The 113,882-nt window shown below is 62.9% G+C and carries 108 protein-coding genes and 2 pseudogenes (1 of these 110 cut by a window edge); 54 read left to right on the forward strand and 56 right to left on the reverse strand.

Translation table 11 applies throughout. The annotated features are described in order from the left end of the window. The 7 genes from argH to Q1A53_RS14840 form a co-directional block, all read left to right on the forward strand. Positions 1-464: the 3' end of an argininosuccinate lyase gene (gene argH / locus Q1A53_RS14810; RefSeq protein WP_299968228.1), read on the forward strand. The gene continues 940 nt to the left of window position 1, outside the view; only the last 464 of its 1,404 coding nucleotides appear in the window; the start codon falls outside the window, past its left edge; the stop codon is at positions 462-464. Between the two features lie 5 nt (positions 465-469). Next, a complete protein-coding gene (locus Q1A53_RS14815) occupies positions 470-643 on the forward strand; it encodes a hypothetical protein (RefSeq protein WP_299968230.1) in 174 nt (57 codons plus the stop codon). Continuing rightward, the gene (locus Q1A53_RS14820) at positions 640-786 is read left to right on the forward strand and encodes an argininosuccinate lyase (RefSeq protein ID WP_299968232.1); all 147 of its coding nucleotides are present in this window, start codon (positions 640-642) and stop codon (positions 784-786) included. The genes Q1A53_RS14815 and Q1A53_RS14820 overlap by 4 nt, the downstream gene beginning before the upstream one ends. Position 787: 1 nt before the next feature. Then, the gene (locus tag Q1A53_RS14825; RefSeq protein WP_299968234.1) at positions 788-1,111 is read left to right on the forward strand and encodes a DUF2834 domain-containing protein; all 324 of its coding nucleotides are present in this window, start codon (positions 788-790) and stop codon (positions 1,109-1,111) included. 144 nt (positions 1,112-1,255) lie between these two features. Beyond that, complete coding sequence (locus Q1A53_RS14830) at positions 1,256-1,999, forward strand: VPLPA-CTERM sorting domain-containing protein (protein ID WP_299968237.1); 744 nt, start codon at positions 1,256-1,258, stop codon at positions 1,997-1,999. Positions 2,000-2,122: 123 nt separating this feature from the next. Beyond that, on the forward strand, positions 2,123-3,388 hold the full coding sequence (lysA, locus tag Q1A53_RS14835; RefSeq protein ID WP_299968443.1) for a diaminopimelate decarboxylase: 1,266 nt from the start codon (positions 2,123-2,125) through the stop codon (positions 3,386-3,388). A 40-nt stretch (positions 3,389-3,428) separates the two neighbouring features. Beyond that, a complete protein-coding gene (locus tag Q1A53_RS14840) occupies positions 3,429-6,029 on the forward strand; it encodes a TIGR02302 family protein (RefSeq protein WP_299968239.1) in 2,601 nt (866 codons plus the stop codon). 325 nt (positions 6,030-6,354) lie between these two features. Here Q1A53_RS14840 and Q1A53_RS14845 read toward each other — a convergent pair whose 3' ends face one another. Next, positions 6,355-7,194, reverse strand: coding sequence for a zinc-ribbon domain-containing protein (locus Q1A53_RS14845; RefSeq protein ID WP_299968241.1), 840 nt, complete (start codon positions 7,192-7,194; stop codon positions 6,355-6,357). 163 nt (positions 7,195-7,357) lie between these two features. Between Q1A53_RS14845 and Q1A53_RS14850 the strand changes: the two genes are divergently transcribed. The 4 genes from Q1A53_RS14850 to Q1A53_RS14865 are packed head-to-tail and all read left to right on the forward strand — an operon-like array spanning position 7,358 to position 10,254. Beyond that, positions 7,358-8,035 carry an ATP-binding cassette domain-containing protein gene (locus tag Q1A53_RS14850; RefSeq protein WP_299968445.1) on the forward strand — a complete coding sequence of 226 codons (678 nt, stop codon included), beginning with the start codon at positions 7,358-7,360 and terminating at the stop codon, positions 8,033-8,035. Then, the gene (locus Q1A53_RS14855) at positions 8,032-8,931 is read left to right on the forward strand and encodes an FtsX-like permease family protein (RefSeq protein ID WP_299968243.1); all 900 of its coding nucleotides are present in this window, start codon (positions 8,032-8,034) and stop codon (positions 8,929-8,931) included. The genes Q1A53_RS14850 and Q1A53_RS14855 overlap by 4 nt, the downstream gene beginning before the upstream one ends. Further along, positions 8,931-9,653 (forward strand): lysophospholipid acyltransferase family protein, encoded by a 723-nt coding sequence (locus Q1A53_RS14860; RefSeq protein WP_299968245.1) that lies wholly within the window; start codon positions 8,931-8,933, stop codon positions 9,651-9,653. Before Q1A53_RS14855 ends, Q1A53_RS14860 begins: the two co-directional genes overlap by 1 nt. Beyond that, positions 9,646-10,254, forward strand: coding sequence for an MSMEG_1061 family FMN-dependent PPOX-type flavoprotein (locus tag Q1A53_RS14865; protein WP_299968247.1), 609 nt, complete (start codon positions 9,646-9,648; stop codon positions 10,252-10,254). Before Q1A53_RS14860 ends, Q1A53_RS14865 begins: the two co-directional genes overlap by 8 nt. A gap of 274 nt (positions 10,255-10,528) precedes the next feature. On the opposite strand, the gene lpdA is transcribed toward Q1A53_RS14865, so the two are convergent. From lpdA to mdh, 15 genes are all read right to left on the reverse strand, one after another. Further along, on the reverse strand, positions 10,529-11,917 hold the full coding sequence (gene lpdA, locus Q1A53_RS14870; RefSeq protein ID WP_299968249.1) for a dihydrolipoyl dehydrogenase: 1,389 nt from the start codon (positions 11,915-11,917) through the stop codon (positions 10,529-10,531). Between the two features lie 173 nt (positions 11,918-12,090). Beyond that, positions 12,091-12,501: an MAPEG family protein gene (locus tag Q1A53_RS14875; RefSeq protein WP_299968251.1), complete on the reverse strand. Its 411-nt coding sequence runs from the start codon at positions 12,499-12,501 to the stop codon at positions 12,091-12,093. After that, positions 12,491-13,051 (reverse strand): uracil-DNA glycosylase family protein, encoded by a 561-nt coding sequence (locus tag Q1A53_RS14880; protein ID WP_299968253.1) that lies wholly within the window; start codon positions 13,049-13,051, stop codon positions 12,491-12,493. The genes Q1A53_RS14875 and Q1A53_RS14880 overlap by 11 nt, the downstream gene beginning before the upstream one ends. A gap of 6 nt (positions 13,052-13,057) precedes the next feature. Then, entirely contained in the window at positions 13,058-13,441 is a 384-nt protein-coding gene (locus Q1A53_RS14885; protein WP_299968254.1) for an MAPEG family protein, read from the reverse strand. Positions 13,442-13,647: 206 nt separating this feature from the next. Next, complete coding sequence (odhB, locus tag Q1A53_RS14890) at positions 13,648-15,201, reverse strand: 2-oxoglutarate dehydrogenase complex dihydrolipoyllysine-residue succinyltransferase (protein WP_299968256.1); 1,554 nt, start codon at positions 15,199-15,201, stop codon at positions 13,648-13,650. A 19-nt stretch (positions 15,202-15,220) separates the two neighbouring features. Further along, positions 15,221-18,181, reverse strand: coding sequence for a 2-oxoglutarate dehydrogenase E1 component (locus Q1A53_RS14895; protein WP_299968258.1), 2,961 nt, complete (start codon positions 18,179-18,181; stop codon positions 15,221-15,223). Next, entirely contained in the window at positions 18,178-18,753 is a 576-nt protein-coding gene (locus tag Q1A53_RS14900) for a DUF805 domain-containing protein (protein WP_299968260.1), read from the reverse strand. Before Q1A53_RS14900 ends, Q1A53_RS14895 begins: the two co-directional genes overlap by 4 nt. Before the next feature lie 328 nt (positions 18,754-19,081). Further along, a complete protein-coding gene (locus Q1A53_RS14905) occupies positions 19,082-19,726 on the reverse strand; it encodes a hypothetical protein (protein WP_299968263.1) in 645 nt (214 codons plus the stop codon). 275 nt (positions 19,727-20,001) lie between these two features. After that, the gene (gene sucD / locus Q1A53_RS14910; protein WP_299968265.1) at positions 20,002-20,889 is read right to left on the reverse strand and encodes a succinate--CoA ligase subunit alpha; all 888 of its coding nucleotides are present in this window, start codon (positions 20,887-20,889) and stop codon (positions 20,002-20,004) included. A gap of 126 nt (positions 20,890-21,015) precedes the next feature. Then, on the reverse strand, positions 21,016-21,825 hold the full coding sequence (locus Q1A53_RS14915; RefSeq protein ID WP_299968267.1) for a glycosyltransferase family 25 protein: 810 nt from the start codon (positions 21,823-21,825) through the stop codon (positions 21,016-21,018). 25 nt (positions 21,826-21,850) lie between these two features. Beyond that, the gene (locus Q1A53_RS14920) at positions 21,851-22,363 is read right to left on the reverse strand and encodes a hypothetical protein (RefSeq protein WP_299968269.1); all 513 of its coding nucleotides are present in this window, start codon (positions 22,361-22,363) and stop codon (positions 21,851-21,853) included. Further along, positions 22,360-23,049, reverse strand: a complete 690-nt coding sequence (locus tag Q1A53_RS14925; RefSeq protein ID WP_299968271.1) for a hypothetical protein — start codon at positions 23,047-23,049, stop codon at positions 22,360-22,362. The genes Q1A53_RS14920 and Q1A53_RS14925 overlap by 4 nt, the downstream gene beginning before the upstream one ends. Positions 23,050-23,159: 110 nt before the next feature. Further along, positions 23,160-23,726 carry a hypothetical protein gene (locus Q1A53_RS14930; RefSeq protein WP_299968273.1) on the reverse strand — a complete coding sequence of 189 codons (567 nt, stop codon included), beginning with the start codon at positions 23,724-23,726 and terminating at the stop codon, positions 23,160-23,162. Beyond that, the gene (gene sucC / locus Q1A53_RS14935; protein WP_299968275.1) at positions 23,723-24,916 is read right to left on the reverse strand and encodes an ADP-forming succinate--CoA ligase subunit beta; all 1,194 of its coding nucleotides are present in this window, start codon (positions 24,914-24,916) and stop codon (positions 23,723-23,725) included. The genes Q1A53_RS14930 and sucC overlap by 4 nt, the downstream gene beginning before the upstream one ends. A 269-nt stretch (positions 24,917-25,185) precedes the next feature. Continuing rightward, positions 25,186-26,148 (reverse strand): malate dehydrogenase, encoded by a 963-nt coding sequence (gene mdh, locus Q1A53_RS14940; RefSeq protein WP_299968277.1) that lies wholly within the window; start codon positions 26,146-26,148, stop codon positions 25,186-25,188. A gap of 163 nt (positions 26,149-26,311) precedes the next feature. On the opposite strand from mdh, the gene Q1A53_RS14945 reads away from it, so the two are divergent. Beyond that, complete coding sequence (locus tag Q1A53_RS14945) at positions 26,312-27,067, forward strand: sulfite exporter TauE/SafE family protein (RefSeq protein WP_299968279.1); 756 nt, start codon at positions 26,312-26,314, stop codon at positions 27,065-27,067. Between the two features lie 114 nt (positions 27,068-27,181). On the opposite strand, the gene Q1A53_RS14950 is transcribed toward Q1A53_RS14945, so the two are convergent. Next, the gene (locus Q1A53_RS14950) at positions 27,182-27,514 is read right to left on the reverse strand and encodes a hypothetical protein (RefSeq protein ID WP_299968281.1); all 333 of its coding nucleotides are present in this window, start codon (positions 27,512-27,514) and stop codon (positions 27,182-27,184) included. A 333-nt stretch (positions 27,515-27,847) separates the two neighbouring features. Here Q1A53_RS14950 and Q1A53_RS14955 point away from each other — a divergent pair, with 333 nt between their 5' ends. The 4 genes from Q1A53_RS14955 to Q1A53_RS14970 are packed head-to-tail and all read left to right on the forward strand — an operon-like array spanning position 27,848 to position 30,516. Then, positions 27,848-28,705: a CoA ester lyase gene (locus Q1A53_RS14955; RefSeq protein WP_299968283.1), complete on the forward strand. Its 858-nt coding sequence runs from the start codon at positions 27,848-27,850 to the stop codon at positions 28,703-28,705. A gap of 4 nt (positions 28,706-28,709) precedes the next feature. After that, positions 28,710-29,267: an NnrU family protein gene (locus tag Q1A53_RS14960; RefSeq protein ID WP_299968285.1), complete on the forward strand. Its 558-nt coding sequence runs from the start codon at positions 28,710-28,712 to the stop codon at positions 29,265-29,267. Positions 29,268-29,281: 14 nt separating this feature from the next. After that, positions 29,282-29,485 carry a DUF1737 domain-containing protein gene (locus Q1A53_RS14965; protein WP_299968287.1) on the forward strand — a complete coding sequence of 68 codons (204 nt, stop codon included), beginning with the start codon at positions 29,282-29,284 and terminating at the stop codon, positions 29,483-29,485. Next, the gene (locus tag Q1A53_RS14970; protein ID WP_299968289.1) at positions 29,485-30,516 is read left to right on the forward strand and encodes a MaoC family dehydratase; all 1,032 of its coding nucleotides are present in this window, start codon (positions 29,485-29,487) and stop codon (positions 30,514-30,516) included. The genes Q1A53_RS14965 and Q1A53_RS14970 overlap by 1 nt, the downstream gene beginning before the upstream one ends. A 180-nt stretch (positions 30,517-30,696) precedes the next feature. Here the strand turns inward: Q1A53_RS14970 and Q1A53_RS14975 are convergent, their stop codons facing one another. Continuing rightward, on the reverse strand, positions 30,697-31,557 hold the full coding sequence (locus Q1A53_RS14975; protein WP_299968290.1) for a delta-class carbonic anhydrase: 861 nt from the start codon (positions 31,555-31,557) through the stop codon (positions 30,697-30,699). Between the two features lie 290 nt (positions 31,558-31,847). On the opposite strand from Q1A53_RS14975, the gene Q1A53_RS14980 reads away from it, so the two are divergent. From Q1A53_RS14980 to Q1A53_RS15020, 9 genes are all read left to right on the forward strand, one after another. Next, on the forward strand, positions 31,848-32,510 hold the full coding sequence (locus tag Q1A53_RS14980) for a DUF1194 domain-containing protein (protein ID WP_299968292.1): 663 nt from the start codon (positions 31,848-31,850) through the stop codon (positions 32,508-32,510). 156 nt (positions 32,511-32,666) lie between these two features. Next, positions 32,667-33,050: a succinate dehydrogenase, cytochrome b556 subunit gene (gene sdhC, locus Q1A53_RS14985; protein ID WP_299968294.1), complete on the forward strand. Its 384-nt coding sequence runs from the start codon at positions 32,667-32,669 to the stop codon at positions 33,048-33,050. 10 nt (positions 33,051-33,060) lie between these two features. Next, positions 33,061-33,432, forward strand: coding sequence for a succinate dehydrogenase, hydrophobic membrane anchor protein (sdhD, locus tag Q1A53_RS14990; RefSeq protein WP_299968296.1), 372 nt, complete (start codon positions 33,061-33,063; stop codon positions 33,430-33,432). A gap of 58 nt (positions 33,433-33,490) precedes the next feature. Continuing rightward, positions 33,491-35,296, forward strand: a complete 1,806-nt coding sequence (sdhA, locus tag Q1A53_RS14995; protein WP_299968298.1) for a succinate dehydrogenase flavoprotein subunit — start codon at positions 33,491-33,493, stop codon at positions 35,294-35,296. Further along, positions 35,296-35,631 carry a hypothetical protein gene (locus tag Q1A53_RS15000; RefSeq protein ID WP_299968300.1) on the forward strand — a complete coding sequence of 112 codons (336 nt, stop codon included), beginning with the start codon at positions 35,296-35,298 and terminating at the stop codon, positions 35,629-35,631. The genes sdhA and Q1A53_RS15000 overlap by 1 nt, the downstream gene beginning before the upstream one ends. Positions 35,632-35,652: 21 nt before the next feature. Further along, a complete protein-coding gene (locus Q1A53_RS15005) occupies positions 35,653-36,456 on the forward strand; it encodes a succinate dehydrogenase iron-sulfur subunit (protein WP_299968302.1) in 804 nt (267 codons plus the stop codon). A 3-nt stretch (positions 36,457-36,459) separates the two neighbouring features. Then, a complete protein-coding gene (locus tag Q1A53_RS15010) occupies positions 36,460-37,170 on the forward strand; it encodes a hypothetical protein (RefSeq protein ID WP_299968303.1) in 711 nt (236 codons plus the stop codon). A 9-nt stretch (positions 37,171-37,179) separates the two neighbouring features. Further along, positions 37,180-37,392, forward strand: a complete 213-nt coding sequence (locus Q1A53_RS15015; protein ID WP_299968305.1) for a hypothetical protein — start codon at positions 37,180-37,182, stop codon at positions 37,390-37,392. Positions 37,393-37,487: 95 nt separating this feature from the next. Then, positions 37,488-38,348 carry a DUF1989 domain-containing protein gene (locus Q1A53_RS15020; RefSeq protein WP_299968307.1) on the forward strand — a complete coding sequence of 287 codons (861 nt, stop codon included), beginning with the start codon at positions 37,488-37,490 and terminating at the stop codon, positions 38,346-38,348. 20 nt (positions 38,349-38,368) lie between these two features. Here Q1A53_RS15020 and deoD read toward each other — a convergent pair whose 3' ends face one another. The 4 genes from deoD to Q1A53_RS15040 all read right to left on the reverse strand — a co-directional run bounded on the left by deoD (position 38,369) and on the right by Q1A53_RS15040 (position 42,186). Next, positions 38,369-39,076: a purine-nucleoside phosphorylase gene (deoD, locus tag Q1A53_RS15025; protein ID WP_299968309.1), complete on the reverse strand. Its 708-nt coding sequence runs from the start codon at positions 39,074-39,076 to the stop codon at positions 38,369-38,371. Between the two features lie 4 nt (positions 39,077-39,080). Continuing rightward, positions 39,081-39,431, reverse strand: a complete 351-nt coding sequence (locus Q1A53_RS15030; protein WP_299968311.1) for an H-NS family nucleoid-associated regulatory protein — start codon at positions 39,429-39,431, stop codon at positions 39,081-39,083. A gap of 95 nt (positions 39,432-39,526) precedes the next feature. Further along, the gene (locus tag Q1A53_RS15035; protein WP_299968313.1) at positions 39,527-41,494 is read right to left on the reverse strand and encodes a protein meaA; all 1,968 of its coding nucleotides are present in this window, start codon (positions 41,492-41,494) and stop codon (positions 39,527-39,529) included. A 98-nt stretch (positions 41,495-41,592) separates the two neighbouring features. Beyond that, positions 41,593-42,186, reverse strand: coding sequence for a GNAT family N-acetyltransferase (locus Q1A53_RS15040; RefSeq protein ID WP_299968316.1), 594 nt, complete (start codon positions 42,184-42,186; stop codon positions 41,593-41,595). 45 nt (positions 42,187-42,231) lie between these two features. On the opposite strand from Q1A53_RS15040, the gene Q1A53_RS15045 reads away from it, so the two are divergent. The 6 genes from Q1A53_RS15045 (at position 42,232) to Q1A53_RS15070 (ending at position 48,526) form a co-directional block, all read left to right on the forward strand. Beyond that, positions 42,232-43,599 carry a 1-acyl-sn-glycerol-3-phosphate acyltransferase gene (locus tag Q1A53_RS15045; RefSeq protein ID WP_299968318.1) on the forward strand — a complete coding sequence of 456 codons (1,368 nt, stop codon included), beginning with the start codon at positions 42,232-42,234 and terminating at the stop codon, positions 43,597-43,599. A 145-nt stretch (positions 43,600-43,744) separates the two neighbouring features. Next, the gene (gene ccrA, locus Q1A53_RS15050) at positions 43,745-45,025 is read left to right on the forward strand and encodes a crotonyl-CoA carboxylase/reductase (RefSeq protein ID WP_299968320.1); all 1,281 of its coding nucleotides are present in this window, start codon (positions 43,745-43,747) and stop codon (positions 45,023-45,025) included. Positions 45,026-45,240: 215 nt separating this feature from the next. Beyond that, a complete protein-coding gene (locus Q1A53_RS15055; protein ID WP_299968322.1) occupies positions 45,241-45,456 on the forward strand; it encodes a hypothetical protein in 216 nt (71 codons plus the stop codon). After that, the gene (locus Q1A53_RS15060) at positions 45,395-46,114 is read left to right on the forward strand and encodes a LuxR family transcriptional regulator (RefSeq protein WP_299968324.1); all 720 of its coding nucleotides are present in this window, start codon (positions 45,395-45,397) and stop codon (positions 46,112-46,114) included. Before Q1A53_RS15055 ends, Q1A53_RS15060 begins: the two co-directional genes overlap by 62 nt. 127 nt (positions 46,115-46,241) lie before the next feature. Beyond that, on the forward strand, positions 46,242-46,907 hold the full coding sequence (locus Q1A53_RS15065) for an acyl-homoserine-lactone synthase (RefSeq protein ID WP_299968326.1): 666 nt from the start codon (positions 46,242-46,244) through the stop codon (positions 46,905-46,907). A 77-nt stretch (positions 46,908-46,984) separates the two neighbouring features. Then, on the forward strand, positions 46,985-48,526 hold the full coding sequence (locus Q1A53_RS15070) for an AAA family ATPase (RefSeq protein ID WP_299968328.1): 1,542 nt from the start codon (positions 46,985-46,987) through the stop codon (positions 48,524-48,526). Positions 48,527-48,583: 57 nt separating this feature from the next. Here Q1A53_RS15070 and Q1A53_RS15075 read toward each other — a convergent pair whose 3' ends face one another. The 13 genes from Q1A53_RS15075 to Q1A53_RS15135 form a co-directional block, all read right to left on the reverse strand. Next, complete coding sequence (locus tag Q1A53_RS15075; RefSeq protein ID WP_299968447.1) at positions 48,584-49,321, reverse strand: TIGR02186 family protein; 738 nt, start codon at positions 49,319-49,321, stop codon at positions 48,584-48,586. 23 nt (positions 49,322-49,344) lie between these two features. Beyond that, complete coding sequence (locus Q1A53_RS15080; RefSeq protein ID WP_299968330.1) at positions 49,345-50,256, reverse strand: sulfite exporter TauE/SafE family protein; 912 nt, start codon at positions 50,254-50,256, stop codon at positions 49,345-49,347. A 96-nt stretch (positions 50,257-50,352) separates the two neighbouring features. Beyond that, positions 50,353-51,321 carry an ABC transporter permease gene (locus tag Q1A53_RS15085; RefSeq protein WP_299968332.1) on the reverse strand — a complete coding sequence of 323 codons (969 nt, stop codon included), beginning with the start codon at positions 51,319-51,321 and terminating at the stop codon, positions 50,353-50,355. After that, positions 51,321-52,415: an ABC transporter permease gene (locus Q1A53_RS15090; RefSeq protein ID WP_299968334.1), complete on the reverse strand. Its 1,095-nt coding sequence runs from the start codon at positions 52,413-52,415 to the stop codon at positions 51,321-51,323. The genes Q1A53_RS15085 and Q1A53_RS15090 overlap by 1 nt, the downstream gene beginning before the upstream one ends. Positions 52,416-52,524: 109 nt before the next feature. Next, positions 52,525-54,090, reverse strand: a complete 1,566-nt coding sequence (locus tag Q1A53_RS15095; protein ID WP_299968336.1) for an ABC transporter ATP-binding protein — start codon at positions 54,088-54,090, stop codon at positions 52,525-52,527. 3 nt (positions 54,091-54,093) lie between these two features. Further along, complete coding sequence (locus Q1A53_RS15100; protein WP_299968337.1) at positions 54,094-55,089, reverse strand: BMP family ABC transporter substrate-binding protein; 996 nt, start codon at positions 55,087-55,089, stop codon at positions 54,094-54,096. A gap of 120 nt (positions 55,090-55,209) precedes the next feature. Continuing rightward, positions 55,210-55,659 carry a GNAT family N-acetyltransferase gene (locus tag Q1A53_RS15105; RefSeq protein WP_299968339.1) on the reverse strand — a complete coding sequence of 150 codons (450 nt, stop codon included), beginning with the start codon at positions 55,657-55,659 and terminating at the stop codon, positions 55,210-55,212. Further along, entirely contained in the window at positions 55,656-56,273 is a 618-nt protein-coding gene (tsaB, locus tag Q1A53_RS15110; protein WP_299968341.1) for a tRNA (adenosine(37)-N6)-threonylcarbamoyltransferase complex dimerization subunit type 1 TsaB, read from the reverse strand. The genes Q1A53_RS15105 and tsaB overlap by 4 nt, the downstream gene beginning before the upstream one ends. Further along, positions 56,270-56,641: a GFA family protein gene (locus tag Q1A53_RS15115; protein WP_299968343.1), complete on the reverse strand. Its 372-nt coding sequence runs from the start codon at positions 56,639-56,641 to the stop codon at positions 56,270-56,272. Before Q1A53_RS15115 ends, tsaB begins: the two co-directional genes overlap by 4 nt. A gap of 70 nt (positions 56,642-56,711) precedes the next feature. Then, positions 56,712-57,275, reverse strand: a complete 564-nt coding sequence (locus Q1A53_RS15120; protein ID WP_299968345.1) for a NifU family protein — start codon at positions 57,273-57,275, stop codon at positions 56,712-56,714. A gap of 373 nt (positions 57,276-57,648) precedes the next feature. After that, on the reverse strand, positions 57,649-58,104 hold the full coding sequence (locus Q1A53_RS15125; RefSeq protein ID WP_299968449.1) for a universal stress protein: 456 nt from the start codon (positions 58,102-58,104) through the stop codon (positions 57,649-57,651). Between the two features lie 84 nt (positions 58,105-58,188). After that, positions 58,189-59,055 carry a branched-chain amino acid aminotransferase gene (locus Q1A53_RS15130; RefSeq protein ID WP_299968347.1) on the reverse strand — a complete coding sequence of 289 codons (867 nt, stop codon included), beginning with the start codon at positions 59,053-59,055 and terminating at the stop codon, positions 58,189-58,191. Between the two features lie 16 nt (positions 59,056-59,071). Next, on the reverse strand, positions 59,072-59,299 hold the full coding sequence (locus Q1A53_RS15135; RefSeq protein ID WP_299968348.1) for a hypothetical protein: 228 nt from the start codon (positions 59,297-59,299) through the stop codon (positions 59,072-59,074). Positions 59,300-59,418: 119 nt separating this feature from the next. Between Q1A53_RS15135 and Q1A53_RS15140 the strand changes: the two genes are divergently transcribed. Then, entirely contained in the window at positions 59,419-60,114 is a 696-nt protein-coding gene (locus Q1A53_RS15140) for a M48 family metallopeptidase (protein ID WP_299968350.1), read from the forward strand. Between the two features lie 9 nt (positions 60,115-60,123). On the opposite strand, the gene Q1A53_RS15145 is transcribed toward Q1A53_RS15140, so the two are convergent. Beyond that, complete coding sequence (locus Q1A53_RS15145; RefSeq protein ID WP_299968351.1) at positions 60,124-60,513, reverse strand: thiol-disulfide oxidoreductase DCC family protein; 390 nt, start codon at positions 60,511-60,513, stop codon at positions 60,124-60,126. Between the two features lie 131 nt (positions 60,514-60,644). Between Q1A53_RS15145 and Q1A53_RS15150 the strand changes: the two genes are divergently transcribed. Further along, positions 60,645-63,077 (forward strand): ATP-dependent helicase, encoded by a 2,433-nt coding sequence (locus tag Q1A53_RS15150; RefSeq protein ID WP_299968353.1) that lies wholly within the window; start codon positions 60,645-60,647, stop codon positions 63,075-63,077. 106 nt (positions 63,078-63,183) lie between these two features. Here the strand turns inward: Q1A53_RS15150 and Q1A53_RS15155 are convergent, their stop codons facing one another. Then, positions 63,184-64,443 (reverse strand): Hint domain-containing protein, encoded by a 1,260-nt coding sequence (locus Q1A53_RS15155; protein ID WP_299968355.1) that lies wholly within the window; start codon positions 64,441-64,443, stop codon positions 63,184-63,186. Between the two features lie 846 nt (positions 64,444-65,289). Between Q1A53_RS15155 and Q1A53_RS15160 the strand changes: the two genes are divergently transcribed. Continuing rightward, positions 65,290-66,360 carry an Mrp/NBP35 family ATP-binding protein gene (locus tag Q1A53_RS15160; protein ID WP_299968357.1) on the forward strand — a complete coding sequence of 357 codons (1,071 nt, stop codon included), beginning with the start codon at positions 65,290-65,292 and terminating at the stop codon, positions 66,358-66,360. Here the strand turns inward: Q1A53_RS15160 and Q1A53_RS15165 are convergent. Continuing rightward, entirely contained in the window at positions 66,357-67,130 is a 774-nt protein-coding gene (locus tag Q1A53_RS15165) for a hypothetical protein (RefSeq protein WP_299968358.1), read from the reverse strand. The two genes, Q1A53_RS15160 and Q1A53_RS15165, sit on opposite strands and share 4 nt — an antisense overlap. Before the next feature lie 713 nt (positions 67,131-67,843). Between Q1A53_RS15165 and mraZ the strand changes: the two genes are divergently transcribed. The 10 genes and pseudogenes from mraZ to Q1A53_RS15215 all read left to right on the forward strand — a co-directional run bounded on the left by mraZ (position 67,844) and on the right by Q1A53_RS15215 (position 78,821). Further along, positions 67,844-68,347 carry a division/cell wall cluster transcriptional repressor MraZ gene (gene mraZ, locus Q1A53_RS15170; RefSeq protein ID WP_299968360.1) on the forward strand — a complete coding sequence of 168 codons (504 nt, stop codon included), beginning with the start codon at positions 67,844-67,846 and terminating at the stop codon, positions 68,345-68,347. Positions 68,348-68,350: 3 nt separating this feature from the next. After that, positions 68,351-69,334 (forward strand): 16S rRNA (cytosine(1402)-N(4))-methyltransferase RsmH, encoded by a 984-nt coding sequence (rsmH, locus tag Q1A53_RS15175; RefSeq protein WP_299968362.1) that lies wholly within the window; start codon positions 68,351-68,353, stop codon positions 69,332-69,334. After that, on the forward strand, positions 69,331-69,726 hold the full coding sequence (locus Q1A53_RS15180) for a cell division protein FtsL (protein ID WP_299968365.1): 396 nt from the start codon (positions 69,331-69,333) through the stop codon (positions 69,724-69,726). Before rsmH ends, Q1A53_RS15180 begins: the two co-directional genes overlap by 4 nt. Beyond that, positions 69,723-71,513, forward strand: a complete 1,791-nt coding sequence (locus tag Q1A53_RS15185; RefSeq protein WP_299968367.1) for a penicillin-binding protein 2 — start codon at positions 69,723-69,725, stop codon at positions 71,511-71,513. The genes Q1A53_RS15180 and Q1A53_RS15185 overlap by 4 nt, the downstream gene beginning before the upstream one ends. A gap of 21 nt (positions 71,514-71,534) precedes the next feature. Then, on the forward strand, positions 71,535-73,004 hold the full coding sequence (locus Q1A53_RS15190) for a UDP-N-acetylmuramoyl-L-alanyl-D-glutamate--2,6-diaminopimelate ligase (protein ID WP_299968369.1): 1,470 nt from the start codon (positions 71,535-71,537) through the stop codon (positions 73,002-73,004). A 211-nt stretch (positions 73,005-73,215) separates the two neighbouring features. Further along, positions 73,216-74,652: a UDP-N-acetylmuramoyl-tripeptide--D-alanyl-D-alanine ligase gene (gene murF, locus Q1A53_RS15195; RefSeq protein ID WP_299968371.1), complete on the forward strand. Its 1,437-nt coding sequence runs from the start codon at positions 73,216-73,218 to the stop codon at positions 74,650-74,652. 3 nt (positions 74,653-74,655) lie between these two features. Further along, positions 74,656-75,777: a phospho-N-acetylmuramoyl-pentapeptide-transferase gene (gene mraY / locus Q1A53_RS15200; protein WP_299968373.1), complete on the forward strand. Its 1,122-nt coding sequence runs from the start codon at positions 74,656-74,658 to the stop codon at positions 75,775-75,777. Between the two features lie 125 nt (positions 75,778-75,902). After that, a pseudogene (locus tag Q1A53_RS15205) lies at positions 75,903-76,151 on the forward strand (IS5/IS1182 family transposase); the annotation flags it as partial. A gap of 282 nt (positions 76,152-76,433) precedes the next feature. Next, positions 76,434-78,218, forward strand: a complete 1,785-nt coding sequence (locus tag Q1A53_RS15210; protein WP_299968375.1) for a methyl-accepting chemotaxis protein — start codon at positions 76,434-76,436, stop codon at positions 78,216-78,218. Continuing rightward, positions 78,219-78,821, forward strand: a complete 603-nt coding sequence (locus Q1A53_RS15215) for a methyl-accepting chemotaxis protein (RefSeq protein ID WP_299968451.1) — start codon at positions 78,219-78,221, stop codon at positions 78,819-78,821. A gap of 137 nt (positions 78,822-78,958) precedes the next feature. Here Q1A53_RS15215 and Q1A53_RS15220 read toward each other — a convergent pair whose 3' ends face one another. Continuing rightward, positions 78,959-79,150: a hypothetical protein gene (locus tag Q1A53_RS15220; RefSeq protein ID WP_299968377.1), complete on the reverse strand. Its 192-nt coding sequence runs from the start codon at positions 79,148-79,150 to the stop codon at positions 78,959-78,961. Positions 79,151-79,517: 367 nt separating this feature from the next. Then, positions 79,518-80,444: a LysR substrate-binding domain-containing protein gene (locus Q1A53_RS15225; protein ID WP_299968379.1), complete on the reverse strand. Its 927-nt coding sequence runs from the start codon at positions 80,442-80,444 to the stop codon at positions 79,518-79,520. 122 nt (positions 80,445-80,566) lie between these two features. On the opposite strand from Q1A53_RS15225, the gene Q1A53_RS15230 reads away from it, so the two are divergent. From Q1A53_RS15230 to Q1A53_RS15245, 4 genes are all read left to right on the forward strand, one after another. Further along, positions 80,567-81,559 carry a TRAP transporter substrate-binding protein gene (locus tag Q1A53_RS15230; RefSeq protein ID WP_299968381.1) on the forward strand — a complete coding sequence of 331 codons (993 nt, stop codon included), beginning with the start codon at positions 80,567-80,569 and terminating at the stop codon, positions 81,557-81,559. 72 nt (positions 81,560-81,631) lie between these two features. Continuing rightward, positions 81,632-82,156 carry a TRAP transporter small permease gene (locus tag Q1A53_RS15235; protein WP_299968383.1) on the forward strand — a complete coding sequence of 175 codons (525 nt, stop codon included), beginning with the start codon at positions 81,632-81,634 and terminating at the stop codon, positions 82,154-82,156. Positions 82,157-82,159: 3 nt separating this feature from the next. After that, positions 82,160-83,449, forward strand: coding sequence for a TRAP transporter large permease (locus Q1A53_RS15240; protein WP_299968385.1), 1,290 nt, complete (start codon positions 82,160-82,162; stop codon positions 83,447-83,449). Positions 83,450-83,472: 23 nt separating this feature from the next. Further along, a complete protein-coding gene (locus Q1A53_RS15245; protein WP_299968387.1) occupies positions 83,473-85,065 on the forward strand; it encodes an amidohydrolase family protein in 1,593 nt (530 codons plus the stop codon). Positions 85,066-85,729: 664 nt separating this feature from the next. Here Q1A53_RS15245 and Q1A53_RS15250 read toward each other — a convergent pair. The 8 genes from Q1A53_RS15250 to xdhA all read right to left on the reverse strand — a co-directional run bounded on the left by Q1A53_RS15250 (position 85,730) and on the right by xdhA (position 97,380). After that, positions 85,730-87,049: a mechanosensitive ion channel family protein gene (locus Q1A53_RS15250; RefSeq protein WP_299968389.1), complete on the reverse strand. Its 1,320-nt coding sequence runs from the start codon at positions 87,047-87,049 to the stop codon at positions 85,730-85,732. A gap of 1,133 nt (positions 87,050-88,182) precedes the next feature. After that, the gene (locus Q1A53_RS15255) at positions 88,183-89,262 is read right to left on the reverse strand and encodes a BMP family ABC transporter substrate-binding protein (RefSeq protein ID WP_299968391.1); all 1,080 of its coding nucleotides are present in this window, start codon (positions 89,260-89,262) and stop codon (positions 88,183-88,185) included. Between the two features lie 54 nt (positions 89,263-89,316). Further along, positions 89,317-90,237: an ABC transporter permease gene (locus Q1A53_RS15260; RefSeq protein ID WP_299968393.1), complete on the reverse strand. Its 921-nt coding sequence runs from the start codon at positions 90,235-90,237 to the stop codon at positions 89,317-89,319. Then, positions 90,238-91,320, reverse strand: a complete 1,083-nt coding sequence (locus Q1A53_RS15265; protein ID WP_299968395.1) for an ABC transporter permease — start codon at positions 91,318-91,320, stop codon at positions 90,238-90,240. Between the two features lie 93 nt (positions 91,321-91,413). Beyond that, positions 91,414-92,928, reverse strand: a complete 1,515-nt coding sequence (locus Q1A53_RS15270) for an ABC transporter ATP-binding protein (protein ID WP_299968396.1) — start codon at positions 92,926-92,928, stop codon at positions 91,414-91,416. Continuing rightward, positions 92,925-93,680 carry a xanthine dehydrogenase accessory protein XdhC gene (gene xdhC / locus Q1A53_RS15275; protein WP_299968398.1) on the reverse strand — a complete coding sequence of 252 codons (756 nt, stop codon included), beginning with the start codon at positions 93,678-93,680 and terminating at the stop codon, positions 92,925-92,927. The genes Q1A53_RS15270 and xdhC overlap by 4 nt, the downstream gene beginning before the upstream one ends. Next, on the reverse strand, positions 93,677-95,974 hold the full coding sequence (gene xdhB, locus Q1A53_RS15280) for a xanthine dehydrogenase molybdopterin binding subunit (protein ID WP_299968400.1): 2,298 nt from the start codon (positions 95,972-95,974) through the stop codon (positions 93,677-93,679). Before xdhB ends, xdhC begins: the two co-directional genes overlap by 4 nt. Then, the gene (xdhA, locus tag Q1A53_RS15285) at positions 95,971-97,380 is read right to left on the reverse strand and encodes a xanthine dehydrogenase small subunit (RefSeq protein WP_299968402.1); all 1,410 of its coding nucleotides are present in this window, start codon (positions 97,378-97,380) and stop codon (positions 95,971-95,973) included. Before xdhA ends, xdhB begins: the two co-directional genes overlap by 4 nt. A 225-nt stretch (positions 97,381-97,605) precedes the next feature. Here xdhA and dnaE point away from each other — a divergent pair, with 225 nt between their 5' ends. Next, a complete protein-coding gene (gene dnaE / locus Q1A53_RS15290) occupies positions 97,606-101,124 on the forward strand; it encodes a DNA polymerase III subunit alpha (protein WP_299968405.1) in 3,519 nt (1,172 codons plus the stop codon). A 96-nt stretch (positions 101,125-101,220) separates the two neighbouring features. Here the strand turns inward: dnaE and Q1A53_RS15295 are convergent, their stop codons facing one another. Further along, the gene (locus tag Q1A53_RS15295) at positions 101,221-101,415 is read right to left on the reverse strand and encodes a SlyX family protein (RefSeq protein ID WP_299968407.1); all 195 of its coding nucleotides are present in this window, start codon (positions 101,413-101,415) and stop codon (positions 101,221-101,223) included. 101 nt (positions 101,416-101,516) lie between these two features. Between Q1A53_RS15295 and hisS the strand changes: the two genes are divergently transcribed. Genes hisS through hisG form a run of 3 tightly spaced genes read left to right on the forward strand, consistent with a single transcriptional unit; the run spans position 101,517 to position 104,850 of the window. Beyond that, positions 101,517-103,085: a histidine--tRNA ligase gene (gene hisS / locus Q1A53_RS15300; RefSeq protein WP_299968409.1), complete on the forward strand. Its 1,569-nt coding sequence runs from the start codon at positions 101,517-101,519 to the stop codon at positions 103,083-103,085. Then, on the forward strand, positions 103,082-104,161 hold the full coding sequence (locus tag Q1A53_RS15305) for an ATP phosphoribosyltransferase regulatory subunit (RefSeq protein ID WP_299968411.1): 1,080 nt from the start codon (positions 103,082-103,084) through the stop codon (positions 104,159-104,161). Before hisS ends, Q1A53_RS15305 begins: the two co-directional genes overlap by 4 nt. Then, the gene (gene hisG / locus Q1A53_RS15310) at positions 104,158-104,850 is read left to right on the forward strand and encodes an ATP phosphoribosyltransferase (protein ID WP_299968413.1); all 693 of its coding nucleotides are present in this window, start codon (positions 104,158-104,160) and stop codon (positions 104,848-104,850) included. Before Q1A53_RS15305 ends, hisG begins: the two co-directional genes overlap by 4 nt. On the opposite strand, the gene Q1A53_RS15315 is transcribed toward hisG, so the two are convergent. Next, a complete protein-coding gene (locus Q1A53_RS15315; protein WP_299968453.1) occupies positions 104,845-105,276 on the reverse strand; it encodes a DUF1489 domain-containing protein in 432 nt (143 codons plus the stop codon). The two genes, hisG and Q1A53_RS15315, sit on opposite strands and share 6 nt — an antisense overlap. Positions 105,277-105,419: 143 nt before the next feature. Between Q1A53_RS15315 and Q1A53_RS15320 the strand changes: the two genes are divergently transcribed. Next, positions 105,420-107,711: an adenosylcobalamin-dependent ribonucleoside-diphosphate reductase gene (locus tag Q1A53_RS15320; protein ID WP_299968415.1), complete on the forward strand. Its 2,292-nt coding sequence runs from the start codon at positions 105,420-105,422 to the stop codon at positions 107,709-107,711. Positions 107,712-108,027: 316 nt separating this feature from the next. Here the strand turns inward: Q1A53_RS15320 and Q1A53_RS15325 are convergent, their stop codons facing one another. Continuing rightward, positions 108,028-108,675, reverse strand: coding sequence for a hypothetical protein (locus Q1A53_RS15325; protein ID WP_299968416.1), 648 nt, complete (start codon positions 108,673-108,675; stop codon positions 108,028-108,030). A 16-nt stretch (positions 108,676-108,691) separates the two neighbouring features. Further along, positions 108,692-108,922: a DUF6471 domain-containing protein gene (locus Q1A53_RS15330; protein ID WP_299968418.1), complete on the reverse strand. Its 231-nt coding sequence runs from the start codon at positions 108,920-108,922 to the stop codon at positions 108,692-108,694. 102 nt (positions 108,923-109,024) lie between these two features. Here Q1A53_RS15330 and Q1A53_RS15335 point away from each other — a divergent pair. Further along, positions 109,025-109,987 (forward strand): annotated as a pseudogene (locus Q1A53_RS15335) (IS1595 family transposase). Here the strand turns inward: Q1A53_RS15335 and Q1A53_RS15340 are convergent. The 4 genes from Q1A53_RS15340 to Q1A53_RS15355 form a co-directional block, all read right to left on the reverse strand. Then, positions 109,984-110,391 (reverse strand): hypothetical protein, encoded by a 408-nt coding sequence (locus tag Q1A53_RS15340; protein WP_299968420.1) that lies wholly within the window; start codon positions 110,389-110,391, stop codon positions 109,984-109,986. The pseudogene Q1A53_RS15335 and the gene Q1A53_RS15340 overlap by 4 nt on opposite strands. Beyond that, entirely contained in the window at positions 110,388-110,927 is a 540-nt protein-coding gene (locus Q1A53_RS15345) for a hypothetical protein (protein ID WP_299968422.1), read from the reverse strand. Before Q1A53_RS15345 ends, Q1A53_RS15340 begins: the two co-directional genes overlap by 4 nt. Before the next feature lie 61 nt (positions 110,928-110,988). Next, on the reverse strand, positions 110,989-111,399 hold the full coding sequence (locus tag Q1A53_RS15350) for a hypothetical protein (RefSeq protein ID WP_299968424.1): 411 nt from the start codon (positions 111,397-111,399) through the stop codon (positions 110,989-110,991). 314 nt (positions 111,400-111,713) lie between these two features. Further along, the gene (locus Q1A53_RS15355; RefSeq protein ID WP_299968426.1) at positions 111,714-113,696 is read right to left on the reverse strand and encodes a calcineurin-like phosphoesterase family protein; all 1,983 of its coding nucleotides are present in this window, start codon (positions 113,694-113,696) and stop codon (positions 111,714-111,716) included. Positions 113,697-113,882: the final 186 nt, after the last annotated feature.

Raw genomic sequence — 113,882 nt, forward strand, 5'->3', positions numbered from 1 at the left:
CGCAGACGGCGCTGATGATGGTCATGAAAGGTCTGCCGCTGGCCTATTCCAAGGACATGCAGGAAGACAAGGAACAGGTCTTTGACGCCGCCGACAACCTGATGCTGGCCCTGGCGGCGATGACCGGGATGGTCAGCGATATGACCGCGAACCGCGCGGCTTTGGCGGCTGCCGCCGGGGCGGGCTTTTCCACCGCGACGGATCTGGCGGACTGGCTGGTGCGGGTGCTGGGCCTGCCGTTCCGGGAGGCGCATCACATCACCGGCAGTCTTGTGGCGCTGGCGGAGGAGCGCGGCTGCGATCTGCCGGACCTCACGCTGGAGGACATGCAGGTCGGTCACGCTGGCATCACATCTGACGTGTTCGATGTGCTGGGGGTGGACAACTCGGTTGCCAGTCGCACATCCTACGGGGGCACGGCACCCGAACAGGTGCGCGCGCAGATTGCCCGGTGGAAGGAGTGACTGGCATGAGATGCTTCATGGCGCTTGCGGCGGCGGCCTTTCTGGCAGGATGCGGTGTGGATGGGGAGCCGGTGGCCCCCCAGATCAACGGCGGGCTGACCATCAACAAGAACGGGATTTACCCCAGTGCGTCCGTGGGTGTGAACAGAGGGCCGCTGTCGGTCTGGCTGGGGCTGTGACGCGCGGCGGGATCCTTTTGGCGGCCTGTCTGCTGTCGGCCTGCACCGGCGGCAGCCCGACCACCGATCCTGCGCCAGAGACACCGAAGACCGGGGTGACAATCTCCGGTCATGCCTCCTTTGGCATCGTAAAGGGCGGCTGAGATGGCGGGCCTGCGATATGTCTGGCTGGCGCTCGCCGTCTGGGGGACCATCCACCCCATGAGCTACTTTATCCAGTGGTTCAACGAAAACACCTGGGATCTCATGGCCATGGTGGACGCCTGGCACGTCAATGCGGCAACCAGCGGGCTGGTCTGGGATCTGACGGTCGCGGCGGTGACCCTGACAGTCTGGGTGATCGCGGAGAGCGTCCGGACGCGGCGCTGGCTCGGGTTGCTGGCCATTCCGGCGACCTTTTGCATCGGTGTGAGCTGCGGCTTGCCGCTCTATCTTTTCCTGCGCAGCGGGGCACCCCGGCGGCCGTAACGCTGCGTCGTTTCGCCAGTGGAAACTGTATGTTCCCGGTAAAATTGAACTAAACGCTGGTTTGCGTGCGTTGGGTATGTGAATACGCACTCAGTCCGAGTGCCTACGCCCGTTTTTGGGCACGTAACGAGTATCGAGGTAGATATGAAGCAGATTACAAAGATTGCCGCCGTCGCATTGTCTCTGGCAGCCGGGGCACAGGCAGCGAGCGCAAGCTCGATCGTCATGACCTTTGACGAAGCACAGCCAAACCTTGGCAACAACGGTGCCTGGACGTCTTATCAATTCGCAGGCCGGACCTTTGGCATCTCTTCGTGGGGGCACAGTAGCGAAGGGGCGAACCTCTTTGACACGACCTGTTCCACCTCGCCGCAGGCAACAAGCGATTGCGCGGGCGACCGGGACATCATTCCCGGCGGTGTTGCGGGCACAAGCTCCGACGGTGTCGGCGGCAACGTGCTGATCCGGCAGCGGACCTCTGACCGCAACGGCGATCTGGCGAATGACCAGGCCAACAATGGCGGGATCACCTTCACCCTGTTGGCAGGCAAGGCGCTCACATGGCTCGGGGCCTCTGCGGTGGATGACGGCAAGTTCGGCTTCTTCACGACGACCGGGGGTATCAACACCTGGCTGGGGTCCATCGCGGGTCTGGACGACAGCGAGACCGCGGCGCTGACCTTCGACAACCCCTCCCCACTGATCGAAGAGGGCGATTCCTTTTCGATCTTCTTCAAGGGATCGGGTGCGGTGGACAGCTTTGTCTTTGCCGAAGAGGACGATTTCAACCCGACGCCCGTGCCACTGCCTGCGGGTCTGCCGCTGCTGCTGGCCGGTCTGGGCGGGCTTGCCCTTGTCTCGCGCCGGCGCGCGGCTCGGCAAGGCTGAGCATTTTTCATAACCTCGCGGGAAGGGGGTGGCTGCGGCCGCCCCTTTTTCGTTGCGACAATTGCGCGATTGCCTGTGCGTGCCGGTCTGGTATGAGGCACGGGTTTACGCATGGGGGTGCTCTTGGATCATTTTCTCTATCGCGACGGCGCTCTCTTTGCCGAAGACGTCCCGATCGCCGAGATCGCGCGGCAGGTGGGCACACCGTTCTATGTCTATTCGACCGCCACGCTGCTCCGGCACTATCAGCTCTTTGATGAGGCGCTGGAGGGGCTCGATCATCTGGTGTGCTACGCGATGAAGGCGGCCAGCAATCAGGCGATTCTGGCGACGCTGGCGCAGGCGGGCGCGGGCATGGATGTGGTGTCGGGCGGCGAATACCAGCGCGCGCGCGCCGCCGGTGTGCCGGGCGAGCGCATCGTGTTTTCCGGTGTTGGCAAGACCGCCGCCGAGATCCGCATGGCGCTCGAAGGGGGCATCCGCCAGTTCAACGTGGAATCCGAGCCCGAGATGGAGGTGCTGAATGCGACGGCGCTGGCCATGGGGGTCCGCGCGCCGGTGACGATCCGGCTCAACCCGGATGTGGACGCCAAGACCCACGCGAAAATCGCCACTGGCAAATCAGAGAATAAATTCGGCATCCCGATCAGCCGCGCCCGCGAGGTTTACGCGCTGGCCGCGTCGATGGAGGGGCTCGAGGTCATCGGCATCGACGTGCATATCGGCAGCCAGCTGACGGACCTCACCCCGTTTGAGGTGGCCTACAGCAAGGTGGCCGAGCTGACGGAAGTGCTGCGTGGCGACGGGCACGAGATCCGGCGGCTTGATCTGGGTGGCGGTCTGGGCATCCCCTACGCGCGCGACAATCAGGCGCCGCCGCTGCCGTCCGACTACGGCGCGCTGGTCAAGCGCACGCTGGGCCATCTGGGCTGCGAGATCGAGATCGAGCCGGGCAGGCTGATCGCAGGCAACGCGGGGCTTCTGGTGTCAGAGGTGATCTACGTCAAATCAGGCGAAGACCGCGACTTCCTGATCCTCGATGCGGCGATGAACGACCTCATCCGCCCGGCCATGTATGAGGCCTATCATGATATCGTCCCGGTGATCGAACCGGCACCGGGCACCCCGCCCGCCACCTACGATGTGGTGGGCCCGGTCTGCGAAAGCGGCGATACCTTTGCCAAGGGCCGCGAGATGCCACCGGTGGCACCCGGCGATCTGGTGGCCTTCCGCTCGGCGGGTGCTTACGGCGCGGTCATGAGCAGCGAGTACAACTCCCGCCCCCTGATCCCCGAAGTTCTGGTGAAAGAGGATCAATTTGCGGTTATTCGCCGACGTCCGACCTTTGACGAAATGATAAAACGAGATACCATACCTCAATGGCTTTGAGCGCGCATTCCCGCGTCCAAGGACCGGTGGAGACGCGGCGATGGCTTCGAGACCCCAAAGCGATACAGACAGCAGCCTGAGAGAGGTGCGCTGGCCCCTTCGCTGGACCCGCGCGGGTATGCTGGCGGAGGCAACCGTACAAAGCTTCTGGCCCTTGATCGCAGTGTGCCTTTTCGTGCTCGGTCTTCTGATGCTGGGGCTGCAGGACACCGTGGCGGTGGAAGCGGTCTGGACAGCGGCGGTGCTGAGCGTCGTGGCGGCGATTGCGGCGCTGATCTACGGTCTGCGGCGCTTTGCGCTGCCCAGCCGGGACGCTGCCATTGCGCGCCTGGATGCCAGCCTGCCGGACCGACCGTTACAGGCGCTCACCGATACTCAGACCATCGGGGCACAGGATGCCGCTTCTGCTGCGGTGTGGCGCGCCCACCAGAAACGCATGGCCGCCCGCGCCGCCGAGGCCGAGGCGGTCCCGGCCAACCTGAACGTGGCATCGCGTGATCCTTACGCGCTGCGCTACATGGCCGTGCTGGTCTTTGCCGTCGCCCTCGTCTTCGGCTCCGTCTGGCGGGTAGGCTCTGTCGCGACCATGGCACCGGGTGGTGCGGATCTCGCGGCCGGACCTGTCTGGGAGGGCTGGGCGGAAAGCCCGCGCTACACGGGTCGTCCGACGATCTACCTCAACGACATCCCCGAGGGCGCGCTACAGGTGCCCGTGGGCAGTCTGATCACCTTGCGTCTTTACGGCGAGCTGGGTGCGCTGACACTGTCGGAAACCGTTTCGGGCCGGACGGAGGTGCCGCCCGCATCCGATCCTGTGCAGGATTTCACCGTCGTGCAGGACGGCACCCTGAGCATCAACGGACCCGGCGGGCGCAGCTGGGACATCGCGGTCATTGCCGATGCACCGCCTCGGATCGCTGTCCTGGGGGACCCTTCTGCCGCCGCTCTGGGAGAGATGACGCTGCCGTTCGAGGCCAGTGACGATTACGGTGTCGAGGCGGGCGAGGCGCGGTTTACCGTCGATCTTGCGGCGGTCACCCGGGCCCACGGGCTGACCATTGACCCCGAACCCCGGCCTGATCTGATCGTGCCACTGCCCACGCCGATCTCCGGCAACAGGCGCGCCTTCGAGGAAAATCTGATAGAGGATTTCTCGACCCACCCTTGGGCGAATCTGCCGGTTCTGGCGCATCTCTCGGTGCTGGACGGGGCTGAACAACGGTTCGAGACAGAGCCGCATGCGATGGTGCTGCCGGGGCGGCGTTTCTTTGACCCGGTGGCGGCAGCGGTGATCGAACAGCGCCGCGATCTGCTGTGGTCGCGTGAAAACACCGGGCGCATTGCGCAGATCCTGCGCGCGGCCGCCCATCTGCCGGACCAGATTTTCCGCAAGGAGACCGATGCGTTGCGGCTGCGCAAGGTGATCCGGCAGCTGGAGACATTCGCGAATTATGGCCTCAGCGACGAGATGCAGCAGGATCTCGCAGATGAGATGTGGGACCTTGCGCTGACGCTCGAAGAGGGTGATCTGGCCGATGCGGAAGAGCGGATGCGCCGCGCGCAGGAGCGTCTGGATGAGGCCATCCGCAACGGCGCCTCGGACGAGGAGATCGCGGAGCTGATGCGCGAGCTGCGCCGCGCCACGGAGGATTATCTGCAGCAGATGATGCGCCAGGCGGAACGGCAGCAGCAGCAAAACGACGAGAACCGCTCGGGTCAGAACGAAAATACCATGACCCTGACGCAGGATGACATCCAGCGCATGATGGACCGTATCCAGGAGCTGATGGAGCAGGGCCGCATGGCCGAGGCTCAGCAGGCGTTGCAAGAGCTTCAGGAAATGATGGAGAACATGCGCGCGGCGCAAAGCCAGCCCGGGCAGGGCGGTCAGAGCCCCGGCGAGCAGGCGATGGAAGGTCTGTCGGAAACCCTGCGCGAGCAGCAGGGGCTGAGCGATCAGGCGTTCCGGGATCTGCAGGAGCAGTTCAACCCGGGCGCGCGCGCCGGTGAAAGCCAAGAGAACGAAGGCCGCAACGGCGGTGAAGGCCGCGGTCAGAGCCACGAGGGCCAGAGCGGTCAAGGTCAGGGACAGGCGGACGGCCAGCAGGGTGCACCGCAGCCCGGAGAGGGACCGAACGCCGAGGATCTGGCGCAGCGCCAACAGGCGCTCCGGGATGAACTCAGACGGCAGCAGGATGCGATGCCCGGCGGGGGCACGCCGGAGGGCGATGCGGCCCGTGACGCGCTGGACCACGCAGGCCGTGCTATGGAAGACGCCGAGGAATCCTTGCGCAACGATGATCTGGCCGAAGCGATCGACGACCAGAGCGAAGCCATGGAGGCACTGCGCGAGGGGATGCGCTCGCTGGGCGAGATGATGGCGCAGCAACAGCAAAACCAGCAGCCGGGGCAGGGCAACCAGCGCGCCGACGGCCCGCCGAACGACACCGACCCCTTGGGCCGTGAGCGCGACGGGGATGGCCAAAACCCTGACAACGGCAGCCGTCTGGCCGATGGCGCGGGCACGGATCCTTACGGCCGGGCGCGGGACCTGCTCGATGACATCCGGCGCCGCGCAGGGGAGGCCGATCGCTCCGAAGAGGAACGCGACTATCTCAACCGGTTGCTGGATCGGTTCTGAGGTAGGTTGGAGGCCGGGTCGCTCTGCCGTATGTCAACGGGTGCCGCGGCGACGTAGAGCCATGGCTCAGGCTCGCGCCAGCTTTCTGGAACGGGTCTGACGGCAATGATGCGCGTGCGACATGCCTGGGCGGCAGGTGCTCTGGGACAGGGGACGACGCTTTCGCAAGGCGATGGCTCGTTTAGCTAAAGCTATCTAAAATACATAGTAAGCCCTCGGCCCGGCGCGTCGTGGCTCGGTGCCCCACGCCTCAAGAGCCTCGTCATGCCGCCTTTGTGCCGGTTGGAGACTCGAAGGCTGACCCATTGTATCCGGGTGTCAGATGCTAAGGTGTCCGGTTGCCGGTGATTGTATCCAGTTGGGTCAGCGTCGCCGCCACCTGACGGTCGAGCCACATGCGGCCCGTGTCCACCAGGCTCACATAACTGCTCAACCACGGGTCGGACTGCGGCAGCACCTCGGCCAGTTCCGGTGCAAAGACGTATGCCAGCGTCAACACTGCTGCGAGCCCCAATACGGTGAGAAAACCAGCACCGAAGCGGCGTTTCTCCCTGGCCTCTACCTGACCGGTCTGGCCGGGGTCCTCCGCCGGGCTGCGCGCGCTGTTGGAGCGCAGGGTGGAATTGATCTGCTCGATGTCAGGCAGCCGCGCGCGCCGGTCGCCCGCAGCAGTGGCCGTCGCGGTCGCCACGGCCGGGGTGATGGGGCGGGGCTCATCGGTTGCTGCGGGCTGCGCCGGAGAGGATGCGGCATCAAGGCCAAGATCGGGCTGGCTTTCAAGGGCCGCCGCGTCGCGTTTGCGGGCATCGGCCTCGCGCGCGGCCTCTTCGCGGAGCACATCCGCCACCGCCGGATCGAGCGGTCGCCGTGTCGGCATGGACGGCGCCTCGGTATCCTCCTCCGGCGGCGTGTCCTCATCAGACGGTGCCTCATCGGGTACCGGATCCGGCGGCGCGTCATCCGTGCTTGCCGTTGGCCCCGGGTCCTGTTCGGCGTCACCCTCGGGTGCAGCCGTTTCCGCGACAAGGTCGGCCTCCTCCGCATCAGGATGGTTCTGGAACCACGTGTGTCCGCAGTTCGAGCACTGAACATCGCGCCCGTTCGGCGGCATGACGTTGTCGGGCACTTCGTACTGCGCGTCACAGTTCGGGCAGATCAGGCGCATGGAGGCTCCAACTTCATCGTTTCCTCTCAACGGTTTGGTTTCGCTGCACCATATTGGCATCCCGATCGTGCTAAAAGCGTTAACTGCGCTGGCCTATCCCCGCCTGTGCATTGAAACCGGACGGGCCTTGGGGCACAAGGGCGCAGTAACGCCGGGGGCCTGTGTGATCGAGCTGGAAAATGTCGCCTATAGCTACGGTGACGGCGCCTTGTTGACGCAGGTGTCGCTGACGCTGGCGCCCGGATCCTTCCATTTCCTGACAGGGCCGTCGGGGGCAGGCAAGACCACCTTGCTGAAGCTGTGTTACGGCGCGCTGCATCCCACCACGGGCAATACGCTGTTCTTTGGCGAGGATGTCTCGCGCATGTCGCGGGACGCGGTGGCAAATCTGCGCCGCCGCGTCGGCGTGGTGCATCAGGACTGCAGCTTTCTCGACCATCTGAGTGTTGCCGATAACATCCGTCTGCCGCTGTCGGTCGCGGGCAGGCAGGCGGAAGAGGCACGCGAGGATCTGGCGGAGCTGATGGCCTGGGTCGGGCTCACCGAGCGGGCGCAGGCGCTGCCGCCGGAGCTGTCGGGGGGTGAGCGGCAACGCGCCGCGCTGGCCCGCGCGGTGATCCTGTCGCCGGATGTGCTGCTGGCCGATGAGCCGACGGGCAACGTGGACTGGGAGATGTCCCAGCGGCTGTTGCGCCTGCTGGTGGAACTCAACCGGATGGGCAAGACCGTGCTCATTGCCACCCATGACCTCAGCCTGATCCGGGCGGCCAAGACGCAGGTGCAGGCGCGGGTGCTGCGCATCGTGGGTGGGCAGGTACAGCAGGCAGGGGCCGACCTGTGACCTGGCGCGAGGATCTGCGCTATCTGGTGCTGGGGGACGGTCAGGCAGACCGCATCGTTCCCCCGTCGGGCTTTACCGCGCGACTGACCGTTTTTGCGGCAGCGGCGATGGCTTTCCTGGCGGTCTTTGCTCTGGCGCTGGCGCTGGCCTCCAATAGGCTCGCGCATCGCTGGGGAGCGGAACTGGCGGGCAGCTCTACCATCCGCATCGTCGCGCCGGAGACGCAACTGGGCCAGCAGACCGAAGCGGCTCTGGGCATTCTGGAGACAACGCCCGGCGTGGCCTTTGCCCGCGCACTCACGCCCGACGAGCAGCGCAGCTTGTTGGCGCCGTGGTTCGGGCGCGATGTTGATCTGCAAGCGCTGCCGGTGCCGCAGCTGATCGAGGTGATCGAGGAGGAAGGCTTTGACCCGGCGGGCCTGCGGCTGCGGCTGGCAGCCGAAGTGCCCGGCGCGGTGCTGGATGATCACGGGCGCTGGCGCGGCCCGCTGCTGGCCTCGGCCAACCGGCTGCGCGGGCTGGGGTGGCTGTCGACGGTTTTGCTGGCGGCGAGCGTGGCTGCCATGGTCAGCCTCGCCGCGCAGGCGTCCCTGGCCGCCAACGCGCAGGTGATCGCGGTGCTGAGGCTGGTCGGAGCCACGGATCGATATATCGCGCAGGCCTTCGTGCGCCGCTTTACCCTGCGCGCCCTTGGGGGTGGCGTCCTCGGTACCCTTGCGGGAGGTGTGGCTGTGGCCTCGCTGCCTGCGCCGCCGGAGAGCGTCGGGTTCCTCGAGGGGTTGGGGTTTGCGGGTGCGGACTGGCTGCTGACGCTGTGTATCCCACTGCTCTGTGCGGTTGTGGCCTTTGCCGCGACCAAAACCGCCGCGCACCGCGCATTGAAAAGGCTGGCCTGATGCTGCAATACCTTCGTTCCGTTCTCTTTATCGTGCAGATGTATGTGGCCATGCCGCTCTTCGGTCTGGCCTTTGCGCCCTGGGCTATGTTCAGCCGCATGGGCGCGTATGCGGCCTGCAAGGGGTATTCGCGCTACGTATTCTGGACGGCGCGCTGGATGGTGGGCATGCGTTGTGAGGTGCGCGGCACCCCGCCCGAGGGAGAGGTGCTGATTGCCGCCAAGCACCAGTCGTTTCTGGATATTATGATGATTTTCACGGCACTGCCTGCCGCCAAGTTCATCATGAAAAAAGAGATCCTGATGACGCCGATCATCGGGCAATACGCCCGGCGGCTGAACTGCGTTGCGGTGGATCGTGGCAAGCGGGGGGCGGCGATCACCAAGATGCTGGCGGATGTGCAAGCAGGGCGCAGCGAGCCTGGCCAGCTGATCATCTATCCTCAGGGCACCCGTGTGGCACCGGGCGTGAAGGTGCCCTACAAGATCGGGACGGCTGTGCTTTATGAGCAGATGGGGCAACCCTGCGTGCCGGTGGCGACGAATGTGGGCGTGCTCTGGCCCAAGCGCGGTTTGCTGCGCAAGCCGGGGGTCGCCGTGGTGGAATTCCTGCCAGCGATCGCACCGGGGCTGCCACGAGAGGCGTTTCTGGCGGAGCTGGAGCGCGCGGTGGAGGAAAACTCCGATGCGCTGAGGGCAGAAGCGGAGGCCGGACGTGGTTGAACGAATCGAGACAGTCGCAGCGCTTGAAGCGCTCTATGGACAGCCGGGGGCCGCTTCTCTGCGCAAGATGGCGCGGCGCATGACACCGCTTTACCGGGCGTGGATCATGGCTTCGCGATTTTGCGTGCTGAGCACGGTTGGGCCGGAGGGGACCGATGGCAGCCCGCGCGGCGACGATGGCCCCGTGGTGCAGGAGCTTGACCCCGGCACCCTGGCGATGCCTGACTGGCGCGGGAATAACCGGTTGGATTCGCTGCGGAATATCGTTGAGGACGGGCGCGTTTCGCTGATGTTCGTCGTGCCGGGTTCGAACAATGTGGTGCGGGTGAACGGGCGTGGCTGGCTGACGGCGGACAATGCCATGCGGCAGCGGTTCGCGCGCGGAGACAGGTTGCCTGCGACGGTAATCGTGATCGACATTGCGGAGATCTACACGCAATGCGCCCGCGCGCTGATGCGGGCGCGCACCTGGTCCGGCGAGCCTGCGCCCGCAGACCTGCCGACAGTCGGTCAGATCCTCGCCGAGGTATCCGAAGGAGACGAGGGCGGGGAGGCTTACGACGCCGCATGGGACGCACGGGCGGCGCGCACAATGTGGTGATAGCGGCCCGCGCGTTTTGATCGGGGCGCGGTTCGGAGTGGCGTGACCGTCGATCTACTGGTCGGTGCAGGGAAAGCGCTCTTACACGCCGCAGGTCCAAGGCAGGGCTTGATGCCTTCGGTTCTTCCGGTGGGAATGGGCGCGTAGCCTGAGGAATAGATCAAGTTTTTCAAGCGGGTATGCCCTGAGGGCAAAGCAGTAGGCAGCCCTTTGTTCCAAGGGTGCGGGGACCGCCCTTGGAACAGAGATCGAGGGGGCGGAGCCCGGTCCGCCTCTACATGTGGATCGGGCCGTCGCCACAGGCGAGGGCGGCTTCGCGCACCGCTTCGGAATAGGTCGGGTGGGCGTGGCATGTCATCGCCAGATCCTCCGCACTCGCGCCGAACTCCATCGCCACGCAAATCTCGTGGATCAGATCACCGGCCATCGGCCCGATGATATGCGCGCCGAGGATGCGGTCGGTGTCCTTGTCGGCGAGGATCTTGACGAAACCGTCGCCCGCGAAATTGGCCTTGGCGCGCCCGTTGCCCATGAAGCTGAACTTGCCGACCTTATAGGCACGTCCTTGATCTTTCAGGGATTCTTCGGTCGCACCCACATTGGCAACCTCCGGGTGCGTGTAGATCACGCCGGGGATCACGCCGTAGTTGACGTGCCCGTGCTTGCCCGCCACCTGCTCTGCCGCGGCCATGCCTTCGTCCTCAGCCTTATGGGCCAGCATGGGTCCTTCGATCACGTCGCCGATGGCGTAAACACCCTTGACGTTCGTCTCCCAGGTCTCGTTGACAGCGATCTGTCCGCGGTCGGTCATCTTGACACCGAGCGCGTCTAGGCCCAGCCCGTCTGTATAGGGTTTGCGCCCCGTGGCGACGAGCACCACATCGGCATCCAGCACGTGCTCGCTGTCATCCTTGCGCAGTTTATAGTGCACCTTGGCCTTGGTCTTGGTGGTTTCGGTCTTTTGGACCGCCGCGCCCATGATGAACTCAAGCCCTTGCTTTTTCATGGTTTTCTGGAAGTTCTTCTGGATCTCCGCGTCCATGCCGGGGGTGACCACATCCAAAAACTCCACCACCGTGACGTCGGCCCCGAGACGTGCGTAAACCGACCCGAGTTCCAGCCCGATGACGCCCGCGCCGATCACCACCATCTTTTTCGGCACCTTGCCCAGTTCGAGCGCACCGGTGGAGGTGACGACGCGTTTCTCGTCGACCTCCACGCCCGGCAGGGAGGCGGCCTCGGATCCGCTGGCGATGATGATGTTCCTGGCCTCGTGCACCTCGTCACCGACCTTGACCTGGCCTGCCTCGGGGATGGAGGCCCAGCCCTTGATCCAGTCTACCTTGTTCTTTTTGAACAGAAATTCGATGCCCTTGGTGTTTTGCTCAATGGTGCTGGTCTTGTAGCTGAGCATCTGGTCCCAGTCGACCGAGGGGCTCTTGCCCTTGAGGCCCATGGCGGCGAAATTATGCTCTGCCTCGTGCAGCATGTGGGTCGCGTGGAGCAGCGCCTTGGAGGGGATGCAGCCCACGTTCAGACAGGTCCCGCCCAGCGTCTCGCGCCCTTCGACGCAGGCCACTTTCAGCCCCAGTTGCGCACAGCGGATGGCGCAAACATAGCCGCCGGGGCCGGAGCCGATGATGATTGCGTCATAAGTTGCCATGGGTCTGATCCTCTCGTTCGTGGGCGTCAATGGCCCGTCGGTACTCTATCGGTATCATGTCGGTATCGCGTCGGTATCACGTCGGTGCGGGGCGCGCGATGGTGTAGCGGTTTTTTCATCGGTTGCGCGCGTTTGGCGACACCCCGAGGGCACAGTTTCGCGGCGATCCCGGCTCACAGCAGGGCCGCGCACAGCATTGTCACCGTGGCCAGAAAGCCGATGCCCCAGATGACCGACCGCCAAGGCACCCAGCCGAAGGCGTAGGCGGGCACATATGCCACCCGGGCGGCGAGGTAGACCCAGGCGCAGGTGCGGGTGAGCGGGGAGGACTGATCGCCCAGCGTGACCACCAGCACGGCGATGGTGAAGAGGATGAGTGCTTCGAAGTGATTGTCGAGTGCGCGGATGAGCCGCCCGGTACGGGGCGAGACGAGGGTTTTCATGTCGCCGCCCAGATCGTTTGTATCGCGGGGGGAGAGTGTCTTGGCGGTGCCCAGTTCGAGATTGGCGGGCACCGCCATCAGGGCGAACTGCGCCGCCTGCAGGAGTGCGGCGAGCGCGAGGACGGTCAGCTCAGTGGGCATGGCTGGTGACCTCTGTGAGGGCGCGGGCGATGGCGCCGGCCTTGGCGTCGGCGGTCTGGCCGCGGGCGCTGGGGTGGGCTGTGGCCAGATGCGGGACGCCGAAGCGGATGCAGGCGCGTGCGGCCGCTGTGCCCAGTGCGATGACCGGACGGCCCGCGATCTCAGCCTGCGTAATGGCGTCGAAACTGGCGTCGATGTCTGCCTGCGGAATGGCGGCAGAGCGGGTTTCGGGCAGCAGATGGACCGCATGGGTGAGGTAGATGTCCGCGCGGGTGAGCTGCGCCTCGCCGAGTGCGGCGTCGAGCACGCGGTTGAAGAGCATATCCGCAAGGTAGCCATGACGGCGCAGGATCGTGCAGTGGGCACGGGCGGTGGGCGCGTCGAGGTAGTTGTAGCTGATCAGCACAGGACCCGCGGGGTTGCCGCAGGTGAGGTGATAGGGGGTGATGTAGTGGCCATCGAGACCCACCTCCGCGTAGGTGGTCAGACCGGGCCGTGCGAAGGCGCGGCGCACGGTGATCAGGCGGGTCGTGGTCTCGGCGCTCAGCATCGCGGCTCAGAGCGCCAGCAGGTAGAGCGCGATGGTCGAGACGATGCCCACGTTCCAGACGAGGCTGCGCAGGCCGGTGATGCCAAAGGCGTAGCTGGGCAGGTAGATCACCCGGGCGATGAGAAAGGCGGTGGCGGCGAGCCGCGTCTCGCTGGTGCTGCTGTCGGTGACCACGATCAGCAGGACGGCAGGGGCAAAGAGCGCCAGTGCTGTGATGGAATTGCCGAGCGCGCGTTCGAGGCGTCCGGCGATCCCCGAAACGGTGCGCCCTTCGTCGCGGGCACCCATGAGGTAGCCAAGCCCCAGTTGGGTGATGGCCCCGGTGGCCTGCAGCATGAGGGTGAGGATGACCAGCAGGCCGTAGAGGATGAGGGCGGTGGGTTCGGTCATGTCAGCTTCATTTCTCGCCTTGCATTCTGTTTTCCTGAGTCCGAGGCCCCGCCTCGGGCCGCGCCCGACCTCCCCGGCGGGGAGGGCGCACATGCGTGCACCCCGGGCTGACGCCCCCTGCGGCCTCAAAGGCTCCACTGGAGCCTTTGCAAGACGGCCTCCGGCCCGAGGTCGGGCGCGGCCCAATGCAACCGGCGGTACAAAGATCACAAATCCATCAACAACCGCCTTGGATCCTCCAGCGCTTCTTTCACGCGCACGAGGAAGGTCACCGCGCCTTTGCCGTCCACGATCCGGTGGTCGTAGCTCAGGGCGAGATACATCATCGGGCGGATGACGACTTCACCGCCGATAGCCATGGGGCGGTCCTGGATTTTGTGCATGCCGAGGATGCCTGACTGTGGCGGGTTGAGGATGGGCGAGGACATCAGCGAGCCGTAGACGCCGCCGTTGGAGATCGTAAACGTACCGCCCTGCATTTCTGCCATGGAGAGCTTGCCGTCGCGGGCGCGGGCACCTTTTTCGGCGATGGCCTTTTCGATGGCGGCAAAGCTCATCGCGTCCGCATCGCGGATCACCGGCACCACAAGACCCGTGGGGGTTCCGGCGGCGATGCCCATGTGCACGAAGTTCTTGTAGACGATGTCGGTGCCGTCGATCTCGGCGTTGACCTCGGGCACTTCGTTCAGCGCATGGCAGCAGGCCTTGGTGAAGAAGGACATGAAGCCCAGTTTCACCCCGTGTTTCTTCAGGAACAGGTCCTTGTATTCATTGCGCAATGCCATGACCTCGGTCATGTCGACCTCGTTGTAGGTGGTCAGCATCGCGGCGGTATTCTGGCTGTCCTTGAGCCGCTTGGCGATGGTCTGGCGCAGGCGCGTCATCTTCACCCGCTCTTCGCGGCCCGCGTCATCGGCGGAGACCGGCGCGCGCGGGGCGGGCGCTGGCGCGTCACCGCCCTTGGCGGCGGAGCCCGCGGCGGCGATGGCGGCGGAGACGTCTTCTTTCATGGCGCGGCCGTCGCGGCCCGTGCCGGTGACCTGATCGCGGCTGATGCCCGCTTCTGCCATGGCTTTCTTGGCCGAGGGCGCGTCCTCGACGTCCTTGCCCATGCTCGTGTCCTTGCCTGCGGCGGGGGTGCTGTATTGGGTGTCACCGTCCGGGGTCGGTGCCGCCGAGGTGCCGCCCGCGCCTTCGGACATCACGGCGAGCTTGCCACCGGCGGCGACGGTGCTGCCTTCCTCGGCAAGGATTTCCGTGAGGGTGCCGGAGGCCGGTGCGGGGACCTCGACGCTGACCTTGTCGGTCTCCAGCTCGCAGAGCATCTCATCCGCGGTCACACTGTCGCCCACCTTCTTGAACCAGGTGCTGACGGTGGCCTCTGTCACGCTTTCGCCCAAGGTCGGCACCATGACGTCCACGCTGGCCCCGCTCGCGCCGCCACTGGCGGACCGGTCGGAGGCGGCGGGGGCGCTGTCCTCAGCGCTTTCCTTCCCTTTGGGAGCCGCCTTGGAGCCTGCATCGCCCTCGGCGATATTGGCCAGCAGCGCATCGACACCCACGGTGTCGCCTTCGGCTGCCACGATTTCATCCAGCGTTCCTGCGACCGGGCTTGGCACCTCGACGGTGACCTTGTCGGTTTCCAGCTCGCAGAGCATTTCGTCGACCGCCACGGTCTCCCCGGGTTTCTTGAACCAGGTGGCGACGGTGGCTTCGGTAACGGATTCGCCCAGCGTGGGGACGCGTACTTCGGTGGTCATTTCTTCTTTCCCTTCGGGCTTATGTCTGCAGTGTCAGCGCATCGTCGACGAGTGCGGCTTGTTGGGATTTATGCATGCTGGCGAGCCCGGTTGCGGGCGAGGCGGAGGTGGCGCGACCGATATACCGTGGCCGCGGGTGCTTGGCTTTGATGCGGCCCAGCACCCATTCGATGTTGGGCTCGATAAAGGTCCAGGCGCCCTGGTTCTTGGGCTCTTCCTGGCACCAGACGACCTCTGCCTGCTTGAAGCGTTCCAGTTCCTTGACCGCGGATTGCGCGGGGAAAGGATAGAACTGCTCCACCCGCAGCAGGTAGATGTCGTCGATGCCGCGGGCGTCGCGTTCCTCCAGCAGGTCATAATAGACCTTGCCCGAGCACATCACCACGCGCTTGATCTTCTTGTCCTCGAGCAGCTTGGTGTCGGAATTGCCCTGCTGCGCGTCATCCCAGACCAACCGGTGAAAGCTGGAGCCGGTGGTGAATTCCTTTGCCGTGCTGACGGCCATCTTGTGCCGCAGCAGCGATTTCGGGGTCATCAGGATCAGCGGTTTGCGGAAACTGCGGTGGATCTGCCGCCGCAGCAGGTGGAAGTAGTTCGCGGGCGTCGTGCAATTGGCCACGATCCAGTTGTCCTGACCGCACATCTGCAAAAACCGTTCGAGCCGGGCGGAGGAGTGCTCCGGTCCCTGTCCTTCGAACCCGTGGGGCAGTAGGCAGACCAGGCCGCTCATCCGCAGCCATTTGCTTTCGCCGGACGAGATGAACTGATCGAACATGATCTGCGCACCATTGGCAAAATCACCGAACTGCGCCTCCCAGAGCGTCAGCGCGTTGGGCTCGGCCATGGAATAGCCGTACTCAAACCCGAGCACCGCGTATTCCGACAACATCGAATCGATGACCTCGTAATGCGCCTGACCTTCCTTGATGTGGTTGAGCGGATAGTAGCGCTCCTCCGTTTCCTGATTGATCAGACCCGAATGCCGCTGGGAGAAGGTGCCGCGGGTGCTGTCCTGACCTGCGAGCCGCACCGGGTAGCCTTCGGTCAGCAGCGAGCCGAAGGCCAGCGCCTCTGCCGTGGCCCAGTCGATGCCGGTGCTGCCCTCGAACATCTCGCGCTTGGCCTCCAGCAGACGTCCCACGGTCTTGTGCAGCGGGAAGCCGTCCGGCACGGTGCTGAGCGCCTTGCCCACCTCGGCAAAGGTGCCCTTGGAGATCGCCGTCTTGCCGCGCTGGTACTTCTTTTCGCCCATCTTATCGAGATGGGACCACTTGCCATCGAGCCAGTCGGCCTTGTTGGGGCGGTACTCCTTGCCCGCCTCGAACTCCTCGCTCAGATAGGCCTGGAACGCGGCCTTCATATCCTCGATCTCACCCTCGGGGATCAGACCGTCGCGCACCAGCCGTTCGGTGTAGAGGCTGAGCGTGGTTTTGTGGCCCTTGATCTTTTTGTACATGATCGGGTTGGTGAACATCGGCTCGTCGCCTTCGTTATGCCCGAAGCGGCGGTAGCAGATGATGTCGATCACCACGTCCTTGCGGAACTTCTGGCGGAATTCCGTAGCGACCTTGGCCGCATGCACCACCGCCTCCGGATCGTCGCCGTTCACGTGGAAGATCGGCGCTTCCACCACCAGCGCATTGTCCGTGGGGTAGGGCGAGGAGCGGCTGAAATGCGGGGCGGTGGTGAAACCGATCTGGTTGTTGACGACCAGATGCATGGTGCCGCCGGTCTTGTGCCCGCGCAGGCCGGACAGTGCGAAGCATTCCGCCACCACGCCTTGCCCCGCAAAGGCCGCATCCCCGTGCAGCAGGATCGGCATGCAGGAGGTGCGGTCCGGGTCGTTGTTCTGGTCCTGCTTGGCGCGCGCCTTGCCCAGCACCACGGGGTTGACCGCTTCGAGGTGGCTTGGGTTGGCGGTCAGGCTGAGGTGGACGGAATTGCCATCAAACTCGCGGTCGCTTGAGGCGCCAAGGTGGTATTTCACGTCGCCCGAGCCGTCCACGTCTTCGGGTTTGAAGCTGCCGCCCTGAAACTCGTTGAAGATCGCCCGGTAGGGTTTGGCCATCACATTGGCCAGCACGGATAGCCGCCCGCGGTGGGGCATCCCGATGACGATGTCGCGCACGCCGAGCGCGCCACCGCGTTTGATGATCTGCTCCATCGCCGGGACCAGGCTTTCGCCGCCGTCGAGGCCGAAGCGTTTGGTGCCCATGTATTTGACGTGCAGGAATTTCTCGAAGCCTTCGGCCTCCACCAGCTTGCTGAGGATCGCGCGGCGGCCCTGTTTGGTGAAGGTGACCTCCTTGCCAAAGCCCTCGATCCGCTCTTTCAGCCAGCCCGCCTCTTCGGGGTTGGAGATATGCATGTATTGCAGCGCGAAGGTGCCGCAGTAGGTGCGTTTCACGATGGCCAGGATCTCGCGCATGGTGGCGGTTTCCAGCCCCAGCACATTGTCGATGAAAATGGGCCGGTCCATGTCGGCCTCGGCAAAGCCGTAGGATTTGGGGTCAAGCTCCGGGTGCGGTGTGTTCTCGCGCATACCAAGCGGGTCGAGGTCGGCCACGAGATGGCCGCGGATGCGGTAGGCGCGGATGATCATCAGCGCGCGAATGCTGTCGAGGACCGCGCGTTTGATCTGGTCATCGGTGACCTCGACACCCTTCTCGGCGGCCTTGGCGCGGAGCTTGTTGCCTGCGCCCTTGAGTTCGGCCTCGGGTGCCCATTCGCCGGTGAGCGCCTGCGTCATCTCATCGCCCGGCTGCGGCGGCCAGTCGTTGCGCGCCCAGGAGGGGCCCTGCGCCTCTTGCCGCACCGCCCCCGCGTCATCGCCCATCGCCTTGAAAAACGCCTGCCATGCGTCATCGACCGCTTGGGGGTCAGAGGCATAGCGCGCGTACATCTGTTCGAGGTACTCCGCGTTGTGGCCTTGCATGAAGGAGGAGGCGTGGAATTGGTCGTTGGCGGGATGATCGGTCATGGGGTTACCTCATTGGGGTTGGGACCGTATTTGTTGGGGCCGGGTTGGGAGGGGCGGATAAGCCAGATAAGTAGCAAGAGAAAGGAGCCGAAAATTGCCAGAAAAATGGGCAAGCCGAAAAGGCCGAGCTGGACCTTCACGCTTCCGGTTTCTCGGAGCGCTTCGAGCAGGGCCGTCCAGCCAAGCGTGGCGAGGATAGAAACGACAACGCCTAAAATGAGCAGGACAATCGGTGCCAGCTGCCACCATCCGCTGCGGCCGACATCGTGCAGCCGCCGACAAGCAACTGCGACACCTGGAACAAGAACAGCGAGCGCGAAGACATTGCCAAAGATGCCGCTGTGATAGCTGGTGTGATGTATTTCATTGAGCGAGCGCGTGCCGTCTTCTGCAACAACAACTTGTTTTTCGACTTCGAATGTGGGGCCGAAGATGGCGGTGTTCAAAGCAAGCAAGCAGATCATTACGATCAGCCAGAAAAGCCAAAACTTCCAGTATTCTGACCGTGATGCGCGACCAGAAAAGGTGAAGTACTTTCTCAAACAGGTTCTGACGGACTCGGTAAGGGTCATCTTGTGCAATCTCCCGCCCGGCGGGTACCGCCGGGCAGTGCCCGACCCTCCACCCGGGGAGGGCGCTTCTCGCGCACCCTCGGGTCGGACGCTGCCCTCAGTGCGTCGGTGCATTGGTTGATTACAGATCGGCGCTGCGTCTGATCGTATTTTGAGGGAGCGCATGACAAGAGCGTGTAGGTGACGCTCGGCTTGGTTGCGCGCCGGGACTGCGCCCAATCGGACCGCCAGCGTAATGCGTGAGGGCTTGCCGCTTGTTCTGCGCACGGCTCGCGCAATGTCATTGGCGCGGGTCGCTGAGGCGAGGTCGGGAGAGGGCGGGCGATCATCATGGCGCGTCCGGTTTCTGCAGGAGCGACACCTGTGAAAAGGCGAACGCGACCCGGGGTTCACGGCCGAGCGCCTCCGTTGCGCTGCTGTCGAACCGGGCGGCCTGATAAAAGGTCGCCGCGCCATCGCTCTGGGTCTGCACCGTGAACATCTGCACATGGGGATCGACCCGGCCCGAGCCAGAGCGCGCGTCGAGCGCTTCCATCGTGTTCAAGATCTCCACGGTGTCTTCATCGCCCGGTCCGGCGTAATAGCAGCGCAGCTCTGCCAGCGTTTCGGTCGATCGGTTCAGGAGCGCGAGCGATGCCTCGTCGCTGGCTGTCAGGAAGACGATGTCCGCAAGATCCTCGGCATCGGCAACAAGCAACTTGAGCGCCCGCTCGAGCGCTTGATCCGGACCGTTGGTCCAGTCGATTGCGTCTTCTGCATTGCGATCCACGAGCAGAAGCCCATCCGCCAGCCGCTCCACAGCGAGCACCGCGACGTCATTGGACGCCGGGCGCGACCAGCCTGCGTCCACAAGGGCCTGTGCCACGCTCAGGTCGATCCCTTCGGACGCTTTGCAGATCTCGGCGGTTTTCGAGATCAGCGATGGCGCGTCTGCCCGCGCCTCTTGCGTGCCAATGGTGAGAAGGCTGGCCAACAAAACCACGGCGCATCGGGCCGCGGGTCGTCCGGCCAAGGGGGCGCGACCGGTGTCGCTCGAAGAGACGGTCCGGTTCCTCCCCCACCGCCGCGCTGACGCCGAACGTCTGCTGAGGTCAGTGGCACCTCGAGGCGCCGCGCGTTCGGACCTCACACGCGCCGCTGGCGCGTTTGCCTCGCGTATGCTCGGATCGGTCCTGCGCCGGGGCTCCGCCCGTTCAGACCTCAAACGCTCCCCCGGAGCGTTTGCCTCGCGTATGCTCGGATCGATCCTCACCCCTGTTCAATCGCCTCTTTTACGGCCTCGCCCAGCGTTGCGGGGCTGTCGGCCACGACGATACCGGCGGCGCGCATGGCGTCGATCTTGTCTTCGGCACCGCCTTTGCCGCCCGCGACGATGGCGCCCGCGTGGCCCATGCGGCGGCCGGGAGGGGCGGTGCGACCCGCGATGAACCCCGCGGTGGGTTTCCAGCGGCCCTTTTTCTTCTCATCTGCCAAGAACTGGGCTGCCTCTTCCTCGGCGGAGCCGCCGATTTCGCCAATCATGATAATGCTTTGCGTCTCATCATCGGCCAGAAACATCTCCAAAACGTCAATGTGCTCGGTTCCCTTGATGGGGTCTCCTCCGATGCCCACGGCGGTCGATTGGCCATAGCCCAGATCGGTGGTCTGCTTGACCGCCTCGTAGGTCAGCGTGCCGGAACGAGAGACCACCCCGCAGGAGCCGCGCTTGTGGATATGACCCGGCATAATACCGATTTTACACGCATCCGGGGTGATCACCCCGGGACAATTCGGGCCGATCAGTCGGGATTTGGACCCTTCGAGGGCGCGCTGCACCCGCATCATGTCGAGCACGGGGATGCCTTCGGTGATGCAGACGATCAGCTCCATCTCCGCGTCGATCGCCTCCAGAATGGAGTCCGCGGCAAAGGGGGGCGGCACGTAGATCACGGAGGCGTTTGCCTGCGTCTTGGCCATGGCCTCATGCACGGAGTCGAAGACCGGCAGATCCAGATGCGTCTGACCGCCCTTGCCGGGCGTCACCCCCCCCACCATTTTGGTGCCATACGCGATCGCCTGTTCGGTGTGGAACGTGCCCTGAGAGCCGGTGAGGCCCTGACAGATCACGCGGGTGTTTTCATCAATGAGTACGGCCATGGTGTTTCCTTTGACTTGACGTGAGAGAGCGACGGCCACTGGCCTCCGCAGTGATCTGAACCGCAGGTGTCTGCGGCGGCGTGGTAAGGCCCGGTGGAGCCGGAGGGCGCAAGAGAGCGGGCTGGCTCATGCCTCGCCCTCCTTGGGGTGGCGGGTTTCCTTGGCGTAGGACAGGCGCACAAGCTCAGCCTTGCCCGACAGGATGCGCAGCAGATGGCGCGGCGCGTTGCTGATCTCGGCCCAGCTGCGCAGCAGTTTCTGCCGCCAGCGCCGGGCCCCCTTGGGCTTGCCCTTGCGCCGGGTCTTTTCGTCTGCGGGATCGTTGCCTTGGGTTACCAGCGCGGGGTTCACCTGATAGATCCGCGCCGCCCGTGCGGGCGCGGAGACATAAGGGTTAAAAAGGAACCCGTCCGTGGTCAGCGAGATCCGCTCCACCGCCACCAGACGCTGCGCATGCGCGCGCGAGATGACATAGCCCGCGGCCCCGGGATGGCGGGTGAAGATGCGGCTGATGCGGCGGCCCGCAAACCGGGTGGCATGCTTTGCAATCACGTGTTTCATCGTGCGGCTCTTCCAGCGTTCGAACCGCACGATGTCGGCATCGGCGGGCCACCAGGAGAGATCCTCAAGCCAGAGGCCCAGCTCCGGCGCGATATAGACATCATCCTCGAACACCAGCGCCAGATCCGCGTCGGTCTGCAAGAACCGCTCGAACACGCGCAAATGGCTGGAGCAAATGGCCATGTTGTGGGGTGGTACCACGCCCCAGGGACCGAAATCGTTGAACCGCTGGCGCAGAAAATCCTCGCCCACCTCGCGCAGATCCACGGCGGGCACGAACTCGGGTTCGATCCCCGCCGCGGCCAGTTCCTGCCCGATGGCAGCGCGGCGGACCGTAGCGCGTTCGAGATTTATGACGAAAGCCCGGATCTTCATGAGGGTGCCTTTGCTGCAAAACGGCTCATGCGGCCCCCGCACGGTAGTGGATCAACGTATAGACAAAGAAATCGACGTCGCGGCGGCGTTCGGTGGCGATGATGGCGGGGCCGGGCACCTGCCACACGGCCTCGATGTCCTTGCCAAAGGGCGCAGGGTCCGTGGCGACCGCAGTGGGAAAGGTCTCGGCCACATAGCCCGCAAAGGCTGCTGTCTGCCCGGTGCGTGCCTTGGCATGGACCACGCACATCCTGTCGGACAGCGCCACGGCGGGCCGCCGATCATCCACCACCCAGGCACGGGCCCCTGCCACGCGCTGCGGCAACGGCACGTAGCCCGCCGCGCGCAGGCCGGCCTCGTCCCGAGGACCCGAGATGCAGAAGTCGTCAAAGGCGGTGACCATCTGTTTCGGCGTGCTTTTGGGCGCCAGAAAGCCACGCCACATGTTCTCCAGCTCCGCGCGGTCGGCGGAGACATTTTGGCCCGCGCATCCAGCCAGCAAGCCGAGCCCGGCGAGAGCTGCCGCGGCACGGCTCATCCTGTCACCTCGCCAAGCTCGCGCTGCGTTCCGGTCGCGGCCATCTGCCGGGTAAAGATCAAGGCCGCCAGCAACAGGCTGAGCCCCATGCCGAACTCGGCCACTTCCTCGTAGGTGAGGGCCGCCAGATGAAGATCACGGGAAATGATGATGTCAAACTCGGCCAGCTTGCGCCCCAGCCCGTCGGTGGTCTTGGAGGTGACCGCGAGAATGCCGCCGAGCACCACACAGAGCGCCACGCCGTCGCCTTGAACGAGCCTGCGCAAAAGCCCCCGACGTCCCCGCCAGATCACCAGCCACAAGCTGACCACGAACCCCCCGAGGATCACCGCGGAGATCAGCTTTTCCGGCAGGCCGGCGCCGCCGCCGATGTACTGGCGGCTCTTGAACAGCCCTTCGGTAAAGAGCCTCTTGTCCATGTCGAATTCCCGCAGGCAAAACATCACAAGCAGCACGATGAACGGCCACAAAAGACGTCTGTGGCGCAGAAGCAGGGCGATGACGGGGAGGTAGATAAGGCCGGATGCGATCTCCAGCAGGCCGCTTTCCTGCATGAGCGCGCCCTGTCTGGCGTCATCCACGGATGCGGCGGCGGTGTAGAGCAGGGCCACGAGCACAATAACCAGCAGCGGGTAGAAGGCCGGTGCCGAGGGGCGATTGCGCAGGGAGAGCGGTGTGACGCTCATGCAAGCGGCCCCACGCGCCGTGAGCGCGCCACCGACGTGCCCGCGGACCCGGCCGCGTGTCGGTTGGCCCTTTGGCGGAAGCTTCGTTCGTGCATCATTCCGAACCTTCGCTACTTGATGTCCAGCAGCGTGAAACTCGATGGCGACTGACTGCTGCGTTTCTGGCGCGATACGGTGATCATCTTGGCCACCGACCTGCCGTCTTTGATCATAAAGCCAGAGCCTACCAGACCTGCGCCCATCTGTTCGGCCTTCGAAAACTGCGATTGTCTCACTTGGGTTGCGAGCGCACGCAACAGCGGGTCATCATCGGGGGTCTTGAACGCCACCTCGCAGATCACAAAGCCGTCTTTTCTGACGAAAAGATACGCGTAGGCCGTGCCGTCTGAGTAGGCCGCGCCGCGCCGTTCGTTGCCGCCGACGGGGCCCTGCAACAGAGTGAACCCCCGCTGTTCCAAAAGCGCCGTGGTTTGTTCGTACGCCGGAGACTGATCAAGGCAGGCGGTGCCGAACACGCCGGCATACCTGTTGATCGTGCTTTGAGATCTGACCACGGGCGCCTGCGCCAGCGCCTCGGTTGCGTAGATCCGCTGTTCGGTCGGCGCGCTGGTCGTCGTCCCGCAGGCCGCAAGGACCAGCGCGGCGACCGCAAACATGACCTGAGGTTTGATCCTCACCCCTTCACAGCCTTCACGATCTTTTGCGCGCCATCCTTGAGGTCATCCGCGGCGATCACGTCAACGTCGGAGTTGTTGATGATGTCCTTGCCCTGCTGCACGTTGGTGCCTTCGAGCCGGACGACCAGCGGCACCTTGAGGCCAACCTCTTTCACCGCAGCCACGACGCCTTCGGCGATCACATCGCAGCGCATGATCCCGCCGAAGATGTTGACCAGGATGCCTTTGACCTGGGGATCGGAGGTGATGATCTTGAAGGCCTCGGTGACCTTTTCCTTGGTCGCGCCACCACCCACGTCAAGGAAGTTCGCAGGCTCCGCACCGTAGAGCTTGATGATGTCCATGGTCGCCATCGCGAGGCCCGCACCATTGACCATGCAGCCAATCTCGCCGTCGAGCGCGATGTAGTTGAGATCGTATTTGGAGGCTTCAAGCTCCTTGGCGTCCTCTTCGGTGGTGTCGCGCAGCTCCGCGATGTCCGCGTGGCGGTAGATTGCGTTGCCGTCAAAGCTGACCTTGGCGTCCAGGACTTTCAGATCACCGCCGTCGGTCACGATCAGGGGGTTGATCTCCAGCATCTCCATGTCCTTTTCCATGAAGGCGGTGTAGAGCAACCCCATCAGCCCCACGCATTGCTTGACCTGCTTGCCGGTCAGCCCCAGTGAAAAGGCGATGCGGCGGCCATGGAAAGGCTGGTAGCCGGTGGCAGGATCGACGGAGAAGTTGAGGATTTTCTCAGGTGTCGAGGCGGCCACTTCCTCGATGTCCATGCCGCCTTCGGTGGAGCAGACAAAGCTGACGCGGCTGGTCTGCCGGTCCACCAGCAGGGCCAGGTAAAGCTCCGTCTCGATGCCGGAGCCGTCTTCGATGTAGATCCGGTTGACCTGCTTTCCCACCGGGCCGGTCTGGTGGGTGACCAGCGTGCGGCCCAGCATCTTCTTGGCCTCTTCCGCGGCTTCCTCAACGGATTTGGTCAGCCGGACGCCGCCCTTGTCGCCGGCGTCGGCCTCCTTGAAGCTGCCCTTGCCGCGACCGCCCGCGTGGATCTGGGCCTTGACCACCCAGAGCGGACCATCGAGCGCACCTGCGGCGGTCTTGGCTTCTTCGGCGCGCAGGACCACGCGACCGTCCGAGACCGGCGCGCCGTAGCTGCGCAACAATGCTTTCGCCTGATATTCGTGGATGTTCATGGTCAAGGTCCCGTTTTGTTGGATCGGTGCGTTGCCTCGGTATAGGACGGGGATTTACGTCGAGGGAACCGTTTTCGCGCGCCCGCGAGTGTTCCGGGCGGGAAATCGCCATTTTGTGATCACAGGTTTTTTGCTGTGATCACAAAGGGTGCCGCCTGCACAATTTTCATATAATGCAAGGGATTCGCCGGGGCTGCGTGCATTGGCCAGCGTGCAAAAAAAGAGCCCGGCGGTGCGGGCTCTCTGGGTTCACGGTGGGGCGGTCCGCCTCAGGCGAGGCTGCCGTCAATGCCCTTGCAGGCCTCCACGAGGCCTTTGACCGCTTTGACCGAGCTGTCGAACATGGACTGCTCATCCTTGTTCATGGAAATCTCCACCACGCGCTCCACCCCGCCCGCGCCGATCACCGTGGGCACACCGACATAGAAGCCCTTGAGCCCGTAGGCGCCGTCCACATAGGCCGCACAGGGCAGCACGCGCTTCTGGTCCTTGAGGTAGCTTTCGGCCATCTCGATGGCGGAGGTGGCGGGCGCGTAAAACGCAGACCCTGTCTTGAGCAGGCCGACGATCTCTGCCCCGCCGTCGCGGGTGCGCTGCACGATCGCGTCGAGCTTTTCCTGGGTGGTCCAGCCCATCTTGACCAGATCCGGCAGCGGGATTCCGGCCACGGTCGAATAGCGCACCAGCGGCACCATCGTGTCGCCATGCCCGCCCAGCACGAAGGCGGTGACGTCCTTCATCGAGACGTTGAATTCATCCGCGAGGAAGTGGCGGAAGCGCGCGCTGTCGAGCACGCCCGCCATGCCGCAGACCTTTTCGTGCGGCAGACCGGAGAATTCGCGCAGGGCCCAGACCATCGCATCCAGCGGGTTGGTGATGCAGATGACGAAAGCGTCGGGCGCGTGATCACGGATACCTTCGCCCACGGATTTCATGACCTTGAGGTTGATGCCCAGCAGGTCATCGCGGCTCATCCCCGGTTTGCGCGCGACCCCGGCGGTGACGATGCACACATCCGCGCCCGCAATATCCTCATAGGTCTGGGTGCCCGACAGGGCCGCGTCAAACTTGCCCGCCGGGCCGCTTTCCGCGATGTCGAGCGCCTTGCCTTCGGGGATGCCCTCCGCAATGTCGAAAAGAACGACATCGCCCAATTCCTTGAGCGCGGCCAGATGGGCCAGGGTGCCGCCGATTTGACCGGCGCCGATCAGCGCGATTTTGGGTCTTGCCATAAGGGTATGCTCCGCGTTGGGTTGAACGTTGGCTCGTGCTACCCATTAAAGCCCATCGGTGCAAGCGTGGTTGCGTGCCCCCGCGCGGCGCGGCACTGTGGCGCTTGCGGCAGCCTCGTGCGGGATCTGGCGCGACTGATTTCGCAATGAAGGGCAGGGCGGCGTGCTGACACTGGACTGGATGTTCTTTGCCATTGCGGGCCCGGCGGTGATCTTTGCGGGCGTCTCCAAGGGCGGGTTCGGCTCCGGGGCCGCCTTTGCCGCGGCGGGCATCCTGGCGCTGGTGGTGGAACCGGGTGTTGCCCTGGGGGTCATGTTGCCGTTGCTGATGCTGATCGATGTCTCCGCCCTGCCCAGCTACTGGGGCAAATGGGACAGGCAGGCGGCCTGGCTTCTGGTGCTGGGCGCGCTGCCGGGGGTGGCGTTGGGCGCGGCGCTCTACCGGGTGGCGGAGCCGGATGTCTTTCGGGTGCTGATCGGCGCGGTCTCGCTGGCTTTCGTGCTCTGGCAGGTGGGTTTTGCCGCGCGGGCCGCGGCCCTGCGCGGTCGGGCGATGCCGCGGTGGGTCGGTGCGCTGGCCGGGTTGGTTGCCGGTTTTACCAGCTTTGTGAGCCACGCGGGCGGGCCGCCGGCTGCGGTTTACCTCTTGTCGCGCGACATCACCAAAACCCAGTATCAGGCGACGACCGTCCTTGTCTTTTGGCTGGTGAACATCGCGAAATTCGTGCCTTACGCCTTTCTGGGCATGTTCACCGTGCAGACAGGGCTCGCCAATCTGGCGCTGGCGCCTTTCGCGGTGTTCGGCACGTGGCTGGGTGTGCGCGCGCACCGGCTGATGCCGGAGGCGTTGTTCTTTGGACTGACCTACGTGCTCTTGACGGTGACCGGAGCGAAGCTGATCTGGGACGGCCTCACCTGATCAAGGCGCGTTCGACGCGCCGCCCCACGGCACAAGGATTGGGTCGATCCGGATGCGGGAACGCAAACCGGCCACACAGGAATTGTCGGTGGGCCAGCGGCCCACCTTGGAAAATCAGGCGTCGTTGCCCTTGGCGGGCAGAGCTTCGGCCAATGTCTCATAGGACTGGCCGGAGGCCACCAGACAGGTCAGACCGTTGGGCGTGGTGACGGTGATGGTCCAGGTGCCTGTCTCATCGGAGGCAAACACCTCGATAACCGCATTGTTTGCACCCAGGCCCATGGATTGCCGCGATTCGCCGTAGCCTTCTGCCAGCCGGTCGATCACAGCATCCCGTGGCGCACAATTGCGCGCGTTCTGCGCGGCAGCGTCAGTGGTTGATGCAATATAGAGAGCAGCTGCAGCGCTCAGCGCGCCCAAATGCAGCATCTTGGTAGTGCGTGTCATGCTCGTGTCTGCCTTCATGTTAAAGGCGGCACCCGCTGTCATCTGGCCCAACCGGCTTTGCCGGTGATGACCGGGCGGCCCCGGTTCAAGTTGTCTGCCGACGATATCCTTGCGTTCTGCGTCCCCAGCGGCCCGGCTGGATCAAGTTTCCCTCACGATATTCGACGCCACCACCCTGTGCGTTACGGCTGAAATATTGGTTAACACCGCGCGCGACGATAGATCGAATTTGAAATACGCTGCATTGCGGCACGATTGGGCTTGCAGTTTCTTTCAAAAAATGCCCTTTACCACGCAATTTTGTAACCTTTGTGAGCCGCCGGAGACCCGTTCATGTCCCCCACGCAACGCCCTTTGCGATCTGTCCTCTACATCCCCGCGTCAAGGCCCCGTGCGCTCGACAAGGCGCGACAACTCCTTGTGGATGCAATCATTTTTGATCTCGAAGATGCTGTGGCTCCGGACGAGAAGGACGCGGGCCGCGAGACACTCAAGGCTGCGTTGGCAGCTGGTGGCTACGGTCAACGCCTCAAAATTGTGCGTATCAACGGGCTGGACACGCCCTGGGGCGCGGCGGATGCAGCTGCAGCGACGCAGATGGGTGCGGATGCGGTGCTTTTGCCCAAGGTGGGCAGCCCGGAGGATCTCGACGCACTTGCGCAACACACCGGTGCGCTGCCTCTCTGGGCGATGATGGAGACGGCGCAGGGGATGCTGAACGCACCCGCCATCGCCGCGCATCCGCTGTGTCAGGGCATGGTCATGGGCACCAATGATCTGGCCAAGGAGATGGGCACGCGGTTCCGGGCGGACCGGCTGCCCCTGATGGCGGGTCTGGGCGCCTGCCTGCTGGCGGCCAAGGCGGCCGGCATTGCGATTATAGACGGTGTCTATAATGCGTTTCAGGATACCGAGGGGCTGGCCGTCGAGGCGGAACAGGGCCGGGACATGGGCTTTGATGGCAAGACCCTGATCCACCCCGCGCAGATCGGAGCGGCGCATGCGGCCTTTTCCCCCGACGCCGGTGAGATCGACCTCGCCGAGCGGCAGATCGCGGCTTATGATGAAGCCGTGGCCGGGGGGCAGGCGGTGGCCGTCGTGGACGGGCGGATCGTGGAGAACCTGCACGTGGAGATGGCGCGCGAGACTTTGGCCAAGCAGGCGGCCATCGCGGCGATGAGCGGGGAGTAGGGAAATGATCTGGATCATTGCGGGGCTGGCGCTGTGGATGGCGGCGCATTTCTTCAAACGGCTGGCACCGGAGCGGCGCGCAGTTCTCGGAGATCCGGGCAAGGGTCTGGCCGCGGCGGGCATCGCTGCCGGGCTGGTGCTGATGATCATCGGCTACCGGGCGGCGGAGTTCATCCCGCTTTGGCAACCGCCGGGGTTCATGGTGCATGTCAACAACACGCTGATGCTGCTGGCGCTCTGGGTGTACGGATCGAGTGCGGCCAAGACCGCCAAGGCCTGGCCCGCTGCCAAGATCCGCCACCCGCAGCTCACCGGCTTCAAGATCTGGGCCGTGGCGCATTTGCTCGTCAACGGGGATCTGGCGTCAGTGCTGCTCTTTGGCGGGCTGCTTGCCTGGGCCGTGGCGGAAGTCATCCTGATCAACCGGGCCGAGCCGGACTGGACCCCGCCGCCCGCGGGGGGTGTCGCCGTTCATGTCCGCCTCGGCGTGATCACGCTGGTGCTCTTTGGTATTATCACGGCCGTGCACAACTGGCTCGGTGTCTGGCCATTCCCCGTTTGAGCCGAGGAAACCCCATGAAACTCTATCGTTTTCTGTCCGAAGAGGACACATCCGCCTTTTGCCACAAGGTCACGGAGGCCCTGAACAAGGGATGGGAGCTGCACGGCAGCCCCACGCAGACATGGGACCACGCGGCGGGCGTGATGCGCTGCGGTCAGGCGGTGACCAAGGAGGCGCCCGGCACCTACAAACCCGATACAAAACTGGGAGAACAGTAATGGCCAAGACCAACCCGGGCCGGTTCTTCGAGGACTATACGGTCGGCCAGACGATCGCGCATGCGGTGCCGCGCACGATCAAGATGGGTGAGCGCGCGCTCTACCATATGCTCTATCCCGCACGGCACGCGCTCTATTCGTCGGATCAGTTCGCGCAAGGGTGTGGCCTGCCGTTCAGCCCCTTGGATGACATGATCGCCTTTCACGTGGTCTTTGGCAAAACGGTGCCGGATGTGTCGCTGAACGCCGTCGCCAACCTCGGCTATGCGGAGGGGCGCTGGATCACGCCGGTTTGGCCGGGCGATACGCTGCGCTCTGTCTCGGAGGTGATCGGGGTCAAGCAGAACTCCAACGGCAAGACAGGGGTGGTCTGGGTACGCACGACCGGGCTCAACCAACATGACGAGACGGTGCTGGAGTATGTCCGCTGGGTGATGGTGCGCAAGCGCGATCCGGGCGCGCCTGCCCTCGAGACCCATGTGCCTGAGCTGCGCGAGGCAGTCGCGGCAGAGGATCTGGTGATCCCCAGAGGGCTCGATTTCACGCAGTATGATTTCACGCTGGCGGGCGAGCCGCACCGCTGGGGCGATTACGCGGTGGGTGAGCGGATCGACCATGTGGACGGGGTGACCATCGAGGAGGCCGAACACATGATGGCCACGCGGCTGTGGCAGAACACGGCCAAGGTGCATTTCGATACCTCGGCGCGACCGGATGGATCCCGGTTGATCTACGGCGGGCATGTGATTTCCATAGCGCGGGCCCTGTCGTTCAACGGGCTGGCCAATGCGCAGATGGTCGTCGGGCTCAACGGTGGTGCCCATGCCAATCCGTGCCTCGCGGGCGACACGGTGCGCGCATGGTCCGAAGTGCTCGACAAGGCGGAGACTGCGGCACCGGGGATAGGCGCGCTGCGCCTGCGTCTGGTGGCCACCAAGGGAGGCGAGCCTTTTGCGCTGCGGGACGCGAATGGCAAATACCTGCCAGAGGTGTTGCTGGATCTGGACTACTGGGCGCTGGTGCCGCTCTGAGCGGAACGCGCGCGGTCGTGCTGCATGCCTCGCGCGGCCTGCCAGGGCTCTCGCATCAGATATAGGTGGTCCGCCGGGGTGCTAGCCGGACCGCAGCTATCACCCAGATATGACAGTTTACCGGGCCGCCCGGACAGACCCACGCAGGCGCCGATCCGGGAGACCGTAGGAGCGCTACGCCTACTGGCCGATGCTCGAGATCAGGTCGGGGTTCGTCACCAGATTGCGCACACCGTGGGCGCTGGTTTCATCAAAGATGTTGTCGGCCAGCCAGGCCTCGACACTGGTGATGGACACTTTCATCACCTCGGGTCGCACGCTCCAGGAGACCTGCAGCGGCGATCCGGCCTCGTTGAAGCTGGGTCCGGTGGTTGATCCATCGTATTCAATGGGGGTGCCTGTATCGGTCGGGATGTTGACCGCCTGGTGAAATCCTTCGACCTCCTCCACAGCGGTCAGCGTCACGAAGTCGGCGGCGGTGTCGTCATTGACCAGCACAAACACCTGGGTTTCGACGCGCAGCTGCGGGTTCATCAGGTTGTCCGACAGACAGGAACCAAGGGTTGGCCCGGGCGTGATCTTGGCGGTGCTATGGACGTAGTGCAGCTCAATCGTATCGCCGGGCTCGAGGCTGCCATACGTCCCCTCGCCAATGCTGCGGCCCAGTGGCGCAAGCTCTGCCTCGGTCAACGCGCCGTCGTAGAGAAACCCGGTACCGGCCCCCTTGCCATCGCCATTACCAGCGTAGGTGGTGAACTCGCCCCCGCGATGCTCGGCACTTTCGTGAAAGTGGATGTTGCACAGGTTCATCTGGTTATGAGGGGGAGCCGTGTTGAAGAAGACAGTGTTATTGCCGGTTGCGGTGTCCAGATCCCGCGGAGACTGCGGGCCAAAGCCGGCCCCCGCGGTGCTCTCCGCCAAGGCCGCACGCTGGGATGCAATGACATCATCGCCGACACTGTGCCCGTCCGCCTGCGCCAAACCGGCACAGAGCGTGATCGCACAGCCCAGCGTCGTTGCAGCTCGTTTTGAAACCGTCATTCTACGTACTCCTTCGTTTACAAACATCGCGTTCCTATGAACTAGCCCGAGGATCGCCTTTCGGCCACCGAGATGATCCTCTGCAGTGTTACTACTTAAAATCCCCACGTGGGGCAGGACAACGCCGCACCGAGGGATAGATCCGAGACTTTAATTGGGGGTAAACCCGGGCCTTTCGCGCAGTCGGTCGTGGCTCCTGTCTTGCCGCTCATTTTACGGCCCGGTCCGTATCGCCATCGGGTCGCTCTTTTCGAGGTGACAACCGGTGTTGCCTTGCTAGGCTGCGGCTCATGTTGCGCCTCTTTTTGCCTTTTCTCACCCTCGCCGGGGCCACACCCGCGCTGGCCTGCCAGCTCGCGCTGGTGCTGGCGGTGGATGTTTCGGGTTCGGTGGATCGGCGAGAGTACGACATCCAGATGCAGGGTCTGGCAGAGGCTTTGCGGGACGGCGCCGTCGTGGATGCGCTTGTGGCACAGCAGGCGCAGGTGACCCTCATCCAGTGGACCGGCGCCTCGCGGCAGCGGCAAACGATCCCGTGGCGCGCGATGCACAGTCCGGCGGATGTGGCGGCCCTGGCCGATGACGTGGCCAGCGGCGGCAGGGTCTGGCGCAACTACGCGACCGCCATCGGGGAGGCGCTGATCGCGGCGGAGCGCGCGTTGGAGGAGGTGGCGTTCTGCACACGCAAGGTGATTGACGTCTCGGGCGATGGCATCTCCAACGAAGGGGTCCTGCCCAGCGACCGGCATCCCGCGCTTGCCGCGCGCGACATCACGGTCAATGCGCTGGCGATCGAGACGGATGACGCGGATCTGACGGGCTGGTTCTTTGAGAATCTGATCCGCGGTGCGGGGGCTTTCGTTATGACGGCGCGGGGTTTCGAGGACTACCCCACCCAGATCAAACGAAAACTCCGGCGCGAGACCGTGCAACCGCTGAGCCTGCTTCGTTAATGTGATCACAGCAGTCAAAGCAGTGATCACGAAGCACTGAAAATTTACGTTTTTTCGCTAACCCGTGCCAATTAACCGCGGCTGAGAGCGCCTGCGGCACGTGACAATGGCGTTATATAGAGTAAAACAAAAGACGGGAACCAAAAGGAAAGCTGTATGGCTGATGTCAACCGGGGTGCGCGCCCCCTGTCGCCGCATCTGAATATCTATCGACCGCAACTCACTTCCATGACCTCTATTCTGACGCGGATCACCGGTAATGCGCTGTTGATCTCGTCACTCTTGGTGGTGTGGTGGTTTCTGGCTGCGGCGACCTCGCCCGAGTACTTTGCGGTTGCCAATGGTGTACTGACCAGCTGGTTCGGCGATCTGGTGATGACCCTGTCGCTCTGGGGGTTGTGGTATCACACGCTCGCCGGCGTGCGGCATCTGATCTGGGATCAGGGCATCGGCCTTGATCTGGAAACCGCCTACAAGCTTGGCTATGCGGTGATCGGCGGCTCCTTCGTGCTGACCCTGCTCACCATTCTGATCGTGTGAGGGAGCTGACATGCGCTATCTGACAGACCGTAAACGCGCCGTGGGCATGGGCTCCGCCAAATCGGGGACCGAGCATCACTGGTCCATGACCGTAAGCTCCGGCGCCCTGCTGGTCCTGATCCCGCTGTTCGTCTTTACCTTCGGGCCCATGCTGGGCGCGTCCTATGAGGAAGTGACAGCCTACTTCAGCCGTCCTTTCCCAAGTGTGGTGGCAGGGCTGACGATCATCGTTACCTTCAAACACTTCGCAGGCGGCGTGCAGGCCCTGCTGGAAGACTATGTGCACGGCATGGCGCAAAAAGTCTCCATCGTGGCGATGACCTGCCTGTCCTACGCGGCGATGGCCACGGGCCTCTATGCGGTGGTGCGGCTGGCCCTCTGACGACACATTCCGCGCGGGGCAAGCTGCGCGTTTCAAAACAAGACCAGGAGAGAGTTCCATGGCTGAGTATGAATACGAGACACATGAATATGACGTGGTCGTTGTGGGTGCGGGCGGCGCGGGGCTGCGCGCGACCCTCGGTATGGCAGAGCAGGGGCTGCGGACGGCTTGCGTGACCAAGGTGTTCCCGACGCGCTCGCACACTGTGGCCGCACAGGGCGGGATCGCCGCGTCGCTGTCGAACATGGGCCCCGATCACTGGCAGTGGCATATGTATGACACCGTAAAGGGATCTGACTGGCTGGGCGATACGGACGCGATGGAATACCTCGCCCGCGAAGCACCCAAGGCGGTCTATGAGCTGGAGCATTACGGCGTGCCGTTTTCGCGCACCGAAGAGGGCAAGATCTACCAGCGTCCCTTTGGCGGTCACACCACCGAATTCGGCGAAGGTCCCGCGGTGCAGCGGACCTGTGCTGCCGCTGACCGGACGGGTCACGCGATCCTGCACACGCTCTATGGTCAGAGCCTCAAGAACAACGCGGAATTCTACATCGAGTATTTCGCCATCGATCTCATCATGTCCGAGGATGGCGTCTGTCAGGGCGTGCTCTGCTGGAAGCTCGACGACGGCACGCTGCATCTGTTTTCGTCCAAGATGGTGGTGCTGGCGACAGGCGGCTACGGGCGCGCCTATTTCTCTGCCACCTCCGCGCATACCTGCACCGGCGACGGCGGCGGGATGACGGCGCGGGCTGGGCTGCCGCTGCAGGACATGGAGTTCGTGCAGTTCCATCCCACAGGCATCTACGGCGCGGGTTGCCTGATCACCGAAGGGGCGCGCGGCGAGGGCGGGTATCTGACCAATGCGGAGGGCGAGCGTTTCATGGAGCGCTACGCACCGCAGTACAAGGATCTCGCCCCGCGCGACTACGTATCCCGCTGCATGACGATGGAGATCCGCGAGGGCCGTGGTGTCGGCAAGAACGGTGATCACATCCACCTAAACCTCAACCACCTGCCGCCCGAGACGCTGAAACTGCGCCTGCCGGGTATATCGGAAAGCGCGCGCATCTTTGCGGGTGTGAACCTCAACAAGGAACCCATTCCGGTGCTGCCGACGGTACACTATAATATGGGCGGTATTCCGACGAACTACTGGGGTGAAGTGCTGGCACCCACCGCCGATGACCCGGACCGCGTATCTCCCGGCCTGATGGCGGTGGGCGAGGCGGGCTGTGCCTCCGTTCACGGGGCGAACCGCCTGGGCTCCAACTCTCTGATTGACCTGGTGGTCTTTGGCCGGGCCGCGGCCATCCGAGCGGGCAAGATCGTGGACCCGGACGCACCGGTCCCCAGCCCCAATATGGCCTCGGTGGAGGCAGCACTCGACCGGTTTGACAACACGCGCTATGCCAAGGGCCACATGCCCACGGCGGAGCTGCGGTTGGAGATGCAGCAATGCATGCAGAAAGATGCCGCGGTCTTCCGCGCCAATGACACGCTGGCCGAGGGCAAGACCTCCATGGAGGAAGTGGCGGACAAATGGTCCGACGTGGCGGTCACCGACCGCAGCCTGATCTGGAACTCCGACCTGATGGAGACGCTGGAGCTTGCCAACCTGATCCCCAACGCGGTGGCCACCATCACCGGTGCCGAGGCGCGCAAGGAAAGCCGCGGCGCGCACGCGCATGAGGATTTCCCCGAGCGGGACGACGAGAACTGGCGCAAGCACTCGCTCATCTGGTTCAAGGGCAACAAGGCGTCGCTGGGCTACCGCGGTGTGCATGAACAACCGCTTACCAGCCACAACGACGGCGGGATCGATCCCAAAAAGATCGCCCCCAAGCAGCGGACTTTCTGATGCTGCGTTCGGCAATGATCCTCGGCGGGGCCGTGATGCTGTCCGCCTGTGTGGAGGTGCAGCAGGCCACCGACCGCGCCGGGCGGGATGCGGCCAAGACCGTGCTGCCCGAGGCGCTGGCCATCCACTTCCCGCAGGTGCCCAAGGCGCTTTTCACGCCCTTCACCAACTGCGTCGTGGACAATGCAAATGCCTCCGAAGTGCAGACGCTGGCCGCAGATGCCATCACCGGTGTGGACGAGACCACGGCGGACACGATCCGCACGGTGCTCGCGCGCCCTGCCACCCAACAATGCCTGACGGCTGCTGCGCCATCCGCGCTCGGCGCCCTTTGATATGACAGGAGACCAATAGCCATGGTTCAACTGACGCTCCCCAAGAACTCCCGCATGACCAAGGGCAAGACCTGGCCCAAGCCGGAGGGGGCCAACAACCTCAAGACCTTCAAGATCTACCGCTGGAATCCCGATGACGGCGAGAACCCGCGCGTGGATACCTATTTCGTCGATCTGGATACCTGCGGCCCGATGATCCTGGATGCGCTGATCAAGATCAAATCAGAGATCGACCCGACGCTGACCTTCCGCCGTTCCTGCCGCGAGGGGATCTGCGGCTCCTGTGCGATGAATATCGGCAGCGCGGACAAGTTCACCGGCGACGGGATCAACACCCTGGCCTGCCTGCACGGCATCGATGAGGTGGATGGCGCGGTGGCGATCTATCCTCTGCCGCATATGCCGGTGATCAAGGACCTGATCCCGGATCTGACGCATTTCTACGCCCAGCACGCCAGTATCATGCCCTGGCTGGAGACCAAGACGAACCGCCCCGCGAAGGAGTGGAAGCAATCCATCGAGGACCGCAAGAAGCTCGACGGCCTTTATGAATGCGTGATGTGCGCGTCCTGCTCGACCTCCTGCCCGTCCTACTGGTGGAACGGCGATCGTTATCTGGGACCAGCAGCACTGCTGCACGCCTACCGCTGGATCATCGACAGCCGGGATGAGGCGACGGGTGAGCGGCTTGATGAACTGGAGGATCCCTTCAAGCTCTACCGCTGCCACACGATCATGAACTGCGCAAAGACCTGCCCCAAGGGGCTGAACCCCGCAGAGGCGATCGCCAATATCAAAAAGATGATGGTCGAGCGCCGCGTCTGAAGATTGGACGCAACACCGCATCTGACTGCGCTGGCGCTCGCAACACTGGCGGGATCATCGATCCCGCTGGGCGCATGGATGGCGACCTGGTCGATCAACATCCTGCCGGACTGGCGCGCGACAGAGCTGCGCCACGGCATCATCGCATTTGGCGCGGGTGCGCTGCTGGCAGCCGTCGCACTGGTGCTGCTGCCGGAGGGGGCGGCGCGTTTGTCGCCGTTTGCGTCCGTCGGGTGGTTCGTGCTGGGCGGCCTTGGCTTTGCGGTGATCGACGGGGCGCTGGCGAGACGCGGCAGCAATTCAGCGCAGTTTCTCGCCATGATGATGGACTACCTGCCAGAGGCGCTGGCACTCGGCGCGCTGGTCACGGGCAATCTGTCTGCCGCTGTCCTGGTCGCAGCACTCATCGCTCTGCAAAACCTGCCGGAAAGCTTCAACGCCATGAGGGAAATGCGCGAAAGCGGCCGGGCCGCGTCCCTGTGGCTCTTTGTGCTGATGGTCCCGCTGGGTCCGCTGGCGGCATATCTGGGGCTGTCGATCCCTCCATCTTACGAGCCGGTTGTCGGTGCGATCATGGTGGTTGCCTCTGGCGGGATCGTTTATCTGATGTTTCAGGACATCGCGCCGCAAATCCCGCTGGAAAAGACGATACTGCCGCCGTTGGGGGCGGTCCTGGGATTCGGTCTCGGGTTCGCCGGCCATCTGATGATTTGAGAGGACGCCATGCACATTGTCATCGGACTGCTTGTTGCCTTCGTGCTGGTGGCGATCTTCGCCCGGCGCAACCGGGGCGTCCGTCGCTGTCGCTGGCGCGAGGATCGGGCCGGGAACCGGGGCAGTCTGCGGAAATACCGCTGTGCGGCATGCGGGGCAGAGGCGTTTACGGCAGAAAAGGGCACGCCGCGAAAGTGTCTGGCAGAACTGCCAAAGACATGAGCCTTGCACGTCAGTGCGGTCATTGTTGACGGCACCAACGCGGTGTGATGAAGCAGCAAAAGGCGCGCAAGCACCGCCTTTCCACGAAAGACCAGATGACCGAGACAGACACACAGCCCCCCGCCGATGCCGCAGCGCGCCGCGCCGTCCAACCCGTCATCTGCTACCCGACGCAGACATTGCCGCAGCCGGATCTGGTGCTTTACAAGGGCGCTCGGGCGACAGCGACCAAGGTTGGGGAGACCGTCGTGCCACCCCGGCAGGCGCAGTGCTTTGACGTCTCCGCAGGCCAGTTCTTTCGGATCAGCTGTCCCGAGGGGTCGCAGGTAGGCGACTTCAACCTGCACAGTGCCCACGACCCGGCAGAGCATTTCTTCTCCGGCAAATCCCGCGCCCTTCACGGCGCACATCTGTCCACGGGTGACCGGCTGTGGTCGCGTCTTCCCGCGCTGCGACCTCTGGCCACGATCGTCGCAGATACGCTGGATTGGTACGGTATCGATGCCTTCGGAGGTGGCGTCCACGACGTGATCGGCACGCGCTGCGACCCCTACACCCATGCGCTGCTGTCGGGCGGGGACCAATATCACCACTGCTGCCATTCCAACCTGACGCGGTCGCTGGCGGAACGATTGGGCCTGTCGCGCGCGGCGGCAGAACCGCTGGTGCATGACGTGCTCAATGTGTTCATGTGCACCGGTTTTACCCGCGACACCGGGCAATATTTCATGAAAGCCAGCCCGGCGCGGCAGGGGGATTATCTGGAGTTCTTTGCCGAAGTGGATGTGATCGGCAATCTCTCCGCCTGCCCCGGTGGGGACTGCGGCGCGATCCATTCCAGCGATGTGGCCCAGTGCCATCCTTTGCTGGTGGAGTTCTTCGCGCCTGCGCCGGGGAGCCTGGATAGCTGGCAGCCGCCCGCAGTGAACGCCTATGACGGATCGCACGGCCCCTGACGAGGGCGGCCCGCACCGAGCTAACCGGCGAACGCAGCCTCCAGCGCAATCTCCACCATGTCGCCGAAACTCTGCTCCCGGTCGGCGGCAGGCAAGGCTTCGCCGGTCTGCAGATGATCGCTGACCGTCAGAATGGCGAGCGCGCGCCGTTTGTGCCGCGCTGCCAGCGTGTAGAGCTCGGCTGCCTCCATCTCCACCCCGAGGATGCCGTGGCGCACCATCTGCTCATCCAGATCGGGCCGTTCGGCGTAGAAAACATCCGAGGAGTAGATGCCGCCCACATGGGTTGTCGTACCTTTGCGCTCCGCCGCATTTACCGCTGCCGCGAGCAGCCCGTAATCCGCTGTCGGCGCAAAGTTCACCTCTCGGAAAATGCCCGAGGACGGCGAGGTGATGGTGCTCGCGGACATGGCGATGATGACATCACGGATACCCACATGCGGCTGCATCCCGCCACAGGATCCGATGCGGATGAGCGTCTGCGCATCGTACTCCGTCATCAGCTCATTGGCGTAGATCGACAGCGATGGCATGCCCATGCCAGAGCCCTGGATGGTCACGGGGTGACCTTTGTAGGTGCCGGTATATCCCAGCATCCCGCGCACCTCATTCACCAGCCTGGCGCCGTCAAGAAACGTCTCTGACGCCCAGCGGGCACGATAGGGATCGCCGGGCATCAGAACGGTTTGTGCAATCTCGCCAGAGGCGGCGCCGATGTGGACGGTCACCGGGTCAGATTTCCAGTGTCTTGGGGTCCACGCCAGAGGCCACCGCGTCCTTGAACCACCGTGGCTGACGGCCCATGCCGCTCCAGGTCTGAGCGGGATTTGCCGGATTGGCATATTTCGCCGCTGCTGCGGGCTTTTTCGCCGGAGTCGCTTTTTTCGCGGCGCTTTTTGGCTTTGGTGCCGCGGCGGGCGCATTGGTCAGTTCTGACAGTTTGAAGCCGAATTTCGCGGCGGCTTTTTCAGCTGCTTTTTTCGCTTCGCGCTTTTCTTTTGTTTCGATGGATTTCAGTGCACGCTGGGCGTCAGTGATCAGACGTTCCAGTTGTTTGCGTGACATTTTTGATAGATCGGCCAAGGGGTCCCTCCGAATAAAACTGCCGCTTAGATACAGTCAGGAACCCGCCAGACACAAGAGTGCCCGGAAAATCAACAGCTAACCGGCAAAAACCGTTACTGAGCCGCTACAGCCTGAGGATCAGCGAGGGTCACAATATCCATCATGATGGTGTTCAATTCGAAGTCCTTGGGGGTATAGACCCGTGCGACGCCCATGGCGCGCAGCCGTTCGGCGTCGTCATCGGGGATGATGCCGCCGACGATGACCGGCGTATGGCCAAGCCCCGCCTCGCGCATCTCGATCATCAGGGTCTCGACCAGTGGGATATGGCTGCCTGACAGGATCGACAGTCCGACCACATGCGGCGCGTCGGTGAGCGCCGCGGCCACGATCTCTGCCGGGGTGAGGCGGATCCCCTCGTAGGCGATGTCCATGCCGCAGTCCCGGGCGCGAACCGCGATCTGCTCGGCTCCGTTCGAATGGCCATCGAGCCCCGGCTTGCCCACCAGAAAGCTGAGACGTCGGCCCAGCCGGTTGCTGACTGCATCGACGGCCTCGCGCAGATCTTCCAGCCCTTCGGTGCGGTTGGAGCGGCCCGCGGCCACGCCGGTCGGCCCGCGGTATTCGCCGTGCACCGCACGCATCTGCGCTGCCCATTCGCCGGTGGTCACCCCCGCCTTGGCCGCCGCGATGGAGGGCGGCATGATGTTGCGCCCCTCTGCAGCGGCCGCGCACAGGTCGGCAAGCGCGGTGCGCACCGCCTCTGCGTCGCGCTCTTTGCGCCAGGCTTCCAGCCGTGTGATCTGTTCCGCTTCGACCGCCGGGTCCACGACCATGATGCCGCCATCGCCCGTCATCAGCGGCGAAGGCTCGCCCTGCTGCCATTTGTTGACGCCCACGACAATGGTCTCGCCTGCCTCGATCCGGCCCAACCGGTCGGCGTTGCTGTCCACGAGGCGCGCTTTCATGTAGTCGATCGCCTCAATCGCGCCGCCCATCCCGTCGAGATTGGCCAACTCGTGCCGGGCACCTTCCTTGAGCGTCTCCACTTTGGCATCGACCGCCGGGTTGCCGTCGAAGAGGTCATCGAACTCCAGCAGATCGGTCTCATAGGCCATGATCTGCTGCATGCGCATGGACCATTGCTGATCCCACGGGCGCGGCAGGCCAAGCGCCTCGTTCCAGGCGGGCAGCTGCACAGCACGCGCCCGGGCCTTCTTGCTCAGCGTCACGGCCAGCATTTCGATCAGGATGCGGTAGACGTTATTTTCCGGTTGCTGTTCCGTGAGCCCCAGCGAATTCACCTGAACCCCGTAGCGGAAACGGCGGTACTTAGGATCCTCGACGCCGTAGCGGGTGCTGCAGATCTCGTCCCAGAGATCGACAAAGGCGCGCATCTTGCACATCTCTGTGACAAAGCGGATGCCCGCGTTCACAAAGAAAGAGATCCGCCCCACCAAAGCTGGAAAATCCTCCGCCGGGACACGCGGGCGCAGCGCGTCCAGCACGGCGGTGGCGGTGGCGAGTGCAAAGGCCAGCTCCTGCTCTGGCGTGGCACCAGCCTCTTGCAGGTGGTAGGAACACACGTTCATGGGGTTCCATTTGGGCACGTTGGTATAACAGTATTCGGCCACATCCGCGATCATTCGCAGGCTGGGCGCGGGCGGGCAGATATAGGTGCCGCGGCTGAGATATTCCTTGATCAGATCGTTTTGCACCGTGCCTTGCAGCCCGGATACATCCGCACCCTGTTCCTCGGCCACCGCGATATAGAGGCTGAGCAGCCAAGGGGCTGTGGCGTTGATTGTCATGGAGGTATTCATCTTCTCCAGCGGGATCTGATCGAAAAGCGTCCGCATGTCGCCGAGATGGCTGATCGGGACCCCGACTTTACCGACCTCGCCGCGGCTCAGCACGTGATCGCTGTCATAGCCTGTCTGGGTGGGCAGATCGAAGGCCACCGACAGCCCGGTCTGACCTTTGGCGAGGTTGGACCGATAAAGCGCATTGGAGGCGGCAGCGGTCGAGTGCCCGGCATAGGTGCGGATCAGCCAGGGGCGGTCTTTGGGCGCGTCGGACATCGGAACCTCGTGAATCAGCGGAAGTAACTTTATTTCCCTGAACAGGTCATACTTGGAATTTTATGCCTCTGTCAATTCGCTGCATCGCGGCAAAAAGGTCAGGCCATGTCGGCGCGCCAGACCATTTGAGTGGCGCTTTCGAACCGAAAGAGATGCCGCAGTGGCCCGGTATGCTCAACGCCTCGCACGGTGAAACCCTGCCGTTCGTAAAGCGCCCGTGCCCGGTCGTTGCTGTCGATCACGTCGAGCCGGACGCCGGTCTTTCCTTGCGCGCGGGCAGTATCCTTGATCGCCTGCAAGAGCGCCGTGCCGACACCGTGGCCCCGCGCGGCTGGTGCCACGCAGATCCCGTCCATCAGCAGCACATCTGCCGCGACAGGCCGCTCCAGCGCTGACAACACCAGACCCCGCCAGAGCCCGCCGCCCCATCCATAGTGTTCCTGCATCTGCCGAAGGGTGCCGCCGACCAGCTGGCCCTGGGCCGTCTTGAAACCTGCCACACCCAGCAGCCGGCCAGTCGCATCGCGCGCTGTCAGAGCATAGCGCGGGTCGATCACGTCGCACAGAAAGCGCAAGGCCCGCGGATCCGGGCCCATGACTCGGCCCAGCTTGTGCCCGAAGGCCTGCCAGTAAAGGTCCGCGACACCCGCGCGATCCTGCGCCTCGAACTCGGTGGAGATCTGCATATCCATGCTTTTGATATTGTCCTCGCGGGCCGGGCCTGCAAGTGTCTGCCCATGACGCAAGTCGTGGAGATACCCCTTTGGCTCTTTGTGCTGATCCTTCTTTTCGCGGCTGTGACCTTTGCGTCGCATTTTCTGTTTCCGTCGGTTCGCTGGTTTTTCCGTCGCCGGCTGGAGCGCGCGGTCACGCGGCTGAACCAGCGGCTGACCCGGCCGATCGAGCCCTTCAAGCTGGCGCGTCGCTACGACATGATCCAGCGGCTGATCTATGATCCGGACGTGACCCGCGAGATCGTCGCCTATGCCAAGGCCAATAACGTGCCCGAAAACGTGGGCTTCGAACGGGCGCGGGCCTATGCGCGGGAAATCGTGCCCAGCTTCAGCGCCTTTACCTATTTCGGCTTTGGCATTCAGATGGCGCGTCTTTTGGTGCGGTCGGTCTATTCGGTCTGGACGGGGCCGGGCAATGACGCGGTGATCCGGTCGATCCCCAAGGACGCAACGGTGGTGTTTATCATGAACCACCGCTCCAACATGGACTACGTGCTGGTGACCTATCTGGCGGCACAGACCTCTGCGCTGTCCTATGCGGTGGGCGAATGGGCGCGGGTCTGGCCGCTCAGCCGGTTGATCAAGATGATGGGGGCGTATTTCATCCGGAGGAAGTCGCGCGGCGGGCTCTATCGGCAGGTGCTGGCGCGCTATGTTCAGATGGCCACGGCGGGTGGGGTGGCGCAGGCGATTTTCCCCGAGGGCGGGCTGAGCCTGACGGGTCGGCTGGCAGCACCGCGGATGGGGCTTTTATCCTATGTGCTGGAAGGCCACGATCCCGAGGGGCGCGATGTGGTCTTCGTGCCGGTGGCGATCAACTACGACCGGGTGCTGGAGGACCGTGTGCTGATCGCTGCGGGCGCGCGGGGCGACCGGCGGTTTGGCGCGCGCATTTCTGTCGTGGTGCGCTTTATCCTCAGCAAGTTCTGGCAGGGTCTGCGGGGACGTATCACACGTTTCGGGCAGGCAGCGGTGGTGTTCGGCACGCCGCTGTCCCTGCGCGCGTTCGGCCCCGAGCGGCCTGTCGAAGACCTTGCCACCGATCTGATGCAGCGCATCGAGGCTGCCATGCCGGTGCTCGCGGTGCCCATGGTGATGCAGGCGCTGGTATCGCACGGGCGCCCGTTGTCCGAGGCGGCGTTGCGAGCAGAGGTCGAGGCGATGATCGCACGGGCGCCCGAGCAGGTCCCGCATCAGGTGCGGGACGACGTGGGCGCGGCAGTCAGCCATGCGCTGTCGCAGATGCGTAAGCATGGTGTCATCTTCCAGAAGAATGAGGCCTGGCAGATCGTCGAGGATCAGCGCGGCGTCGCACAATACTATGCCAACTCCATCGTGCACAGGTTTGCGGAGGACGCGCCTGCAGCATAAATGCTGCGGTCGCTCGGTCATAAAGTTTCAAATACAGGTCTTACTGTGTTGCAATATTGCGCAACACGCCCTATCCAGACGGTATCACGGCGATTCTGCATTGCGGCATCGCTGATCCGAGTTTGTCTGACGACAGGAGGCTGGCATGGCACTGGACACTACGATCACACAGTATGAGGCGCCGGAGAAGGACCTATATGAGATGGGCGAAATGCCGCCTCTGGGGTATGTTCCAAAGCAAATGTACGCCTGGGCAATCCGGCGGGAGCGGCACGGCGACCCCGACAAGGCGATGATCCAGGAAGTAGTCGAGGTGCCTGAACTCGACAGCCAGGACGTGCTGGTGCTGGTGATGGCGGCAGGCGTGAACTACAACGGTGTCTGGGCTGCGCTCGGCGTCCCGATCAGCCCCTTTGATGGGCACAAGCAACCCTATCACATCGCGGGATCGGATGCGTCGGGCATCGTCTGGGCGGTGGGCGACCGGGTGACGCGCTGGAAGGTGGGCGACGAGGTCGTGATCCACTGCAACCAGGACGATGGCGATGACGAGGAATGCAACGGCGGCGATCCGATGTACTCCCCCACCCAGCGGATCTGGGGCTACGAGACGCCCGATGGCTCCTTTGCACAGTTCACGCGGGTACAGAGCCAGCAGCTGATGCCGCGGCCCAAGCACCTCACATGGGAAGAGGCGGCCTGCTACACGCTGACGCTTGCTACCGCCTACCGGATGCTCTTTGGCCACGAACCCCATGATCTTAAGCCCGGACAGAACGTGCTGGTCTGGGGTGCCTCAGGCGGCTTGGGCTCCTACGCGATCCAGTTGATCAACACCGCGGGGGCCAATGCCATCGGTGTGATCTCGGACGAGAGCAAGCGCCAGTTCGTGCTGGATCTGGGCGCCAAGGGGGTGCTGAACCGCAAGGATTTCGATTGTTGGGGCCAGCTGCCGACGGTGGGCACACCGGAATATGGCACCTGGTTCAAGGAAGCGCGTAAATTCGGCAAAGCGATCTGGGACATCACCGGCAAGGGCGTGAATGTGGACATGGTCTTCGAGCATCCGGGCGAGGCGACCTTTCCAGTTTCCACCTTCGTGGTGAAGAAGGGCGGCATGGTCGTGATCTGCGCGGGCACCACCGGGTTCAACCTGACCTTTGACGTCCGATACATGTGGATGCACCAGAAGCGCCTGCAAGGTAGCCACTTCGCCCATCTCAAGCAGGCGTCGGCTGCCAACAAGCTGATGCTGGAACGGCGGCTTGATCCTTGCATGTCGGAGGTCTTCGCCTGGGCAGAACTGCCGCAAGCGCATCTGAAGATGCAGCACAACCAACACAAGCCCGGCAATATGTCCGTTCTGGTGCAGGCGCCGCGCACCGGGTTGCGCACTTTCGAGGATACGCTGGAAGCCGCGCGTTAAAGCTTCTGCGCAGATTTAACAAAGACGAGCACTCGCGAATCAGGTAAGTATTACGCGAGTGTTTCTCGTTATAGTTGTGTTATCTAGGCGTATCAGTGGGTTGCAAACTCGGGCCTCGCTATTTCTGGGGAGTACAGATACGCGAATTTTCAAGGGGTCTTCACTCATGTTAGGGTTGTTTTAATCGTTCATTAACCTTTAGAAGGCGAACTAACATGCGTAGTGACTGGATTTTGGATGTTCTTACAGACTTGAAGACCTTTGCAACTGCAAATGACTTGCCGGTGCTCGCGGAACAATTAGATGATACGGCGATCGTGGCGCTTGCGGAGATCGCAGCGCTGCACGAGAGGACGCAGGGCACAACCGATGGTGACGACCACCTTGGCAGAGCAGATTTTGGAGGGGTTGGAACAAGCGGACACGCTTGAGAAGCTCTACCAAGTCACCTACAGCATGCGTGACGGCTATGACGTCAAGCATGTTGTCTACTACTGGGTCAACAGCGTCGGCGAGAATTACGGTGCGGGCACCTACAGTCCCGAGTGGACAGAGCGCTACGTAGAAAAAGGGTACAACAAGATCGATCCCGTCGTCATGGGATGTTTCCAGAGGTTTGATCCCGTCAACTGGAAGGATCTGGACTGGTCATCCAAACCGGTCAAGGAGTTCCTGAAGGATGCACTGGATCACGGTGTTGGCGCGCAGGGCATCGCGATCCCCCTCCGCGGTCCCAGCGGCCAATACGCCGTCCTCAGCATCAATGACAACCGGGCCGACGACGAGTGGGATGCTTTTGTGCGCGAGCACAAGCGGGACTTCATGATCATCGCTTATGAGTTCAACAAGAAGGGTCTGGAGTTCGAAGAACAGGGCCATGACAAGATGCTCGGCAAACTCTCTCCCCGCGAGTTGAGCGCCCTGACCTATCTGGCCCGCGGTCTCAGCCGCACACAGGCGGCCCATCAGATGAAGATCTCCGAGCACACACTGCGGGTCTACATCGAAAGCGCCCGGCACAAGCTGGGCGCGCTCAACACCACCCACGCGGTCGCCCGCGCCATTCACAGCGGGCTGATCGTCGCCTGAACCTTAACAAAAGATGTTCCGCGCCGCGCGTTGGCCCAAGAATTGGGAAAGCCAACCGAGCGGTTTGGTGAGCCGGTCTTAACGGCCATGGCGCAGTTTCCTCGCATCACAACGCTAGGAGACTGTCATGCTGCATTACATCTACGGGTCCGATCTGGAAAACTTCCCAAAGCTTCGTGACACCATGTTCCGGGACCGCGCAGCGCAGTTTTCCCAACGTCTGGCCTGGGATAGCGTCTCGGTCGATGCGCGCGGCTATGAGACAGATGAATACGATGCGATGAACCCGATCTACATCATCTGGGAGTTGCCTGATGGCACGCACGGCGGCTCCATGCGGATGATGCCGACAGTTGGCAAGACCATGCTGAACGATCATTTCCGGAACCTCACGGATGGTGTGCATATCCAAAGCCCGCTGATCTGGGAATGCACCCGCTTTTGCATCTCACCCCGCGCTGACCGACGCGCGACAGCTGCCCTCGTGGTTGCTGCGGGCGAGTTGATGGATGAATTCGCATTGGAGCATTTCGTCGGCGTGTTCTTTGACAAGATGGAGCGTGTCTTTGCGCTCAGCGCAATCGTGCCGGACGTTCTGGGCGTGTCGGAAGAAACCGATGCCGCGGGGGACCGGATCGCCGTTGGTACCTGGGAGATCACACCCGCCTGTATGGCGCGCAACCTCCGGCGGATCGGCGTCAGCCGTGAGACCTCCAAGGCCTGGTTCCACGCGTCCTTCAACCGCAATCTGCCGCCCATGACCGCGGAAATCGAATTCAAGCAATGCGCCTGACTGCGGTGATCTGACAAATCCGCACCAGCGCGCAGGACGCGCTGGTCCCTGTTGCGCGGCCCCTGTAGGGTCGCGCCATGACTTTGCCCGCCGTGACATTCTCTGACGATCAGGCCGCCGCCTATGACCGTGTGACGGAGGTGTTGCGCAGTGCCGGTGTTGATCTGGACGACCAGCTTTTGACACCGCCCCAAGGCAAGGCGGCGGCAGTTCTCGCCGTCACTGGCAAGGCCGGATCGGGCAAGACGCTGCTGCTGGCCCAACTCTACGAGGCGCTGCAGGATGCGGGCGTCGAAGTGGTCTCGGGCGACTACGAATCCCGCAAGCGACGTGACAAGCGTACCCTCGCCATCCTCGCGCCCACCAACAAGGCGGCCAGCGTGTTGCGCCTGCGCGGCGTGCCCGCCACCACGATCCACCGCATTCTCTATACCCCTGTTTATGACCCGGAATACGAACGGATCGCCGATTGGCTCGCGGGCAACGGGGAGCGGCCCGAGATCGAGGGGCTGACCGATCTGGCGTTGGACCGGGCAGAGGCCTTTTATGCCAGCAACAAATCCATCCCGGGGGCGCTGGCGGCGGCGGGCTTGCGCGGATCTGATTTCATCACCGGATGGAAACGGCGGGAGGAGCCGCTGGACATCGGCTTCATCGACGAATCGTCGATGCTGGATGACCGGCAATACGAGGACCTTTGCGAGATTTTCCCGACGCTGGTGCTCTTCGGCGATCCCGCACAGCTGGCACCGGTGAACCAGTCGGGCGCGATGGTCTTTGACAAGCTGCCCGCGCCCCGCGTGCTGGCGCTGGAACGGATCCACCGGCAAGAGGCGGATAACCCGATACTCGATCTGGCCCATGCGCTCGGCGATCCCGACCTCGGGTTCGAGCAGTTCGAGCGCATGGTCGAGCAGGCCGCCGCCCGAGACGAGCGGGTGGTCTGGGGGCAGCGTGTCGAGGTTGATCTGATGGCGCGCAGCCCGGTGCTGGTCTGGCGCAATGCCACGCGCATTCGGCTGATCAACGCCTTTCGGCAGGTGCATGGCGCGCCCGAGGATGCCCTGCTGGAGGGCGAGCCGCTGATTTGCGACGGGCTGGAGCTGCCGCTCAAACACCGCAAGAAGCGCCTCGATCTGGAGGCGCGGGGCCTCATCAAGGGCGCGCAGGTGATCTATCTGGGCGAGGGGCGCAAGCCGGGGTTCAGCCGGTTGCACGTCATGGGGGCGGAGGATCCGCGCGTCTCGGCCGCGTCCATCGTCAAGATCGAAAAGCCGGGAGAGGAGGAGCCGTTTATCCCCTTTGCCGCGCGCATGGGCGCCACCTTTCTGCACGGGGCGGCGGTGACCATCCACAAGGCCCAAGGCAGCCAGTGGGAGACGGTCCAGGTCTTTGCGCCGGACCTCTACGCCGCGGCCCGCATGGGGCGGTCAGAGGCCGGACAGCCGCTGTGGAAGCGTTTGGCCTATGTGGCGATCACCCGCGCGCAGGACCGGTTGATCTGGGTGGTGCGCAACCGTCTGGCGATGCCCAAGGGACCGCTGAGCGTGGATGATCTGCGCAGCCTTCCCGCAGCCCCGCTGTCGCTGTCTGAGCCGGAACCCGAAGGCGAATTCTAGTCTGGCCTTTGAGCCATCGGGCCCTGTGCTGCGTGCCACACCTCTGAGTGGGGTGCGTCAGGCCCGGAACAGGCGGAACACGGCGGAAGCTGCCCAGCCCGCCGCGATGGCGATGGCCAGTGACATCAACCCGTAGAGCAGCGGCTGATTGCGCGATAGCCCGAAGAGCCACCGTTCCAGCCCGACCTTCTGGACGTCGATCGTGGTATCGTAGCTGGAGACCACATTGCCGCCGCGTGTCAGGAAGATCCGCGTGGGGTAGGCGCCTTCGGTGAGCGCCGCGGGCAATCTGACAGCGGTGCGAAAGAGCGTCTGCTCGCTGACAGAGACCGCCCCTTCGCGCAGCTGGTAGACGTCGGCGCGGCTGCGAATGCGGATCAGCGCGTCGGTAAAGCTCTCGGCGTTTTCGATATGCGCGGGCGCCCCGACGGAGCGGATCGCCCGCGGGACGGAAATCGTGTGCCGCAGATCTTCGGTATTGCTCAGCACCTCGCGCAGCGGGCCGCTGGTCTGCACGGCGTAAAAACTGGGCGCGCGGTCCACCTCGACCGCGTCGGTGTTGACCCAGATCCCCAGACGCTTTTCCTTGCGGCGCACGGTCAGCGGCATGGACGGACCCGCGACGGTCACGATCACCTCGATGGGCGGGCCATCGGGGATCGTCTCCTCGCGCTTGACCGCGCCAAAGATCAGGATCTCGGTGCCGTCAAAGCTGGTGGTGATGGAGATGCTGTCCTGGCTGAGGCCCAGCACGACCTCTTCGGCCTCCACGGAGGGCGTAAGACACAGCAGCATCGCGATCAGGCTGAGAAGCGCCCTCAATGTCCCGCCGCCCCGATAGAGTAGAGCTCAGATGGCATCAGCAGCAGATCAAGCGCCAGCTTGCCGCAGACCGCCAGCACCATCAGCGCGAGCAGGATGCGGAGCTGCTCGGCCTTCATCTTGACGCCGATGCGGGTGCCGATTTGTGCGCCGATGACGCCGCCGACCAGCAGCAGCACCGCCAGCACGATGTCCACGGTAAAGTTGGTCGTGGCGTGCAGCAGCGTGGTGAAGGCCGTGACAAAGATGATCTGGAAGAGCGAGGTGCCGACGACAACCTTGGTGGGCATGCCCAGCAGATAGATCATCGCGGGCACCATGATAAAGCCGCCACCCACGCCCATGATCGCCGCGAGGATGCCCACAGCCACGCCAACGATCAGCGGCGGGATCACGGAGATATAGAGGCCGGAGACCCGGAACCGCATCTTGAACGGCAGACCGTGGATCCAGTTGTGTTTCTTGCGGGCGGGCGGCTTGCCGGATTTTGTCTTGCGGATGGCATTGAGGCTCTCGAAGAACATCAGACCGCCGATCACGCCCAGAAAGACCACGTAACACAGCTTGACCAGCAGATCGACCTGACCCTGCGCCTTGAGGTAGTTGAAGATGACAACGCCCAGGGCAGCACCGATCAGACCGCCGATGAGCAGCACCGTGCCCATCCTGAGATCGACGGTCTTTCGCTTGAGATGCGCCAGCACACCGGAGAAGGACGAGGCCACGATCTGGTTGGCTTCGGTCGCAACGGCGACGGCCGGCGGGATGCCGATGAAGAAGAGCAGCGGCGTCATCAGAAACCCGCCGCCGACCCCGAACATGCCCGACAGGATGCCCACAATCCCACCCAGGCCCAGCAACAAAAAGGCGTTGACCGAAACCTCGGCAATGGGCAGGTAGATTTGCATGGGTACTGTTAGAGCACAGGCAGGGTTAAAATCAATGCCCCGCGCTGCCGCGCAGCACTCAGGACCGACACTTCCTGCGAAACTGGCCTTACCGGCTCATCGTTCCTTGACGTAGGGTTGACCGCCAGCGCGGGGTGGGATGGCCTTGCCGACGAACCCTGCGAGTATGATGACCGTCATGACGTAGGGAAGTGCCCCCAGCAACGCGCCCTGGATCTTGAGACCCAAGAGCGCCTCGATCACGTCAGGACGGGTTTCCAGGGCACCGAAGAGACCAAAGAGCAGGGTGGCGTAAAGTGCGTACCAGGGCCGCCATTTCGCAAAGATCAGCGCCGCCAAGGCGATGAAGCCGCGGCCTGCGGACATGTCCTTGACGAACCCGGCCTGCAGGGCGGTGGAGAGATACGCGCCCGCGATCCCGCAGAGCACACCGCAGATCAGCACGGCAGCGTAGCGCAGCCCGACAACTGAGACACCGGCGGTATCGACGGCGGCGGGGTTTTCACCCACCGCCCTGAGGCGCAGCCCGAAGCGCGTGCGAAAGAGCACCCACCACGTCAGCGGCACACAGGCAAAGGCCAGATAAACGAGGATCGAATGGCCCGAGATCAGCTCCGCGTAGATGGGACCGAGCACGGGCACCCCGCTCAGCGCGTCGGCGAAGGGCAGGGTGATCGGCCCGAAGCGCGCGCCGCCCATCAGCGATGGCGTGCGGCCCCCTTGGCTGAACCAGTCCTGCGCGATGAGCACGGTGAGCCCCGCGGCCAGAAAGTTGATCGCCACGCCGGAGATCAGCTGATTACCGCGGAAGGTGATGGAGGCCAGCCCGTGCAGCAGGCTGAAGACCATGGAGGCAGCGATACCCGCGGCAAGGCCGACCCATACCGACCCGGTGAGCGCCGCGATGGCGGCGGAGAAGAAGGCCGCGGCCAGCATCTTGCCTTCAAGGCCGATGTCAAAGATGCCCGCACGCTCGGAGAAGAGCCCCGCGAGACAGGCCAGCAGCAGCGGTGTGGCCAGACGAACGGTGCTGTCGAGCAACTGGATAAGCGTCAGGAAATCCATCAGGCGCGGCTCCGGCGGAGCATCAGGAAGAGCCGCTCCAGCGGCATGCGAACCATGTTGTCGAGCGCACCGGTGAAGAGAATGACCAGCGCCTGAATCACGACGATCAGCTCTCGCGGGATCGACGTCCAGAGCGCCAGTTCCGCACCGCCCTGGTAAAGAAAGCCGAAGAGGATGGCCGCCAGCAGCACGCCGAAGGGGTGGCTGCGGCCCATCAGCGCCACGGCGATGCCGATGAAGCCTGCGCCTTCGACGGCGTTCAGGACCAGCCGTTCGGCCTCGCCCATGACATTGTTGATGGCCATCAGCCCGGCAAGACCGCCGGAGATCAGCATGGCGATCATGGTGATAGCGACAGGTGAGATGCCCCCGTAGCGGGCGGCGGGTTCGGATTTGCCGTAGCTGCGGATCTCGTAGCCCAGCCACGTGCGCCAGAGCAGGAACCACACCAGCACACAGGCCAGCAGTGCGATCAGAAAGGTGACGTTGGCGGGGGCTGATTTGGAAAAGGCGATGCCGAGGGGCGCGAGGATGTCGTGCAGCGTCGGCAGGTTGGTGGTGTCGGGAAAGCGCGCGGTTGCGGGGTCCATCTGGCCCGCCGGGCGCATCAGGTTCACCAGAACGTAGTTGAGCACGGCAGCGCCGATGAAATTGAACATGATGGTGGTGATGACGATATGGCTGCCCCGTTTGGCCTGCAGAAAGGCGGGGATCGCGGCCCAGGCAGCACCGAAGAGCGCGCCCGCAAGCGAGGCGCCGAGGAGCGCGAGGCTCCAATGCGGCCACGGGATGAGCAGGCAGGCAAGCGCGACGCCGAGGCCCCCCAGCATGGCCTGGCCTTCGCCCCCGATGTTGAAGAGCCCCGCGTGGAAGGCCACGGAGACGGCGAGACCGGTAAAAAGGAAATTGGTGGCGTAGTAGAGCGTGTAGCCCCAGCCGTAGGTGCTGCCCAGAGCACCGGTGACCATCAGATTGACGGCCTCCAAGGGATCTTCTCCGATGGCCAGGATCACGAGGGCGGAGAGCACGGCGGCGAGGATCAGCGAGATCAGCGGCACCAGCGCCACCTCGGCCCATTTCGGCATCACGTCCATCGGGGCGCTCCATTGGTTGACGGGTGGCGCAGCGGTTGGCCCTGAGGGGGTTTCACCCCCGGCGCTGGCGCGCCTCCCCCAGAGTTTATCTGGCAAAGTGAGGGAGCGGTCATGCGGCGACCCCTGCCATCAGCAGGCCGAGTTCTTTTTCGTCTGTCTGGGCCGAGAGGCGCTCGCCCATGATGGTGCCGTCGAACATGACCGCGACCCGGTCGGCCAGGGCGAGAATTTCTTCGAGTTCCACCGAGACCAGCAGCACGGCCTTGCCCTTGTCGCGCAGGGCCACGATTTGCTGGTGGATGAATTCGATGGCGCCGATGTCCACGCCGCGGGTGGGCTGGCCCACGAGCAGCAGATCGGGGTCGCGTTCGATTTCGCGCGCCAGCACGATCTTTTGCTGGTTACCGCCGGAGAAGTTCTTGGCCGCCAGCGCGGGATTGGGGGGGCGCACGTCGAAGCGCGCCATTTTTTCTTCGGTCTCGGTGCGGATACGGGCGTTGTTGAGCAGGAGACCCGATTGATAGCCCGGGTCGCGGTGGTAGCCGAAGGCGGTGTTTTCCCAGGCGGAGAAGTCCATGATGAGGCCTTCACGCTGCCGGTCTTCTGGCACATGGGCGATGCCGCGGGCGCGGCGGGCGCGGCCGTGCGCGTCTTTGCCCGCCAGATCAAGGGGTTGGCCGTTGATGTGGATCTCGCCCGTGGCTTCGGCGTAGCCGCCCAGCACTTCGAGCAGTTCAGATTGGCCATTGCCCGCAACCCCCGCGAGGCCGAGGATCTCGCCCGCGCGGACCTGCAGATCAATGCCCTTGAGACGCTCCACGCCGCTTTCGTCGCGGACCCGCAGGCCCTTTATGTCGAGCACGACCGGTCCCGGTGTGGCGGGTGTTTTGTCAACGCGCAGCAAGACCTTACGCCCCACCATGAGTTCGGCGAGCTCGGCGGGCGAGGTCTCTGACGTCTTGACCGTCGCCGTCATCTCACCCCGGCGCATCACGCTGACCGTGTCCGTCGCTTCCATCACCTCGCGCAGTTTATGGGTAATGAGGATGATGGTCTTGCCCTCGGTCCGCAGGCGGTCGAGGATGCGGAAAAGCTGATCGGCCTCTGCCGGGGTCAGCACGCCAGTGGGTTCATCGAGGATCAGGATATCCGCCTGACGGTAGAGTGCCTTGAGGATCTCTACCCGCTGCTGCATGCCGACACCCAGATCCTGGATCACCGCATCGGGATCGACGTTCAGACCGTATTCATGCTCCAGTTCCAGCAGCGATTTGCGGGCTTTGGCGAGAGAGGGCCTGAGCAGCCCGCCGTCTTCGGCCCCCAGAATGATGTTTTCCAGCACGGTGAAGTTCTCGACCAGCTTGAAGTGCTGGAACACCATGCCGATGCCGGCGGCGATGGCGGCCTGGCTGTCAGGAATGTCAGTGCGTTTGCCTGCGATAAACACCTCGCCCGCATCTGCCTTGTAAAACCCGTAAAGGATCGACATCAGCGTCGATTTGCCCGCCCCATTCTCGCCGATGATACCGTGGATCGTGCCGGGCATCACGCGGATCGAGATGTCCTTGTTGGCCTGCACCGGACCGAAGGCCTTGGAGATGCCCTTCAGTTCAATTGCGGGTGCAGTGCCGGGGGCGGCAGTTGCCTGCCGCCCGCCCGTGTCGTCCGTGCCCATCCTTTAGAAGCTCAGGGCAGGGCAGCTGTCGTCCGAGGTGTAATCATGCACCGCAAGCTCGCCCGAAGCGATCTGTTCGGCGGCGGCATCAACGGCGGCCTGCATGCTATCGTCGACCAGCTCGGCGTTGTTTTCGTCCAGTGCGTAGCCCACGCCACCGTTGGCCAGGCCCATGACGTTAAACCCTTTTTCCATGCCGGGTCCGTCGGTCATCGCCTGATAGACGGCATTGTCCACACGCTTGAGCATGGAGGTCAGGACCTTGCCCGGATGCAGATGGTTCTGGTTGCTGTCCACGCCGATGGAGAGGATATCCTCGTCCGCAGCCGTTTGCAGCACGCCCACACCGGTGCCGCCGGCCGCAGCATAAACCACATCGGCACCCTGGCTGATCTGCGCCTTGGTCAGCTCGGATCCCTTGACGGGGTCATTCCAGGCGGCGGGTGTCGTGCCGGTCATGTTGGCGATCACCGTTGCATCGGGGTTCACCGCCTTGACGCCCTGGGCATAGCCGCAGGCGAATTTGCGGATGAGCGGGATGTCCATGCCGCCGATAAAGCCCACAGTGCCGGAGGCGGACGCTTTGGCCGCCAGCATGCCCACCAGGTAGGAGCCTTCGTGCTCGTTGAACACCACCGAGCGGACGTTGGGGGCATCCACCACCATGTCGATGATCACGAAATCTGTCTCAGGGTAGTCGCCCGCGACCTGGCCAAGCGCGTCACCGAAGGCAAAGCCGGTCATGACGATGGGGTTTGCACCTGCCTCGGCAAAGCGGCGCAACGCCTGCTCTCGCTGGGCTTCGGATTGCAGTTCGATGTCGCGGAAAGTGTTGCCCGTCTCTTCGGCCCAGCGGGTGGCACCATTATAGGCGGCCTCATTGAAGGATTTGTCGAATTTTCCACCGAGATCAAAGATCAGCGCGGGCTCTGCCAAGGCCGCGCCCGCCGAAAGTGCGAGTGCCGCTGTCGCGCCGAGGAATTTTTGCAGTGAGGTCATGGATGAAGTCTCCCAGGTTGTCGTCTTTTTGTCTGCGGCCTGTCCGGTGGCGGCGACCGCTGCCCGATCTGGGCAGAAAAGTTAATGGTCGGTAGTTTAGGGCCTAGCGGGCGGGGCGGGTCAACCGGTTTTTCCTGCTTTCCCGGGGGATTGCCGCATGTGACGTGGGGGGAGTGCTGCGCGCATCAGCACAGCGTCCACGGCTGCGGCACCGGGGCGGGCGTAGTAACCGCTGCGCCGGGCGTGCTCCGTGAGCCCATGCCTTTCATAGAGCCGTCGGGCCGGGACGTTGTCTGCGGCCACTTCGAGGAAGACTTGTGTGGCCTCCGTGCCGCTCAGCCAGTCGTGCATCAACGCGCTGGCGATACCCTGCCTGTGATGGTCAGGTTGCACGGCGAGGGTGAGCAGTTCCGCCTCATCCGCGATGGTGCGCACCAGCGCAAAGCCGTGGGGGCGGTGTAGCAGTGTCGTATGAGCGGAGGACAAAAGGTCAGAGAATTCAGCGGCCTGCCAGGCGCGATCTGTTGTGAAGGCAGCGCGGTGCAGGGCGGCGAGCGCGTCCGGTGTCACGGCAGGATCAGAGGTGCCGCGTCGCGGGCGGGGGCTGCATCGGCAGGGCGCAGGTAGAGAGGGGCAGGGCGCGGCTGCGGATCTTGGTATCTCTGTGCGGTCAGCCGGGCGATGGCCTCAGCCGTTGGATAGCGCGGCGGAACACCGCCCGCGCCGATGCGGGGACCCTCGTGCGGCGCGACAGCGTCCTCCGGGACGAGGTCCGGCGGGGCAGTTGTGTTGCGATCAAAGCGTTGAACATAATGAAAGCCGCGGCGGGCGGGCAGGACGCAGGTGCAGGGGCCGTTCTGGCCAAGACGTAGGGCGTCGAATCCTGATATACCGACCGCAGGCACACCGAGCCCGAGCGCCAGACCTCGGGCGGCGCCGACGGAGATGCGGATGCCGGTAAAGTTGCCGGGGCCGACGCCGACACCGATGGCCGCGAGCGCCTCGAAGGGGAGGCCTGCCTGCGACATGAGCTCCGTGCACAGGCCCATCAGACGCTCTGCCTGGCCTTTGGTCATGACCTCCTGGGCCTGAGCGAGAGTACGTCCATCCGCGTAGACTGCCACTGCGCAATGGGCAGTGGCCGTGTCGAAGGCAAGAATGGGGGTGTCTGGCAAGCGGCTCATTTCAAATGATTTTCCAGATTGAGACTGGCGCGTGCGCTGGCGCCCTGTCGGGGAAGATCATCCGTGAGGTGGAGCCATGGCAGCCTTGACGCGTGGTGCGAATGCAAGCACGGGGGCAGTTCGGCCGCCTGGTCCAGAAGGCCCAGCGGCACGTAGAGCTGACCCGGCAGATAGGCATAGCACGCAGCCAGCTGGGTGCCGCAAGCGGTGCAAAACCAGCGCTCCACCCCTTCGACGTGAGACACCGGTGGGCCGAGCGCTGGGGCGAAGGTGACGACTGATGGATCAAAAGCGGCAAAGGCTGCGACAGGTGCGCCAGAGAGGCGGCGGCAATCCGAGCAATGACAATAGGAGACGGTTTGAGGCACACCGGCGTTTAGCCTGACGGCGCCGCAATAGCAGCGTCCGGTGATCCGGACGACCTTGGTCGGGACGTGGTCAGGTTGCGACAGGACGCACTTCCGTCACTTCGGGGATGTAGTGGCGCAGCAGGTTTTCGATGCCCATTTTCAACGTCAGGGTCGAGGAGGGGCAGCCCGCGCAGGCACCCTGCATGTGCAGGTACACAACGCCACGATCAAACCCGTGAAAGGTGATGTCGCCGCCATCCTGAGCTACCGCAGGGCGCACGCGGCTATCCAGAAGCTCTTTGATTTGGCCCACAATGGCGCCGTCCTCGCCCGTGTGCTCGGCGTGGCCCGACGCTGGTGTGTGATCCCCTGCCATGACCGGCTGATCAGACTGGAAATGCTCCATGATCGCGCCAAGAAGGGCGGGTTTGATGTGATCCCATTCCACCGCATCGGCCTTGGTGACGGTCACGAAATCGGTCCCGAAAAAGACACCCGTCACCCCCTCGACCGCAAAGATCCGCTGTGCCAGCGGCGACTTGTCCGCGGTGTCGGCTGTCGGAAAATCTGCGGTTCCCATCTCCAGCACGGTCTGACCGGGCAGGAATTTCAGGGTCGCTGGATTGGGGGTCGATTCGGTCTGGATGAACATGATCTCTCTCCTGAGCTTGGATCAGATATGCGGATCACGGCGCGCGAAGTCAAGGATTGGAACGATTCTAAAGTAAGCTGCGCAGGGAGTGCCTGCGGCGCGATTTGAAGCATGGCGAAGGGGAGGACGGTTAGGAGCAGGGTTAACAGACGGTTTTTGCGGCAAAACCCACCGTTGGTATTATTTTGGCGTGCGCGTTCGTAACCTGCGCTGCAAGCCCGAAGTGGCGATGCCGACAGGCGGACAAATCGCTGAGGAGGTCAATCCACGGCCAGCAACATGCCGTCCATTGATGGCCAGTGCGGCGGTTGAGCTCGCGGTGGAATGACTTTGCAAAGTCATTGAACCGGCTTTGCAAAGCCGGTTGTCCGCCTCAGGTGATCGCTTCGAGTCGTTCCTTGCTGAGATCGCCTGGCACGATGGTCATGGGCACCGGCAAGGTGCCTGCGCTCTTTGTCAGCTGTGTGACCAGGGGTCCGGGCCCCTTTTTGTCTATGCCAGCGCCCAGGACCAGCACGCCAATTTCGGTATCATCGTGGATCTGGGCGAGGATCTCGCTCACCGGCTCGCCCTCGCGGATCACCAGTTCCGGATCGATCCCCTGCCGGTCGCGCATCCATTTGGCAAAGACCTCGAAATGCACCTCGATGCGCTCACGCGCCTCTTCGCGCATCACATTGCCGACACCGATCCAGTGGTTGAAATCATCGGGGGGGATGACGGACAGGATCTCGACCCCCCCACCGGTATTGGCCGCCCGCATGGCGGCAAACCGCATCGCGTTGAGACACTCGCGGCTGTCATCCAGCACCACCAGAAACTTGCGCATCCCAGACTGCCCTTCCTTGCTTGGGCTGATCATGACGGCTGTTCCTCCCGCGCGCAATCGCAATCTGCGCGGGTGTTGCTGTGCTCAGAAGGGCTCTGATGCGGCCCAGTCCCAGTACATCTCGCGCAGTCGGCGGGCGACGGGGCCGGGTTGGTACCGGGTGTCCTCGAAAGCCGTCACAGGCGTGATCTTATTCATATTGCCGGTGGCAAAGACCTCTTCTGCCGCCTCGAAATCGGCAAAGCTCAGGGTCGCTTCATGCACCCCGATCCCCTCGGCGCGCAAATGCGTGATGTGCCGGGCGCGGGTGATCCCGGACAAAAACGTACCATTGGGGGCAGGCGTAAAGACCGCGCCGTCGCGCGCCATGAAGATGTTGGAGGTGGCGGTTTCGGCCACATTGCCCAGCATGTCCGCCACCAGAGCATTGGCGAAACCACGGCCACGGACCTCGGCCAACATGCGCGCGTTGTTGGGGTAAAGACAGCCCGCCTTGGCATCGACCACCGCATTCTCCTGCACGGGTCGGCGGAACCGGGTGCGGCCCAGGGTGAGCGTGGCCTCCGGTGGGGCGAGGGGGATCACCTCCAGGCTGATGGCAAAGCCTGTGGCATCCGGTTGGGGGACAATAGCCGTGGCGTCACCATCAATCGCCCAGTACATGGGTCGGATATAGACGGCCTCCTCGGGACCGTACCGGCCCAGCCCGTCGCGGATGATTTGCACCATCTGCTTAGTCGTGACCGTCGGTGTGATCATCAGGGCGCGAGCCGAGCGGTTGACCCGGTCGCAATGGGCGGCCAAATCCGGCGCGCGCCCGTTCATGAACCGGGCCCCGTCGAAAACGCTCGTCCCCAACCAACTGCCATGGTCCGCCGCACGCATCACCGGCACATCGCCGTCGTGCCATCGCCCGTCAAAATAGGTGGAAATCCTGGTGCCGATGCTCATGGCGGGGGTCTTTCTGTTAGCGCGCCTTGTAGACGCCTTCGGGCAGATCGAGTGCCGCGGTTAGGTCGCGCCATTGCTCGGGGGACAGGGTGATCGACAGTGTCCGATCCAGCCGTGCGTCATACTGGTTGAGGATGATCGCGCTTTCCGTGGCGTGGACGGTGACGTCCTCCTGCAGCGGGGTGGCGCCGTCATCCACGAGGGTAATCACGGTCGCATCAAACTCATGCTCAATGGTAAACATGGCGCGAGAGTATCCGCTGATCGTGGTGATGCAAGAGGACAAAGCGCCGTGATCGGGGTGGTCGCTGCGGATCAGGGTGCTAAACTGCGACGCAAAGACGTCTTTGAAGGAGGCACCTCATGCCGTGGAAGCCCTTTGTCGCAGGTATCGCCTTGGTGGCACTGGCGGCGTGCGAGCCAGTCAGTACGACCCAGATCACGGCAGGCCCGGGTAGCGGGCCGGTGCCCCGCGCGACGGCCACGAATTTCGCGCAGGTCGTGCGCACGGTCGAACCGGTGGCGGAGCGCGAATGCCGGGCACGCACATCGGGGCAGAACTGCGATTTTCGGATTGTGATCGTCGGCGATGCCAACGCACCCCCCAATGCCTTTCAGACGCTGGACAAGAACGGTCGACCTATCATCGGCTTCACGCAAGCGCTGATCAAGGACGCGCGTAATGTCGACGAGCTGGCCTTTGTGATGGGGCACGAGGCCGCGCACCATATCGCGGGACATATCTCGCGCCAGCAGCAGAATGCCGTGGCGGGTGCGGTGATCGCTGGCAGCCTCGCGGTATTGCTGGGAGGGACTGGCGAGGCCGTTCAATCAGCGCAGCGGACCGGTGCCCGGGTGGGCGCGCGCACCTACTCCAAAGATTTTGAGCTTGAGGCGGATGCCCTGGGCACCGTCATTACCCATCGGGCGGGTTTCAACCCTGTGCGCGGGGCGGAGTTCTTTACGCGTATTCCGGACCCGGGCGACCGTTTCCTTGGCACTCATCCGCCCAACCGGCAGCGGATCGACATTGTGCGCCGCACGGCCTCGCAGCTCTGACGACGGGGCTCACTTCTCCGCGGATGTCGAACAGCCGCTGCGGGCGATGCGGCGGCGGTGCGCGCGGTAGAGCAGGGGCGCCAAAACCCTTTCGTAAATCAGGTTGGCGAGCCCGTATATCCCAGGCAGGCTGACGAGCCGGGCCAGCCAGCGGTAGCGGGGCAGCGCCCGCCAGAGAGCAACGAAGGCTGGCAGACCGGCAAGGATCTCTCCCTGCTTGCGCACATGCAGACGGCGCGCGGCGGCATCAGCCGTGACCCCCCACTCCTGCAGATGTGCTGCACTGAGGTCGGTATAGCGCAGCGGCAAGGCCTGCGCCTTGGTCAGCCGGGCGTAGTGATCTATTTCTCGCCGACAGACCGGGCAATCCGCGTTGTAGAGAACTTCTGTTTCGCTCATGATACCTGAGATAGGGCAGGTCGTGCGCCGGGCATGCGCCGCAGTGTCGCAGGTGTTTGCACGGTGCGTGGGGTGGAACATACTGCGAACATCTTCTTTATCTCGGGCGGCGGGCGATGTAGGGTGACAGCATGAGCGATTTTGACGAAATGGATGCTTTCGAAGGCGCATCCCTGTCGGCCCGCGCCATGGCAGCGCGGCCTGCGCCCTATCTCGAGGGGCTGAACCCGGCACAGCGCGCCGCCGTAGAGCAGCTCGATGGGCCGGTCCTGATGCTGGCGGGGGCAGGGACGGGCAAGACGCGGGCGCTGACTGCGCGGATCGTGCATCTGCTGATGCAGCGCCGGGCGCGCCCCAACGAGATCCTGGCCGTGACCTTCACCAATAAGGCGGCGCGCGAGATGAAGACGCGGGTCGGCAAGATGCTGGGCCAGCCAGCCGAGGGGATGCCCTGGCTTGGGACCTTCCACGCGATCTGCGTCAAGCTGCTGCGCCGACACGCGGAATTGATTTCCCTGCCAGCGCGCGGCGGGGCGGGAATGGCTTTGCAAAGCCATTCGCCCGGGCCCGAGGGCAGCGCGCCGTCCGGACCGCATCTCAAATCCAATTTCACCATATTGGATACCGATGACCAGTTGCGGCTTCTCAAGCAGCTGGTGGCGGCGGACGGGATCGATGACAAGCGCTGGCCCGCGCGGCAGCTGGCCAGCATCATTGATGGTTGGAAGAACCGCGCGCTGACGCCGGACAAGGTGCCCGCGGCGGATGCGGGGGCGTATAATCACCGCGGCGTGGCGCTTTATGCGCAGTACCAGCGGCGGCTGATCGAGCTGAACGCCGTGGATTTCGGCGATTTGCTGCTGCATATGGTCACGATCTTTCAGACCCACCCGGATGTGCTGGAGCAATACCGGCGCTGGTTCGCCTACATCCTCGTGGACGAGTATCAGGACACCAATGTGGCGCAGTATCTGTGGCTGCGGCTGCTGGCGGGCGGTCACCGCAATATTTGCTGCGTGGGAGATGACGACCAGTCGATCTATGGGTGGCGCGGCGCGGAAGTGGGCAATATTCTGCGGTTCGAGACAGATTTCCCCGGCGCCCACGTGGTGCGGCTGGAGCAGAATTACCGCTCCACCCCGCATATCCTTGCCGCCGCCTCCGGTGTGATCGCGGGCAATCAGGGGCGGTTGGGCAAGACGCTCTTTACCGATCTGACCGAGGGCGAGAAGGTCCGGCTGATCGGTCATTGGGACGGGGAGGAGGAGGCCCGCTGGATCGGCGAGGAGATCGAGGCGGCTCAACGCGGCACCCGCGGCATGGCGCCCTGCGGTCTCGACCGGATGGCCATTCTGGTGCGCGCCAGCCACCAGATGCGCGCGTTCGAGGACCGGTTTCTGACCATCGGCCTGCCCTACCGCGTTATCGGCGGGCCACGCTTCTACGAGCGGATGGAGATCCGCGACGCCATGGCCTATTTCCGCGTCGTGGTCAGCCCGGAGGATGATCTTGCATTCGAGCGGATCGTGAACACCCCCAAACGCGGCCTCGGCGACAAGGCGCAGCAGACCATCCAGCGCATGGCGCGCAGCAATGGCATCAGCCTTGTGGAGGGCGCGCGGCTCTGTGTCGAGACCAAGTCCATCGGTGGCAAGGGCGGGGCGGCGTTGGCACAGCTGGTCGAGGGGCTGGACCGCTGGCGGCGGATGCTTGGGTCGGCGGATTTGAGCCATATGGAACTGGCCGAGGTCATTCTGGACGAAAGCGGCTACACCGCCCACTGGCAGAATGACAAGACGCCCGAGGCGCCTGGGCGGCTGGAAAACCTCAAGGAGCTGATCAAGGCGCTGGAAGCCTTTGAGAACCTGCAAGGGTTTCTCGAACACGTCAGCCTGATCATGGACAATGGCAGCGATGATGGGGGCGAAAAGGTCTCCATCATGACGCTGCACGCGGCAAAGGGACTGGAGTTCCCCATGGTGTTTCTGCCTGGCTGGGAGGACGGGCTCTTTCCCTCGCAGCGGTCCATGGACGAGAGCGGCGTGAAGGGTCTGGAGGAGGAGCGGCGGCTGGCCTATGTGGGGATTACACGCGCCGAAGAGATCTGCACCATCAGTTTCGCGGCCAACCGGCGAGTGTTCGGGCAATGGCAATCCTCGATGCCGTCGCGGTTCATCGACGAATTGCCCGACGCGCATGTGGAGGTGCTGACGCCCCCCGGGCTCTACGGCGGCGGATATGGAGCCGCGGGCATGCAACCGCTGCGGTCGGATCTGGCAGAGCGGGCAGCGGAGGCGAATGTCTATAACTCACCGGGCTGGCGGCGGTTGCAGGAGCGTAGCCAGCAGCGTCCCGTCAGCCAGCCACGCGAGAGCAAGAATACCGTGATCGACATGAACGCGGTGTCGAGCTTTACGGTGGGCGAGCGGGTCTTTCACCAGAAATTCGGCTACGGCGCTATTCTGGCCATTGAAGGCGACAAGCTGGAGATCGCCTTTGAGAAGGCGGGTACCAAGAAGGTGGTGGCGAAATTCGTCAGCGGCTCGGATGAAGTGCCGTTTTGACCAGCAGCTCCAGGTGATCACAAGGGGGGAGCGTCCTCGCCGCCATCGAGGCGGCTCGGACGCTGCCCGGCCTATGGGGCCGGGGGCGCTGCGTCGCCTCCACGCGTCAGATGCGTGCGGTGCCGCGCAGGGCAGCGGCCTCGAAGCGGCGCAGGATCGGGCGGGCTGCGGGAATGTCGGTTTTGCCGCGCTGTAACTCCGGAAGGATCTGCAGCAACTCGCTGTATGTCTCGTGATCAGCTTCCAGAATATAGTCGCCAGCGTAGAAGCTTTCGAGTTGCGCGCCGCCGGAGAAAACCACTTCGTGCCGGTCGAACATCACGTGATAATAGGTGACCGCTTCGCACGGGTCGGGGCGGATCGCAGCCCCGTCGATGAGATGCGCGGCGGCGCAGAGCACTTCGGGCGCTTGCAGCAGCATCTCGCAGCGCCAGCCGCTGAGCAGCACACGGTGTTGCGGTGACAGGCGGATGGCGCGGGTGTTGCCGATGCTGCCGGGCGCAAAACGTACCGGTGCCAGTTTGCCCAGACCTGGTACCCGCCGACTGCCGATCCAGCGGATCGGTTGCGCGCCGTGATCGGCTGTCTCCACCAGATCGCCGACGGCCAGTTCCTCCACCGCGACCTCGCCGCCTGGGGTGCACAGGGGCGTACCTGCGGCAAAACAGGGCACGGTGACGCTGTTGATATTGAGATAGGTGAAGCTGCGCCCGTTGGGCAGGGTTACGTTGCCACCCGTGGGTGAGAAAGGGTTCACCACGGAGCCTTCGGGCAGGGTCAGGCTGTCATTCCCGGGACCACCGTTCACGAAACCGGTATTAAGCCCCGCGATGATCGTGTCGTCTCCACGCCCACCCTGCAGCGTGCCGCTGCCTTCCTCTGCAAAGAGCGTGTCGTTACCATTGCCACCGTAGAGGTTGTTGTTACTGGCACCGCCCCGCAGGATGTCGTCGCCATCTTGGCCGCGGATGTTATTGCTGCCGCTGCCACCGGTGAGCACATCGTTGCCCGCGCCACCCTCGATCGTGCCGCCCAAGGCGCCATCGTCGGTGAAGGTATCATTGCCCGCACCGCCGATGTATCCGCGCGCGTTCAACCCCACGGAGCCGCTCACCGCGTTGTCTGCATCATTGCCCAGGAACTGCACAAACTGGCTGAAGGACCCGCCAGTGAGGTCACCGTCATCGTAGCGGGTGATGGCCCCGGTGGTGGTGTCGGTAAATCGGATGCCCGTCCCCGTCAGAACGATTTGAAAGCGGTCATCGACCTGGGTCGTGTCGAGGGTGCTGTCGCGGTCGATGGTCAATGCGGCCCAAAAGGACGGATTCTGGATGTCCGCATCTGTTATCCGCAGGAAAACCGGCACGTAGAGCTCACGTCATGGGGTCAGCGCATCTTGTCATGCGACGGTAAGCGAAGGGATGGTCCGCGTCACTCGAAACCCTAACAAAACGTTAACGTCGGCTGAAAACCGTTGCATATCTGGCAGATGGGTCGTGGTGGAGCGCGCACGCGCGTCTTGCATCGCAGCCGTGTCGTGGGGGGAGCCGGTTTAGACATGGGACAAAAAAAGACGGCACCTGGGAGGAGGTAGGTGCCGTCTTCTTGATCTGTCACAGCGGTCAGGGAGGAGGTGGACCCCTGTGACATATATCGTCCCGACCCTGAAAGGCCCGGGTCTTCACGGCAGCAGCACCCGGGAGGAGGTGGATGTTGCTGCCTTGTGTCAGACGCCCCAGGGAGGAGGAGAGGCACGTCTGATCCTGGTGACCCACCCGCGGCGACCTTCTGGCCGGAGAGGGGGGCGCGCGACCAACGGACCGCGCTGTCATTCACAGCGACGACACCCGGGAGGAGGTGGATGCCGCCGCATTGTAACGAACGCCCTAGGGAGGAGGTGGGCGCCCGATCCTGTTGCAGAACCTGCCCCGGTCACCGGATGCCCGAACGGGCTGGCGAGGGGCAGCATTGTCTGGCATGAGAGGCGTGAAAGTCTTGCCGTGTGCCAGTGTCTGCGTCGTGTTGAGTAGTAATTTAGCTTTATGCTGCAATTGCACAATAGACGGCTTTACAATGCTGCTATGCAGAAAATGCATAGGCGAAACACGATATATTTTTTCGTTTTGCTATAGGGTTAGGCAGAAAAAGCGGTTTTGCTGCAGGCGCGTAATAAGCTGCCTCGCAAAGTGGCAGAGATGAGGAGAAAGCGAGCATGTCGATAACAAAGGCCGACGTGGAGGCCGCACTGGCCCGGGTGAACCTGCCCGATGGTCGTGACCTCCTGGCCCATGATTTGATTCGGGCGTTGACGGTGGAGGCGGGCACCGTGCGTTTCGTGATTGAAGCGCCCAGCCCCGAGGTCGCGCGTCAGATGGAACCACTGCGCGCGGCCGCTGAAAAGGTTGTGGCGGAACTGGCAGGGGTGTCCAGCGTATCGGCCCTGTTGACGGCGCACGGTCCGGTCGCGAAACCGCCTGCACCCAGCCTCAAGATCGGCGGCCACCCCAAGCCACAGGCGGGCCCCACCAAGCCCACGGGCGTGCAGCGGATCCTGGCCATCGGCTCCGGCAAGGGCGGCGTGGGTAAATCCACCGTGTCCTCGAACCTTGCCGTGGCGCTGGCGCGCGCCGGGCGCAAGGTCGGGCTGCTCGATGCGGATATCTACGGGCCAAGCCAGCCGCGCATGATGGGCGTGAACAAGCGCCCCGCCAGCCCCGACGGCAAGACCATCATTCCCCTGCATGCCCATGGTGTCACGCTGATGTCCATCGGCTTCATGATGGAAGAAGGCAAGGCCGTGGTCTGGCGCGGCCCGATGCTGATGGGCGCGCTGCAGCAGATGCTAGGGCAGGTGGAATGGGGCGCGTTGGACGTGTTGCTGGTCGATCTGCCACCCGGGACGGGCGATGTGCAGCTGACTTTATGTACCAAATCCGAACTCACCGGCGCCATCGTCGTCTCCACCCCGCAGGACGTGGCGCTGATCGACGCGCGCAAGGCACTCGATATGTTTGATACGCTGAAAACGCCGGTGCTGGGGCTGATCGAGAATATGTCGATGTTCGTCTGCCCGGACTGCGGGGCCGAGCACCAGATCTTTGGTCAGGGTGGTGTCGCGGCGGAGGCGGAAAAGCTGGGCGTGCCGCTTCTGGGCGCGCTGCCCATCGATCTGGAGACCCGGCTGGCGGGCGACGGCGGCACGCCCGTGGCTGCGGGCGAGGGGCCTATGGCCGACGCCTACGCGCGGATTGCGGATGGTTTGATCAGAGGCGGGATGGCTTAGGTCAGCGGGCGTCCCTCTATCAGGTGCCCGTAAAGTGTGCTGAGCACACTTAAATAGAGCAGAGACTGAAAGACAAAAATGCACGGCGCAAGCGCGAGACCCAGGAAAGGCATCGCCGCGAGGACGCCAACGGAGATCGCCCATACACTTGCGTTGAGAATGCCCAGAAGCGCTGCGGTCCAGAAAAGGTCCTTCGAGGCAGCGCGCGTGGCAGCCCAGCTCTGCGTAATCCCCATATGGTCTCCGACCGACACAGCGGGCAGCATCAGGCTCAGGCGCAAGCCGATCCACGAGATAACAATGGAGATGAGCGTATTGATCCCGCTCGCGACCCAGGATCCTCGCCCAGTGCTGGACTCCGCTATGCCGGTACCGACGCCGCCCACGAAGCCGATAGGAAGGCTGATGATTAGGAGTAGTAGAACGAGAAGCGCACACCGCCAGAGATAGCGATTTAATGTGCCCTTCACCGGTTTCATCACGTCATCGCGCGCATGATCAGGAACGAGAGCATGTCGGTGCCACATCACTGCAAACAGAGAAAAGCCTCTGAGCAAGATGGCGAACCCCGGTAGGGTTAAGGCCAGCAGCAACAAGTTCGACCGACTTGCCTCCACCGGCATACTCGCACCAAGGAAGATTGCGCCACCCACGAGAAGGCCGCCGACGATGTAGGTCACGACGCCGGGAAGAATGACCCGCAGCGTCTGGCGGGGCTGCGCAAAAATCAGACGGAAGGCGCGGCTTAGAATGGCGATGGGTAGGTTCATATCAGTCGTCTTTGAAAAACTGTCGTTATGTCGCTAGTCGCAAGTGCTGCCAGTTGACAGGACGACCGACGTCTATGGTTAATTTCCGGGGATGGGAATACGTGGGATAGCGTTCGTAGCTCCCGCTTCTGAGCCGCTGTCAGGCTTCTTGATTCGGCTTCGCGCCTTGCTTTATTGATAGATCCGACAAGAACAGAAAAAGAACACGTGATCCAGCCTGTTACTGCGATAAAGTTTTCTGGGAAATCATGGGCGAATACGTGCCCAGTACTGTTGTCCATATATAGTATAAGACAAGAGATCATATACAATTTGTGTCAGAATTCTACCATTGCTTGGGATCAGAGCGTCTTTCGTTAAGCCATATCCGGCTTTGTTAGGAAATCCATAACTAAAAATCCCTTGTCAGCCCATGGTTTCCCACTGTATCCCTATTGCATCAGATGAGATCGAGACCGGGGCAGCAAACGACCCCAAGCTCAATAAAACTCAAGCAGGTTCATACAGGCACCTCGCTTTCATCCGACCAAAGAGATCCGGCGCGCGAGCGAGCAGACATCCCCCCAAGGTGGCGCGCGCAGCTGGACCAACCCCGCAGATGCGGGACGAGGGCGGCGGGTTGATCAGTGGCAGCAGATCAACCCGCCGTTTCCATTTAATACAAGGGGGATACGCATCATTTCTTATGTGGTGCATGAAGTTGGGATAAGGCAGTGAGCCGCAGGTTCAGAGGCGAAAGCCATCACAAGGTCGATAGTAAGGGGCGGGTCTCCATTCCCGCCACTTTCCGCCGTGTGATCGAGGCCGCCGATCCCAACTGGACCCCGGGCGATGCCCCCGAACTGGTCATCGTCTACGGCGATCACCGCCGCAACTATCTCGAATGCTACACCATGCAAGCCATCGAAGAGGTCGACGCCAAGATCGACGCGCTGCCGCGCGGCGCGATGGAACGAAAGATGCTGCAGCGGCTCTTTCATGGCCAGTCCTTCCCAACATCCGTGGATGAAACTGGCCGCATCGTCCTGCCCGCCAAGCTGCGCCAGAAGATCGGCCTGACGCATGAGGCCTTCTTTATCGCCGCCGGGGACACGTTCCAGATCTGGATGCCCGAGACCTACGAGGCCGAAGAGGCCGCGCGCACCGAGGCCTGGCTCGATGATTTGCCCGACGATGTGGATCCGCTGGTCTTTCTGGACGGCCCGAAGGAGGGGTGAGACATGGCCGCTGCCACAGCCTCCGACATTCCGCATATCCCCGTTCTGCTCCCCGCGATCCTGCGCGCCGTGGATCCGGTCACGGGCGTCTGGCTTGATGGGACGTTTGGCGCGGGCGGCTACACCCGCGGGTTGCTGAAGGCCGGTGCCGCCCGCGTCATCGCCGTGGACCGGGACCCTTTGGCGTTCGAGATGGCCGCGGACTGGCTGGCCGCGGAGCCGCGTATCACCCCGCAGCAGGGCGTCTTTTCCGACCTCGACACCTATGCGCAGGACTTGGACGGCATCGTGCTGGATCTCGGCGTCTCCTCCATGCAGCTGGACCGGGCCGAGCGTGGTTTTTCCTTCATGCGCGACGGACCGCTCGACATGCGGATGAGCCAGTCCGGGTCGTCTGCCGCGGATATCGTCAATGGTGCCGCGGAAGAAACGCTCGCCGACATTCTTTTTCACTACGGTGAGGAACGCGCCAGCCGCCGCATCGCCCGCGCGATCCTGCGTGAGAGGGACGTAGCGCCCATCACCACCACCCTGCGGCTGTCGCAGATCGTCGAGGGATGCCTGCCGCGCGCGAAACCCGGCCAGTCCCACCCCGCCACGCGCAGCTTTCAGGCGCTGCGGATCGCAGTAAATGATGAATACGGTGAGCTTTTTCAGGGTCTCATGGCGGCAGAGCGGGCGCTGGCGCCGGGTGGCAAGCTGGCCGTGGTGACGTTTCATTCGGTCGAGGACCGCATGGTCAAACGGTTCCTCACGGCGCGCGCGGGTGCGGGCGGCAATGCCAACCGCTACGCGCCCCCGAGCGAGAGCGCACCGCCCGCGTTCCGCCTGACCCCGCGCAAGGCGATCGCTGCGGATGCGGAGGAGGTGGCCGCCAACCCCCGCGCGCGCTCTGCCCGTTTGCGGGTGGCAACGCGCACCGACGCGCCTGCCGGCGCCGTTGATGCAAAGGCGATCGGCATGCCCATGGTGGAGGTTTCCCCTTGAAAACAGTGCTCTATATCCTGACAGCCCTCGCCGTCATTGGTCTGGCCTTCTGGGCCTACCGCGAAAACTACGCCACCCAGGCAGCGCTGGCAGAGACCGCCAAGCTGCGCCAGCAGATCCGCGCGACCCACGACAGGCTCGCAGTGCTCCGGGCGGAGTGGGCGTATCTCAACCGGCCCGACCGGCTGCGCGATCTGGTGGAGATCAACTTCGATCGGCTCGGCTTGCTGGAGCTGCACCCCGATCAGTTCGGGCTGGTGCGGCAGGTGGCGTATCCGCCAGCCCCTGTATTGACGGACCCCTCCTTGCCTGATCCGGGCGCGCAGCTTCCCGCTGGTGCACCGGTGCCGCTGAAGGTCTCCAGCCCGGCGCCTCAGGAGGTCCGCCCATGATCCGTACCCCGCTCCGCCCGCTCGCCCGGATCCTCGATGCCCGCGCCCGCGGCGAGAACCCCGATGCCATCGAACGCGAGAACATCCGCATCCGTCACGAGCAGATGCGTGACCAATCGCGTCAACGGGCTGAGGGGCGTCTGCTGGTGCTCGGCATGTTCTTTGTCGCGGCCTTTGGCATCATCGGTCTGCGCATGGGGATGATGGCCACCGCCGAACCCATGGAACCACGGGTGGAGGCGCCCGGTGCGGCGATCCACGCGGCGCGTGCCGAAATCGTCGACCGCCATGGTCGCCTTCTGGCCACCAACTTCGAGACCCACGCGCTCTATGCTCAGCCGCCCCAGATGATCGACCCTGAGCATGCCGTGGCGGAGCTGACGCGGATCTTCCCCGATCTGGACGGCGCGCGGCTGCTGGCGGACTTTACCGGCGAGCGCAAATTTGTCTGGATCAAGCGCAAGATCAGCCCGGAACAACTGCAGGCCGTGCATGAGATCGGCGAGCCGGGGTTGCTCTTCGGTGCCCGTGACATGCGGCTTTACCCCAACGGACGGCTGGCGGCCCATGTGCTGGGCGGTGCCGGCTATGGGCGCGAGGGCGTGCAGGCGGCAGAGATCATCGGCGTCGCAGGGGTCGAGAAGTACTTCGATGGCTATCTGCGCGATCCGGGCAATGGCGCAAGACCTCTGGCGCTCTCGCTCGATCTGACAGTGCAGGCCGCCGCCGAGCGGGTACTTGCAGGCGGCATGGCGCTGATGAACGCCAAGGGAGCGACCTCGATCCTGATGGACGTGGACACAGGCGAGGTGGTCAGCGTCGTGTCGCTGCCCAATTTCGACCCAAACAACCGGCCCCGACCCGCGGTCTCGGGCGATCCATCCGACAGCCCGCTTTTCAACCGCTCGGTGCAGGGCGTGTATGAGCTCGGCTCCACCTTCAAGATCTTCACCACCGCCCAGGCACTGGATCTGGGGCTGGTCAACCCCGGGACGATCATCGACACCAAGGGCCCGCTTCGCTGGGGCAAACACCGGATCCGCGATTTCCGCAACTATGGCGATACGCTGACCGTGTCGAAAGTGATCGAGAAAAGCTCCAATATCGGCACCGCGCGCATCGCGCAGCAGATCGGCGCGGTGCGCCAGCGCGCGTTCCTCAAGGAGATGGGGATGCTCGACGCCACCGGGTTCGAGCTGATCGAGGCCGCGGGTGGCAAACCGCTCCTGCCCAGGAACTGGTCCGAGATCAGCACCATGACCATTTCCTACGGGCACGGGCTCTCTACCTCGCCCATGCATCTGGCCGCAGGCTACGCCGCGATTGCCAATGGTGGCTTCAAGGTCAAACCCACCATCCTCAAACAGGACGGCCCGCAGCTAGGCCCGCGCCTGATATCGGACGCCTCCGCCCGTGCCTCGCGCCAGATGCTGCGGCGGGTGGTCACCGACGGCACCGCGAGCTTTGGCGAGGTCAAGGGCTACGCCGTGGGCGGCAAGACCGGCACCGCCGACAAGCCGCGACCGCAGGGTGGTTACTACGATGAAAAGGTCATCGCTACCTTCGCGGCGATCTTTCCCGCCCATGATCCGAAGTACGTGCTGATCGTGACGCTGGACGAACCGGTGGACACCATCGGTGACAAACCCCGCCGCACCGCGGGCTGGACAGCTGTCCCGGTGGCGGCAGAGATGATCAAGCGGGTCGCACCCCTGCTGGGCCTCAGACCGACCGTTGAACCTGTGGTTGTGACGGATATAAAGCTTACTCAGAACGAGAGCCGCTAGAACGGGGAGGCCCGGCGCATTTTGAAACCACTTTCCTCCCTGGGGCTGACTGCGCAGGCGGGCCGCAACCCCGACATCAGCGGGCTGAGCGTGGACAGCCGCGACGTGGGCCAGGGGGTGCTCTTTGCGGCGCTGCCGGGCGTCAAGGTTCACGGTGGCCGCTTTATCGATGCGGCGCTGCGCAAGGGGGCTGCGGCCATTCTCACCGATGCGGAAGGGGCCGGGATCGCGGCAGAGGCGCTGGCAGCCAGCGATGCGGCCGTGGTTGTGACGACGGCCCCGCGTGAGACGCTGGCGCGTGCCGCCTCCCTGTGGTTCGAGCGACAGCCTCCGGTGATGGTTGCGATCACCGGAACCAATGGCAAAACCTCCGTGGCGACCTTTGTCCGCCAGATCTGGACGCTGCTGGGTCATTCGGCGGTCAATCTGGGCACCACCGGTGTCGAAGGCGCGTGGAGCGCCAATCTGATGCACACCACGCCCGAGCCCATCACGTTGCACCGCGCGCTGGCGCAGGCGGCGGATGTGGGCGTGACCCACGCAGCGATGGAGGCCAGCAGCCACGGGCTCGACCAGCGCAGGTTGGATGGCGTGACCCTGACCGCTGCGGGCTTTACCAACCTGACCCAGGATCATCTGGATTATCACGCCAGTTTCGAAGAGTATTTCGATGCAAAGGCGGGGCTTTTCGCCCGCGTGCTGCCCGAAGACGCCAAGGCTGTCATCAACATCGAGGCAGAGCGCGGCGTGGACATGGCCGCCATCGCCACCGCGCGCGGCTGCCCGGTGGTGTCGGTGGGCCGCGACATCGGTGATTTCCGGCTCGGTCGGATGCAGGTGGATGCCACGGGCCAGCAGGTGCAGTTTCACCATGTGCGGGAAAGCTACGTGCGGCGGCTCAACCTCATCGGTGACTTTCAGGCGGAGAATGTGATGATGGCCGCGGGCCTCGTGATCGCCTGTGGGGAGGAGCCGCACCGCGTTTTCGAGACCTTCCCCCGGCTGGAGACGGTGCGCGGGCGGATGCAGTTGGTGGCCACGCGGGACAATGGTGCGACGGTCTTCGTGGATTATGCGCATACGCCTGATGCGGTAGCCACTGCGCTCAAGGCGCTGCGTCCGCATGTGGTGGGCCGGTTGATCGCGATCGTGGGGGCAGGTGGCGACCGGGACGCGACCAAGCGCCCGCTGATGGGGCAGGCGGCCGCGGATCACGCGGATCTGGTCATCGTGACCGATGACAACCCCCGCAGCGAAGATCCCGCCGCGATCCGGGCATCGGTCTTGCTCGGAGCGCCGGACGCTCAGGAAGTGGGCGACCGGGCAGAGGCGATCCTGCGCGGGGTGGATGCGCTTGGTCCAGGCGACGCCTTGCTGATCGCGGGCAAGGGGCACGAAACGGGTCAGGTCGTGGGCGATGACGTGCTGCCCTTTGACGATGCGGAGCAGGCAAGCCTGTCGGTCGCAGCTCTCGATGGAAAAATCGCGTGATGGCGGTGAAATCCATATTCAAGGCGGTCAAGCCGTGGGTAACAGGCTCATTCCAAACGCTTTTTCATAAGCGCGGCGTGGTGGCTCGGCGTTCGAAAGGGCTGCCCGCACTGGCTTTCCGGGAGCTCGGGGTCGCGCCGTCGGGCTTTGTGCTGACATCGGACGCGATAGGTGCCGGTGCTCGGGTCCGCTTGGCGATAGGGGTCGCGCCATGACCGTCTGGACAGCCTCTGACGCCGCTGCCGCAACCGGCGGTCAGACCACCGCCGACTGGTCTGCCACCGGTGTCTCCATCGACACCCGAACATTGCAGCCTGGTGATCTCTTCGTGGCGCTCAAGGACCAGCGCGATGGTCATGCGTTCACCGCCCAAGCGCTTGAAAAAGGTGCCGCCGCGGCTTTGGTCGATCACCGCCCCGCGGATGTGCCCGAGGACGCACCCCTGCTGATCGTCGCGGATGTGCTCGCCGCGCTCGAAGCTTTGGGCAGCGCCGCCCGCGCCCGCATGACCGGGCAGGTGGTCGCCGTCACCGGCAGCGTCGGCAAGACCTCCACCAAGGAAATGCTGCTGGAGATGCTGCGCGCGCAGGGGGCATCCCATGCCTCCGTGGCGAGCTACAACAACCACTGGGGCGTCCCGCTGACCCTGGCGCGGATGCCCGCCGATACCGACTTCGGCATCATCGAGATCGGTATGAACCACCCCGGCGAGATCGCGCCCCTGTCGCGCCTCGCCCGGCCTCATGTGGCGCTGGTGACCACTGTCGCGCCCGCCCATCTGGAGGCATTCGACGACATCACCGGCATCGCGGTGGAGAAAGCCTCCATCTTCGAAGGGGTCGAGCCCGGCGGCATCGCGGTGCTGAACGCGGACGTGGAGACCTCCGCCATCCTCATGGCCAAGGCGCTCGACTGCAAGCTGCGGGACATCAGCTTTGGCGCGTACGGCACTGATTTCAAACTGATCCGTGCCGATCTGCGCGGCGATACCACCGTGGTGCAGGCGCAGATGGGGGCGGACCCGCTGCTCTATAAAATCGCATCGCCGGGGCGGCATTTCGCCATGAATGCCCTTGGCGCGCTGGCGGTTGTGGCGGCTTTGCGCGCGGATGTGGCGCTCGCAACTGCCGCTCTGGGTCGCTGGCGCCCCTATAAGGGCCGGGGCCAGCGCGAGCGCATTCACTTCGACCTGGTGGACACGGCGCTCACGCTCGATCTGATCGACGACAGCTACAATGCCAATCCCACCTCCATGGCAGCGGCGCTCGATGTGCTGGCCAGCGTGCCTGTGACCAACGACATCGGGCGGGTCTCCCGCGGTCGGCGCATCGCCTATCTGGGTGACATGAAGGAACTCGGCCCCGACGAGACAGCCCTGCACGCGGCCCTCGCCGATCTGCCTAGCCTGCAATCGCTCGACCGCGTCCACTGTATCGGACCCCTGATGCGCGCCCTCCATGACCGGCTGCCCGACTACCAGCGCGGCGACTGGTTCGAGACCTCGGCAGAGGCGCTGCCCCTGCTCAAACGCCGCCTCGACAGCGGCGACGTGGTGCTGGCCAAGGGCTCGCTCAGCATGAAACTCGGCCTCATCGTTGACGCCATCCGCAAAATGGGGCACGCCCCGCTGAGCGAGGAAGAAGGATAACGAATGCTCTACTGGCTCACGCTCTTGTCGGACGGCGGTGACGCCTTCAACCTCTTTCGCTACATCACCTTTCGCGCGGGCGGCGCGTTTCTGACTGCTCTTATCTTCGGCTTCCTTTTTGGTCGCCCGCTCATCGCCGTGCTGCGCAAGCGTCAGGGCAAGGGCCAGCCTATTCGCGATGACGGTCCCGAAGGTCACTTTGCGAAGGCGGGCACCCCCACCATGGGCGGGCTGCTGATCGTCGGCGCACTGGTCACGTCCACCCTGCTCTGGGCGCGGCTCGACAACCCCTTTGTCTGGATCGTGCTCGGCGTGACGCTCAGCTTTGCTGCCATCGGCTTCGCGGATGATTATGCCAAGGTCTCCAAGGGCAACCACAAGGGCGTCCCGGGCCGGGTGCGGCTGGCTTTGGGCTTTGCGATCGCGGGCATCGCCACCTTGGCTGCCATGTACGTGCACGGCCTCAACGACGCGGATCTGACGCAGCGCATCACTGACTATGACGCCCTGTCGGGCCGTCTGGCGCTGCCCGTCTTCAAGGATGTCCTGATCAATCTGGGGCTTTTCTTCGTCCCCTTCGGCATGATCGTCATCGTGGGCGCGGCCAATGCGGTTAACCTCACCGACGGGCTCGACGGGCTTGCCATCATGCCCGTGATGATCGCCGCAGGCACGCTGGGTGTGATCGCCTACGCCGTGGGCCGCGTCGATTTCACCGAATACCTCGACGTCCATTATGTCCCCGGCACGGGCGAGATCCTGATCTTCTGCGCGGGTCTCTTCGGTGGTGGCCTGGGGTTTTTGTGGTACAACGCGCCGCCCGCCGCGGTCTTCATGGGTGATACCGGGTCGCTCGCCTTGGGCGGCGCACTGGGCGCCATCGCCGTCTCCACCAAGCACGAGATCGTGCTGGCCGTGGTGGGCGGTCTCTTCGTGGTCGAAGCGCTCTCCGTGATCATCCAGGTGCTTTATTTCAAACGTACCGGTAAGCGTGTGTTCCTGATGGCCCCGATCCACCACCACTATGAGAAGAAAGGTTGGGCCGAGAGCACAATTGTCATCCGTTTCTGGATCATCTCGCTGATCCTCGCGATGATCGGGTTGGCGACGCTGAAGGTGCGGTAAGCCCGCGACGTCAAAGGGCCTAAGGCCCCAGCCAACTTTAACGGAACACAGGACAGCGACCCGTTGGGCAGGTCCAGCGGTGCGGGACGAAGCGCTTGCTCGGTAGTGCCTCGTCGGGCTTCTAAGCGGCACGGGGCGGCGACGCCGACTGTTTCAGAGAGGCGCTGAAAGACAAAGGGATGCGGACCTGTATCCAAGGTTGAAAGGAGCGCACGGCGCGTGTGAAATACGACCAGCGCCACAACCGGATCGAGATCATACTCGGCAGGCTCAAGGCCTGGCGACCCGTGGCAACCCGACACTACAGGTGCCCAGAGGCCTTCCCATCTGACATCGCGCTCACACCAAACGTCACTTGCTGTCCATCAACTTAGGGCATGAGGTCTTCGCCGGTGCTGGAGGTATCGTAGGCCAGAGGTAGCGGTCTGCCTATGCATCTCAGCTACAGCTCTGGATCTAAAAGATAAATCGCTCACCGGATCTGTGTAACCGAGCCGAGGCGTTGGACCGCTTCACGTTAACGACCGCCTTGCTCATTGTAACTTTTAAGTAAGGATTTGCCCATAAGACAGCGCAGTTACTTTTTGAAAAATTCATTGGTGGTCGGAGGCCTGCGTATGTCGATTGTTATGCGGATCTATTTGGGGATGGGTGCGATGATTGCACTTATCGTCTTGGTCGGGGGCTTTGCCTCCTTTCAAACGAAGAACTTTGCGGATACATTTGTGGAGTATCGGGGCACGGCAAAGACAAGCCTGATCGCCAATGAACTGACCGAAGATCTGTTCGAGGCGCGCCTTGACAGCTCAAAGTACCGGATCACCAAAGATCGTAAGTACATTGATGGCTATGAGGGCCGGGATGGCGTGCTTGGCAATATCGCTGAGATTGTCACCCTGTCGCCGGAACTCATCGAGATGATGGAAGGCTATCCCGAGCAAGCAGAGCTGACAGAAATCGCGGATCTGCTCAGCGAGTACAGAGATTCCATGGAAGCGGCCTATGAAAAGCAGACAATGCGCGATGTGCATGTCGAAGAAACAGCTGCAGCAGGCCGCAAGGCCCGGGAACAGCTGACGGAAATCATGACGACGGCGCTGCGCGACGGTGATGCACAGGCCGCTGCTGTCGCTGGCACCGTTACGTCCCACCTGTTGCTGGGCCGCCTATATACGGAACGGTTTCTGGTCGACAACAAGGAGAGCGATGCCGCCCGCGCCACCGAGGAAATTCAACTGGCCCGCGACAGCATGACCAGTCTGCTGAGCGAGCTGCAAGACCCGCGCAGGCGGGAGCTGGCGCAGGGGACGATTGAGGAACTGGAGGGTTTCGCCACGGCCAAGGACGCGGTTGTCCGCGTCATCACGGAGCGCAACGCAATCTACGCGCGCATGGATGAGATCGGTCCCGAGACACTGTCGCGCATGGAGACGGCTCTCAATGCGGTGGTTGACCGGCAGAACACACTGGGGCCCGCAGGCGCTGCTATGGCGCAACGCTCGATCGTGATCGTCTCCGTCTTTGTCATCATCGGGGCGATCATCGGGGGTCTTCTGGCCTTTTTCACCGCGCGGATCATCGCATTGCGCCTGACCAGGATCACCGAAGACATGGGCGAACTCGCCGACGGTAATCTTGATGTCGAGATTGAACCCAGCAAGGACCGGCACGAGATAGGCAAAATGACCAATGCGATGGTGGTCTTTCTTGACAGCGCCCGCAAGGCCCGGGACCTCGACCGTGAGGTCAAGGAGAAAGAGCAGAAGGAACGCGCGCGCGAGGCAGCCGATCAGGCCCGCGACGCAGAGAAAGAGAAAGAGCAGCGCGCGGCCGAAGCACGAGAGCGTGAAGTCGAACGGGCACGCCTGCAAACGCTCCAGGACTTCCAGAAGGACATGGAGCGCGTCCTGGGTGAAGCTGCCTCTGGGAACTTCTCCACCCGGATGTCGGAAGATATGGAGGACGAGAACCTTGCCGCGCTGGCGCGTGTGATCAACAAACTTCAGGAAGCCACCGAGTCTAACATTGCGGACATCGTGTCCAGCATAGGAGAGTTGGCGCATGGCAATCTCGGTGTTCGGATCGAGGGGGAGAGACAGGGGGCGTTCCAGCGTATGCAGGAGGATTTCAACGGCGCGCTGACCACATTGTCCAAGACCATGGCTCAGATCATGCAAAGCGGTATCAGTGTCTCCTCGACTTCCGCTGAACTGGAGACCTCCTCCCTCGGCATGGCCAAACGGGGCGAAGACAGCGCCGCGGCGGTGGAAGAGACGTCGGCAGCCGTCGAGCAGATTACCGCCAGCATCCGCCAGGTCGTTGCCAATGCCAAGAGTGCTGATGAAGCGACCCGCCGGGTTCGCGAAAGCGCTGACAGAACACGCGAGGTGTCCAACAAGACCGAAGAGTCGATCAATGCGATGACGGAAGCCTCCGCCTAGATTAACCGCGTCGTCAAGGTCATCGAGGACATCGCGTTCCAGATCAATCTTCTGGCGCTTAACGCCGGGGTCGAAGCTGCTCGCGCTGGCGAGGCTGGCCGCGGCTTTTCGGTGGTTGCATCGGAAGTGCGCGCCCTCGCGCAACGCTCGCAGGAAGCCGTTCAGGAAATCAGCCAGGTGATCGACCAGAACAATCAGAGTGTCGAGGCGGGTGTGGAGCAGGTTGCTCTGTCCCGAGAGGCGCTCGAAGGGATCATGTCGGAAGTTGAGGTCGCGTCCGGACAAATCTCGGATATTGCGCTTGCAGTGGAACAGCAATCGGTTGGGATTGAAGAGGTCAATACGGCGATCAGGTCCATCGATACCACGGCACAGACAAATGCTGCGGCTCTGGAAGAAATGACGGCTTCCAGTGTATCGCTCAGCGAAGAAGCCAAAGTCCTGGCAGAAACACTGGGTCAGTTCCATGGCGTCGCGCAGGAGAAGAGAGAGGCTGATCCTGCAAATCTTGCCCCGCCAGACCAAGACACCCCAAATGCCCGTCCGAAGAAAGTGGCGTCCGCCGGTGGCGGGGCCGTAGATGATGGCTGGGCCGAATTCTGATCTGTGAAACCGCCGGGGAATGTACGCCTCGGCGCATCATGCAATATCAACGAGGAAAGAACGTCGATGAAGTCGATGACCGATATGACAAAGCCCAAAGCGGCCGAACCCACGGCCTTTCAGGTTGGCGGCGAAGACTAGGCGATCAACATCGCGATGACATACGAAATCCGGGGCTGGACGACGCGCACTCTAGTGCCGGACACGACAGTCAGGGTCTGACGGTTGGTCTCATCCAGAAGCGTCAGCATTTCGTTGCTTCGCCCGCCCCTTAGCTTGTCGTGGACGAAGTCGATTGCCCAGACGTGGGTCGGATGGATCGGCTTCAACCTGATGTGGCACCCGCTGAAATTCTTGTTTCAAGATCGGTCCGGGGCCCTGATATCGGCCATATGATCCCGGCGATCATTGCGACGGCCTCGAGCATGAAGCCCCTGGGGCAAGACACCAGGGGGTCAGGCCCGAAAGGGCGATGCACAGGAACGGGCTGCGCGGCGTTTGCCGCCAGGCAAGAAACCGGGTCTTCGACGACGCAAGTTGAGACATAGTATCGATGATCGATAGGTGGCGGACGTCTCGTTGACCCATCTCCGTTGCGGACCGGCGCAAGGTCGAAGCGCCGCCAGACATGGTTCAGATCGACTAGATCTCGGCGGAGATCACGTTAGCCCATCACGGTGATCGGCGTCTGCGGTTCTAAGGCGGAGGTTGTGCGCGACCGCCATCTCCCTCCAGATCATAGTGCCTCAGATGGTCGCAGAACCGGGTCAGGGCAGGGTGATCGCGGCCCTCGATCCAGGCCGCCTGGGTCAGCATGGGTGCGATATCATCCCCCAGCGGGATGGCGACGACGCGGGCGTTGAGCACCTGGGCGTGACATTCGGGCATGATGGTCAGCCCAAGTCCGCAGCGGACAAGACCGATGATGGCCTGTGTCTCGGGGGCGGTCTGAATCACCCGCGGCGCGAACCCTGCCCTCTCGCAAAGCTGCAGCAGGCTGCGATTGAACACGAACCAGTCGTTTGGATCGCCCAAGACAAAGGGCTCGTTGGCCAGTTCCTTGAGCCTCAGGCTGTCGCGTGCCGCGAGCCGGTGCATCTTTGGGGCGAGCACAACGAGCCTGTCCCGCTGGACGGTGATCGCTGACAGGGCAGAACGGTCAACCGGCCCCGTCATCAGCCCGATGTCGAGCTGACCGCTGCGCAGCATCTGCATCTGCGCCTGGGTATGCACCTGGTAAAGCCGGATCGCCACCGTGGGCAGCGCATGGCGAAACGTCTCGATGATATCCGGGATGGTGCCCGCAATCGCGGTATCGGTATAGCCGATGGCCAATGAACCGATCTCGCCCCGCGCGACGCGCTGCGTTTCCTCCGTCGCGTGACTGAGCGCGGTAAAGACCCGGTCGCAGCCGCTGGAAAAGGTGTGCCCCGCATGGGTCAGCGATACCCGCGCATTCGAGCGCTCAAAGAGCCGCACCCCCAATTCGTTTTCCAACTGCGTGATGGCACGGCTGAGGGCAGGCTGAGTGATGTTCAGCTCGCGCGCCGCACGGCGAAAATTCAACGTCTCGGCGACCATCCGAAAGTACCGCAACCGCCGCAGGCCTGTCTGCATTTCCATGACGTACCCTCGACTAATGATGCTCTGACGGCATCACTGACGGCCCAAGTTTACATTATGCAGACGACCGGAGAACCCCTAACATCCCGGCAGAACAAGAAATATGACAGGGGGACCTTACCATGACTTTTGCACGCAACACCGCTCTCGCCATGCTGCTGAGCACCGCCATCGGCGGCTCGGCGTGGGCGCAGGACGCGACCATGAACCTCGGCTGGTCCACGCCGCTCGACAGTGACTACGGTGTCTTTGCGACCAAGTTTAAGGAATTGGTCGAGGAATACACCGACGGCAGCGTCGAGGTGAAACTGCGCTGTTGCGGCCAGATCGCCTCGGAGGATGATGCGTTCAAGGCCATGCAGCTGGGCACCGTGGACGGCTATTTCATCAGCCAGAACAACGTCTCGCCCCATTGGCCGCTTATGGATGTTTTCGTGCTGCCCTATACCTTCCAGAGCACCGATCATCAGGTCACCGTGGCCCAAGGACCGGTGGGTGATTTCATCAAGGAAAAGCTGCAGGCCGATACCGGCGTGCATCTGCTGAGCTTTGGCGGACCCAGCTACCGCGATTTCTTCAACTCCGACCGGCCGATCGAGACCATGGCCGATATGGACGGGCTCAAGATCCGCGTGCCCAAGAACGAGGTCATGCTGGCCACTTTTGAGGCTTTCGGCGCAGAGCCGGTGCCGCTGGCCTGGTCCGAGACGCCCACAGCGCTGCAAACCGGCACGATTGATGGTGGCGACAATGGCACCAACGTCATTCAGGAAATGAAGTTCTACGAGTTCGCGCCGCATCTGACCGTGCTGGATCACTTTGCGGGCTTCGCGCCCATGTTCGCCTCGGATCGGTTCATGAGCGGGCTGACGGAAGAACAGCGCGCGGCTGTGAACCGCGCGGCCGCCGAGGCGGGGCAGTTCCATACCGAGCACATGATCAGCCAGATCGAAAGCGTGCGCGAATGGCTCTCCACCGAAGGCGGCATGTCGATGACACGCCCGGACCGGACGGAATTCATCGAGGCTGCCAAAACCGTGCAGGATAAATTCGCCGGCGAGCGCGGCGCGGAGTTTGTCGATCTGCTCGAACGCATCAGCGCCGCAGCAGAATAACGACGCCAGCGATGGCGCGCGGGTGTCCGCGCGCCATCCCTCTTTCCCTCCCCTCAGATCGGAGAGCCCGCTTTGAAGCGCGTCTTTACCCTGCTCGAAGCGCATCTTGAGGAAGTCGTCTGCTGCCTCGCCCTCAGCATCGTGGCAACGGTCGTCTTCCTGCAGGTCATCATGCGCTATGTCTTTGCCACCGCCCTGCAATGGAGCGAGGAGGTTGCTGCCATGGGCATGGTCTGGGCGGTCTACATGGGTGCCTCTCTCTGCGTGCGCGAGCGGTTTCACATCCGCATCATGGCGGGGATCATGGCCTTTCCCCGCAAGATTACACTGGTATTTGTGCTCATCGCGGATGCCTGTGCCGCGGCCTATTGCGTGATGATGCTGATCGCCTCCTGGGCCTATCTGAGCGTGCTGGCCCGGTTCACCTCCAAAACACCCAGCCTGGGGATAGATGAATTCTACCCCCAGTCGATCCTGGTGATCGGCTACGGGCTCATCCTCGCCCGGCTCATTCAGGTCTATGTAATCTGGGCTGCGGGCGGGGCCAACGGGATCCCCGGCATGCGGGCCGAGCACGAAGATCTGGGAGAGATCTGACCGATGAGCGATCTCGCCCTCCTCGCCATTGTCTTCACTTTGCTGACGCTGATCGGCACGCCGCTCTTTGCCGCCGTCGGCCTGACGACGTTTTTGGCGCTCTTCCTGATCGACATTCCCTATACGCTGATGGCGCAGACGGGGTATACATCACTGACACCCTTCCCGCTGCTGACGATCCCGCTTTTCGTGCTGGCGGGTCGTCTGATGGAAACGGGTGGTATGGGCGCGCGCCTGATCGGCATCGCGACATCATTGGTGGGGGCCTATCGCGGCAGCCTCGGTTTGGTGACGGTATTTGCCTGCATGCTCTTTGCCGCGCTGTCGGGATCCGGCCCCGCGACCACGGCGGCCATCGGTTCCATTACCGTTCCGGCCATGCAAAAGGACGGCTACAAGACGCCCTTTGCCGCCGCTATCGCTGCCGCGGCGGGCGCGCTCGGCAGCCTCATCCCGCCGTCGAACCTGATGATCATCTACGGTCTGGTGTCGGAAACCTCGATCCCGCGGCTCTTTCTCGCAGGCTTCCTGCCCGGCTTCCTGATCACCTCGCTGCTGATGATCACTGTCTACATCATCGCCCGGCGCCGCGGCTACGGCGGCTCGGGTGTGCCGTTTTCCTGGGGTCCGGCACGCCGCGCCGCCTGGGACGGCAAATGGGCCATCGGCGCACCGCTCCTGATCCTGGGCGGGATCTATTCAGGCGCCTTTACCCCGACCGAGGCGGCTGCCGTGGCTGTTTTCTACGCGCTCTTCGTCGGGGTCGTCATCCACCGCGAGCTGACACCCGCGAAGGTCATCGAAGCACTGCGTTTCACAGCGCTGATGACCGGCCTGCTGATCCTGTTGACCCCGACACTGGCTTTTGGGCAGCTCTCCGCCTTCTACGACATCCCCGCAGCGGTCGAGGCCTCGATCACCAACATCACCACCAACCCGATCATCGTGCTGATACTGATCGGTATTTTCTACATCATCATCGGCACGTTCATGGAAAGCCTCGCACAGATCATCCTGTTCACTGCAGTGTTCCTGCCGCTCGTAACCTCGCTGGGGATCGACCCGGTGTTCTTCGGCGTCTTTACCGTCATCACCTGTGAAATAGGCTTTCTCACCCCACCGCTCGGCGGCAATCTCAACGTGGCCGCGCGCATTTCCAACATCTCGATTGAGGCGGTGTCGGTTGCGGTGCTGCCCTTCATCCTTGCCTACTGCATCGGCCTTCTCGCGCTGATCTTCTTTCCCGATTTTGTCACTTGGTTGCCCGATCTCGTCTACGGGCCAGCGCGCTGACACCACCCAAAACGGAGGTCCCCATGTTTGACACCATTCTCGCTGGCGGCACAGTCTATGACGGCACCGGCACGGACCCGGTCCAGACCGACATCGGCATCAAGGACGGTCGCATCGCCGAGATGGGCGATCTGAGCGCATCCGGGGCCGATCAGCGCATCACCCTGAACGGTCTGGCCGTTGCCCCGGGTTTCATCGACCTGCACACTCATTCCGATTTCACGCTGATGGCGGACGGGCGTGCGCAAAGTCAGGTGCATCAGGGTGTCACCACAGAGGTGATCGGGCAATGCGGCTTTTCCTCCGCCCCCGCGCGGCGGCCGGAGGATGCCAAGATCATGTCGCCCGGCTTTACCGACGGGATGGTGGAGATCGACTGGACCAGTTTCGGCGACTACCTAGATCACCTCGACAAGATCCCCTTGGGTGTGAATGTGGCGGCCTTCGTCGGGCACGGCACGGTGCACCGGGCGGTGCTGGGCGATGCGCTGCGCGCCGCGGATGATGATGAGCTCGACCAGATGAAGACACTGGTGGCCGAAAGCATCGACCAGGGCGCCTACGGGTTCTCCACCGGTCTGGAATACTGGCCCGGCAGCCTGGCCAGTCCCGATCAGATCACCGAACTGGTCAGCGTCGCTGCCGAGCGCGACGTGCTCTACGCGACCCACGTGCGCAACCGCGATGTGCATTATGATATCGGGTTCGGCGAGGCGATCTCATGCGCGCGCGCTGCCGGGGCACGGCTCCAGATCAGTCACATCCAGCCCAAGCACGGCGCGCCCGACTGGGCGATGGAGCACGCCATCGAGATGGTGGAAAGCGCCAAGTCCCACGGCTGCGACATCGCCTATGACGTGATCCCGCATGACTGGTCGCACACGCGCGTCATGGCGATCATGCCGCAATGGGCGCAGGAAGGCGGCGTCGAGACGGTGATCGGCCGCCTGAAAGACCGCACCACCCGCGCAAAGATCAAGGCCAACCGGCGGCCCATGTGGCGGCTGGTGCTGGATGGTGGCTGGGACCGCATCGTGCTGATGCAGTCGGAACAAAACCCGCAGTTGGTCGGTCGCACCTTTGCCGACATCGGGCGTCTGCGTGGGGTGGATCCTTACGACGCCGCGCTCGACCTGCTGATCGAGGAAGGCGACAAGATGGCCCATCTGATGTGGACGTCTCAGAGCTTTTCCGAAGACCAGATCCGCCTCGCCATCTCCCAGCCCGATTGCGCGATCATCTCGGACACGCTGGCGCTGGCGCCCGAAGGGTGCCTGAAGCACCATATCGGGTCGTTGTCGGGCTACGGCTGGGCGGCACGGTTTCTGCAACACTACGTACGCGATCATCAGGTGATCTCCCTGCAGGAAGGCATCCGGCGTCTGACCGCCCTGCCTGCCGCACGGCTGGGGGTGTCTGATCGGGGTGTTCTGAAGCAAAACGCCTGGGCTGATATCGCCGTTTTCGACGCCGAGCAGATCGAAAGCCACTGCGATGTGGAGGAACCGCGCCGCTTTGCAACAGGTATCGCCCATGTGATGGTCAACGGTGTTTTCTCCATGCTCAACGGGGAGCGAACTGATGACAGTGGTGGCCGGGTCCTGCGCTCACACTGACGATGCGGCAGCCGATAAGGCTTTTTTATCGCTGGTTTTTTCGTAGTTGATCTAAACTGCATGCAAACTCGGACATGGGCGAAAACGGGGATCTCAGGCGGCGGTCGTGGGATGTGAGACTAACAAACACCCATTGAGTACAGCGGCTCTAAGCGATTATCGCGTGCGTCTGTGCTTGCCAATGCGTGCTTCACGGCATCGAGATCCCCGTGCAGAACCTTGGCAAACCGCACCAAGTCGGGACGTTCCGTGTCACCCGCAGACTTGGGCTCTTGCCGCGCAGGATAACCCTTGAAGTGCAGGGACAGGCCCCGCCTGGCAGCAAGAGCCGCGCAGCCCGTTTCTCGTGCATCGCCATTTTCAGGCCTTACCCCCTGTCATCTCGACCGGGGCTTCATGCACAAGGCCGTCGCGATGATCGGCGGGACAATACGCTGGCACCATCGAAAATAGCTCCGTGTGCCGCCGTGAACTTCGATCCTAGGGCAAAAGGAGCATGTCGGTTTCCATCTCAAGGACTTCAACTCGTAAGACCAACGCCCAGAAAACCACACATTTGGGAAAAGACACTTGCGGTGTCGGAACGAGCAGGAGGTTTAAACCAAAGGTAATCTCCACTGCTGAAACCAAAGGAACACCACGGGTCGGCTTCTGAAAAATGAGGTCAGGGTGTAGCAGGGCCGAGCAAGTCGTCCTCCTCCGCCGGGCCGCTGTCCTCGGGCGTTTCCGTCAGCAGGTCGCCTTCGCCCTCGGTCACCTGCGGTTCAGGCGCTGCTGGTTGAGAGGGAGTAACCTCCTCGGCGGGGGTGACGCTCTCGGAGCCAGGGCCAATCACGCGGACACCTTCGGGAAAGATCACCTCGCGCGCTTCGTCTGGCATCGAGATGCCCTCGTTCAGCAGCGCGGTCTTCACCGCCCGCAGGAGCGCTGATTTCAGCTTGATCGGCGAAATGCGGTGACCATCAAACCAGAAGTACGTACGGATATTGACCGTCGAGGCGCCAAGCGCATCTACCAACACCATTGGTTCGGGTTCGGCCAGAACGGCCGGATGGTTCTGCAGGCAGTCCATGATGACGGTCTGGGCCGTCGCCACCTGTGCGTCATAGCCGATGCCGACCAGAAAATCCCCCCGGCGGTTCGGAGAAGAGGTGAAATTCTCAATCACGTTCTTGAAGATGGTGGAATTGGGCACGTGAATCTCGTTGCCCTCGATGGAGGTGATCAGCGTGCTGCGCGAGTTCATCGCCTTAACAGTGCCGGAAATGCCTGCAACCTCGATAAAATCGCCGCGTTGAAAAGGACGGCGCACACTGAGGATCAGGCTGGCGAGGAAGTTCTCTGCAATGTCACGGAAAGCAAAGCCGATGATGATCCCAAGCACACCCGCACCACCGACGACCGACAGCGCCAGTTGAGTGAGACCGGCGACCTGCAGCACGATGTAGAGACCTAGCAGGAAGACCGGAAAGGAGATAGCACGCGCTGTGACCTGACGCAGGAAGGGTGAGTGAATACTGCGGGTCAGCACCAGCACGGCCAGCCGGGCCACCAGCCGCGAAGCATACCACGCAAGCGGCAGCACAAGAAGAGCGAGCAGAATAAGCGGCAACACTGCGAGGGTTTCTTCGGCCAGTTTTTCAAGTTCGTTGAGCGCGGGCTCCAGCGACCAGTCGACCCGGGACTCGACACTGATATTGTTGACCACGGCGACGGTGCCAGCGGTCTTGGCGGCAAGATCGCGCGCCCAGGTCCGGTGAGCCTCGGATGTTGTGATACCGTTGAGAAACACGATACCTTCATCGGCGGTGACGCGAAGTGCATCGAACCAGCCGGTGGCCTGAAGGATGCGGGTGATACGCGTTTCGATTTCGCTGTCACGTGCCGTAGGCTCGATGGCCACCTCGCTTTCAGGCACGGTTGCGGGCTCTTCTGCGGGTGGGACATCGACGGTCTGAGCCGTGGCTGCCAGGGATAGGGTCAAGCACAGGATCAATGGCGCTAAGATATGCTTCAGACGAGGCAGATGGCACGGGCCGGTCATGTGGGGGATCTCCTTTGGGTCGTCAAATCGTCCAACTGTGAGGTCCGGTGCCGCTCATGGGCGCTCACCCCATCAGCTTGGGACGCGCGCTGTGCCTCGCGCAAGGGCTTGTATTGCTTCTAAATGATGGCGGGGCTGTGTCAGTTCCCTTTAAAGAGCGAATTTTGCCGAGGGTTGCCGGTTACCCTCGGAGGCATGTCTTTTACCTAGTGGGTGTTGGCAGGACCAGCCGTTTCAATCGTCGCGCGCCCTTTCTCAGAGTCCGTAAGGCCTATGGCTGCGTTTTGAGATAACCGATCTTCTCGGCCAGACCATGACGGACCGGCGGTCGGGAGCCATACCGCTGATCGCACCTATGACATGTGCACATACTGTGCTGCCATTGCCGACCGTGGTGGTCTCGTTGTCATCCCGGTCGAGGAAGCTCTGTCGAAACACGTTCGCACCGATGAGAGAGGAGGGAAGACGTTTCGGCTCCCGCAGCAAGGCTTGCGGTGTTTGCTCCGTTTTGATTGGTCGCACAGGCACCAAGCAGACCGTTTGACGAAACCGCCTTTGTCAGGTTTGCAGATTGGCCTGCCAGAGTTGCGCTTGTTGAGTGGAGGACTTCCTGCCTGACAGTTTTGTTCAGATGCCTCCCCAAAGAGATTGGCGAGGTTTCGCGACAGGGCCGTGTGGGAGGTCTCCGAAGAAGAACGCTCCCGCTCTACCCCAAACGTCGGCCCATTTGATGGGCCCGCACGACCCCGACACCGGGATCCAAGACCTGTTTGGTCGGGTTCGACAACAACCCGTACCCTGCCTGCGCCAGCGCGACCGGTCGTCCGGTTGAGATCCGAGCTCACGCAGATCGACTGGCGTGTTGGCGGGATGGAAAGGTCATCGGCCTGCACGAATGCGCCCTTGGTCCCGGCAAAACAGTCTGCGATCCGTCGCACGATCTGCCTGTACCCGCACGTAAACTGGGTACTTTGCGTACGCTGAAACAAAAGGCCAGATCAGCTTGTCGCTGACCTGGCCTTTTGTTGCGCTCGGGGAGAGACGTCCGTGAAAGACGTCCCCATATCCCCGCTTTACTGAGGGATTTCGCCCGTCAGCCCTTCGATGTAGAAGTTCATGCCAGCCAGTGTGCCATCGTCCGCGATTTCACCCTCGGCGAGCCAGTCGCTGCCGTCCTGCTTTTTCAGGGGGCCGGTGAAGGGGTGATAGGATCCGTCGGCGATAGCGGCCTTCATGGCAAGTGCTTCTTCTTTGACGTCCGCGGGGACCGCGTCGGTGATCTCACCGATGGCGACCATACCTGCGCCGATACCGTCCCAGGTGTCCGTGCTTTCCCATGTGCCATCCATCACCGCCTGGGTGCGGGCAATGTAATAGGGGGCCCAGTCGTCAATGATTGAGGACACCCGCGGAAAGGGGGCGTACTGGCCCATGTCGGAGGCCTGACCAAAGGTAACGACATCACCGGCTTCCTGTGCGGCAGCCTGTGGTGCAGTTGAATCCGTATGTTGCAGCACCACATCCGCCCCTTGCTCTATCAGCGCGCGTGCCGCATCCGCTTCCTTCGCGGGGTCGAACCATGTGTAGGCCCAGATGATCTTGAACTCGACATCCGGGTTCACCTTGGCCGCATGAATATAGGCCGCGTTGATGCCGCGGATCACCTCCGGGATGGGGTAGGAGGCGATATAACCGATGATGTTGGATTTGGTCATCTTGCCCGCGATATGCCCCTGGATCGCGCGCCCTTCGTAGAACCGCGCGGAATAGGTGGAGACGTTATCAGCGCGCTTGTAGCCCGTGGCATGCTCGAATTTCACATCCGGGAACTTGGCGGCGATGTTGATGGTCGGATCCATGTAGCCGAAGGAGGTGGTAAAGATCAGATCCGCACCGTCCAGCGCCATCTGGGTCATCACTCGTTCGCTGTCGGGGCCTTCTGCCACATTCTCCACGAAGACGGTCTCGACCGCATCGCCGAAATGCTCTTCGACGGCGAGCCGGCCCTTGTTGTGCTCATATGTCCAGCCGCCATCGCCGATCGGTCCGACATAGACAAAGCCGACCTTCGTTTTCTCGTGGCCATCGGCAAAGCCGCTTGTGGCGAGGCCGAGTGCGATTGCGGCACTGGCCAGAAGGGTGGTGATTTTCATGATCAGGTCTTCCCCAAAGATAATCGCCCCTGTGTGCGGGGCGTTGATGTGCCTCTAACCGGAGGCGTGAAATATACGGCCCAGCGAGCCGGGCGCCGCCGTCCTGTCTGCGGAAAGAACCACAAGCACGACGATGGTGATGATGTAGGGAGACATTGCCAGATATTCGACGGGAATGGCAACGCCCGCGCCCTGGAGATTAAGTTGCAATTGAGCGATTCCGCCGAAAAGATAGGCGCCCAAAAGAACGCGCCACGGCTTCCAGCTGGCAAAGACGACCAGCGCCAGGGCGATCCAGCCAACACCCGCTGTCATGCCTTCTGTCCATTGCGGCACACGAATGAGGCTGATGTAGGCCCCGCCCAGTCCTGCCAGCGCGCCACCGAACATGATCGCCAGTGTCCGGATCCGCACGACCTTGTAGCCGAGCGCGTGGGCGGCGTCGTGGTTCTCACCCACTGCGCGCAGGATCAGCCCGGCACGGGTGAATTTCAAGACGGCCCAGACAGCGGCGACCAGCAGGATGCCGATGTAAAGAATGGGATCATGCGAAAAGAGCACCGGTCCCAGCAGGGGGATCTCCGCCAAGGGCCCGAAATCCACATCCGGCATACGCGGTGGTTTGACGCCAACATAGCCCTGTCCCAGCAGGGCAGACAGCCCCAGACCGAAAAGGGTGAGCGCCAGTCCCGATGCCACCTGATTGGCCAGCGTCAGCTGGGTGAGCAGCGCAAACAGCAGGCTCAAGACAGCGCCACCGGCAGCCGCTGCGGCAAACCCCACCAGCGGCGAGGCGCTCTCCACCGCCGCCGCAAAGCCGCAAATGGCGCCTACGATCATCATCCCCTCAACGCCGAGGTTCAGCACCCCGGCGCGTTCCACCACCAGCTCGCCCGTGGCGGCCAGCAGAATAGGCGTTGCGGCACTCATGAGAGCGGCGAGCAACAGGACGGGGTTGATCACGGATAAATCCATTCAGGCGACCTCCGCCCGGCGCAACCGCAACCGGTAGTTGGTGAAAAGATCAAGCGCGAGCAGGAAAAACAGCAGCATCCCCTGAAACACCTGAATGGCGGCAGCGGGCAGACCAAGCTGGCTTTGCGCGATATCCCCGCCGATATAAGTCAGCGCCATCAACAGCCCCGCCAGCACGATCCCGATGGGATGCAGACGGCCCAGAAACGCCACGATAATGGCCGTAAACCCGTAGCCCACGTTGAAGTCGATACTGACCTGACCAGCCGGTCCCGCAACCTCGAAAAGCCCGGCCAGTCCGGCGAGCATGCCCGATATCCCCAGACAGAACAGCACGAGCCGGTTCGGGTTCACCCCGGCAAACCGCGCGGCCCGGGGGGCCTCCCCCGTCACCCGCACGGCAAATCCCAGCCGATGCCGGCTCAGCAGAACGTAGGCAAAGATCACCGCGATGAGCGCCGCCACCACGCCCCAGTGCATGCCGCTGCCTGCAATGATCTCCGCGTTATGGGCGCTGGCGTATTGCTGCAGATTGCGGCTACCGGGAAAGCCGAACCCTTCCGGGTTTTTCAACAAACCCAAGGACATCGAGGCCAGAAATTGCTCCGCCACATAAACAAGCATCAGCGAGACGAGGATCTCGTTGGTGCCAAAGCGGACCTTCAGGACCCCCGGGATCATCGCCCAGACCCAGCCGCCAAAGGCGCCCGCTACCACCATCAAGGGAAAGATCAGCACGCTTGCCGCGGGGTAAAACGCCAGCCCCACACCCGCCCCCACAAGCGCGCCGATGATGTACTGCCCCTCCGCACCAATGTTCCAGATCCCTGCCTTGAACCCCAGGCTCAGCCCAATGGCGATCAGCACCAGAGGCGCCCCTTTGATCAACAGCTGTGGCCTGTAGAAAAAGGCAAACTCCCCAAAAAGCGGCTCCCAGAAAATCGTCACAATGGATTGAACCGGATCCTTGCCCAGCACGGCAAAGAGCACGCCACCGAACAAAAACGTCGCAAGCACCGCCATCAGCGGTGTCAGATAGGCAAAGACCCGGCTCGGCTCCGGGCGCTGCTCAAGCCGGATCATCGCACCGCTCCCCCGTCATCTTGCCAAATAAACTCATGATCCTGACCGGGCCGCCCGCACGCTCCCCGCCGCAGGGCACGACATCGCGTCTTTTCACACATGTGCAACCTCCATGCCATGCGCACCGCCCATCATGAGGCCGATTTCCTCAACGCTCAGCCCCTCCGTCGGGCGCGAGGCAGACAACCGCCCTTCGTTCAAGGCCGAGAACCTGTCCGCAATCTCCATCAACTCGTCCAGATCCTGACTGATCACCACGATGGCCGCGCCCTGTTGCGCCAGATCCAGCAGGGCTTGCCGGATCGCCGCAGCGGCAGAGGCGTCAACGCCCCAGGTGGGCTGATTGACGACCAGCACCTCCGGGCGTTGCAGCACCTCGCGCCCGATGACGAACTTCTGCAGATTGCCCCCCGACAGCGACCGCGCCGCATTGGCGGGCCCCGGTGTGCGCACGTCAAAGGCAGCGATGATGCGATCGGCAAAGGCGCGCGCCGCACCCCAGTTCAGAAACCCGGCCCGTTCCAGCCTTTCGCGCTGCGCACCGGTCAGCATGGCATTTTCGGTCAGGGACATATTGGGGGCCGCCGCATGGCCAAGCCGCTCCTCGGGTGCCGCCAGCACGCCCCGCTCGCGCCGCGCGTTGGGTCCCAGAGCACCAATATCCTGCCCTTTCAGCCAGATTGTCGCGCGCGGCGCCCGCCGCTCGCCGGAAAGGGCGGAGAGCAGCTCGTCCTGACCGTTCCCGGCCACCCCCCCGATGCCCAGCACTTCCCCCTGCCGCAGGCTGAACGAGACGTCCCGCAACGGCATGCCAAAGGCCGTGGGCGCGGGCAGCGACAGGGCATCCAGTCGCAGGACCTCCTCGCCCGGCTGCGCTGCCGGCCGTGACGGCGTGCTCAGCGTCTTGCCCACCATCATCTCCGCCATCTCGCGCGCGGTGCTCTCGCGGGGTACCGCGGTGCCCACGACCTTGCCCAGACGCAGCACGGTAGCGGCGTCACACAGGCTTCGAATCTCTTCCAGCTTGTGCGAGATGTAGAGGATCGCGGTGCCCTCCGCGCTCAGCTTGCGCAGGGTCTTGAAGAGGATCTCGACTTCCTGCGGGGTCAGCACCGATGTGGGCTCATCCATGATCAGCAGTCTGGGGTCCTGCAGCAGGCAGCGGATGATTTCCACCCGCTGCCGCTCACCCGCCGACAGATCGCCAACGATCCGGTCCGGTGCCAGCGGCAACCCGTAGGTGTCCGAGACCTCCCGGATCCGCCGCGACAGATCGCGCAACCGGGGCGCGTGCTCCATCCCAAGCGCGATGTTTTCCGCCACGCTCAGCGCATCGAAAAGAGAGAAATGCTGAAACACCATGCCAACGCCCGCCGCCCGCGCCGCCCTTGGCTCGGCAGGCGCAAAGGGCGCGCCGTTCATCTGCATCTCGCCCTGATCGGGTTTCACCAATCCGTAGATCATCTTGACCAGCGTGGATTTTCCGGCACCGTTCTCACCCAGCAGGGCGTGAACTTCCCCGGGCGCGATGGACAGTGAGACATCGTCATTGGCCACCACCCCGGGGTAGGCCTTGGTCAGCCCCTTCAGAGCGAGCAGCGCCGTCACGCCGCGGCCTCTCGCGCGGACAAGAGCGCAGCGATACATCCTTCGGCGATGTCGCGGGGGTGCTTGCCGCGGGATTTGTCACCGATAGGGCAGGTGATGCTGTCAGGATCCAGACCCGCGGCTCGCAGCCGCTTGCCAAAGCGCGCCCATTTGGTGGCCGATCCGATCACCCCGCAGGAGGCAAAGCCGCGCTGCAAAAGAGCGGCACAGAGCGCCAGATCGATCTCATGTGAATAGGTGAAAACGAGGTGATGGGCCTTGAGCGGCGCGTGGCCAGCGAAACGCGCCATATCCGCCACCGGCACACCCCGCACACCTGAGCGGATGGCCTTTGGAAAGCGGTCCTGAGCACTGTCGATCCACGTCACATCGAAATCCGCAGTCGGACAGGCCGCGACCACCGCGCGCCCTACATGCCCCGCGCCCCAAAGCCACAGCGGCGGTGCCTCCGGGCGTGGCCTCAGCGGTGGCGCGACGCCGGGGGCCACATCCACCTGTCGCGGCGCACGGCCAAACTGCAGGGTGACGCTGCCACCACAGCACTGTCCGAGCCCTGGACCCAGTGGCAGTGTTCGGGTCGTCTCATCCGCACCGCTCTCCAGCATGCTGCGCGCCTGAGCGATGGCCGCCCACTCCAGCGCCCCGCCACCGATGGTGCCGGCGATGTCCTGCGCCTCGACCTTCATCGCCGTGCCCGCATCGCGCGGCACGGAGCCTTTGACGGACAGGATCTCCACGTAGATCGCGCTCATCCCCGCGCCCTCGCGATGGCGGCCAGCACGGCCTCGGCTGTGGCGGGGGTTTGCAGATCGGCGTAATGCGGACCACACGCCTCCACCGCATTGCAAAGCGCCGAATAGGCGGAGATCCCCAGCATCAGGGGCGGCTCGCCCACCGCCTTGGAGCGGTAGATCGTCTCCTCGCGGTTCTCGCCATCCCACAGCGAGACGTTGAAGATATCGGGCCGGTCCGAACAGGCCGGGATCTTGTAGGTGGCGGGCGCGTGGGTGCGCAGGTGCCCCGCGTCATCCCAGAACAGCTCTTCGGTGGTCAGCCAGCCCGCGCCCTGCACATAGCCGCCCTCAATCTGGCCGATGTCCAGCGCGGGGTTCAGCGATGCGCCCACATCATGCAGAATGTCGGCCCTCAGAATACGGTTCTCGCCGGTCAGCGTGTCGATCACCACCTCGGTGACGGCCGCGCCGTAGGCAAAGTAGAAGAACGGTCGCCCCTGACCCTTGATCCGGTCCCATTCGACCTTGGGTGTCTTGTAGAACCCCGTGGCCGAAAGGCTGACCCGCGCGAGATAGGTGATCTGCGCGGCCTCCGCAAAGCTGTAGGAGGCCTGCGGAACATGCACCTGCCCGCCCTCAAAGCGCACGTCGGCGGCGGCGCATTGATGCTGCTCGGCCAACACATCTGCCATGCGGTCGCGGATCGTATCGCACGCGGCTTTCACCGCCATGCCGTTGAGATCACTGCCGGAAGAGGCCGCTGTGGCGGAGGTATTGGGCACCTTTCCGGTATCTGTCGCGGTGATCTTGACCGCGGCCAGATCCACGCCAAAGCGATCAGCGGCGACCTGCGCCACCTTCTGGAACAGCCCCTGTCCCATCTCCGTCCCGCCATGGTTGAGATGGATGGATCCGTCCTGATACACGTGCACCAGCGCACCCGCCTGGTTGAGATGGGTAAGCGTAAAAGAAATTCCGAATTTCACCGGTGTCAGTGCGATGCCCTTTTTCAGCACGGGTTGGCTGGTGTTCCACGCCGCGATGGCTGCCCGCCGCGCGGTGTAATCCGATGAGCGTTCCAGCGCGGCTACCATTTCTGGCAGGATGAAATCCTCCACCGGCTGACCGTAAGGGGTGGTTTGGGGCGCGGCCTGGCCTGAGCTGCTCTCGCCGGACCGATAGAAATTGACGCGCCGGATCTCCAGCGGATCACGCGCCAGATGCATCGCGATATGGTCCATCACCCGTTCGATCCCCAGCATCCCCTGCGGCCCGCCAAAGCCGCGAAAGGCCGTGGCGCTTTGGGTATTGGTGCGCAACCTGTGGCTGGTGATCCGCACGGCGGGCAGGAAATAGGCGTTGTCCGCGTGCAGCATGGCCCGGTCCGCCACCGGCAGCGACAGATCCTGCGCCCAGCCGCAGCGTGCGTAATGGGTGACGTCGATGCCCTGGATCCGCCCGCTTTCGTCAAAGCCAACGTCGTAGTCGATCCGGAAGTCATGCCGTTTGCCGGTGATGACCATGTCATCGTCCCGGTCATAGCGCATCCGGCAGGGCCGCCCCGTGGCAGCAGCCACGACGGCGCACGCCACCGCAAGCGCGTTGCCCTGGCTTTCCTTGCCGCCGAAGCCGCCGCCCATGCGGCGCGTTTCAACCCGCACGCTGTGCATGGGCTGACAGAGCGCTTCTGCCACCTTGTGCTGGATCTCCGTGGGGTGCTGAGTGGAACTCATCACCACCATGTCCCCGCCTTCCTGGGGCAGGGCGAGGGCGGCCTGGCCTTCCAGATAGAAGTGTTCCTGCCCGCCAACGTGCAGCTGTCCGGAAAGGCGGTGCCGGGCGCTGGACAGCGCGGCCTCGACGTCACCGCGGCCGTAAATGCGCGGGCCGTCCTCGAACCGGCTGTCCTGCGCCAGCGCATCCTCCACGCTCAGGGTGGTGGGTGCCGCCGTGATCTGTGCCTTGCCGCGCCGCGCCGCGTGCCGGGCCGCCAGATGCGAGGTGGCGGCCACCAGAAAGAGCGGCTGCCCGGCGTAGTGGACCTGACCCTCCGCCAGCAGCGGCTCGTCGTGTATCGACGGCGAGACATCGTTGTCAAAGGGCAGATCGGCCGCCGTCAGCACGGCGATCACCCCGGGGGCCGCCCGCACGGCGTCAAGGTCAAGCCCGTCGAGCGTGCCCGCCGCCTGATCGCTCAGCCCGAAGGCCAGATGCAACGTGTTGCGCGGGGTTGGTATGTCGTCCACATAGCGTGCAGCACCGGTCACATGCAGGGTGGCGGCGTCATGGGGCAGGGGTTTGGCGACGCTCACGGGGTGACCTCCTGCACGCTGACGTCGCATCCCTGGTCCGCATGCCAATAGCGCAGCAGCATGTTTTGCGCCGTCTCCAGCCGGTAGGCGGCACTGGCGCGCATGTCCGAGAGTGGCTGGAAGTCTTGGGCCAGCGCCTCCATGGCTGCACGCACGGTGTCTTCGGCCCAGGGCTGACCGGTCAAAGCCGCCTCGGCACCGGCGGCCCGTCGCGGCGTGCCGGCCATCCCGCCGTAGGCCAGCCGGGCCGAGGTGACAATCCCGTCCTCCACGGTGATCGACAGGCAGCCGCAGACCGCCGAGATGTCCTGATCGAACCGTTTGGACAGCTTGTAGCAGCGCAGGCGATCGCTTTGGGCAGGCAGGCTGATCGCTTCGACAAACTCGCCGGGGGCACGGTCCTGCTTGCCGTAGTCCAGAAAGAAATCCTCCAGCGGCAGGCTGCGCCGTTCCTCTCCTCGCCGCAGATGCAGCGTCGCGCCAAGTGCGATGAGCGCGGGCGTCCCGTCCCCGATGGGTGAGCCATTGGCGATGTTACCGCCGATGGTTGCAGCGTTGCGGACCTGCACGGATCCGTAGCGCCGGATCAGGGCGCCAAAGGACGGGTGCGGTTCTGCCACGGCGGCTTCCAGCTCCGTCAGGGTCGTCATTGCACCGATGCGCAACCCCGTCTCCGTCTGGTGAACGCCGCGCAGACCAGCGCAGCGGTTCAGGAAGGCAACGTTCCCCAGATCGCGCATCTGCTTGGTCACCCAAAGCCCTACGTCCGTGGCCCCGGCGATGAGCGTGGCGTCCGGATGCTCCAGATACCAGGCCGCGAGGGCCTGCGTGGTCTCGGGCTGCACCCAGGGAGGGGGCTGCCTGCCCCCGCCGCGCTGGCGCGCGTCTCCCCCGGGAGTTTTTTCGGCAAGATGAGGGAGCGCGTCGCGCATGTGATCGGGCACAGGGGCCGTGCTGGCGGCTTGGGCGGCGCGGATGATCGGTGCGTAGCCGGTGCAGCGGCAGAGGTTGCCCGCAAGCTGGGTGTCGTGATCGGTGGCCCCGTTCAGATGCGCCGTGGCCATGGTCACCACAAAGCCGGGCGTGCAAAAGCCGCACTGGCTGCCATGGTGCTCGATCATCGCGCGCTGGACGGGGTGAAGCGTGCCATCGGGGGCGGCGATGCCCTCAACCGTGCGGACCGCCTTGCCGTTGAGCTGCGGCAGGAACAGGATGCAGGCGTTCAGCGCCTGCGCGCCGCCCTCGTCCGTTACCATGACGGAACAGGCCCCGCAATCGCCCTCGTTGCAGCCTTCCTTGGTGCCGGTGAGCCCGCGCTCTTCGCGCAGCCAGTCCAGCAGGGTAACGGTGGGGCTGACGTCAGCGAGTGTCACCTCTTGCCCGTTCAGGCGGAACGAAATCTCCATGCTGTCAGTTCCGCCGCGGTACAAGGGGCTCGTCCTGCCCGGCGTTCGATGCGGCGTAGAACCTCGGGCGAGCAATATCAGCGCAAAGGCTATGCCCGCGTCTCCCTGATTTGCAAGCGGAAACCGGCGCAGGGGCGGGCTCGCCGGGTGCAGAGGGACGACGCGGCGCGAAAGCCATCACGCTTGATGCTGGTGGCCCGGCGCGCGGTCGCCTAGGGTCGGGGCATGAGCACTGATCCCCGATTCATTCACCTGCGCAGCCACTCCGAGTATTCCCTGCTGGAAGGGGCGCTGCGGCTGAAGAAACTGCCCGAGCTGTGCCGCAAGGCGGGCATGCCGGCGCTGGCGCTGACCGACACGAACAACATGTTCGCGGCACTGGAGTTTTCGGTTGCCATGTCGGCGGCGGGCATCCAGCCGATCATGGGCAGCCAGGTGGATCTGAGATATGTCGAGACGCGGCCGGGAGAGAAGCCGCGTCTGCCCGCGCCGGTGGTTCTGCTGGCCCAGTCCGAAGCCGGGTATCAGAACCTGATGAAGCTGAATTCCTGCCTCTATCTCGACAAGGGCGGCGCTCTGGCAGAGGTCACCATGGCCGAGTTGGCACAGCATGCGGGTGAGGTAATCTGCCTGACCGGCGGGCCGGACGGCCCGGTGGGCAAGTTGCTGCAAGCGGGTCAGGCGCCGGCCGCCGAGGCGCTGATGCGCGATCTGCTCTCGGCATTCGGCGACCGTCTCTACGTGGAATTGCAGCGCCATCCGGGTGAGGCGGGCCAGCCCGAAACCGAACGGCTGACCGAGCGTGGCTTTGTGGAAATGGCCTACGCGATGGATGTGCCGCTGGTCGCCACCAATGATGTCTATTTCCCCGACGCAAAGATGTACGAGGCCCATGATGCGCTCGTCTGCATTGCCGAGGGCGCTTATGTCGATCAGTCCAGTCCACGACGCCGGTTGACCGCTCAGCATTACTTCAAGTCCCAATCCGAGATGGTCGCGCTCTTTGCGGATCTGCCGGAAGCCATCGAGAACACGGTCGAGATTGCGCGTCGCTGTGCCTTTCAGGCGTATCGCCGCGATCCGATCCTGCCGAAGTTTGCCGATAACGAGATTGAAGAACTGCGCCAGCAGGCCCATGCCGGGCTCCGGGAGCGATTGGCGTTCATCCCGCATGCGACCAGTTTGGAGGATTACGAAAAGCGGCTCGACTTCGAGTTGGGTGTGATCGAGGGTATGGGATTTCCCGGCTACTTCCTGATCGTTGCCGATTTCATCAAATGGGCCAAGGATCAGGACATTCCGGTCGGACCCGGCCGCGGGTCCGGAGCAGGGTCGCTGGTGGCTTACGCCCTGACGATTACCGACCTTGATCCGCTGCGGTACAACTTGCTGTTTGAGCGGTTCCTGAACCCGGAACGGGTGTCCATGCCGGACTTCGACATCGACTTCTGCATGGACCGGCGCGAGGAGGTCATTCGCTACGTTCAGGAGAAGTATGGCCGCGACAAGGTGGGACAGATCATCACCTTTGGCGCGCTTTTGTCAAAGGCCGCCGTGCGCGACATCGGCCGCGTGCTGCAGATGCCCTACGGTCAGGTGGATCGGCTGAGCAAGATGATCCCGGTGGAGGGGGTCAAACCGGTCAGCATCGAAAAGGCGCTGGCCAGCGAGCCGCGTCTGCGGGAAGAGGCGCGCAATGAAGAGGTCGTGGCGCGCTTGCTGGAGTATGGCCAGCAGGTGGAGGGGCTGTTGCGGAACGCCTCGACCCATGCCGCCGGTGTGGTGATCGGGGACAGACCGCTGGACCATCTGGTGCCTCTCTACCAGGACCCGCGGTCAGACATGCCAGCGACCCAGTTCAATATGAAATGGGTGGAACAGGCGGGCCTGGTCAAGTTCGACTTTCTGGGTCTGAAGACACTGACGGTGATCCAGAACGCAGTGGATCAGATCAAGGCATCGGGGCGTCATCTGCACATTGCCGCGGACGGCACCGAGCTTTTTCAGCCGCCTGCCGGGCTCGAGGACGACATTGGCGCGATCCCGCTGGATGATGAGGCGTCCTATAAACTGTATGCAGCGGCGAAAACCGTGGCGGTTTTTCAGGTGGAAAGCTCCGGGATGATGGATGCGCTCAAGCGCATGAAGCCCACCTGTATCGAGGATATCGTGGCGCTTGTGGCCTTGTATCGTCCCGGTCCGATGGAGAATATCCCCACCTACTGCGATGTTAAGAACGGGCTGAAACCCCTTGAATCCATTCACCCTTTGATCGACGATATTCTGGAGGAAACCCAAGGCATCATCGTCTATCAGGAGCAGGTGATGCAGATCGCCCAGGTCATGGCGGGGTATTCTCTGGGCGGCGCGGATCTGTTGCGCCGGGCCATGGGCAAGAAGATCGCCGAGGAAATGGCCAAGGAGCGCCCGAAGTTCGAAAAGGGGGCCGTCGAGAATGGTGTCGACGCGAAGAAAGCCCGAGAAGTCTTTGACCTTCTTGAGAAATTTGCCAACTATGGTTTCAACAAATCGCATGCGGCAGCCTATGCGGTGGTCAGCTACCAGACCGCGTGGCTAAAGGCGAACCACCCGGTGGAATTCATGGCCGGGGTCATGAACTGCGACATTCATCTGACCGACAAGCTGTCCGTCTATTTTGAAGAGCTGCGCAAGCGGCTGGAACTGCCGTGGGTGCCGCCCTGCGTCAACCGTTCGGACGCGCCGTTCAAAGTGGAGGACGGGGCGCTGGTCTACGGTCTGGGTGCGCTCAAGAACGTCGGTCTGGAGGCGATGCGCCTCGTGACCGACGGACGTGCGGACCGGCCCTTTGCAACGCTCTTTGATCTGGCGCGCCGGGTCGATCTCAAACGTGTCGGCAAGCGCCCGCTGGAGATGCTGGCCCGCGCCGGGGCGTTTGACCAGCTTGACGGGAACCGGGCGCGGGTCTTCGCGGCGCTCGATGCGCTCGTGGCCTATTCCGCCGCGATCCACGAGCAGAAGGCCTCCGACCAGGTGTCTCTCTTCGGCGAGGCGGGAGAAGACCTGCCCGAACCGCGATTGCCACAGATCGACGACTGGCAACCCGCAGAGCGACTGGGGGAGGAGTTCAAGGCGGTTGGTTTTTATCTCTCGGGGCACCCGCTCGACGACTATATGGCGCCGCTGCGCAGACGGATGAGCAATGATCGCGGCATGCCCTTCATGACGTTGGACGACCTGACCGAAAAGGTCACGACCAAGGGCGCCATGAATGCGCGGCTTGCGGGCATCGTCGCGGGTCGTCAGGAACGCAAATCCGCGCGCGGCAACCGGTTTGCCTTTGCGCAGATGTCGGACCCTACCGGCGCCTACGAGGTGACGTTGTTCTCCGACACGCTGGAGGCCGCGCGCGCCCATCTGGAGACAGGCTCTAAGGTGATCGTGGCCGTGGAGGCGACGATGGAGTCGGATCAGTTGAAGCTTTTGGGCCGGTCGGTCACGCCGGCGGATACGGTGGCCGCGGAAGCGGACGGTGCGGGCCTGAAAATCTTCGTGACCGTGCCAGAGGCGGTCGATGCCGTCGCACAGATCCTAGAAGCAGCTGTCAGCACAGGGCGTGGCCGCAGCCCGGTGGAGCTGTGCCTGAGGGATCCGGATCTGCCGGGCGAGGTTTCCGTGGATCTTGGCCCGCGGTTTGTGGTGAACCCCAGGATCAAGGGCGCGATCAAATCGCTCAGCGGCGTGCTGGAGGTCGAAGACATCTGAACGGGGCTGCTGGGCGGGCGAACGGCCCGCGCGGGCTGTTGCCACCGCGCCGCTCGGAACGCGCGCAGGTGTAGCCGTCCGGCAACGCTAACCGCGTCAGTAGTGCGGTGGCCGCTCATCCCCGACCACGATACCGCCCGAGCTTTGCTGTTCACGTTCGCCTTCGCGCTGCATCAGCATGACAACACGGCGGGTGAGTGTTGCGATTTCGGATTCCTGCCGCGCCACGACGTCTGACAGGTCCTCCACCGTTCGCGTCAGATGCGCGATCTGCTCTTCGAGTTTTTCCATGCCCGGCTGTTAGCACGCGACCCCGCCCGGCGAAAGACGGCGCCTTGCCCCCTGTCCCCCGTTGGGCTAGACCGCGCGCGACACCGACCCGAGGGCGATCCATGGCCAAACCCAAAAAGACCCCGCGGCCCAAGGCGGAAACGCCCAAGGGCTTTCGCGACTACTTCGGCGCTGAGGTGACTGAGCGGACGGAGATGCTGTGCAGGATTGCCGAAGTCTACCACCGCTACGGGTTCGATGCGCTGGAAAGCGCCGGGGTGGAGACGGTCGAGGCCCTGGGTAAGTTCCTGCCCGATGTGGACCGCCCGAACGAAGGTGTTTTCGCCTGGCAGGAGGATGCCGAGGCTGACAAGCCGGGCGACTGGCTGGCGCTGCGCTATGATCTGACGGCGCCGCTGGCGCGGGTCTACGCGCAGCACCAGAATGATCTGCCCAAACCCTACCGCCGCTATGCCATGGGGCCTGTCTGGCGCAACGAAAAGCCGGGGCCGGGTCGGTTTCGTCAGTTTTATCAATGCGATGCGGATACGGTCGGCGCGCCTTCGGTGGCGGCGGATGCGGAGATCTGTGCGATGCTCTGCGACTGTCTGGAAGCGGTTGGGATCGACAAGGGCGACTATGTGGTCCGGGTGAACAACCGCAAGGTGCTCAATGGTGTGCTGGAGGTCGCAGGGCTCGCTGGCGACGACAAGGAAGCCGAACGCGGCATCGTGTTGCGCGCTATTGATAAGCTCGACCGGTTGGGTATCGAAGGTGTGCGCGCGCTGCTTGGCGGGGGGCGTAAGGACGAGAGCGGGGATTTTACCCAAGGGGCAGGGCTCACTGATACGCAGAGCGATGTGATCGTTTCGTTTCTGCGTGCCAACGATGAGGTTGTTTCCGCTGCTGCAGAACAGCAAGCTCACGTGGCCGAAAGGCGGGATATCAACGTCAACCACAACATGGCGGCTTACCTTACGGACGTTGTGGGGGGGTCCAACGTTGGTCAGCAGGGGGTTGAGGAACTTCGAGAGATTGCCGATTTGCTATTTGCCGCCGGCTATGGCCCCAACCGCATTATCATTGATCCCTCCGTGGTCCGTGGTCTCGGCTACTACACCGGGCCGGTCTACGAGGCGGAGCTGACCTTTGAGGTGAAAGATGAGAAGGGGCGCACGCGCAACTTCGGCTCGGTCGCGGGGGGCGGGCGCTATGACGATCTCGTCAAGCGCTTCACCGGGCAGGAAGTGCCCGCAACCGGCGTCTCCATCGGTGTCGACCGGCTGCTCGCCGCGCTGAGGATGAAGGGCCGGGCTCAGATCACAGACCCGGGGCCGGTTGTTGTCACCGTGATGGACCGGGGCCGCATGGCGGACTACCAGAAGATGGTGGCAGACCTGCGCGCGGCAGGCATCCGCGCGGAGGTCTACCTCGGCAACCCGAAAAACTTCGGCAACCAGCTCAAGTATGCGGACAAGCGGCAAAGCCCCGCAGCCATCATCGAGGGCGCGGACGAGCAGGCCCGCGGGGTCGTGCAGATCAAGGACCTGATCCTCGGTGCACAGATCGCCGAGAACGCCACACTGGAGGAATGGAAGGACCGGCCCAGCCAATATGAGGTGCCCTCCGAGGATCTGGTTGCGAAGGTACGCGAGATCCTCGCGCAACACGGGCTGTCGGACGCCACATGATCACCCGCGCGCAGACGCTGGCGCGGGCGGCTGAGTTGCGTGCGCGCTTCGAGGCGGCGGGCGCGCTGCCGGTGGAGACGCCGATCCTGCAATCGGCCGAGACCCTGCTGGATCTCTACGGAGAAGACATCCGCGCGCGCGCCTATGTCACGTCAGACGCGCTGCGCGGTGAGCAGATGCTGCGCCCCGATTTTACCGTGCCGGTCGTGCAAATGCATATGGAGCAGGGGGCGGAGCCTGCCCGCTACACCTATGCAGGCGAGGTCTTCCGCCGTCAGGAGGAGGATCCCGGACGCGCAAGCGAATATGTGCAGGTGGGCTACGAAGTCTTTGACCGATCGGCCCCCGCTGCGGCGGATGCAGAGGTTTTTGCGCAGATCAGCGAGGCGCTGCGTCCGCTGGAGCTGCGCGCGGCCACAGGTGATATCGGGATCCTGATGGCGGCGGTTGCCGGGCTCGACACGACCGACGCGCGCAAATCGGCCCTGCTGCGGCATATCTGGCGGCCCCGGCGCTTTCGCGCGCTGCTGGACCGCTACGCCGGTCGCGTGCCTGCGGCCAAGCATCGGGAGGCGCTGCTGGCAGGACAGATCGCCAGCGCAGCGCCGGTGATCGGCAAACGCACGGCGGCGGAGATCGCGGCGCGGATCGAGGCCCTGCGCGAGGATGCCGCCGCACCGCCTCTCAGCACTGCGGAGGTCGCCCTGTTGGACATGCTCTTGGGGGTGCGCGAAACGCTGCCCTTCGCGCTGGAGCAACTGCGGGATATCTCGGTCGATATGCCTGCGATCGCGCCTGCGGTGTCCCGGTTGGGGGAGCGGAGCCAAGCGCTGGCGGCGCGCGGTGTCGATGTGGATGCTCTGGCGTTCGAGGCCAGCTTTGGCCGGGCCTCGATGGAGTATTACGACGGTTTCGTTTTCGGCTTTTTCAGTCCGCAGCACCCGGATTGGCCGGCCATTGCCACGGGCGGGCGCTACGACGCGCTGACCCGCAGGCTGGGGCAGGGGCGGGAGATCCCCGCAGTGGGCGGCGTGCTGCGCCCCGGTCTGATGCTGGAACTGGAGGCGCGGCCATGACGATCCGGCTGGGCGTGCCGTCCAAGGGGCGGCTGATGGAAAAGACCTTTGACTGGTTCGGCGCGCGCGGTGTGACGCTGAGCCGCAGCGGGTCGGAGCGGGAATACGCAGGTCAGGTCGAAGGCGTTGCGGGCATGTCGCTGGTGCTGCTGTCGGCGGGTGAGATGCCGCGGGAACTGGCAACGGGCCGGGTGCATTTCGGTGTCACCGGCACGGATCTTGTGCGGGAAAAACTGCCCCTCTGGGAACAGCAGGTGGAGCCGGTCGCCGAACTGGGCTTTGGTCAGGCAGATCTGGTGATCGCCGTGCCGCAGGCCTGGATCGACGTGGAAACGCTGGATGATCTGGACGGGGCAGCGGCGGCCTTTCGGGCGGCGCACGGGATGCGGTTGCGCATCGCGACCAAGTACCACCGGCTGGTGCGCGAGCACTTGCGGCAGGGTGGCGTTGCTGATTATGCGCTGGTGGACAGCCAGGGCGCGACCGAGGGGACCGTGGCGAATGAGACCGCGGAGGCCATCGCGGACATCACGTCGAGCGGCGAGACCTTGCTGGCCAATCACCTGAAGGTGCTGAGCGAGCCTCCGATCCTTCGGTCCCAGGCGACCTTGTGGCGCAGCCGAAAAGCGCAGGTGCAGGCACAGGACCGCGCGGTCATCGACGCGCTGATGGCTCAGCTGGCGCTATAGAACACCGATCTCAGCGAGCGCCCGGTTCAGCTCTACCGGCAGAGGCTCTTCGGCCTTGCGGGCTTTCGGCAGATCGGGGGGGGCGTCACCCACCGCCAGATAGCGCCACCCCTGAAACGGTCGCTTGAGACTGCTCTGGGTGCGGATGATCTCCGGATCCAAAACGATCGCGCAGCGCCGGATGCCGTCGCTGCCGATAACCTCATCCAGTCGCAGGATCTGCTGACGACACTGAAGCACGCCCTTGACCACCCAGTAGATCGATCCGCCGTTGAGGATTTCCGCCTCGCGCTTGGGCCACATTCGGGTGATGTGCCGCGGCAACCCGTCGGCGCCCCGCGCGCGTTTGGTGGCCTGCCAGGCTGCCATGTCCTCCACCGTCTCGGAGCCGACAGACAGCTTTACGAGGTTCACCATCTTGTCCACAGCTTTACCCACCAACACATCCCCAGAATCTCTTGCCCCACACCATATATATTAGGTGTTTCGCCTCTGGCTTCAACTTGTTGTGGAAAAGCCGTTGGATCTGCGCTATTTTCCGACGCTTACCGTGATCGGAGATTCAGCCCATGACCCGCTTTACCGCCCCCATCGCCGAACAGATCTGGGATATGAAATACCGCTTCAAAGAAGCCGATGGCACGCCTCTTGATGGAACGGTCGAAGATACCTGGCGGCGCATCGCGCGCGATCTGGCGCAGGTCGAGGAGGATCCCGACACCTGGGAAGAGCGCTTCTACGCCGCGCTGGAGGATTTCAAATTCCTGCCAGCGGGCAGGATCACCGCGGGGGCGGGCACGGCAAGATCCGTGACGCTCTTTAACTGCTTCGTCATGGGGACCGTGCCCGACAACATGGGCGGCATCTTCGAGATGCTGAAGGAGGCGGCGCTGACCATGCAGCAGGGGGGCGGCATCGGCTATGACTTCTCGACCATCCGGCCGAAGGGGGCGGATGTAAAAGGGGTGGCGGCTGATGCCTCCGGTCCGCTCAGCTTCATGGATGTGTGGGACGCGATGTGCCGCACGATCATGTCCGCAGGCTCGCGCCGCGGGGCGATGATGGCCACGATGCGCTGTGATCATCCGGATGTGGAAGACTTCATTGCTGCGAAGTCGGATCCGGCGCGGCTGCGGATGTTCAACATGTCGGTGCTGATCACGGATCCTTTCATGGAGGCGGTCAAAGCCGATGGCCCGTGGGAGCTGACCTTTGATGGACAGGTTTACAAGACGCTGCAAGCGCGTGATCTGTGGAACCGGATCATGCAGGCAACCTATGATTACGCCGAACCGGGCGTGATCTTCATCGACCGGATCAACGCGGCGAACAACCTGAACTATTGCGAGACGATTGCGGCGACGAACCCCTGTGGTGAGCAACCTTTGCCGCCCTATGGTGCGTGTCTTCTGGGGTCCATCAACCTGTCGCGGCTGGTGACGGATGCCTTTGACGAGGGGGCAGCCCTGGATGAGGACGCGCTCGATGATCTGGTCGCCGTGGCGGTTCGGATGATGGACAATGTGGTTGATGCGTCCAAATTTCCGCTGGAAGCGCAGGCCCGCGAAGCGCAGGCCAAGCGCCGGATCGGGCTGGGGGTGACGGGGCTCGCGGATGCGCTGTTGATGGTCGGGCTGCGCTATGGCTCGGACGAGGCAGCGCGTCAGACCGAACGCTGGTTGCACCGGATCGCCCGCGCTGCCTATCTGGCGTCGGTGCAATTGGCAAAGGAGAAGGGCGCCTTCCCGCTTTTCGACGCGGAAGGATATCTGGCCTCGGGGACAATGCAGGCGATGGATGCAGACGTGCGCGCGGCGGTTGCCGAGCATGGCATTCGCAATGCTTTGCTGACGTCAATTGCCCCTACGGGCACCATCAGCTTGTATGCGGGCAACGTCAGCTCGGGGATCGAGCCGGTTTTTGCCTATGCCTACACGCGCAAGGTCCTGCAGAAAGATGGCACGCGCACCGAAGAGGAGGTGGTTGATTACGCCGTTCAGATGTGGCGCGAGAAGTTCGGTGAGGCCGCCTTGCCCGATCACTTCGTGAACGCCCAGACCCTCGCCCCCGCAGATCATGTCAGGATGCAGGCGGCGGCTCAGAAGTGGGTCGACAGCTCCATCTCAAAGACGATCAACTGTCCCGAAGACATCAGCTTTGATGCGTTCAAGGACGTCTACATGCAGGCATGGGATCAGGGGTGCAAGGGCTGCACGACCTACCGGCCGAACGCCGTGACAGGCTCGGTGCTGAGTGTTGCGGAGGAGGCGCCCAAGGCAGCACCGGAGGTCATCACCAGCGATGCCGCCGAGCCTCAGCAGCCGCACGGTGATGTCATCTACATGTCCGAACCGCTGGACCGGCCCAACGCGCTGGAGGGCAATACCTACAAGGTGAAATGGCCCGACAGCGAGCATGCACTCTATATCACGATCAACGACATCGTGCTGAACGGGCACCGCCGGCCCTTTGAGGTGTTCATCAACTCCAAGAACATGGAGCATTTTGCCTGGACGGTGGCGCTGACGCGCATGATATCGGCTGTGTTCCGGCGGGGCGGAGACGTGTCTTTTGTCGTGGAAGAGTTGAAAGCCGTTTTCGATCCCCGCGGCGGTGCGTGGATCAAGGGGCGGTACATCCCGTCGATCCTCGCGGCAATTGGCGGCGTCATCGAACAACACATGATCGCGACTGGGTTCATCGCCGGCGAAGGGCTGGGGCTGAAATCAGACCCGCAGGCCGAGGTCGTCGGCCTGGATGCATCAAAGGGTGCGGCGTGCAGCAGTTGTGGCCAGTATGAGCTGCGAATGATCGAGGGCTGCATGACCTGCGGAAACTGCGGCTACTCCAAATGCGGCTAGCTGATGCGGTTCAGGTGTTTTGAAACGCGTCACCCGACATGGCCATTTGGGTCACGAAACGGCCTCTAGCTCAGAGCCTATTTGTCGCTGCAAGTCAATAAAATATCTTCAATTCAATGGACTAGCCTTCGCGAAGCAGGTTTTCGATTTCAGATACAAGCGCAGTCATCGTGGTCTCGAGGCCGTCGCTGAGGCCCTTTATCGTGTCAAGCGTCGGTTGGTGCTTTTTGGTCTCTAAAAGAGAGATGTAACGCATCGAAACGCCAGCCCTTGGATGCTTTGCCTAAAATAAACAGGCAGCACCTTGTCTGAAATATCAGGGACACGCCCCCTGTCGCCAGTGCGGCCTTTCTCTTTGCCGGGGGCCGCGATTGGCTTGCTCCAGAAAAAGCATCACCTCCGAGCGTATCTTGTCGTCTTGATCCTCATCCTCGGGCTTTTTTGGTTCAGGCAGGGCCAGCGCCTTGTCTATGTTGACTGACGCCTTGTTCAGTTCAGCTTCATCGAATTTGTATTCAACAACTGTCTTCTTTTCACCGTCAGTTTTTTCATACCTGGCTTGCTTGATGCCAAGCCTTGCGCCCGTCTTTCCTACCAATGGTCGTGTGAACTCTTTGAGGTCGGCGGCGTCTTCCTTGGATGGTGCTTCGAGCAGCTTTGTGTCCTTGCTCCCTCCGGTGAAATAGCTAATCCCGCGCCAAATGCGATTGGCAAAATCGGTCACGATCATGCCGCCATCCATCATGGTGATGCCGCCCATCATAACACAGTAAGGCGCGATCTCGGCTATGACTGATCCGGTTTCGAGCTTGGTCACAAAAAGACGGGGCGCATCATCCGAACCGCTACGATAGTGGCGCTCATAAATGCGAGAAAGGGCCGCGAAGCTGTCTGCCAAATCAGTCAGTTCAACTGGCTGGCCGGGATCAAGTGTGATGATCAACCTGTCGCCTTCCTCTTTCACGTCACAAGAAACCATTTCAAAGCCTCAATTCTGTGACCTCGATTGCAGCCATACATTGCAGGAAGAAAGCCATCGTAAACACACCACGGCTAATCTTGTTTGCAATGTTCTTTTCGTTCTCTTGAACGCCTATTTTTTCAAGTAAATTAGATAATTGGGCGTAAGTCACACCCTTTCTCTTTAGTTCAGAACGTAGCAGGTTCTTTGCTCGATCCGACCATTCCGCGTCCGTTTGTGACTTTGGCATTTCATTACCTCGGTGGATAAAACCCTATTTATAGGGATATAGCCCTTGTAATGATGATGTGTAAACCCTATTTATAGGGTATAGACATCATAGGTAATGATAATGGCACAACACTTCCTCCTTTCAGCAGCATCTCGGACGCTCTCTTTGCGTTCGATTTACAAGGCTGGCGAAGATGCGGCCTATGAGACCTTCTGTCAGATGCGCTGGCCTGAGACGGACGGTGAAGCCGTTTGCCCATGCTGCGGCTTTGACGAAACATACAAGATCACCACACGTCGGAAGTTCAAATGTAAGGCGTGTCACCACCAGTTCAGCGTGACCAGCGGCACAATCTTTGCATCGCGCAAGATGGACTTTGTGGACCTGTTGGCCGCGATCTGCATCATCGTGAACGCATCCAAGGGCGTGAGCATGGTTCAGCTGAGCCGTGATCTGGACTGCTAGTACAAGACAGCATTCGTGCTGGCCCACAAGCTGCGCGAAGCGATGGCGATGGAGGTCCACACGGGCGAAGTGTTGGAAGGTCATGTTGAGATTGATGGCGCATACTTTGGCGGCCACATCCGCCCTGAGAACGCCAAGGCAGACCGCAAGGACCGCCGCTTGAAGCGCCACCAGACAGGCAAGCGCCGTGTAGTAATCGCCATGCGTGAGCGTGAGGGCCGTACATTGCCTTTCGTCGGCGTGTCAGAGGGTGAAGGCGTTGCGCTGGCAAGCGAGAACGTGTCGCGCATGTCCACCATGTCAGCGGACGAGGCCAGCCATTGGGATGAACTGCACATGGGCTGGCACGTTGACCGCGTGAACCACTCTGAGATTTACAGTGACCACGCAAAGCACACCAACATGGTGGAAAGCTATTTCTCGCGTCTGCGCCGCATGGTGCAGGGGCAGCATCATCACGTTAGCCCGCCGTACCTTTACCAATATGCTAATCACGCTGCATGGCTTGAAGACAACCGCCGCACTGACAAAGGGGCGCTGGCGCAGATCGTGGTCAGCAACTCGATGGCCGCACCTGTATCGCGCCAGTGGAAGGGGTACTGGCAGCGGGCGGCTTAAGCTGCTTCTCGGAAATAGGATCCCGATAAAGCAACGTTGTCGTTGGCAGCTAAGTCCTTGGCGGCGCGATAGCTCTGCTTCCTGTTATCGTCGTCGTCAAGCTGGTCACCAATCTCTTGGCAAATCGCTTCAAACGCAGGTACTAAATTGACAAACTGACGGTTGTTCAACCGGAAGTTCCCAGAGAGTTGCTGGGTGAAGATATTTTTGAACCCCTTCAATTTGAAGCCCACCAGCTGCTTCCCGGTGCCGTCAAAAATCAAGGTCAAGAACTCATCGATCCGATCATAGACCAGCAAACTATCCCGCTTGACGTATTCCACGCAGTCTGAGTCGTGAAAATACGTCGCGCACGGTACGTAAGCCGCGAACTGCGAAGTGTTTTCCATTTTCTGCCCTGTCATGTCTTGGTCCAATGTTGTGTCGTATACCTTGTTTCGTGTGACTTGGGTAGCCCATCATTTCCGGCCACTACCCACTCTATCCGAGTAATACTGCCATCTATTGCGCCTTCACCGTCTTGTAAATCCAGATTCGTTCTTACCAGAACAGTGAGAACAGATGACTTTGGCGGCACTGCGGCAGAGGCTTGGCAAGCCATACTCACTGTGCGTTCAATCGTCACCGCTGGCTGAAGTACGTATACTAGGACAGTATCGCCGTTCCTCTCGTCATCATGAGGCCGTTCTATGCCCTCAAAACAAGCTACGGCGTCATTCAACGTGGTGAGATCGGTTGTGGGATCAGAGTTTGCAACCTGACTAATCAGGTTGATGTCTGGTAGTCTGCCATAGATGTGCGCGTTCATTTGAAAGATAGGGGTCAGCCGACTTATTTCGAAGTGCCTATCAATGAATTCCTGAGAAACGGTTAAACGCAGCCCAGAATCCTTAGTAGGGCCGGGAGCATCTACAACTTCGAAGGTTTTCCAATCGGGCATTCTTGAACTCACGGCAATGTTGGTTGGCCCAGATATCGTAGTTTTTCGCTACTGCCAAGGCTTACACTTGAGCAATTCTCCACAAGCACCCATCCGGCCCAAAGTCCTGCACCACATGCCCGTCCTTCTGCTGACGTTGGATGGCGTGCCTAACCCGCTTTAGCACATCGGCATGAACATCATCGCCCCGGCCCTTGGACGCGATGATCTGGCCCGCTATCTTTTCATGATCCGCTGGAGCTTCCCGAAGCATGTTGATGATGGTCAGCTTCAATTCATTGCGCCCGAATAGCTGCTTGTACTTTCCGCGTGGCGCTATGGCTTTAGGGTCGTCCTCATAGCCACACAGCGCCAATGCCCGATCTATGGCGTCAAGATCGGCTTCGAGGTTATCTGCGGCCCTGAGCGCAACCTTGTGCTGGCCTGCTATCTCACCACGCTTCTTAATCAGTCCGTGTATCGTGTTCTGCATACCCGCATTATGGATTCAAGCAGACTGACTGTTCAGCTAGATTTTTGGTGCGTTTGATACATAAGGCCGGATTAGTCCCGCGACCCGGACGTCGAGGTCGCGAGAAATCGAGCGGTCGCAGCGAATGTCCGGAATGCGGGCAGCAGCCGCAGTATTCGAGAGGGATGTTGAGAGTCCGGTTAGGGCCGGGTCGTCAATACTTGCCAACGATGGCTGCGTGCAGATTACAAAGGTAGGCTATGGGCTAGATCGGTACTCAAGAGTAGCCGCGGCCCCCAAAATGGGGCCGCGGCACGCCACCAAGTGGCACATGGTCAATTCGTCCGCTCTTCCCACAACGTATTGTCCCAGTAGGGGAAGGGTCGTTCTTCTCGTATCTCGAAGGTCATCCGCTCCGTGAATTCGCGGCCATCCGCCGTGACCGCTGTCACCTCAACAGTATGAGCACCCTCGGGTAGATCAGCGGGCATCTCCAGTCGCCACAGGTGAGTTGAACTGTCTGCAATCATCCAAGTCTCTGCAGGTTGCGGGTTTGCCGGGCCGTAGCTCGATCCCTGCCAGACCTCGAAGCCCTGGGCCCGGTCCTCACCTTGCGTCGACTGCCAGCCGAAGCGGCCGATGGTCATCTGGCGCACGGCTGCAAATGGGTCCGCCCATTCGGCCCCTGACAGCACTTCTTCGCCGTTGCCGGCTTGGGTGCGCGCCATCCGTAAATCGGGCCCGCCGTTGATTGACGCGGAGACATCAGTATTCCGGTCCCCGATCCACACATTAGCGGTGAGCCACACCGTGTTCTCCAGATCTTCTGGTGTGAACAGCCGTAGATCTGCCAGGTCATTCACAGTCAGAGGTGGCGTTTCGGTTGCAGGATCCTCTCGCTCATCGGCCCAAGCGAACAACTCATCAAACCAAGAGCGGAATTGCGGGGTATTAAAGCTCAGAGCCATCTGACGCTCGGGAGGGAGATTGGCCGCGAAGAAATTCACTTCAAAGTCCGATCCGTCGAAATCGACGATCATGTAGCCAGGAGGCGTCCCGCCCCTTGCAAAAGCCAGTGGTGTCCCATCGAAATTCAAATCACCCCAGTACCAATTGCCCGACGGTGCGCCGCCCACCACATGGTCGAAGGGCAATCGCGTGATGCCGAGTTGTTCCTCCCATCCTTGAAACCACTCACCGGCGGCAAGGTATTCCATCGTGTGAGTATGCCCAGAAAAGCTGATGGCCGGACGGCCCGCCAGAAGCGCATGGATTTCCGCTAGATTGTCGGTCTGGTGGCGACCAGTATTGCTGTCAATGAAGGACACGAACGGGATGTGGTGCATCATCACAATCAGCCGATCTTGAGGGATCTCGGCCAAGGTCGCTTCCAGCCACTGCATTTGCCGTTCGACTACACGGCCGTTGTATACAACTTGATCCGGATCAGCACATGCATCGCGGCCGCCTGGTCCGTCGTCCTCGGGACCACATGGGTAGACGACGTTGTCGAGCGCGATAAACGTCACACCACCAATGTCGAAGCTGTAATAGGCTGGACCATAGATCTGTCGCCAGCTGTCGGCGGAATGCTCGTCCGTCGTCGCATCAAAATCGAAATCGTGATTGCCGTGGACGTAGTATTGCGGCAGGTCGATCACCGACCACAAATTCATGAACCTCGGTAACAACGATAGGTCATCGCCCATCACGTCACCCAGCATAATGACGCATTTCGCCTCGCTCAGGTCCTGATCCAAGATACTGTCTAGCACGCCGTCGCGAACATAGCCGATCTCCGTGTTCGAATAGGGCTGCGTATCGCCCATCATGACACATGAAAATTCGTCATCCACGCCGGTCCGGACCATCGGAAAATTGATCGCAGCGGGAAGCGGCCCTGTGGGTGCTAAACCACCATAACGCAGCGCTTCAGGTGTACCTTCCGGGAGGTGGTGATAGAAAAACTGGGGCACACCGTCTTCGTTGACCGGCACATCGTAGGCGGCCGGCTCATGCACCATGACGGTCATGTTTTCATAGACCGGTAGCGTGTAGGCGCCGTCCTCATCTGTGCTAGTGACATCCTGACCGTTCGACACGATCACACGCGCCACTCCGGGTTCGTCGTCCTGGCGGACGCCGTCGCGGCTGAGGTCGTGGAATACATGGCCGGTCACGGTTTCAGCGGTCGGGTCGGCGCCGTTGCGCACAACGTCGATCTCAGCAATATAATCGGCAAGTGCCGGATTAGGCGCGACAAAAACCATCGAGACGGCCGCAAGCAATGCTCCGCGGCCCGTGAACTTCGCAGTCATGGGCTTCTCCGTGGGTTAGTTTTTGGGTGGGCGCAGGCTCCTGACCTGCACCTGACATCAAGCGTGCCAGAGTCGGATGACGCAAGTGTAACAATCGAGCTAAGTCTACGTGACAGCCCGACAATGCGCGAATGTTCGCGGGCTCAGAGATTGCGTTGGCGCGGATTTCGCGTTTGTAGCGAATGG

The organism is uncultured Roseobacter sp., assembly GCF_947496515.1.
Lineage (GTDB): Bacteria > Pseudomonadota > Alphaproteobacteria > Rhodobacterales > Rhodobacteraceae > Roseobacter.

What these genes read in the sequence shown, in the direction of transcription:
- Q1A53_RS14815 (WP_299968230.1), top strand. Translation starts at nt 470, where the DNA reads ATGAGATGCTTCATGGCGCTTGCGGCGGCGGCCTTTCTGGCAGGATGC.
- Q1A53_RS14825 (WP_299968234.1), top strand. Translation starts at nt 788, where the DNA reads ATGGCGGGCCTGCGATATGTCTGGCTGGCGCTCGCCGTCTGGGGGACC.
- Q1A53_RS14830 (WP_299968237.1), top strand. Translation starts at nt 1,256, where the DNA reads ATGAAGCAGATTACAAAGATTGCCGCCGTCGCATTGTCTCTGGCAGCC.
- Q1A53_RS14840 (WP_299968239.1), top strand. Translation starts at nt 3,429, where the DNA reads ATGGCTTCGAGACCCCAAAGCGATACAGACAGCAGCCTGAGAGAGGTG.
- Q1A53_RS14845 (WP_299968241.1), bottom strand. Translation starts at nt 7,194, where the DNA reads ATGCGCCTGATCTGCCCGAACTGTGACGCGCAGTACGAAGTGCCCGAC.
- Q1A53_RS14860 (WP_299968245.1), top strand. Translation starts at nt 8,931, where the DNA reads ATGCTGCAATACCTTCGTTCCGTTCTCTTTATCGTGCAGATGTATGTG.
- lpdA (WP_299968249.1), bottom strand. Translation starts at nt 11,917, where the DNA reads ATGGCAACTTATGACGCAATCATCATCGGCTCCGGCCCCGGCGGCTAT.
- Q1A53_RS14875 (WP_299968251.1), bottom strand. Translation starts at nt 12,501, where the DNA reads ATGCCCACTGAGCTGACCGTCCTCGCGCTCGCCGCACTCCTGCAGGCG.
- Q1A53_RS14880 (WP_299968253.1), bottom strand. Translation starts at nt 13,051, where the DNA reads ATGCTGAGCGCCGAGACCACGACCCGCCTGATCACCGTGCGCCGCGCC.
- Q1A53_RS14885 (WP_299968254.1), bottom strand. Translation starts at nt 13,441, where the DNA reads ATGACCGAACCCACCGCCCTCATCCTCTACGGCCTGCTGGTCATCCTC.
- odhB (WP_299968256.1), bottom strand. Translation starts at nt 15,201, where the DNA reads ATGACCACCGAAGTACGCGTCCCCACGCTGGGCGAATCCGTTACCGAA.
- Q1A53_RS14895 (WP_299968258.1), bottom strand. Translation starts at nt 18,181, where the DNA reads ATGACCGATCATCCCGCCAACGACCAATTCCACGCCTCCTCCTTCATG.
- Q1A53_RS14900 (WP_299968260.1), bottom strand. Translation starts at nt 18,753, where the DNA reads ATGACCCTTACCGAGTCCGTCAGAACCTGTTTGAGAAAGTACTTCACC.
- sucD (WP_299968265.1), bottom strand. Translation starts at nt 20,889, where the DNA reads ATGGCCGTACTCATTGATGAAAACACCCGCGTGATCTGTCAGGGCCTC.
- Q1A53_RS14915 (WP_299968267.1), bottom strand. Translation starts at nt 21,825, where the DNA reads ATGAAGATCCGGGCTTTCGTCATAAATCTCGAACGCGCTACGGTCCGC.
- Q1A53_RS14920 (WP_299968269.1), bottom strand. Translation starts at nt 22,363, where the DNA reads ATGAGCCGTGCCGCGGCAGCTCTCGCCGGGCTCGGCTTGCTGGCTGGA.
- Q1A53_RS14925 (WP_299968271.1), bottom strand. Translation starts at nt 23,049, where the DNA reads ATGAGCGTCACACCGCTCTCCCTGCGCAATCGCCCCTCGGCACCGGCC.
- sucC (WP_299968275.1), bottom strand. Translation starts at nt 24,916, where the DNA reads ATGAACATCCACGAATATCAGGCGAAAGCATTGTTGCGCAGCTACGGC.
- mdh (WP_299968277.1), bottom strand. Translation starts at nt 26,148, where the DNA reads ATGGCAAGACCCAAAATCGCGCTGATCGGCGCCGGTCAAATCGGCGGC.
- Q1A53_RS14950 (WP_299968281.1), bottom strand. Translation starts at nt 27,514, where the DNA reads ATGACACGCACTACCAAGATGCTGCATTTGGGCGCGCTGAGCGCTGCA.
- Q1A53_RS14955 (WP_299968283.1), top strand. Translation starts at nt 27,848, where the DNA reads ATGTCCCCCACGCAACGCCCTTTGCGATCTGTCCTCTACATCCCCGCG.
- Q1A53_RS14960 (WP_299968285.1), top strand. Translation starts at nt 28,710, where the DNA reads ATGATCTGGATCATTGCGGGGCTGGCGCTGTGGATGGCGGCGCATTTC.
- Q1A53_RS14965 (WP_299968287.1), top strand. Translation starts at nt 29,282, where the DNA reads ATGAAACTCTATCGTTTTCTGTCCGAAGAGGACACATCCGCCTTTTGC.
- Q1A53_RS14970 (WP_299968289.1), top strand. Translation starts at nt 29,485, where the DNA reads ATGGCCAAGACCAACCCGGGCCGGTTCTTCGAGGACTATACGGTCGGC.
- Q1A53_RS14975 (WP_299968290.1), bottom strand. Translation starts at nt 31,557, where the DNA reads ATGACGGTTTCAAAACGAGCTGCAACGACGCTGGGCTGTGCGATCACG.
- Q1A53_RS14980 (WP_299968292.1), top strand. Translation starts at nt 31,848, where the DNA reads ATGTTGCGCCTCTTTTTGCCTTTTCTCACCCTCGCCGGGGCCACACCC.
- sdhC (WP_299968294.1), top strand. Translation starts at nt 32,667, where the DNA reads ATGGCTGATGTCAACCGGGGTGCGCGCCCCCTGTCGCCGCATCTGAAT.
- sdhD (WP_299968296.1), top strand. Translation starts at nt 33,061, where the DNA reads ATGCGCTATCTGACAGACCGTAAACGCGCCGTGGGCATGGGCTCCGCC.
- sdhA (WP_299968298.1), top strand. Translation starts at nt 33,491, where the DNA reads ATGGCTGAGTATGAATACGAGACACATGAATATGACGTGGTCGTTGTG.
- Q1A53_RS15000 (WP_299968300.1), top strand. Translation starts at nt 35,296, where the DNA reads ATGCTGCGTTCGGCAATGATCCTCGGCGGGGCCGTGATGCTGTCCGCC.
- Q1A53_RS15005 (WP_299968302.1), top strand. Translation starts at nt 35,653, where the DNA reads ATGGTTCAACTGACGCTCCCCAAGAACTCCCGCATGACCAAGGGCAAG.
- Q1A53_RS15015 (WP_299968305.1), top strand. Translation starts at nt 37,180, where the DNA reads ATGCACATTGTCATCGGACTGCTTGTTGCCTTCGTGCTGGTGGCGATC.
- Q1A53_RS15020 (WP_299968307.1), top strand. Translation starts at nt 37,488, where the DNA reads ATGACCGAGACAGACACACAGCCCCCCGCCGATGCCGCAGCGCGCCGC.
- Q1A53_RS15035 (WP_299968313.1), bottom strand. Translation starts at nt 41,494, where the DNA reads ATGTCCGACGCGCCCAAAGACCGCCCCTGGCTGATCCGCACCTATGCC.
- Q1A53_RS15040 (WP_299968316.1), bottom strand. Translation starts at nt 42,186, where the DNA reads ATGGATATGCAGATCTCCACCGAGTTCGAGGCGCAGGATCGCGCGGGT.
- Q1A53_RS15045 (WP_299968318.1), top strand. Translation starts at nt 42,232, where the DNA reads ATGACGCAAGTCGTGGAGATACCCCTTTGGCTCTTTGTGCTGATCCTT.
- ccrA (WP_299968320.1), top strand. Translation starts at nt 43,745, where the DNA reads ATGGCACTGGACACTACGATCACACAGTATGAGGCGCCGGAGAAGGAC.
- Q1A53_RS15055 (WP_299968322.1), top strand. Translation starts at nt 45,241, where the DNA reads ATGCGTAGTGACTGGATTTTGGATGTTCTTACAGACTTGAAGACCTTT.
- Q1A53_RS15060 (WP_299968324.1), top strand. Translation starts at nt 45,395, where the DNA reads ATGGTGACGACCACCTTGGCAGAGCAGATTTTGGAGGGGTTGGAACAA.
- Q1A53_RS15065 (WP_299968326.1), top strand. Translation starts at nt 46,242, where the DNA reads ATGCTGCATTACATCTACGGGTCCGATCTGGAAAACTTCCCAAAGCTT.
- Q1A53_RS15070 (WP_299968328.1), top strand. Translation starts at nt 46,985, where the DNA reads ATGACTTTGCCCGCCGTGACATTCTCTGACGATCAGGCCGCCGCCTAT.
- Q1A53_RS15075 (WP_299968447.1), bottom strand. Translation starts at nt 49,321, where the DNA reads ATGCTGCTGTGTCTTACGCCCTCCGTGGAGGCCGAAGAGGTCGTGCTG.
- Q1A53_RS15080 (WP_299968330.1), bottom strand. Translation starts at nt 50,256, where the DNA reads ATGCAAATCTACCTGCCCATTGCCGAGGTTTCGGTCAACGCCTTTTTG.
- Q1A53_RS15085 (WP_299968332.1), bottom strand. Translation starts at nt 51,321, where the DNA reads ATGGATTTCCTGACGCTTATCCAGTTGCTCGACAGCACCGTTCGTCTG.
- Q1A53_RS15090 (WP_299968334.1), bottom strand. Translation starts at nt 52,415, where the DNA reads ATGGACGTGATGCCGAAATGGGCCGAGGTGGCGCTGGTGCCGCTGATC.
- Q1A53_RS15095 (WP_299968336.1), bottom strand. Translation starts at nt 54,090, where the DNA reads ATGGGCACGGACGACACGGGCGGGCGGCAGGCAACTGCCGCCCCCGGC.
- Q1A53_RS15100 (WP_299968337.1), bottom strand. Translation starts at nt 55,089, where the DNA reads ATGACCTCACTGCAAAAATTCCTCGGCGCGACAGCGGCACTCGCACTT.
- tsaB (WP_299968341.1), bottom strand. Translation starts at nt 56,273, where the DNA reads ATGAGCCGCTTGCCAGACACCCCCATTCTTGCCTTCGACACGGCCACT.
- Q1A53_RS15120 (WP_299968345.1), bottom strand. Translation starts at nt 57,275, where the DNA reads ATGTTCATCCAGACCGAATCGACCCCCAATCCAGCGACCCTGAAATTC.
- Q1A53_RS15125 (WP_299968449.1), bottom strand. Translation starts at nt 58,104, where the DNA reads ATGCGCAAGTTTCTGGTGGTGCTGGATGACAGCCGCGAGTGTCTCAAC.
- Q1A53_RS15130 (WP_299968347.1), bottom strand. Translation starts at nt 59,055, where the DNA reads ATGAGCATCGGCACCAGGATTTCCACCTATTTTGACGGGCGATGGCAC.
- Q1A53_RS15135 (WP_299968348.1), bottom strand. Translation starts at nt 59,299, where the DNA reads ATGTTTACCATTGAGCATGAGTTTGATGCGACCGTGATTACCCTCGTG.
- Q1A53_RS15140 (WP_299968350.1), top strand. Translation starts at nt 59,419, where the DNA reads ATGCCGTGGAAGCCCTTTGTCGCAGGTATCGCCTTGGTGGCACTGGCG.
- Q1A53_RS15145 (WP_299968351.1), bottom strand. Translation starts at nt 60,513, where the DNA reads ATGAGCGAAACAGAAGTTCTCTACAACGCGGATTGCCCGGTCTGTCGG.
- Q1A53_RS15150 (WP_299968353.1), top strand. Translation starts at nt 60,645, where the DNA reads ATGAGCGATTTTGACGAAATGGATGCTTTCGAAGGCGCATCCCTGTCG.
- Q1A53_RS15160 (WP_299968357.1), top strand. Translation starts at nt 65,290, where the DNA reads ATGTCGATAACAAAGGCCGACGTGGAGGCCGCACTGGCCCGGGTGAAC.
- Q1A53_RS15165 (WP_299968358.1), bottom strand. Translation starts at nt 67,130, where the DNA reads ATGAACCTACCCATCGCCATTCTAAGCCGCGCCTTCCGTCTGATTTTT.
- rsmH (WP_299968362.1), top strand. Translation starts at nt 68,351, where the DNA reads ATGGCCGCTGCCACAGCCTCCGACATTCCGCATATCCCCGTTCTGCTC.
- Q1A53_RS15185 (WP_299968367.1), top strand. Translation starts at nt 69,723, where the DNA reads ATGATCCGTACCCCGCTCCGCCCGCTCGCCCGGATCCTCGATGCCCGC.
- murF (WP_299968371.1), top strand. Translation starts at nt 73,216, where the DNA reads ATGACCGTCTGGACAGCCTCTGACGCCGCTGCCGCAACCGGCGGTCAG.
- mraY (WP_299968373.1), top strand. Translation starts at nt 74,656, where the DNA reads ATGCTCTACTGGCTCACGCTCTTGTCGGACGGCGGTGACGCCTTCAAC.
- Q1A53_RS15210 (WP_299968375.1), top strand. Translation starts at nt 76,434, where the DNA reads ATGATTGCACTTATCGTCTTGGTCGGGGGCTTTGCCTCCTTTCAAACG.
- Q1A53_RS15225 (WP_299968379.1), bottom strand. Translation starts at nt 80,444, where the DNA reads ATGGAAATGCAGACAGGCCTGCGGCGGTTGCGGTACTTTCGGATGGTC.
- Q1A53_RS15230 (WP_299968381.1), top strand. Translation starts at nt 80,567, where the DNA reads ATGACTTTTGCACGCAACACCGCTCTCGCCATGCTGCTGAGCACCGCC.
- Q1A53_RS15240 (WP_299968385.1), top strand. Translation starts at nt 82,160, where the DNA reads ATGAGCGATCTCGCCCTCCTCGCCATTGTCTTCACTTTGCTGACGCTG.
- Q1A53_RS15245 (WP_299968387.1), top strand. Translation starts at nt 83,473, where the DNA reads ATGTTTGACACCATTCTCGCTGGCGGCACAGTCTATGACGGCACCGGC.
- Q1A53_RS15255 (WP_299968391.1), bottom strand. Translation starts at nt 89,262, where the DNA reads ATGAAAATCACCACCCTTCTGGCCAGTGCCGCAATCGCACTCGGCCTC.
- Q1A53_RS15260 (WP_299968393.1), bottom strand. Translation starts at nt 90,237, where the DNA reads ATGGATTTATCCGTGATCAACCCCGTCCTGTTGCTCGCCGCTCTCATG.
- Q1A53_RS15265 (WP_299968395.1), bottom strand. Translation starts at nt 91,320, where the DNA reads ATGATCCGGCTTGAGCAGCGCCCGGAGCCGAGCCGGGTCTTTGCCTAT.
- xdhC (WP_299968398.1), bottom strand. Translation starts at nt 93,680, where the DNA reads ATGAGCGCGATCTACGTGGAGATCCTGTCCGTCAAAGGCTCCGTGCCG.
- xdhA (WP_299968402.1), bottom strand. Translation starts at nt 97,380, where the DNA reads ATGGAGATTTCGTTCCGCCTGAACGGGCAAGAGGTGACACTCGCTGAC.
- dnaE (WP_299968405.1), top strand. Translation starts at nt 97,606, where the DNA reads ATGAGCACTGATCCCCGATTCATTCACCTGCGCAGCCACTCCGAGTAT.
- Q1A53_RS15295 (WP_299968407.1), bottom strand. Translation starts at nt 101,415, where the DNA reads ATGGAAAAACTCGAAGAGCAGATCGCGCATCTGACGCGAACGGTGGAG.
- hisS (WP_299968409.1), top strand. Translation starts at nt 101,517, where the DNA reads ATGGCCAAACCCAAAAAGACCCCGCGGCCCAAGGCGGAAACGCCCAAG.
- Q1A53_RS15305 (WP_299968411.1), top strand. Translation starts at nt 103,082, where the DNA reads ATGATCACCCGCGCGCAGACGCTGGCGCGGGCGGCTGAGTTGCGTGCG.
- hisG (WP_299968413.1), top strand. Translation starts at nt 104,158, where the DNA reads ATGACGATCCGGCTGGGCGTGCCGTCCAAGGGGCGGCTGATGGAAAAG.
- Q1A53_RS15320 (WP_299968415.1), top strand. Translation starts at nt 105,420, where the DNA reads ATGACCCGCTTTACCGCCCCCATCGCCGAACAGATCTGGGATATGAAA.
- Q1A53_RS15330 (WP_299968418.1), bottom strand. Translation starts at nt 108,922, where the DNA reads ATGCCAAAGTCACAAACGGACGCGGAATGGTCGGATCGAGCAAAGAAC.
- Q1A53_RS15340 (WP_299968420.1), bottom strand. Translation starts at nt 110,391, where the DNA reads ATGACAGGGCAGAAAATGGAAAACACTTCGCAGTTCGCGGCTTACGTA.
- Q1A53_RS15345 (WP_299968422.1), bottom strand. Translation starts at nt 110,927, where the DNA reads ATGCCCGATTGGAAAACCTTCGAAGTTGTAGATGCTCCCGGCCCTACT.
- Q1A53_RS15350 (WP_299968424.1), bottom strand. Translation starts at nt 111,399, where the DNA reads ATGCAGAACACGATACACGGACTGATTAAGAAGCGTGGTGAGATAGCA.
- Q1A53_RS15355 (WP_299968426.1), bottom strand. Translation starts at nt 113,696, where the DNA reads ATGACTGCGAAGTTCACGGGCCGCGGAGCATTGCTTGCGGCCGTCTCG.